Consider the following 113524-nt stretch of genomic DNA (forward strand, 5'->3'; position numbering starts at 1 on the left):
GCACCTGCACGACGCCGACACCTTCTCCCCCGAGGTCGCCGCGTGGGTCGACGCCGGCTTCGCGGTCGTGCGCGTCAACTACCGCGGCTCGACAGGGTACGGCTCGGCCTGGCGCGACGCGCTGCGCGGCGACGTCGGCCACATCGAGCTGGCCGACGTGGCGGCGGTCAGGGAGTGGGTGGTCTCCCAGGGCGTCGTCGACCCGGACAGGACGGTGCTCGCGGGCACCTCGTGGGGCGGTTTCCTCACCCTGCTCGGTCTCGGCGTCCAGCCCAGGCTGTGGGCGGCGGGCATCGCGGTCGCCCCCATCGCCAGCCACGTCACCGCCTACGAGGACCACGTCGAGGGCCTGCGTGCCCTGCAGCGGTCGCTGCTGGGCGGCTCCCCCGACGAGCAGCCGGAGCGCTACCACGACAGCTCGCCGATCACCTACGTCGAGAAGGTCGAGCGCCCGCTGCTGATCCTCGCCGGGGTCAACGACTCCCGCTCGCCGCTGCGGCAGCTCGAGGAGTACGTGAGCCGCCTGGCCGAACTCGGCCGCGAGCACGAGGTCCACTACTACGACGCCGGTCGCGGCGGGCTCGTCGTCGCCGAACGTATCGACCAGATGGCGATAATGCTCAATTTCATCCGCAAACACGGACTCACAACTGACACAGCGTAATAGGTTGCCTCTTTCTTCGCCTTGAATGTCGCCCTCGGCCGCTGCCAGCATCACGCCACCCCCCAGCCGAAGGGCACGAATCTGTGAGTACCTCCACTGAGACCCACGGCGTCAACCGTCTGAAAAAGGACGCCGTCGGCCTCGTCGGCGTCATCTTCATGGCCGTGGCGACCGCGGCCCCCATCACCGCCATGACCGGCAACGTGCCCATCGTCGTCGGCTTCGGCAACGGTCTGGGCGTCCCCGCCGGCTACCTGTTCGCCACCGCCGTGCTCACGATCTTCTCCGTGGGCTACACGGCGATGTCGAAGCACATCACCGCGGCCGGCGCCTTCTACGGCTACATCTCCCACGGCCTCGGCCAGGTCGTCGGCATGGTCTCGGGCCTGCTGGCCACCATGGCCTACGTGGTCTTCGAGGCCTCGATCATCGGTTTCTTCGCCTACTCGGCCAACGACACCTTCAAGTCGCTGGCCGGGGTGGACATCCACTGGCTGTGGTTCGCCTTCCTCGGCCTGGCGCTGAACATGATCCTCACCTACTTCGACATCAACCTGACGGCCAAGGTCCTGGGCGTCTTCCTGATCACCGAGATCTTCATGCTCGGCCTGGTGGCGATCGTCACACTGCTGAACGGCGGCGGCCCCGACGGCCTCATGGCCGCCACGCTCAACCCCGCCAACGCCTTCCGGACCACCGGCCTGCAGGCGGGCGCGGTCGGTCTCGGGCTGTTCATGTGCTTCTGGTCGTGGGTCGGCTTCGAGTCGACCGCGATGTACGGCGAGGAGTCACGCGAACCCAAGAAGATCATCCCGATCGCGACGCTGGTCTCGGTGGTCGGCATCGGCCTGTTCTACACGTTCGTCTCGTGGATGACGGTCGCGGCCAACGGCGTGAAGGCGCCGGAGATCGCCGCCAAGGAGTTCGCCGGCATCTTCTTCAACCCCACCGAGCAGCTGCTCGGCCCGTGGGCCGTCGGCCTGTTCAAGATCCTCATCCTGACCGGGTCGTTCGCCTGCGCGATGGCCTTCCACAACTGCGCCGCCCGCTACCTCTACGCGCTGGGCAGGGAGAACCTCATCCCCGGCACCGGCCGTACCCTCGGGGCCACCCACCCCGTCCACGGCTCGCCGCACATCGCCGGATTCGTGCAGTCGGCGATCTCCGTGGTGCTGGTCCTGGCCTTCCACTTCGCCGGCATGGACCCCTACGTCCACATCTACACACTGCTGGCCGTGCTGGGCACGCTGGCCATCCTCATCGTGCAGACCCTCTGCTCGTTCTCGGTGATCGGCTACTTCCACGTCAAGAAGAAGCACCCGGAGACTGCCAACGTCTGGCGCACCCTGATCGCCCCGCTGGCCGGCGGGCTCGCCATGGCGTACGTGGTGCTGCTGCTGTTCCAGAACCAGGAGGCGGCGGCGGGCGAGGCGGCCAAGAGCGGGTTCTTCACCGCGATCCCGTGGATCGTGGTGGGCGTCGCGGTCCTCGGTGTCGCGACCGCCCTGTACCTGAAGGCGCGCGACCCGGAGAAGTACGAGGTCATCGGCAGGATCGTGCTGGAGGACACGGTCGAGCGCGACTAGCGGGCGCGAAGCACCAGGATCGCCAGGTCGTCGGCGCTCGGCTCGGGCGCGAAGTCGGCCGCCGCTCTGCGGATGCGTTCGGCGACCGCCCTGGCCGACAGGCCCGCGCACTCGGCCAGCAGCTTGGCCAGGCCGCCGTCGTCATCGAGCAGGCGCCCGCCGCAGCGCCGCTCGGTGACGCCGTCGGTCACCGCCAGCAGCACGTCGCCGTGGTCGAGGTGGATGGTGTCCGCCTCGAACACCACCTCGGGGAAGACGCCGAGCAGCGACTGCGGGGTGGTCACCGTGTCGACGACGCCGCTCGGCCTCAGCCGTAGCGCCTCGGGGTGGCCGGCCGAGACCAGGCGCACCTCAAGGCCGCTCTCGACAGGAGTGATGTCGCCGTGGAGCAGCGTGAGGAACCTGGCGCGCTCGCCCTCCTCGAGGATGGCCTGGTTGAGCCGGCCGAGGACGGCGGCCACGCCGTACCCCTCCCTGGCGAGCAGGCGCAGGGTGTGGCGGGCCAGGCCGGTGACCGCGGCGGCCTCGGGGCCGGTGCCGCAGACGTCGCCGATGGCGAACCGCCACGACTCGTCGCCCGCCTTGAACAGGTCGTAGAAGTCGCCGCCGACCTCGTTGGCCTCGCCGGCGGGCTCGTAGACGACGCCGTAGTCGAGCCCGGGCACCTCCGGCTCGTTCGGCGGCAGCAGGCTGCGCTGCAGCGCCCGGTTGGCGGCGGCCTGCTGGGCGTACAGGCGGGCGTTGTCCATGGCCAGCGCCGCGCGCCGGGCGATGTCCTCGGCGAGCTGAATGCTCTCGTCGGTGAAACGGTCGGGACGGCCCAGGCACATGGCCCCCAGCGAGCGCCCCCGCGCGGTCAGCGGTACGGCCAGCACCTGCGAGTCGGCCAGCTGGAGGCTGGCGGAGGTGCTGTCGGGGACGGTGAGCTCGCTCAGCCGCTCGCGCAGGCCGTCGATGCGCGCCTCGTCGGCGTGCCACAGGTAGGCCAGGCGGCGCGGCCCCGTGGTGTCGGCGGTGTAGACGGCGCACCAGGCCGACAGTCTCGGCACGACGATCTGCGCGATGATCGCGGGCACCATGTCGGGATCGAGGGTGCCGGCGAGAAGGTCGCTGGCGTCGGCGAGGAAACCGAGCCAGTGGGGGCCCCTGGAGGTCTCCTCCGCCCATTCGGCTGCCACCCGGTCCGCCGAGCCGGGTAGCGTGAGCCTTGCCCAATGGACACGGGAATCGCCCGCGAAGGTGATGCCCCATTCCTCGACATCCACGGAGGGGCCTTTCGGGTCCCCGTTGGGAGCGGTCCGCTGCCTGAACTCCACCTGCACGGCGTCGCCGCAGTGCTTCCAGACGATCTCGAAGGGAGCGTCGGCGACCTGCGCGGCCAGCTCCTCTGCCAGGTGCTCGGCCGCAGGCAGCACGGGAGAGGCGGCCCAGGCGGTCATCACCTCACGGGTGAACCTTCTCGCGGAGGGGACGGCGGTCTCGCCTGGCGCGAAGGTGGCCGCGAGAACCGCGCGGGAAGAAGCAGTCATCGTTCCGTGCCTACCACACTTCCCATTGACTTGGGGTAAATCCAAGGACAGGACTACGAGCGACTCATCGTGACAGACTTGCATCACTCACGGCGGCACCCCGGGAGTGGAGGAGACCCCATGACGACGGCCAAGACCGCGCCTGCTGCGGAAGAGAGGACGTACTCAGAGTCCGACCTCGTCCCCGTCCTCGAGACGCTTTTCGCATGGCGCGACGGTGACTTCCGCCGCCGGGTCCCGCATGCCCCTCCCGGGATACTGAGCGAGATCCGGCTGCTGCTCAACGAAGTGGCGGACCGCAGGGAGCACCTCAGCAACGAGCTGACGCGTGTGCGCAAGGAAGTGGTCAAGGAGGGGCGTTTCGGCGAGCGGCTGACCCCCGGCCCCGGTGTGGGGTCGTGGGCGGAGAGCGTCGAGTCCGTCAACGCCCTCATCGACGCGCTGGTCAGCCCCGTGACCGGAGCGGCCGACGTGATCGACGCCGTGGCCAAGGGCGATCTGACCCGCAGGATAGACCTCGACCGCTCGGCCAGGGGTGAGGTCAGGCGGCTCGGCAAGGCCATCAACGGCATGGTCGAGCAGCTGTCGCTGTTCAACAGCGAGGTGACCAGGGTGGCCCGCGAGGCGGGCACCGAGGGCAGGCTGGGCGGCGCCGCCAACGTCAAGGGCATGTCCGGCAGCTGGCGCGACCTGACCGAGGCCGTCAACACGATGTCGTCGCGCGTCTCGGCCCAGGTGCGCGACATCGCCGAGGTGACGACCGCCGTCGCGAAGGGCGACCTGAGCCGCAAGGTGACCGTCGACGCGGTCGGCGAGATGTTCGAGCTGAAGAACACCGTCAACACGATGGTCGACCAGCTGTCGGCCTTCGCCGAGGAGGTCACCCGTGTCGCCCGCGAGGTCGGCACCGAGGGACAGCTCGGCGGCCAGGCGCAGGTCAGCGGCGTGTCGGGGGTGTGGAAGGACCTCACCGACAACGTCAACTTCATGGCCAACAACCTGACCAACCAGGTACGCCAGATCGCCGCCGTCTCCACCGCCGTCGCCCAGGGAAACCTCACCAAGAAGATCACCGTCGACGCCCAGGGCGAGATCCTCCAGCTCAAGGACACCCTCAACACGATGGTCGACCAGCTGTCGTCCTTCGCCGACGAGGTCACCCGCGTCGCCCGCGAGGTCGGCACCGAGGGCAAGCTGGGCGGTCGCGCCGAGGTGAAGGGCGTCTCCGGCGTCTGGAAGGACCTCACCGACAACGTCAACTCGATGGCCAACAACCTGACCTACCAGGTGCGCAACATCGCCCAGGTCACCACGGCCGTCGCCAACGGCGACCTGACCCGCAAGATCGACGTCGACGCCCAGGGCGAGATCCTCGAGCTCAAGTCGACGATGAACACGATGGTCGACCAGCTGTCGTCGTTCGCCTCCGAGGTGACCCGTGTCGCCCGCGAGGTCGGCACCGAAGGACAGCTCGGCGGCCAGGCACAGGTGCGCGGCGTGTCCGGGGTGTGGAAGGACCTCACCGACAACGTCAACTTCATGGCCAACAACCTGACCAACCAGGTACGCCAGATCGCCGCCGTCTCCACCGCCGTCGCCCAGGGAAACCTCACCAAGAAGATCACCGTCGACGCCCAGGGCGAGATCCTCCAGCTCAAGGACACCCTCAACACGATGGTCGACCAGCTGTCGTCCTTCGCCGACGAGGTCACCCGCGTCGCCCGCGAGGTCGGCACCGAAGGACAGCTCGGCGGCCAGGCCCGGGTGCAGGGCGTGTCCGGGGTGTGGAAGGACCTCACCGACAACGTCAACTTCATGGCCAACAACCTGACCTACCAGGTGCGCAACATCGCCGAGGTCACCACGGCCGTCGCCAACGGCGACCTGACCCGCAAGATCGACGTCGACGCCCAGGGCGAGATCCTGGCGCTGAAGACCACCATCAACAAGATGGTGGACCAGCTGTCGTCCTTCGCCGACGAGGTCACCCGCGTCGCCCGCGAGGTCGGCACCGAGGGACAGCTCGGCGGCCAGGCCAGGGTCGAGGGCCTCGAAGGCACCTGGAAGCGCCTGACCGAGAGCGTGAACGAGCTGGCCGGCAACCTGACGACGCAGGTCCGCGCCATCGCCACCGTGACGAGCGCCGTCGCCCAGGGCGACCTGACCCGCTCGATCGCCGTGGAGGCGCAGGGCGAGCTGGCCGAGCTCAAGGACAACGTCAACTTCATGGTGGCCAACCTCCGCGAGACCACCCAGGCCAACCAGGAACAGGACTGGCTGAAGTCCAACCTGGCCCGCATCTCGCGCCTCATGCAGGGTCACCGCGACCTCATGGAGGTCGCCAAGCTGATCATGAGCGAGCTGACGCCGCTCGTCTCGGCCCGCTTCGGCGCCTTCTACGGCGTCGACAACAGCGTCGCGGAGCACGACCTCATCCTCATCGGCGGCTACGGCGTGCGGCCCGACCGCTCGCCACGCCAGCGGTTCGCCCTCGGCGAGGGCATCGTCGGCCAGGCCGCGGTGGAGGGGCGGCCGATAGTCCTCGACGACGTGCCGGCCGGGTTCATCACCATCGACAGCGGGCTCAGCCAGTCCACGCCCGCGCAGATCGTCGTGCTGCCGATCCTGTTCGAGAGCCGCGTGCTCGGCGTGCTGGAGCTGGCCTCCTTCACCAAGTTCGGCGAGGTCCACCTCGACTTCCTGACCCAGCTCGTCGAGACCATCGGCGTCACGATGAACACCATCATCGCCAACTCCCGCACCGAGGACCTGCTGAAGGAGTCGCAGCGCCTGACCACCGAGCTGCAGGAGCGCTCCGACGAGCTGCAGCGCCAGCAGGAGGAGCTGCGCCGGTCCAACTCCGAGCTGGAGGAGAAGGCGGGGCTGCTGGCCAAGCAGAACCGCGCCATCGAGATCCAGAACTTCCAGATCGAGCAGGCCCGGCGCACGCTGGAGGAGCGCGCCGAGCAGCTGGCCGTCTCCTCGCGCTACAAGTCCGAGTTCCTCGCCAACATGTCGCACGAGCTGCGCACCCCGCTCAACAGCCTGCTCGTGCTGGCCAAGCTGCTGACCGAGAACGCCGAGGGCAACCTCACCTCCCAGCAGGTCGAGTTCGCCCGCACGATCCACGGGGCGGGCTCGGCGCTGCTGCAGCTCATCAACGACATGCTCGACCTGTCCAAGGTCGAGGCCGGGCGCATGGACATCCATCCCGCCCAACTGTCGCTGCCGAAGCTGGTCGACTACGTCGAGGCCGCCTTCGCGCCGCTGGCGCAGGACAAGGGGCTCGCCTTCATCGTCGAGGTGGATCCCCGGGTGCCGCAGGAGCTGCGCACCGACGAGCAACGCCTGCAACAGGTGCTGCGCAACCTGCTGTCCAACGCGGTCAAGTTCACCCCCAAGGGCGAGGTACGGCTGCGCGTGGTGCCCGCGCCACGCGAGGTCGACTACGACGACGACACCCTGCGCCTGGCCGACGGCCTGATCGCCTTCCAGGTGGTCGACACCGGCATCGGCATCGCGCCGGACAAGCTGGAGATCATCTTCGAGGCGTTCCGCCAGGCCGACGGCACCACCAGCCGCAAGTACGGCGGCACGGGTCTCGGCCTGTCGATCTGCCGGGAGATCGCCAGGCTGCTCGGCGGCGAGATCCACGTCGACAGCGAGCTCGGCGCCGGCAGCACGTTCACCCTCTACCTGCCGACCGACTACGCGGGCCCGCTGGTCGCGCGCGACGGCGGGGCGGCCCGCAGGCAGGTGCTGACCATGCAGGTCGAGCAGCAGAGCCCGATGGTCGTGCCCGAGCCGCCGATGCCGCTCGACCTGCCGCTGCCCGAGGTCGTCCAGCCGGCGAGCAGGCAGCAGTGGCAGGGCGACGACCCGCTCGACGGCGCCAAGATCCTCATCGTCGACGACGACATCCGCAACGTGTTCGCGCTGACCAGCGTGCTGGAGCGGCACGGCTCCACGGTCGTCTACGCGGAGAACGGCCGCGAGGGGATCGAGCAGCTCGAGCGCAACGAGGACGTGGCGCTCGTCCTCATGGACATCATGATGCCGGAGATGGACGGTTGGGCCACGACGTCGGCCATCCGGCGCATGCCGCAGTTCGCCGATCTGCCGATCATCGCGCTGACCGCCAAGGTCATGCGGGGTGACAGGGAGAAGAGCATCGCGTCCGGCGCCTCCGACTACGTGCCGAAACCGGTCGACGTCGACCAGCTGCTCGAACGGCTGCGCGGTTGGCTCAGCCGAGGGCGGGTGTCCGACACGGCGGAAGAGGCGTAACAGATGGCAGAACGGGCCAAGATCCTCCTGGTCGACGACCGCGAGGAGAACCTCATCGCCCTCGAGGCGATTCTCAGCTCGCTCGACCTGACGCCGGTGCGCGCCAAGTCGGGCGAGGAGGCGCTCAAGGCGCTGCTCGGCACCGAGTTCGCGCTGATCCTGCTCGACGTGCGGATGCCGGGCATGGACGGGTTCGAGACGGCGGCGCACATCAAGCGGCGCGAGCGTACCCGCAACATTCCGATCATCTTCCTGACCGTCGTCGACAGCGCCCCCGACTACGCCTTCCGCGGCTACGCGGCGGGCGCGGTCGACTACCTCACCAAGCCGTTCGACCCGTGGGTGCTCAGGGCGAAGGTGTCGGTGTTCGTCGAGCTCTACAACATGCACAAGCGGCTGACCGAGCAGGCGGCGCTGCTGCGCGAACGGCTGGCGGGCGAGCTGCCGCCGGGCAACGGCACCGCCCAGCCCGCCGTGCTGCCCGAGCTGTCGAGGCGCCTGACGGCCGTGGAGGACGAGTTGGAGCGGGTGCGGGAGCTGGCCCGCAAGTCGGCCGACCCGTCGCTCTCCGCGCCGCTGTCGGACCTGTCCGAACGGGTGGCGCACCTGCGCGCGGGCTTCGACGCCCTCAGCTGAGGGCAGCGCCGGCCGTGGTCGCGCGGCCGGTCCCGCCGGATCACACCGTGAGCACGATCTTGCCGCCGGCGTTCCTCCCCTCGAGGAGGCGTAGCGCGTCGGCGGCCTCGGCCAGCGGAAGCGTCCGCGTGATCGCCGGGGCGATCTTCCCCGCCGCGACGAGCCCGACCAGGTGGTCCAGGTCCTCGACGCTGCGCCTGACGATCAGCCCGCGCAGCTTCTGGCGCAGGAACGGCGAGGTGACGGCCACGGCGAGCAGCCGCGGCAGCGGGCCGAGCACCGCGCCCCGGGTGCCGTTGGAGGAGATGTAGACCCCCTCCGGGGCGAGCACCCGGCGGAAGGCCGACAGCGAGTGGTCGGCCGCCAGGTCGATGATCGTGTCGAAGCGGGTCGAGCCCCGCGTGACGTCCTCGCGGGTGTGGTCGATGACGTGGTGGGCGCCGAGCGAGCGCACCAGGTCCACGTTGCGGGTGCCGCAGACGCCGGTGACCTGCGCGCCGAGCGTCCTGGCCAGCTGGACGGCGAAGCTGCCGACCCCGCCGGAGGCCCCGTTGACCAGCACCGTCGTGCCGGGTCCCACCTGGCCGAGGCGTACCGCCTGGAGGGCGGTCGTGCCCGCGACCGGCAGGCTGGCCGCCTGCTCGAACGTCACCCCGGCGGGCTTGCGCGCCAGGTGCGCTTCCGGCGCCGCCACGTACTCGGCGAAACCCCGCTGGTCCATCTCGCCGCACACCTCGTCGCCGACCTGCAAGCCGGTCACCTTGGCGCCGACCTGCTCCACGGTGCCGGCGATGTCGCGGCCCAGCACGGTCTCCCTGGGGCGGCGCAACCCGAACCAGGCGCGGGCGATGTACGGCGAGCCGCGCATGACCAGCCGGTCGGCGGCGTTGACCGAGGCCGCGCGGACCCGCACGAGCACCTGGTCGTCGCCGATGACTGGCCGGTCGACGTCGGTGTGGCGCAGGACGTCGGCCGGGCCGTACTTCTCGTAGACGATCGCTTTCACGGAGGCTCCTCTTGTCGGGATCAGCTCTCAGGACGGGACGGTTTCCGGGCAGGGGCGGTCGCGCCGGCGGGTTCGCCCGGCGCGGCGGGAGTCGGGGCATGGGCGGTCACGCCGGCGGGCCCCCGGCGTGGCACGGGTCAGGACAAGTGGTCGCGCCGGCGGGTTCACCCGGCGCGGCCGGAGTCGGGGTATGGGCGGTCACGCCGGCGGGCCCCCGGCGTGGCACGGGTCAGGACAAGTGGTCGCGCCGGCGGGCTCGCCCGGCGTGGCGGGGATCGGCGCAGGGGCGGTCGCGCCGGCAGGTCTACCGGCGTGGCGCGGGTCGGGTGTCGGGCGCGGCTGGGGTGTCAGGACGCGGGGTCGGGTCAGGGCGCGGGCCGGGTCAGGTCGCGGGTCGGGGTCAGGGGCCGGGCGGTAGGGCGGGGTCGGGGAGGCGGTGGCGGGGCGGGCGGGGTGGTCGCTCAGCGGCGGAGCGCTCGGGTGAGCCCTTCGACGACGGTGTGGATGATCGTGCCGACGGAGATCACGATGAGTCCGGTGTCGATCCAGCCGGGGACGCTCGACGGCCATCCCGCCGCCGCCACGAAGGCCGGGTTGAGCACCCGGTGGGTCGCCGCGAGCCAGATCAGCATGACGGCCGAGGGGACGCCGACGAGCAACCCCACGACGGCGACGGGAACGCTCCATTTCAGGTAGTACCCCGCGAAGGAGAAGCCGAGGCTCGCGATCACGAGGGCGATGAAGAGGTGGACGAGGCCGGTCTCCCACAGCCAGGGCGACAGCACGCCGACGGGGTGGCCGTCGGCGTCGGTCTCGGGGCTGACCACCGGCGAGAGCAGGATGAGCGTCGTGCAGAGGACCGTGAGCACGGTCTCGGTCACCAGCTCGCCGTAGCGGGCGCGGCGGCTGGGCGGTTCGGGGAGGGCTGCGGGGGTCCATCGCCGGGCCGCCGCCCGGCGGAGGGCGGGCGTGCGTTCGAGGATCGCGAAGACCAGCGTCGTCCAGAAGGCGATGTGGACGCCGGTGGTGAGCGCCGCGCCGAGGGTGTCGCCGAGCACGGTGAGAGGGGTGCCGCCGTTGAGTCCGCGCACGAGCCCGACGGTCGCGGCGACGACGGGCACGATGGTGGCGAGCAGGGCGGTCAGCAGCCGCGTGTAGTCGAGGAAGAGCGCGGGGCCGATGAGCTGGAGCGGGCGGTCGGCGTAGCCGGCGGCCAGCCGTACCGGATCGCCGAGCTCGGCCAGCACCGCGCGCTCGGCCTGGGCGGGATCGGCTCCGGTCTCCAGGTGGTCGTCGACGGCGTCGGCGATCGAGGCGCGCAGTTCCTTCTCGATGTCGGGGCGCTGCCGGGCGGGCAGGCGGCTCAGGGCCGCCTCGACGTAGCGGTCGGTGAGGCTGCTCGCGATGGTCATGACTCGCCTTTCAGGGTGCGCAGCGCGGTGTCGAGCTCGTCCCAGTCACGGCTCAGGGTGTCGGCGAGCGCGGTGCCGGCGTCGCTCGTGCGGTAGAACTTGCGCGGCCGCGACTCCTCGGTGTTCCAGTCGCTGGTCAGCAGCCTCTGCTTCTCGAGCCGGCGCAGGAGCGGGTAGAGGGTATTGGCGTCGACGGTGAAGCCTTGCCGGTCGAGCAGGTCGAGCAGCGCGTACCCGTAGTTGGGTCGCTTGAGGATGAGCAGGCACGCGAGCACGACGGTGCCGCGCCGAAGCTCCTGCAGGTGCACGGAGAGCAGCTCATCGTCTAGCATGCGACTCACAATAGTGTGTGGCACACACTATTGCAACGCACGACCCCTCGAAGGGGGCGCAACGGGCCCCGTCCCAGGGGTGGTGGTCTACCGGCGGGCGCGCTCCAGCGCGTCCCAGAAGCCGCGGCGCAGCGCGTGGCGGACCTCGTCGTGCAGCAGGAAGTCGATCGGCAGCGAGGAGCCCTGCAACAACCGCGCCTCCAGGTCGGACGGCATGCGCGGCTTGCGGGCCAGCACGGCCTCCAGCCACAGCGCGGGCGCGTCGCGGGCCACGGACTCGCCGAAGTCGTGCCCCTCCTTGTGCGCCGCCTTCACCGCGTCGGCCAGGGTGGTCGCCCCGCCGGCGGCGGGGGCGGCCGCGGCGGCGACGGGGGCGGGCTGCGGCCCGGTGTACGGGCCGAGCTGCGACGGCTGGTAGGCGCCGGGCGGCGAGGAGTACTGGCCCGTGGTCTGCATCGGGCCGGTCGGGCCGTGCGAGACCGGAGGAGTGTGCGAGACGGGCGGAGTATGCGAGACGGGCGGAGTGTGCGAGACGGCCGGCGCGGCGGGTGCGGCCGGCGCGGACTGTACAGGCTGTACGGGCTGTACAGGCTGCGCGGGCGCGGGCTGCGGCTGCGGCGCGGACGGCGGCTCCGCCTGATAGCTCGGGTAGGCGGGCAGCGCGGGCGGCGGCGTCTGCGCCAGGCTCGGCGCGGACGGCGTCGGCACGGACGGCGTGGCCGGGGGCAGCTGCTGGCTCTGCGCGGGCGCGCCGGGCAGGTGCGCGGCGTGGTTGGCGGACTGCACGGACGGCGCCGGCGACTGGGCCGGCGGTGCCTGCGTACTCGGCGGCAGCGCGTGAGCGGCCTGGCCGTTGCTGACGGGTTGGGCTCCGTTGACGGCATCGGTGGTGCCGGAGACGAGGTTGACGTAGGGCCGCAGGTGGACGCCACCGATCTCGATGAGGTCGTCGCTCTCCTGGCGCAGCGACCGCGACACCGCCCAGCCGCCGTCGGCGGCGATGTGGACGACGGTGACCCGGATGCCGAGATCCTGGGCGTCGCAGACCACCTGGGCCAGGTCCTCGTCGCCGCTGACCACGACCGCGTCGCAGATCGCGCTGTTGCGGGCCAGCGTCATCAGGTCGCGGTGCACCTGGGCGTCGACGCCCTCGCGGCGGCCCGGCCTGATGCGCGAGAGGCGGAGCTTCAACCCGGGGATGTCGGCGAGCACGTCGTGCTCGGGCGTCCGCCTGCCCTCGACCGTGGCCTCGTACCAGTAGCACCGCAGCAGCGGCAGGCCCGTGCGCTCGCGCGACAGGTTGGTCATCAGCTGCAGCAGGCCCGGGTAGTCCCACGAGACGGCCTCGCGATGGCGGGTCCCATGCACGGCCATCGCGCCGTCGGCCAGCAGATAGCCGGCGTCCACGAACAGCGCGCAGCGATCCACTGACACCGCCCCTTTCTTCTGGCCCGACCCCTACCGGCTCCGCACCGCCAGAGCCGGGCTCGGCGGCCCACTCTCAGGGTAATGAAGCATCTGATCGTTCGAGGGTGAATCCCGGCGAATCGGCGTGACGCCAGCGGATTCCCGCAGACCGTACCAGTTTGTCCAGTTCGCGGTCACGACCTGGCAGGCACGCTGACGGCCGCCACGCCGAACAGGACGACGTCGCGTTTCGTCGAGATCGTCAGCGCCGGGCGGTCCGGCAGCTCGGCGCTGAAGGAGTCGACGTCGACGCCGAACGTCATCCCCGCCGCGCCGTTGGCGGAGCTGTCGAAGACGTTGTCCGCGTCGCGGTCACCACCGGTGGAGGCGCCGGCCGACACCCGGTCGCCGTGGAGGTCGGCATCGCCCTCCCAGGTCACCAGCTCGATGTCGGCCGGGCTCGCCGCCGGGAACAGCCCGCCGAGCGGCAGCTCCAGTCGCGGCTGCGCACCGCCGACGACCGTGGCGGTGTCGAGGACCACCGCCTGGCTGTACGGCCGGCGCGGGTCGGTGGCGATCACCACGAGGCTCCACCCCGCGTGCTCGGAGACCCCCTCCCGCATCGGCGCGTCGGCCGCCCACCACGCCCCGGCGCTCCTGCCGTCGCTGACCAGCTCCGTCACGTCGGCGAAGGCCTGGTAGGCCGAGCCCGTGGGCAGCTCCCGTTCCGTCACCCGGTCGGGGAGGACCGTCCGGTAGCGCCTGGACCCCGCCGCCCTGAACTTGATCGGGCCCGCCTGCCGCACGCTGGCCGACCAGTAGAGCCCCGCCCAGACGACCCGCCCGCCGTCCGGCAGCTCCAGCCAGGCGCCGCTGGAGGAGTCCGTCGACGGCACGTCGTCGGCGTCGACGGACCGCATCGGCCACAGGTCGTTGTCGCGCCTGCCGCTCTCCCGTGCCAGCCGCGCCTCCCCGCATCCCTCGCGCTCGGGCGGGCAGGTCAGCAGCGTGTTGCCGACCGCCTTGACGACGACCTTGCCGTCCGTGGCGAACCGCGCCGCCGCCCCCTCAGCCTTCACCCCCGCGCTCGCGCGCGCGTCGACGTTGACGCCGCCCGAGGAGATCCGTACGGCCGGGCCCGTCCCCTCGGGAGCATTGGCGGACACCTGGACCCGCAGAAAGACGGCCGTCGACCGGCCCGCGGCCAGCGGGCCCCGCACGCACCTGGCGCCGCCGCCCGCCGGGGCGCACGACCAGCCGTCGACCGTGCCGACGGGCTCGACGACACCGGCCGCGCTGCCCCTCGCCTGGGCGGGGACCAGCGTCACGCCTGGCGGCAGGTCGACCAGTGCGACGAGCTCGTCGCTGGCGGAGCCGCCGGTGTTGCGCAGCCGTACCGCGACGATGCCGGGCTCGGACTTGATCAGCGCGCCGAGCGGATGGATCGAGGCCCGGAGCCAGGGCGCGCCCTGCCGCTTGGCGGTGACGGGCGTGTCGGCGGGCGGCGGCACCAGCCGCGGCCGGAGCCTGGGCCTGGGCGCGGGTGGTGCGGTCGGGGGTGGCGCCGGCGAGGACCTGACGGCGGCCGCCGGCTGCATGTGGGCGGCCGGCAGCGGCTTGTCGTCGGCGGCCAGGACCAGGACGGCCGCCGCCGCCACCGCCACCGTGGCACCACCCGCCACCGCGGCCTGGCGGCCCTTGGGCACCCGCCTGATCCACCCGAGCGTGGACAGCAGACCGCTGTCCGTGGCCCCCGTCCTGGTCAGGCCCGCGACGTAGGCGGCGTAGGCGGGTCCGGCGACCAGGGGGCCGACGACGGTGCGCAGGCACTGGTCGATGTCGGCCAGGTCGAGCAGGATCTCCCGGCATTCCGCGCAGTCGTCGACGTGGTGGTCGACGCTCCTGCTCTCCCGCTTGGACAGCCCGCCCCGCACATGGACGTCCAGCCTGCCGAGCACGGGCCGGCACGGCTGGCGCGGTGTCCCCGCCAGATGCAGCTGCACGTACGCCTGGCGCAGCCCCTCCCTCGCCCGGTAGGCCAGCGCCGCCACTCCGTTGGCCGACAGGCCGAGCATCGGGGCGATCTCGGCGGGCTTGGCGCCCTCGACCTCGGTGTGCCAGAGCACGAGCCGCCAGCGTTCGGGCAGCGACTGGAACGCCCTGGCGACCAGTGACCTCTCCAGCCCGGCCAGCGCGGGATCGACGAAGGGCACGCCGGGGTCGAACGCCTCGATCTCCCCCGTGGTCACCTGGCGGCTCTCCACGCGGCCCCTGTCGTAGACCGTGCGGCGCACGACCGTGAGCAGGTACGGCCGGAAGGCCGCCTCGGGCCCGCCGCCGCGCCCGACCAAATCGATGATCTTGGTGAAGGACTCCGCGACGACGTCCTCGACCGCGTCCTCGCCCCTGACCAGCTGGCGGGCCAGCGAGCGCGCGGCGCCGACGTGTCGCTGCCAGAGCTCGCCGAACGCGGCCGCGTTGCCCGCACGCGCGGTGCCAAGGAGATCCGCATCACTTCGCGGTGATTCGACACTCATAGTGACCTCACGATTACCTGGAGTTGCCGAACGCATCATTCCGCATTCCGCGTCATGACTAACCCCTAAGACCGTCTTTGACTGCGAGAGGTCTGCCGGAGAGGAGGAGTGGCGCTTCCGTCGGCCGAGCGCCGCGCATCAGATGGGTGAGAGGGATCCGCAGAGACTGTCCGTGCTGTGGCGCGCGGCCAGCATGGCCGCCGGCTGGGCCGTACCCGGCGACTGGTGGACGCCTGCCGTCGAGCAGACGATCAGGGCCGTGACCGGAGGGCAGGGCCTGGCCCGCGCCTGCATGGCCCTCGGTGACGCCCGCGCCCGCGCAGGCGTCGGCATCGCCGAGGGCATGACGGACCTCGCCGCGCTGTTCCACGCCCGCGGCGAGGCAGGGCCGCCGCTGGCCGCCCTGCGTTCCTTCGCCAGCGGATGGGTGGAGGCCGAACTGGCACCCATGGCGGACCTGCGCTGCGAGGACCCGCTGACCGGCCTGGTCGGCCTCGCCTACCTGCGCACCCGGCTGGCCGAGGTCTACCGCGAGGGCGTCGCCCGCCGCCACCGCCTCGTCGTCGTCACCCTGACCGTCACCGACGCGTGGGACCGCATCGCCGCCATGCTGCGCCTGGCCGCCCTGCTGCGGGAGGTCTTCCCCCGTGGCGAGACCCTCGTACGGCTCGGCCCCGCCCGAGCGGGCGCGCTGACCACCAGGCCGGCGACCCGGCGGCTGCGGCAGGCCGGCGCCGTCGACGTCCTGACCCTCCCCGACCGCTATGGTGACGCGCTGGCGACCCTAAGCTTGTGGGCATGAGTGACCGCGAGAACCTGCTGGCCGAGATCCTGAAGAAGGCCGTCGTGCACGGCAAGGTCGTGCTCTCCTCGGGCATGGAGGCCGACTTCTACCTCGACCTGCGGCGCATCACGCTCGACGGCACGGCCGCGCCGCTCGTCGGCGGGGTCATGCTCGACCTCACGGCCGACCTCGACTACGACGCTGTCGGCGGTCTCACGCTGGGCGCCGACCCGGTCGCCGGTGCCATGATGCACGCGGCCGCCGCGCGGGGCCGTGCCCTCGACGCCTTCGTGGTGCGCAAGACGCAGAAGACGCACGGCATGCAGCGCCGGATCGAGGGCCCCGACATCGAGGGCCGCAGGGTCCTCGTCGTCGAGGACACCTCCACCACCGGCGGCTCCCCGCTGACCGCGGTCGCCGCGGCCCGCGAGGCGGGCGCCCACGTGGTCGCCGTCGCCACCATCGTCGAGCGCGGCGCGGCGGGCAGGATGGCCGAGGAGGGCATCGAGTACCGCAGCGCCTTCACCTTGCAGGACCTGGGGCTGAACGGCTGAGGGAGCCCCTCTCCCGCGGGTCTCACCCCGCGGGGTCCTGGGCCGAGCGCGTGACGGAGAACGTCTCGCGCTGACCCGCCCTGCCCGGCGGGCGGGGCTCGCCGTTCACGGTGACCTTCACCGTGCCGGCGTCCTCGAGGGCGACGTCGAGCTCGGCCTCGAAGAACGAGATCTCCTCGCCGCTGGTCAGGTCACGGTCGTTGAGCACGTCACCGCCGGGCACCCTGACCAGCACCGGCGGGCAGGTCTGCGCCGCGCACACGATGGAGAGCGTCGGCACCCGGCCCGCGGTCGTGACCGTCTGCCGCGGCGTCGCCGACGGCCGCGGCGCGGGGTCGGCGACCGACAGCACGGCCATGAGCGAGCGGATCCCGAGGAACACCAGAGCCACCAGCAGGACGGCCCCCACGCCGATCAGCGCCAGGCGGGCCGTCCCCATCGGATCGGTTCGATGCCGTCCCACAAGGGGGAGGGTAGCCAACGAGGTGGCCGCCCTCCGAGCGGCATCACGGAATGCGGTGGTGTTTGCCCTGCGGCTCGGGAACCGAACGGCCGCCGGCCCTGCGGCTCTTCACGACCTCGACGATGATCGGGATCACCGAGATCAGCACGATGAGGAAGACGCCGGGCAGGATGTACTTGTCGATCTGCTCCGGGTCGACCTGGTTGCCGAGGAAGTGGCCGATGAACAGCATGCTCTCGACCCACAGCAGGCCGCCGACCACGTTCCACACGAAGAACGTGCGCGCCGGCATCTCCAGCACGCCCGCGACCGGGTTCATGAACGTGCGGACGATGGGCACGAACCTGGCGATCACCACGGCCTTGGCGGGACCGAACTTGTCGAAGTAGTACTCGGCCTTGTCGACGTACTCGCGCTTGAACAACCGCGAGTCGGGCTTGTCGAACAGCTTGCGCCCGACCTTCGCGCCTATCAGATGGCCCAGTTGCGCGCCCGCCACCGCGCACAGCGGGGTGCCGATGACCAGCACGGGAAACGACAGCGGCTCGATGCCGATGCCCTTGGCCGCCGCGGCGGAGCTGAAGATGCCCGCGGCCACCAGCAGCGAATCACCCGGCAGGAAGAAGCCGATCAGCAGACCCGTCTCCGCGAAGATGATGGCGAGCACGCCGATGGTCGCGAACGCGCCGAGCATGGTGAGCCACCACTGCGGGTCCACGAGGTCCAGGATCGATTCCACGGGGTGAGCCTACCTGGAGGGTGGCCTTCATCGGGCGTGCGTTGTCACTACCCCAGCGGGTAAGGAGTTGGGAATACTGGGCACGCAGGCCGAATACATTCCAGGGAGCTGAACCATGCCTATCGCGACTCCAGAGGTCTACGCCGAGATGCTCGACCGGGCCAAAGCGGGCGGGTTCGCCTACCCGGCGATCAACGTGACCTCGTCGCAGACCTTGAACGCCGCCCTGCGCGGATTCGCCGAGGCCGAGAGCGACGGGATCATCCAGGTGTCCACCGGTGGCGCCGAGTTCCTCTCGGGCGCCACGGTGAAGGACATGGTGTCCGGAGCCGTGGCCCTGGCCGAGTACGCCAAAGTGGTGGCCAAGAACTACCCCGTCACCGTGGCGCTGCACACCGACCACTGCCCCAAGGACAAGCTCGACGGCTTCATGCGGCCGTTGATCGAGCTGTCCCTTGAGCGGGGTGGCGACCCGATCTTCAACTCCCACATGTGGGACGGCTCCGCCGTACCGCTGGAGGAGAACCTGTCGATCGCGCGCGAGCTGCTCGACAAGTGCCACCGGGCGAACATCGTCATGGAGATGGAGATCGGCGTCGTCGGCGGCGAGGAGGACGGCGTCGTCGGCGAGATCAACGAGAAGCTCTACACGACCGCCGAGGACGCGCTGGCCACAGCCGAGGCCGTCGGCATCGGCGAGAACGGCCGCTACATGCTCGCCGCGACGTTCGGCAACGTGCACGGCGTCTACAAGCCGGGCCACGTGAAGCTGCGCCCGACGGTGCTGAAGGAGATCCAGGAGGCGGTCGGCGCCAAGTACGGCAAGGAGAAGCCGTTCGACCTGGTCTTCCACGGCGGCTCCGGCTCGCTGCTGGAGGAGATCCACGAGGCGATCTCCTACGGTGTGGTGAAGATGAACATCGACACCGACACGCAGTACGCCTTCACCCGGCCGATCGCCGACCACATGTTCCGCAACTACGACGGGGTGCTGAAGGTCGACGGGGACGTCGGCAACAAGAAGGCCTACGACCCCCGCTCGTACGGCAAGACGGCGGAGGCCGGCATGGCGGCCAGGATCGTGCAGGCCTGCCAGGACCTGAAGTCGGCGGGCACCAAGCTCTGACGGCCGGGCGGTGACGCACCGGTCCGCGGGCGGACCGGTGCGGTGACCCGCTGATCCGCGGGCGGACCGCGGGCGTGCGAGGCGCCCGGCGCGTGACGCCGGGCGCCTGCGGGTCCTCGGTCAGGCGCGGACCAGGACGGTCTCGTTGCGGGCAGGTGATCCCCGATATGTGCGGCCGGCCCGCCGGTGCGCGCCTCGGCGGGTCCGAGCTGGTCGGCGGGTCGTGCGGCTGCCCGGATGTGCCGTTCTCCGCGTGCGATGTCCGCGTCGCACGACCCGAGTCATTTGTAGAGGTATCGGGTTACTTATCCCTTTCATCCGGCTTGCAGGGGCGGATCGTCACGCCTGCCGGGGCGGCGGGCCGGCCCACTGGTGGGCGCCTCCCCGGTGGACGGCGGCGTAGACGCGGTCGCGCAGCGCGTTCGCCTCCTGGTCGGACATCGTCCGGGCCGGGTCGCGCAACACGATGCGGAGCAGCACGTTCTTCTGGCCGGGCAGCGCCCCCAGGCGTTCCACCGCCGCGCGCGGCAGTTCCTCGACCGGGGTCTCGGCGACGACCCTGATCTCCTCGATGGCGTCGGCGTGCGCGCCCAGCGCGTCGCGGACCGCTCCGCCCAGCGTCTCGGCGTCGGCGTCGGCCGGCACGGCCACCGACAGGTCGCGGGAGATCGGCGGATGCTTGGACACCGCCCGGTAGGGCGACAGGTCCAGCATCTGGTCGGCGATGCGGGCGTCGGCGGAGGTCAGCAGGCGGATGTCGGGGATCCCCTTGCGCAGCATCAGCAGCCGGTCCAGTCCGAGGCCCATGGCGAGCCCGCTGACCGTGTGGTCCAGCCCCGCGTCCGTCAGGACCCGGCGCGCGGCCAGGCCGCACTCGGCGATCTCGATCCACTCCCCGCCGACCTGGACGTCGACCTGCCGGCCGTTCGAGGTGTAGGGGTGCGATGCCGGGACGGCCCGGTACGGCAGGCCGGGAAGCGCCACGGTCACGACGGCGGCGATCATCTCGTCGAGGTCGCCGGTGCCCATCGGTCGCCCCGTGACGACGCGCCAGAGGTCGAGCTGGTGCGGGGTCCCGGTGTGGAGGCGGTCGACGACGTCGCGCCGGTAGACCAGCCCCGGACAGGCCAGCAGGACGTCGTGCCAGCCGTACCGGCCGGTGGAGGTGGTCTGCCGGGCCAGCTCGCGGAGGGTGGGCGGGATGACGGCGCTGGTGTGGCTGCGCAGCATGCAGGTCTGGCTGGCGTAGCGGGTGTAGCGGGCGTCACGGGTGACGGCGTCCGGCGGGTAGCCGAGCCGTTCGTAGTTGTCCTCGACGGGCACGAGGGGGTGGGCCCGCACCACCCGGACGTCGTCGCGCCAGGCGGCCGCGAGGGCCCGGACGAGGGTGTCGACGACGAGCTGGACGGCGTGCGGCCCCTGGGCGGGGTCGCTCAGATCCCGGACGGTCAACGCGCGGGCGAGCTCGTCGGCGTGGAGGAGGCGGGGAGAGACGGCAGTGGACACGGGGACTCCGATCGGTTCGCAGCGGACGGGAGTTCTCCCCCGGCCGGCCCGCCGCCGGGCACCGCTGCGGCCGCCTTCGTCCTGTCAGGTCAGAGCACGTGTCCTGTCAGGGAGAGCACACCGATGCGCCCCGGCGGCCGGCATCGCCGGCCGGGGGCGGATAAATCGCCGCACTCTCGACATACCTCGCACCCTAGCAGTCAAGATCTCCGCGCGTCGTGACCGCACGGACTCAGTCGAGCAGACTTGCCGCCCTGAGGTCGTCGAAGATCAGCTGGTCGACGGGCGCGATCCGGTCGCGGTCGGCGTACGTCAGCCAGACGACCTCCTCGATCTCGCTGCCGGGCGTGAGCGTGCCGCGGTAGTCGCCGCTGTAGCAGGTCATGCGGACCAGCACGCCGTCGGGGTGTCCATGCGCCTGGGCCTCGTAAACGCCCAGGCCCGCGATGGTGTCGGGCTGGATCTCGACGGTGAGCTCCTCCTCGATCTCCCGCAGGAGCGTCTCGGTGTCGCTCTCGCCCTCTTCGCGCTTGCCGCCGGGAATGTAGTAGACGTCCTTGCCCCGGGAGCGTGTGCTGAGGATCCTGCCGCCTTCCAGCCGTACCCACGCCACCTTGTCGATGACCGTCGACATCGTGCTCCCTCCCGTGCCCTGAGCCGCTTCACCGCACCTTACCGACCGATGATCGTCGCAGGGGCGAAGCCGGACAGATCGGCCCTAGCCGAGCTTGACCTGGAGTGCGCTCCACGTCCCAGACTCCCGTACAGGAGCCCGGACGAGCGGGCCGTACCGGAGGAAGACCATGAAGTACCGCACCATCGGCACCGACCCGACGACCCGTCGCGAGGTGAGCGTCCTCGCCCTCGGCGCGATGCTCTTCGGCTCAGTGACCGACGAGCAGACCTCCTTCGCCGTCCTGGACCGCTACGTCGAGGCCGGCGGGACGTTCATCGACACCTCCGACAACTACGCCTTCTGGGTCGACGGCGGGCAGGGCGGGCAGAGCGAGGAGCTGCTGGGCCGGTGGCGGCGCAGCCGCGGCATCGGCGACGAGATCGTCATCGCCACGAAGCTGGGAGCGCGGCCACTCGCGCCCGGCACCAGCTACGTCGACAACGCCGAGGGGCTGTCGGCGAAGGTCATCAGGGAGTCGGCCGAGCGCAGCAGGGAACGCCTCGGCGTGGACCGGCTCGACCTGCTCTACGCGCACATCGAGGACCGCGCGGTCCCGCTGCGCGAGACGGTCGAGGGCTTCGCCGAGCTGGTGGCGGAGGGCACCGTGGGCCTGCTCGGCGTCAGCAACCACGCGATCTGGCGGGTGGAGCGGGCCCGCGCCATCGCGGCGGCGGCGGGACTGCCCGGCTACGAGGTCCTGCAGTACCAGCACAGCCACCTGCGCCCGCGCTTCGACGTACCCGAGTCGATCTTCGAGGACGGCAGCCTGGGCCACGCGGGAGCCGAGCTGCTGAGCTACCTGCGGGCCGAGCCCGGCCTGACCCTGGTCGCCTACTCGCCGCTGCTCGGCGGCGCCTACGTCAGGCGGGACAAGCCGCTGCCGCGCGACTACGACCACCCCGGGACGCCCGCCCGGCTCGCCGTCCTGCGCGAGGTCGCCGAGGAGACCGGGGCGACGGTGAACCAGGTGGTGCTGGCCTGGCAGATCGGCGGCGGCTTCCCGGTGATCCCGCTGGTGGGGGCGTCGTCGGTAGCCCAGCTGGACGAGAGCCTGGCCGCGGTCGACCTCGAGCTGACCGAGGACCAGCGCGTACGGCTGGACGCGGTCCACTAGACGTGGAGGGCGGGCGGCCGCGACCGTCCCAGGTCCGGCTGGTCCCGCGCCGGTGAAGGTCCGTGTACTGCGACAAAGATCTCCTAGCCACTTCCGCCGCCCGACGGGTATGACTTGTCCTATGGATAACCTTCTCGCCGGGCCGCCCCCGACTCACCTGCCGGACGTGCCCGAGGCCCGAGAGGCGCTGGAATCCGGCGCTAAGGCGTCCGACGTGGCGGCGCGCTACCCCGCCTACCCGGCGGCATGGGCCGCGCTCGCGGACGAGTACTTCGCCAACGGTCACGCCGTCACCTCCTACGCCTTCGCCCGCACCGGCTACCACCGTGGGCTCGACCAGCTGCGCCGTCACGGGTGGAAGGGGCACGGGCCGATCCCGTGGGAGCACGAGCCCAACCGCGGCTTCCTGCGCTGCCTGCATGCCCTGTCCAGGGCCGCCCAGGCGATCGGCGAGAAGGACGAGGCGGAGCGCTGCTCGCAGTTCCTGAAGGACAGCAGCGCCGAGGCCTACGACGCGCTCACCAAGAGTTAGCGCTTGGGACGTTTGGGCATACTCGGGTAGTCTCTCCACGCAAGAGCCCCTGTCGCGCTTGCGCCAGGGGTTTTCGTTTTGCTCGGGAGAGATACCATGCCGGCTGTCGTTGTCTTGGGCGCCCAGTGGGGCGATGAGGGCAAGGGAAAGGCCACCGACCTCCTCGGCGGTGCCGTCGACTACGTGGTCCGCTACCAGGGCGGTAACAACGCGGGGCACACGATCGTCATCGGCGACCAGAAGTACGCGCTGCATCTGGTGCCCACCGGCATCCTGTCGCCTGACGTGATCCCCGTGATCGGCAACGGCGTGGTGATCGATCCCGGCGTGCTGCTGTCCGAGCTGGACGCCCTGGCCGCGCGCGGCATCTCCGCCGAGCGCCTGCTGATCTCGGCGAACGCGCACCTGATCATGCCCCACCACAAGGCGCTCGACAAGGTGACCGAGCGCTACCTCGGCAAGGCAAGGATCGGCACGACCGGCCGCGGCATCGGCCCCGCCTACGGCGACAAGATCTACCGGATGGGCATCCGCGTGCAGGACCTGCTCGACCCGGGCATCCTCGCCAAGAAGATCGAGGTGGTCCTCGGCGAGAAGAACCAGGTGCTGACCAAGGTCTACAACCGGCGCGGCATCGACGCGCAGCAGGTGCTGGAGGAGTACCTCGGCTACGCGGAGCGGCTCAAGCCGCATATCGCCGACACCTCGCTGGTGCTGAAGAAGGCCCTGGACGAGGACAAGTTCGTGCTGCTGGAGGGCGGCCAGGGCACGCTGCTCGACATCGACCACGGCACCTACCCGTTCGTCACGTCGTCGTCGCCGACCAGCGGCGGGGCGTGCGCCGGCGCGGGCATCCCGCCGAACCGCCTCACGCGGGTGATCGGCATCCTGAAGGCGTACACGACCCGCGTCGGCTCGGGCCCGTTCCCGACGGAGCTGACCGACGAGGTGGGCGACTGGCTGCGCACGACGGGCGGCGAGTACGGCGTGACGACGGGGCGCAACCGCCGCTGCGGCTGGTTCGACGCGGTCATCGCCCGTTACGCCACCCGGATCAACGGCGTCACCGACTTCTTCCTCACCAAGCTGGACGTGCTGTCGGGCCTGGAGCGGATCCCGGTGTGCGTGGCCTACGACGTCGACGGGGTGCGCCACGACGAGATCCCGATGACGCAGACGGACTTCCACCACGCCAAGCCGATCTACGAGGAGTTCCCCGGCTGGCAGGAGGACATCTCCAAGGCCAGGTCGTTCGAGGACCTGCCGCCGAACGCCCAGGCGTACGTGCGGACGCTGGAGGAGCTGAGCGAGTCGCGCATCTCGGCGATCGGTGTCGGCCCCGGCCGCGACCAGACGATCGAGCTGCACTCCCTGGTCTGATCCCGGCCTCCGGTCCCCGCCGTCACGCCGTCCCGAAGGGGGCGGCCGACGATCCCGGCGTGACGGCGGGGCGGCGGCGGCGCTGGAGCGGCGTGATGGACGGGCGCCGGCCGGTGACCACGGTGGGCCTAACTATGCGATAGCCGTACAAGATAGAAAGAAGCCGAGAGAGCGGGACAAACAGCTACCGGCGTGGCTGTCGCGCCAAGGTGCCGGACGGGCGGTAGGGTCCCGGTGTGCATGCCGAAATTCACGGTCACCGGGGTGCGAGAGGTCTCTGGCCCGAGAACACCCTGCCCGGGTTGAGCCATGCCATGGAGCTGGGCGTCCACGCGCTCGAGCTCGATGTCGCGCTCACCGCCGACCGGCGCCTGGTGCTCACACACGACCTCACCGTCTCCGCGGTGACGAGCGCGGACACGCGGCCGCTGACCGCGCAGGACCCGCTGTTCCCCTACGTGGGCAAGCCGATCAACACCCTCACCCACGCCCAGCTGCGCATGCTGGACGTCGGCGTGCGGCTGCCCCGGCACCCCGACGACCCGTTCGCGCTCACCCAGAAGTCCATGCCGGACACGCGCATGCCGACGTTCGGCGCGGTGCTCGGGCTGGTGAACGCCTACGACGCCGCCACGGTGCGGCTGCACGTCGAGCTGAAGTCGGATCCGACCAGGCCCGAGCTGACGCCGGACCCGCTGGAGTTCACCGAGCTGGTGGTGGCCGAGCTCGACCGGCACGGCAGGCTCGGCAACGCGGCCGTCCTCAGCTTCGACTGGCGGATCATCGGGCACGCGGCCCGGCTCGCGCCCGAGACCCCGCGGTTCGCGCTGATCGAGCCCGACACCCTGCACTGGCACGACGACCTGGGCGACGACATCCCCGCCGCGGCGCGCGCCGCCGGTGGCACGGCGCTGTCGCCCGAGCACGTGATGGTGGACGAGACGCTGATGAGCCAGGCGGCGGCCGCCGGGCTGCCCGTCGTGGTGTGGACGGTGAACGACGCCAGGACGGCCGCGCGCCTGCTCGACCTGAACGTGGCGGGCGTCGTCACCGACTACCCGGACCGGATGCGCGCGTTGTGGGAGGAGCGCGGGCTCCCCCTCCCCCGCCCCGTCCGCCCCCTCAAGCCGGTGGGCGTCTGACCTTCGGCTCGGGCGCGATGCCCTCCGGCCGTTACGGCGGAGGGCACGCGCGGCGGTCAGAGCCAGCCGTTACGGCGGAAGCCGCGGTACAGCAGCGTGCAGGCCATGACCATGACGCCGATCACCACGGGGTACCCCCACGTCTGCCGGAGCTCCGGCATGACGTCGAAGTTCATCCCGTAGATGCCCGCGATCATCGTGGGCACGCTGATGATCGCCACCCAGGACGAGATCTTGCGCATGTCCTCGTTGGCGAGGGTGTTGGAGCGGGCGAGCGCCGCCTGCAGGATCGAGTTGGCGAGCTCGTTGCTCGACTCGACCTGCTCGCACACCCTGGCCAGGTGGTCGCTGACGTCGCGGAAGTACTCGCGCATCTCGCTCGGGATGACGCGGCGCTGGGGCAGGGTGGCCATCGGGGCCTGCAGCGGGGTGACGGCGCGCTTCATCTCCAGCATCTCGCGCTTGAGCTGGTAGATGCGGTTGATGTCGCGGGAGCTGACGTCGGCGAAGACGGTGGCCTCGACCTCCTCGAGCTCGAGCTGCATCAGGTCGGCGACCTGGAGGTAGCGGTCGACCACGTGGTCGGAGATGGCGTGCAGGACGCCGGTGGGGCCGCGGTTGATCAGCTTGGGCTTGTCCTCGAGCTTCTCGCGCACCTCCGACAGCGGGCAGTGGTGGCCGTGGCGCACGGTCACGACGAAGTCCGCGCCGAGGAAGACCATGATCTCGCCGGTGGCGATGATCTCGCTGGTCGCGGTCAGCTCGTCGTGGTCGAGGTAGGCGATCGTCTTCAGCACCATGAACAGGGAGTCGCCGTAGCGCTCGATCTTGGGCCGCTGGTGGGCCTTGACCGCGTCCTCCACCGAGAGGGGGTGCAGGCCGAACACCTCGGCCAGCCACTCGACCTCGGGCGCCTCTGGCTCGTGGAGGCCGACCCAGACGAACGCCTTGGGTCCGTCGCTGTCGAGGTTGTGCTGCCGGACGAGCTTGAGCGACTCGACGATGCCGTCAGCGTCGATCTTCTTGCCGTTGACGTAGGCGCCGTACTCGACGATGGAGTCAACGGGGGGAACGCAGGAAGCACCCAGCGGCTTGGCCAGCTGGCGCGCGGTGTGCACGGGCACGGGGTGACGGTTGATGCGACGGAAAATGGTGGACGAGCGCATGGCAGTCCCTTCCCGCCCGACCTGGCACGGTCCACGCAGGACGAAAGATCACCTCAATCTGGAGATGCGTGGAGGCACGATCAGGCTGCCGAATTGGAGTGGTCGGGGGTGCGCACGATGATCGTGCGCGGGCGAGTACTGCTCGGATCACCAGGATTCATCCCGGACCACCTCCAATCACACAAGACGCCGCAAAGCCGACCCAAACTACCACAGGCCGGTAACCCCCCACACCTTACTCGGGTCAGACCGGCTGATCGCGTAGAACGTCACAAAGATTCGTCCCGATTCCCGCACATCCGCTCCTGGACCACGTGGCCACGCCTTCGTCCGTCCCGTGGCGCGGACCGCCCCGGGGGCGCTTCTCGACGGTTGGGGGAGCGGTGTCCCCGCGGCGGCGAGAAGGCCACGCGAGTGTGAGGGGCGCGGTGCGAGCTGGGAGAATGAGCAGGTGCGCGTTCTTGTGATTGGATCCGGCGGGCGGGAACACGCCCTGTGCCGCTCGCTCAAACTCGACCCCCAGGTTTCCGAGCTCCACTGTGCGCCGGGCAACGCCGGCATCGCGGAGATCGCGACCCTGCACGACATCGTCCCCACCGACCCCCAGCAGGTCGCCGGGCTGGCCGAGAAGCTCGGCGCCGACCTGGTCGTCGTCGGGCCCGAGGCGCCGCTGGTGGCGGGCGTGGCCGACGCGGTCCGCGCGAGCGGGATCCCCTGCTTCGGCCCCGGACGCGAGGCGGCGATGATCGAGGGCTCCAAGGCCTTCGCCAAGGAGATCATGCAGGCCGCGGGCGTTCCCACGGCGCGGTCGCGCACCTGCGCGACGCGGGAGGAGGCCGAGGCGGCGCTCGCGGAGTTCGGCGCGCCGTACGTGGTCAAGGACGACGGGTTGGCGGCCGGCAAGGGCGTGGTCGTCACCGGCGACCACGCCGCGGCGCTGGAGCACGCGGAGGCGTGCGAGCGGGTGGTGATCGAGGAGTTCCTCGACGGCCCCGAGGTGTCGCTGTTCGCGCTGTGCGACGGCGCGACGGCCGTGGCGCTGCAGCCGGCCCAGGACTTCAAGCGCGCCTACGACGGCGACCAGGGCCCGAACACCGGCGGCATGGGCGCCTACACGCCGCTGCCGTGGGCGCCCGAGGGCCTGGCGGAGCAGGTGATGCGCGAGGTCGTGCACCCGACCGTGAGCGAGCTGGCGCGGCGGGGCCTGCCGTACAACGGGGTGCTCTACGTCGGGCTGGCGCTGACGTCGAAGGGGCCGAAGGTCGTCGAGTTCAACGCGCGCTTCGGCGACCCCGAGACGCAGGTCGTGCTCGACCGCCTGGAGACGCCGCTGGCCGGGGTGCTCATGGCGTGCGCGACGGGCACGCTGGCCGAGCAGCCGCCGCTGGCCTACCGCGCCGGCTCGGCGGTGGCCGTCGTCGTCGCGGCGGAGAACTACCCGGCCGACCCGGTGAAGGGCGACGTGATCACCGGCCTGGAGCCGACGGAGCACGCCTACGTCCTGCACGCCGGCACGGCGGTCAAGGACGGCCGGACGGTCTCCGCGGGCGGCAGGGTGCTGGCCGTGGTCGGCACGGGTCCCGACCAGCAGAGCGCCAGGAACAACGCCTACGAGCTGGTCGGCAGGGTCAGGCTGCGCGGCTCCCACCACAGGACGGACATCGCCCGATGAAACACCTGCACTCCGGCAAGGTTCGCGACCTCTACGAGACCGACGAGGGCCTGCTGCTGATGGTCGCCTCCGACCGGATCTCGGCCTTCGACCACGTGCTGCGCCCCGACATCCCCGACAAGGGGGCGATCCTCACGCAGCTGTCGCTGTGGTGGTTCGAGCAGCTCAAGGACATCGTCCCCCACCACCTGGCCGGTCCCGCGCCCGACACGCGCAGCATGGTGTGCAAGCCGCTGCGCATGGTGCCGGTCGAGTGCGTGGCGCGCGGGTATCTGGCGGGCGGGGGCCTGGCCGACTACCGCCGCGACGGCGCCGTCTCCGGCGTACGGCTGCCGCAGGGCCTGGAGGACGGCTCGCGGCTGCCCGAGCCGATCTTCACCCCGTCCACCAAGGCCCCGGTCGGCGAGCACGACGAGCCGATCTCCTTCGACGAGGTGGTGGCGCAGGTCGGTGAGGAGACGGCGCACGAGATCCGCAGGATCACGCTCGCCGTCTACGAGAGGGGCGCGGAGATCGCCCGCGAGCGCGGCATCATCCTCGCCGACACCAAGATCGAGCTCGGCTGGGACGCCGACGGGGTGCTGACGCTGGGCGACGAGGTCCTCACGCCCGACTCCTCCCGCTTCTGGCCGCTCGACGAGTGGCAGCCGGGCCGCGCGCAGCCCTCATTTGACAAGCAATATGTCCGTGATTGGCTAACTTCGCCGGAATCTGGATGGGACAAATCATCCAGTGAAGCGCCGCCGCCTCTTCCCGCCGAAGTGGTCGAGCGGACGCGCCGGCGCTATGTCGAGGCGTACGAACGCCTCACAGGACTCTCCTTTACCGGGTAGTCACGGGGCGAATCGGCCGGGTCACGCGTCCACAGCGGCTACTGTGGGCGCGGTCGAATCACTTTTACCCAGATCACTTTTACCGAGGGAGAGCGGAAGCGAATGGTCCGTTACCGCGTGCGCGGTGGCAACGCACTGCGAGGAACCGCGTTCATCCAGGGCGCGAAGAACGCCGTGCTGCCCATGATCGGCGCCGCCCTGCTCGCGGCCGAGGGCCGTACGGTCCTGCGCAACGTCCCGATCATCGAGGACGTGCGCCGGGCGGTCGAGCTCGCCCAGGCCGTCGGCGCGCACGTGGAGCTCCATGAGGCCGAGCGCACGCTGGTCATCGACGCCTCCAAGCTGACCAGCCCGATCCTGCCCGCCGAGATCGCCAGGCGCTTCCGCGGTTCGGTCCTGTTCACGCCCGCGCTGCTGCACCGGCTGGGTGAGGCCGTGGTCGAGGGCGTCGGCGGCTGCAACCTCGGCAGCCGCAACCTCGACTTCCACTACCTCGGCTACAAGCGCCTGGGCGCGATCGTCGACGAGAGCGAGACCGTCATCCACGTCAAGTCCTCCGGGCTGACGGGCGCGACCCTCTACCTCGACACCCCCTCCCACACCGGCACCGAGAACCTCATCATGGCCGCCGCGCTGGCCAGCGGCACGACCGTGATCGAGAACGCCGCGCTCGAGCCCGAGGTGCTCGACGTGATCGACATGCTCACCAAGATGGGCGCGAAGATCAGCGGCGGCGGCACCGGGTTCATCACCGTCGAGGGCGTCAGCGAGCTGCGCGCGGTCGAGCACACCGTGATGCCCGACCGGCTCGACGCGGGCGTGTTCGCCATGGCGGCGGTCATCACCGGTGGCGAGCTCAACCTCGTCGGCACCGGCCTCGACCTCGGCGTGGTCCGCTACAAGCTCGAGCAGATGGGTGTGGAGTTCGCCACCCAGGGCGCGGTGCTCAGCGTCCGCTGCCACCACAGCCCGCTGAAGCCGATCAACGTCATCACCGACACCTACCCCGGCTTCGCCACCGACCTGCAGTCGCCGATGATGACCGTGGCCTGCTTCGCCGACGGCATCAGCTACATCCACGAGCGCATCTTCGACGGCCGGTTCGCGCTGGCCGGCGAGCTCAACAAGATGGGCGCCGACGTCAGGGTCAAGGACAACGCCGCCACCGTCCACGGCCACACTCCGCTCACCGGCACGCGGGTGACGGCCCACGATCTCCGCTCGGGAATCGCGCTCGTTCTGGCCGGGCTCGCCGCCGAAGGCGAGACGGTCATCGAGTCGGGCTATCTGATCGATCGTGGCCATGCGCATCTGGCCGAGCGAATGCGGGCCTTGGGCGCGGATATTATCCGCGAAGTTTCTCCGGCCTGAGCTGCTGAAACTCATTCCAGAGTCGCTTTCTGGAAAATTTGGGCGTGACATTATGGCCCTCGCGAGCGATCGTTCCAAAAGAGAGCACTGCAATGGACGGCAGGATGGGACGAACATTGGTCGAGCGGACCGAAGAGCCTCACCGAGTATCACGCCCGGGCGCCATGACACCGGACCTCACTATCGGTGTGGTCGGACCTCACGATCTGGTCGAGCGCGTGATGCTGATGGGTCATGCCGCGGCACCCCTTCCCTGCCGCCTCGTGGCCGCCGCCTACCGCGACGAGCAGGAGGCGGCGGACAAGGTCACCAGGCTTGGACCGGGGGTGGACGCGTGTCTGTTCGCCAGCCCGGTTCCCTATGACCTGGCAAGGCGGTCAGGGGTGCTGACGATGCCCGCGACGTATGTCCAGCTCGGCGGCGCCGCGCTGGTCGCCGCGCTGGCGAAGGCGGCGATCGACCCGCGGCTCGACCCGCAACGGGTGAGCATCGACGTGGTGTCACGCGCCGACGTCGAGGAGGCCTACACCGATCTGGGCATCCCGGCGACGGACGTGCACAGCCGCGACGAGCCGGGCGCCACCGGCACGATCGCGGCCTACCACGAACGTCTGGCCCGGCAGGGCGCGACGACGGGAGCGCTGACATGCCTTCCCGCGGTCGCGGACCGGCTGCACACCGCGGGCGTGCCCGTGATCAGGATCAGACCCACATCGGCGGCCGTGCGGTCCGCGCTGCATACCGCGGCGCTGCTCGGCGCCCACCACAGATTGGAGGAGTCACAACTCACCGTCGTACTCGTCGAGGTACCGACACTGCGGGAGCCCGTGCGCCGCGCGGCGCCCCGCTACTGGCGCGACGAACTGCGCCTGTCACTGCACCGCCTACTGGTCCAGGAGGCCAACAGGATCAACGCCACCGTCTGGCCCATCGACGACCATAGCTACCTGATCATCGCCACCCGTGGCTCGATCGCGTCCGCGACCGACGGCTTCCGGGTGCTGCCGTTCGCCGCCAGAGTGCGCGACGAACTCGGCCTGGCGGTCGAGGTGGGCGTGGGCATGGGCCGTACGACACATGACGCGGAATCCCACGCCCGTGCGGCGCTCGCGCGCTCGCAGGCGGGCAAGCAGGCACAGGGGTTCGCGGTCGATCGCGAGGGGAGAGCACTGATCCCCGCGCCGAGGATGCCCCCTCAGGGCTCGACGCCGCTCAAGCCGAAAGGCGTCGAGGTGCTCGCCAGGCTGGCGGCGAAACTGGAGGGGGGCGACACCGTGGTGGACGCCGAAGGGGCGGGGAAGATGCTCGGAGTCACTCCGCGCACCGCTCGGCGGTTGCTGCGCACGCTGGTTGACGAGGGACTCGCGTGGCCGCTTCCGCCGAACCGCACGCCCCAGCCGGGCCGTCCGCGCCAGCTGTACCGGTTGATCGTGGAGAAGCTCGGCCCGCGCTGACGTCACCACCAGTCCGGTCCGCCGCCCCCCTTCCCCTTCTCGGGGCGGCGGACCCCTACCTTTTTCTGGGTTCCGTACGGCACGCCCGGCCCCGCGCCACCCCTGGCGCGGGGCCGGCGTCTGTCCAAGGGATACGCGTCACCGGGAGTGCGGGGCCGGGGTTTCCAACGGACGGCCATAATCGTCTGATCCGGCGGCGCATCCCCAGGGCAGCCGTGATCGCCCGCTCCCCTACGCCTCCCCAGGGCTTGCGCGGAGGGCCGGGATCGCCTGCTCCGGCGGCGCATCCCCCGGGCTTGCGTGGGCGGCGCTGATCGCCTGGTCCGGCGGGCGTCCCGCCGGTGGGGGTGCCGTACACCGTCACATGGCCACTCGTTATTGTCAGTAGCTATGACACAGAACACCACTGACAAGCGGCTGCTCATCTGGGTGGCCCTGGGCATCGTCTACGTGGTGTGGGGGTCTACCTACCTCGGCATCGCCGTCGCCGTCGAGACAATCCCGCCCATGCTCAGCGGGGCCATGCGGTTCATCACGGCGGGCATCCTGCTGGGCGGGTTCCTGCTGGCCAAGAACGGGACCGCGGCGTTCAGGATGACCCGCAGGGAGTTGGCCGGCGCGGCGCTGGCGGGGTTGCTGCTGCTGACACTCGGCAACGGCCTGCTCGCCGTCGCCGAACAGCACATCTCCACCGGCCTGGCGGCGCTGCTCGTGGCCTCCGTGCCGCTGTGGCTGGTGATGTTCCGGTTCCTGGTCAGGGACCGGCCACAGGTGCTCACCCTGACGGGCGTGCTGATCGGCCTCGTCGGCGTGGCGGCGCTGTCGCTCACCGGCGGGCACGGCGCGAACTCGACGACCGGCACCATCATCGTGCTGATCGGATCACTGTCGTGGGCGGTGGGGTCGTTCCTGTCGAGCCGCATCTCGATGCCGGCCAACCCGTTCGCCGCCAGCACGGTCGAGATGATCGTCGGCGGCCTCGGACTCGCGGTGCTCGGCACCGGGCTCGGTGAGCGGACGGACCTGGCGGCGATCTCCGGCCGGTCGTGGGTGGGGCTGGCGTACCTGATCCTGGTGGGCTCGCTGGTCGGATTCACCTCGTTCGTCTGGCTGCTGGGGAACGCGCCGATCTCGCTGGTGGCGACCTACGCGTACGTCAATCCCGCGGTGGCCGTCGCGCTCGGCGCGCTGGTGCTGGGCGAGCCGGTGACGCCGCGGATCCTCGGCGGCGGTCTCGTCATCCTGATCGGCGTCGCGCTGGTGATCTCAACCGAGCGGAAGCGACCGCAGAGCGTCGGCGAACGCGTCGACGATGGGGCCGACGTCCGCCTCGGTGTGAGCGGTGGCCAGGAACCATAGGCCACGCGGCACCAGACGCTCCATGAGCTGCCTGCCACGCGGCACGAGACCCTCCGCCTGGAGTGACCACGCGAACCCGGGCCGCCTCCCGGCGGGACGGCCCGGACGGTCCCGTCAGGACTGGCGGAAGTCGGCCGCCGCCCGCAGGAAGGCGTCGTTGGCCTCGGGGGTGCCGATCGACACGCGCGCCCCCTCACCGGGGAACGGCCGCACCGCCACACCCTCGACCGCGCACGCCGCCGCGAAGTCCGTGGTGCGCTCGCCGAGGCGCAGCCACACGAAGTTGGCCTCCGTCGGCGGCACCGTCCAGCCCTGCGCGACGAGCGCCTCGCGGACCCTGGTGCGCTCCTTGACCACGAAGTCGACCCTGTCGAGCAGTTCCTTCTCGGCCTGCGTCTCCAGCGAGGCGATGGCCGCCAGCTGCGCCAGGTGGTTGACCGCGAACGGGACGATCGTCTTGCGGACGGCCGCGGCCACGGGCTCGTGCCCGATCAGGTAGCCCACGCGCAGCCCCGCCAGGCCGTACGCCTTGGAGAAGGTACGCAGGACGCACACGTTGGGCCGGTCGCGGTAGAGGGTGAGCCCGTCGGGGACGTCGGCGTCGCGGACGTACTCGCGGTAGGCCTCGTCCAGCACCACCAGCACGTCGGAGGGGACCTTGTCGAGGAACGCCTCGAGCTCGGCGCGCCGGATGGAGGTGCCGGTCGGGTTGTTCGGGTTGCAGACGAAGATCATGGAGGTGCGGTCGGTGACGGCCGCCGCCATGGCGTCCAGGTCGTGGTCCTCGCCGGCCAGCGGCACCCGGACGGAGGTCACCCCGGCCAGGTCCGCCAGTAGCGGGTACGCCTCGAAGGAGCGCCAGGCGTAGATCACCTCGACGCCCGGCTCGCCGAACGTCTCGAACAGCTGCTGGGCCACGGTGACCGAGCCCGCGCCGAGCGCCACATGCTCGGCCGGCACCCCGTACCTGGCCGCGATCATCTCGGTGAGCTTGACCGCGCCAGGATCGGGGTAGCGGTTGATCTGCCTCGCGCCCTCGGCGATCGCCTCGACGACCGACGGCAGCGGATCGTAGGGCGACTCGTTGGAGGAGAGCTTGTACGACCTGCCGTCGGCACTCACCACGGCCCTGCCCGCCTTGTACGGGGGCATAGTGTCAAGAATCGCACGGAATCGAGGCATGGCCTCATGTTAGTCGGCGGGAACGGCAGGCTTCTCGCTGGTCCACCCGGTCGACTTGACGATCGTGACAGAGGTCTTCGCCTGCAGCGGCTTGCCGTCCACGGTGGTGTTCAGCGCGGACGACAGCAGCGTGAAGGTCGTGGGGTCGATGATGTGATACTGCTCGGCCGTGAACCTGCCGGAGTCCTCCATCTCCGTGTCGAACCTGCGCCCGCCCCTGCCCAGGGGGTCCTTCGCCGGGCCGAGGTCCTTGACGCCGGGCTGGCTCCTGAACGCCGTGTAGGCGGCCGCCCTGACCTCCTTGGACACGGGCACCTCGTGCATGAGGGTGAGCAGTGCCCCGGTGACGTGCCGTTCCACGTACTGGGCGGGCGGCGGCTCCTCGTCGTCGAGGACCAGCGCGCGCAGCTTCTCCTTAGCGCGGCCGGCTCGGCGGGCAGGTCCCGCAGCGTCTGGTAGGTCGCCGGGCCCGCCAGCGGGAAGCCGGGCCTTCCCTTGATCCTGACGAGCCGTCCCTCGGCCGGATTCGTGGAGTAGGCGAACCGATGCCGTACAGCCAGGCCCGCACGACCCCGCGCGCCGGATCGAAGGCGTGTCGTTTCCTGAACGCGACGAGGAACCCTCGGCCGCCAGGTCGTCGGCCGCCTCGGCGCCGAGCCGCGCGGCGACGTACGCCGGGGGCGCGACTACTCCTTGAGCGAGCGCAGCATCGGCGGGTGGAGCAGTTCGGCCGGCCCGCGGCGGTAGAGCTTGGCGGGACGGCCGCCGTCGCGGGTGGTGGTCCCGCCCGTCTCGACGAGGAACCCCTCGGCCTTGGTCACCTTGCGGTGGAAGTTGCGCGGGTCGAGCGGGCGCCCCCAGACGATCTCGTAGACGCGCCGCAGGTCGGCCACCGTGAACTCGGGCGGGCAGAAGGCCGCGCCGAGCGAGGTGTACTCCAGCTTGGCGCGCGCCCGCTCGATGCCGTCGAGCATGATGCGCCGGTGGTCGAAGGCCATGACGTTCAGCTCGGAGACGGGCACCCACGCCATGTGCGCCTTCTCCGAGGCGGGCAGGTCGGGAGCCAGCCCCAGGTAGGCCACGGACAGGACGCGCTGGCGCGGGTCGCGGTCGGGGTAGCCGTAGGTCTGCAGCTGCTCCAGGTGGACGGGCGCGCCGGGCAGGCCCGCGCGTTCGGCCAGGATGCGGCGGGCGGCGTCGGGCAGGTCCTCGTCGAGTTGGATGAAGCCGCCGGACAGCGACCATCGGCGCAGGAACGGCGGGTTGTCACGGCGCCACAGCAGAGCCGAGAGCGCCTGACAACGGACAGTGAGGACGACGAGGTCCACGCTGACCGGAACGGTGGGGACCATGCCAGGCACGTTACACGCTGACGCGCACGTGCAACGGCTCGGTGGCCTCCAGGCCCGCCGGTGAGCGCACCCCGACCTTGACCCAGACGCCGAGGGGCACCTGCGACCAGTCGAAGGGCACCCAGGCGACCACGATGCGGTCGGCCATGGCCTCGTTGGGCGCGTCGGTCGCGGAGATCAGCAGCTCGGCCGACCCGCCCGGCCAGGTCATCGTGATCGTGCCGCCCGGCTCCAGGTTGTAGCCGCGGACCTCGATGCCGTCCTCCTCGTTCGGCGAGGTCCTGACCGCGTCGACCGCGATGGGCCGCCGGTGGTCGGCCGTGACCTGCTCCTTGAGCGGGGAGTCGCCGCAGGTGAAGAAGTCGCTCCACATGTAGGAGACGACCTTCTGCACGTACCTGCCGGTCATCGCGACCGCCGCGTCGAGGCGCTTCTTGTCGGTCGCGCCGCGGGTGCCCTGCGGCTGGCACGGGGTGACGGCCGAGGGCTCGAACGACTCGACGTTCGCCCACAGGTCGACCTCGAAGCCCTCCTCGACGAGTTGCTCGCGGGCGAGGGCCATCTCACGGTAGTAGTCGCGGGTCGAGCCGTGGTAGGCGGTGTCGTAGGTGGTCTCCCCGACGACCGGGCGCAGGCGCGGGTCGACCTCCTCGTACCGCTGGTCGGGCCAGAACAGGCCGACCTTGCCGGTGCCCCTGCTGTCCTGGGGGGCGATGATGCCGACGCCCGACTTGGCCAGCGCCTTGAAGCCCTCGGCGACCTGCTTCGGCGTCTGGCCGAACCCCACCCGCTTGCGGGCGTCCATGTAGGGGCTGACCAGGATCGGCTTGCCGGGCAGTTCCTGCTCGATGATGACGTGCTGCTCGGAGTAGACCTGCAGGGTCGGGTTGGTGGCCATGGTGGCGCCCATCTGCAGCTCGAAGGGCTGGTAGAAGCCGCCGAGCGAGGCCCTGTCCTTGAAGCGGTCGCCGTAGTCCTGCAGGATCCTGCGGGTCAGCGTGACGAGCACGGGCATGTGCTTCTGGCTGGCCCTGGTCGCCACGTCCGAGTCGCGCGGCGCCATCGGCAGCGAGGGGAAGACCTGGATGCCGAACGTCTCGCCGAGGTCGAGCAGCTCCTCGAGGCTGTCCTTCTTCGCGCCGGCGATCAGGATCAGGTCGTAGGAGCGTCCCGTCTTGGTGAAGTCGCAGGTGGCGTCGTCGGAGCCGTCGGGCGCGGCGACGAGCCGGTAGTAGACCCGCTTGTGGCTCTCGATGGCGCGTTCCATCTGGGGGCAGCGGAACAGGCCCGGGCCGAACGCCTCGTCGGTCCGGTACACGAAGGTGCGGCCGATCCTGTTGCCGGGGTTGGCCCGCCTGAGGTCGTCCTCCGCCTCGGTCCAGCACCCCTCGCAGTCGGTGTAGCGCGGGTCGACCTCGCCGTCCCTGGTCAGGATCTGGCCGTCCCTGACCGGCCGGTACTGCAGGCCGTACCCGATCCTGATGACGGTGTCGCCGCCGGCGGCGTGGATCTCCTCCATCTGGTGCCGCCACGTGCACGGGTTGCTCGACGGGGTGATCCAGTAGCCGGTGATCGCGTACGGCTTGACGTCCTGCAGGTCGAAGGTGCCGCAGGAGTCCCTGAACTGCTTGGCGGTCGGCTGCGGCAACGCCTTCTTGGACGCGGAGGGCGCGGCCGAGGCCCGGGTGTCGCCCGCGGTCGGCTCCTTGTCGGGAAGGACCATGACCACCGCCGCGATGGCGGCCAGGATCGCGGCACCCAGAAGCACAGTGAGCCAGCGCACGTTCAGGAACCTACCGCCCTCGTGATCAGCAGGGGATAAACGCTACTTCTTGACGCCGGCCCAGGACTCCAGTTGGGCGACGAACCTGCGTGCCGAGTTCGGCCAGTGGTGGTTGGCGCGGGCCGCGGCGTAACCGCGGGCCCCCATCGCGTGCCGTTCGCGCTGGTCGTCCCTGAGTGACAGGACGGCCTGCGCCACGGCCTTGGGGTCCTCCCACGGCACGACCACGCCGCTGGAGTACCGCTCGACCAGCTCCACCGCGCGCGGCGAGGGAGTCGTTATCACGGGGATCCCGTGCGCCATGTACTCCACGATCTTCGTGGGCATGGAGTGGCGGTAGTTGGGCTCGTCGTGCAGGAGCGACAGCCCGGCCAGCGCGCCGTCGAGCCGCTTCAGCGCCTCGTCGTTCGGCATGAAGTCACGCCACTCCAGCACGCCGTCGGCCACCGCCTGGTTGAGCGCGGGCCGCGACTGCGGGTCGGCGTAGCCGATCAGTTCGACCGCCACCTTGTACGGCTGCAGCAGGCGACCGACCTCGATCGCCTCCTGGACGCCACGCGCCCTGGACAGCCAGCCGAGGTAGACGACCCTGTCGTCGCCGGGCGGCGTCACGTCGTCGGGCACCCACGTCTCGTTGGGGACGATGAGGTGGGCGTGCTTGAACCTGCCCGCGTAGGCGGTCTCCGCCAGCAGCAGGTGCAGTCCCCGCTCGGCGGTGCCCTCCAGCAGGCGGGCCAGGAAGCGCACCGGCGGACGCAGGAACGACGGCAGCCAGGGCTTCAGCGACAGCGTGGCCGGGGTGTCCTCGTGCACGTCCCAGACCACGGGCGGCCTGCGGCGCATGCCCCAGACCGAGAACAGCAGCTCGGGGTCGTGGATGAGGACGAGGTCGACCTTGTCACGCAGGCGCTTGAACGCCCTTCGCGCCTCCCACACGGCCCGGACGCGCTTGCGCTGGGCCGCCCTGGGCAGGTCGATGGCGTTCACCCACGGTCTGGCGACCACGCCGTGGGCGGAGAAGGACGCCGCGTACGTGACCTCATGACCGGCATCCACGAGAGCGCGGATCTGCCGGTGCAGGATCCGGGCGTCCTCGGGGTTATGCACCACCGTCATGACGAGCACGTGCACTGCGCGCAGCCCCCTGTCGCTACAGCCGCTCGACGCGTTCACCCTCGGCGAGCACGCCGCGGGTGTCCAGCACGAGCCTGGCGTTCTCCTCGACCATGTCGAGGTCGAAAGCGGCGTGCTGCTGCAGCAGCAGCGTCACGTCCGCGGTCACGACGGCCTCGGCCAGGTCCTCCTCACGCGGCACCGCGGTGCCGTCAACCGACCACTCCTTGACGTACGGGTCCACGAACGTGAGCTCCGCGCCCAGCTCCAGCAGCGCCCGGGCGACGGGCAGGGCGGGGGTCTCGCGCTCGTCGGCGATGTCCGGCTTGTAGGTGACGCCGAGCAGCACGACCTTGGCGCCGTTCACGGCCTTGCGGTGCCGGTTGAGCAGGCGCTGGACGCGGTTGACCACGTACGCGGGCATCCGCTCGTTGATCTCCTGCGCCAGCTCGACGAACCGGAACGGGTAGCCGAGCTTGCGGACCGTGTACGACAGGTAGCCGGGGTCCACGGGGATGCAGTGGCCGCCGACGCCGGGTCCGGGAAGGAACTTCTGGAAGCCGAACGGCTTGGTCGCCGCGGCCTCGATCGCCTCCCACAGGTCGACGCCGAGCTCGTCGCAGAAGATCGCCATCTCGTTGACGAGGGCGATGTTGACGTGCCGGTAGGTGTTCTCCAGCAGCTTGGCCATCTCGGCCTCGCGGGTGCCGCTGACCGGCACGATCTGCTCGATGAACTGGCCGTAGAAGGCGGCGGCCCGGTCACGGCAGGTGTCGGTGTAGCCGCCGACGACCTTGGGGGTGTTGCGCAGGCCGTACTTGGGGTTGCCGGGGTCGATGCGCTCGGGAGAGAAGGCGAGCTGGAAGTCGACGCCGGCGACGAGACCCGAGGTCTCGAGCAGCGGCCTGGCCACACCGTCGGTGGTGCCGGGGTAGGTCGTGGACTCCAGGACGACGAGGGTTCCGCGGCTGAGGTTGCGCGCGACCGCCTTGGTCGCGCCCTCGACCGCCGACAGGTCGGGACGGTGGTCCTCGTCCAGCGGCGTGGGAACGCAGATGACGATCGTGTCGCTGGCTGCCAGCACCGATTCGTCGAGCGTGGCGCTGAAGCCGTTGGCCAGCATGTGCTCGAGGTCGGCGTCGGTCAGGTCGTCGATGTAGGACTGACCGGCGTTGAGCGCGTCGACCTTGCGGGGGTCGACGTCCACGCCGACGACCCGCAGGCCTGCCGCCACGGCCTCCTTGGCCAGCGGCATGCCGACGTAACCCAGGCCGATGACTGCCAGGTCGAAATCCGTCACGACATCGCCTTAGAACACTTCATGGTGGCAAAGGTTATCTCAAGTCCACCTAGCTCACGCCTAATGCGACTGAACCCGTCAGAACCGACAGCGAACTTGTAGGTCATCGTTCTTCAAGCGTTCGGTAAAGGTCACGATAAGTCTCGGCAACGCGGCTCCATGTCCGCTTTGCTGCCACTTCCGCCTTTCCAGCCTCACCCATCTCAGCTCGCCTGGCCGGGTCCTGTCGCAGGTCGGACAGCGCCTTGGCGAGCGCCTCCGGGTCGCCGGGCGGGACCAGCAGACCCGCGCCCTCGGAGCCGACGAGCTCGGACAGCGCGGGCAGATCGCTCAGCACGACGGGCTTGCCGAGCGCCATCGCCTCGACGGGTTTCAATGGCGTAACGAGCCGGCACACCCTCAGGTCCTCGCGGGGGCAGACGAAGATGTCGATCGCCGCCTGCGCCTGCAGCGCCTCCTCAGGGCCCACCCGGCCCGGCAGGATGGCGTTGTCGAGGCCGAGCTCCTCCACGAGCGCGAGCAGGTTGTCCCGCTCGGTGCCGTCGCCGACGATGAGGACCCTGACGTCCTTCCTGAGCAGCGCGCCCGCCCGCAGCAGGGTCGCGAAACCCTCGTAGGCCACGATGCTGGAGACCGAGCCGACCACGATCTCGTCGTCGCCGATGCCCATCGACCGGCGGAAGGCCGCGCCGTCGTAGTCGGCCGTCAGCAGCGAGTCGTCCACCGCGTTGGGCGCCAGGCGGATCTTCTCGCGCGGCACGCCGCGCTCCACGATCTCCTGCGCCATGGTCTCGGCCAGCGTGACCACCGCGTCCGCCTCGCGCATCAGGAACGCCTCACGCTCGCGCTGGAGGACGTGCCGCTCGCTGCCGATGCGGATCGGGTCGCGCGAGGCCCAGGTCTCCTCCAGGAAGCCGCGCACCTCGTAGACGAACGGCGTGCCCGTCCGCTCGCGGACCGCGTACGCCATCGACCCGTTGCGGTGGTCGGTGGCCGCGTGCAGCACCTGCGGCCGCAGCGTGGCGACCAGCTCGGTGACGCGCTCGGCGCCCAGGATGATGCGCCCCCGCGTCTCGAACGGCATCTCCTGCCGCCCGTCCGGCAGCAGCCGGTGGTACGGGATGCCGTCGAGCTCCTCGAACGGCGCGGCGTCCGCGTGCCCCTGCAGCATCGGCCAGCCCCAGCTGGTCACGACGTGCGGGTCGAGGCCCTTCTCCTTCTGCGCGGTCACGATCCGGTGCGTGCGCACCGTGTAACCCGCCTGCGTGTACGGCAGGGCGTTGGTGACCATGTGCAGCACCCGGCCGGCCACGCGCTCGGTGATCGCCACCTTGGGACGCGGCGGGATCGGGTCAGGGCTGATCGCGGCCAGCTCGCCCCGGTAGTAGGCGGCCCTGCGCTTCACGAAGGGGTACTTGGCGTGCGGCTCGAGGACCTCGGCCGCCTCGGTGACGCGTCCGGCGTCCCAGTGCGCCTTGGCCTCGTTCCACGGCGCCTTCACCACGCGCATGCCGACCTTGCGGACGGCACGCCGTACCTTGCGGGCGGCCGGCCAGGCGACCCGGCCCACGACGGGGCGCAGCCTCGGCGGGAGCGCGTCGGCGGCGGCTTGGGCGACCCGGACGGGGTCGGATTTCACCTTCGCGACGACGACGCGGGAAACGATGACCGGATGCTGGATGAAGCCCTTGAGAAGTCCACCGACTCCGGCCCTGGCCGACTTGGCGGAAACCTTTGGTCTGGCGTCGGATACCACGCGGTGACCGTACCATAGGCAACGTTTTTCCCCTTCCGCTATGAAAGGCGAGGTAGATGAGGGAGAACCCCCTGGTCCTCCATGTCCTCGGCGCCCGTCCCAACTTCGTGAAGGCCGCCCCCGTGGTCCGCGGACTCGACGAGCTGGGCGTGCGGCAGGGCATCATCCACACCGGTCAGCACTACGACGCGCTGATGTCGGACGTCTTCTTCGCCGACCTCGGACTCCCCGCACCCGTCGCGAACCTCGGAGTCGGATCGGGAACGCACGCCAAGCAGACCGCGGCCCTCCTCATCGGCCTCGAGGAGGTCTTCCTGGCGCAGGAGCCCGACCTCGTGATCGTCTACGGGGACGTCAACTCCACGCTGGCCGCCATCCTCGTCTGCGCCAAGCTCGGCGTCGCCACCGCCCACGTCGAGGCGGGCCTGCGCTCCTTCGACCGCGGGATGCCCGAGGAGGTCAACAGGATCGTCACCGACTCGCTGTCGGACCTGCTGTTCGCCACCTCGCCCGAAGCGCTGTCGTACCTGGCCGCCGAGGGCGTGCCCGCCGCCAGGACGCATCTGGTCGGCAACCCGATGATCGACAGCCTCTTCGCCGCGCTCCCCTCGCTCGACCCCGCACCCGTCGTCGAACGGCTCGGCATACCTTCTCGTTATGCCGTGGCCACGCTGCACCGCCCGGCGAACGTGGACACGCCCGAGGCCGCCCGCGAGCTCGTCTCCGCCGTCCTCGAGGTCGCCGCGCAGGTCCCGCTGGTCGTGCCGATGCACCCGCGCGGGCGCGCCCAGCTCGCCGCGGTCGGCCTGGTCGACGGGCCCGACGTCAAGGTCGTCGACCCGCTCGGATACGTCGACTTCCTCTCGCTCGTGCGGGGCGCCGCGCTGGTCGTGACCGACTCGGGCGGCGTGCAGGAAGAGACCACGATGCTCGGCGTGCCGTGCCTCACCGTCAGGCCCAACACCGAGCGGCCGATCACCGTCACCCACGGCACCAACAGGCTCGTCACCCCCGCGGCGCTGGCCGCCGCCGCGTCCAAGGCGCTGTCCGACGGGGCCACGACCCCGGCCGGGGAACTGCCCGTGCTGTGGGACGGCGCCGCGGGCCCGAGGATCGCGCGGGTCATCGCGTCGTGGCTGAAGGGGGAGAACCTCTCACCGGCCTCACGAAACGGGCGGCAGTAGCCGTACCATGACAGACCTCCTTTGACTTAGTGAGGACGAGCGGATGTCTTCAGAAGAGCCGACCTTCCAGCGACTCGGGCCGATCAACTGGCTCCCTGAGGAGCGCAAGCTCGTCGAGAGGTACGAAGAGGAGATCAAGGAGCTGCGGCGGCGGCTCGAGATCGCCGAGGCCCGCGCCGAGTACGCCACCTGGAAGCTGCAGGCCACGCAGACCAAGCGCGCGTTCAAGCTGGGCGAGGCGCTGACGTCCAAGAACCCGGGCAAGGTCGTGGCGGCGGTGCGCTCGAACGAGAAGGCGCCCGCCGCGCCGACACCGGTCTCGACGGTCACCGAGGCGGCGGGCAAGCGCCCGCCGCTGGTCGAGGTGCCGACGGTCAAGTGGCCCACCGGGCCGATCAACCGGCCCGACCTGAAGGTCGCCGTCATCCTGGACGACTTCTCCAGGATGGCCTTCCGCTACGAGTGGGACCAGATCGAGTTCGGCCTGCGCGACTGGCCGGAGATCTTCGCCGAGAAGCGGCCCGACCTGCTGTTCTGCGAGTCGGCCTGGCACGGCAACCAGGGCCGCTGGCGGTACCAGATGACCGGCACCAACGCGCCCAAGCAGGAGCTGCGGGACCTGGTCGCGTGGTGCCGCGCCGAGGGCATCCCCACGGTCTTCTGGAACAAGGAGGACCCGCCCAACTTCGACTTCTTCATCGACACGGCGAAGCTGTTCGACTACGTGTTCACCTGCGACGGCGACATGATCCCGAAATATCGTGAAGTTCTGGGACATGACCGGGTGGACGTCCTGCAGTTCGCCGCCCAGCCCCGCGTGCACAACCCCATCCAGCAGAAGCAGGGACGCCTGCACGACGTGGTCTTCGCGGGCATGTACTTCCGCGACAAGCACCCCGAGCGCCGCGAGCAGATGGAGACCGTGATCGACCCGATCAGGGAGCTCGGCCTGCACATCTTCGCGCGCAACGGCTCCGTCGACGACAAGTACGCCTGGCCCGAGAAGTACCGGCCGCACATCGTGGGCGAGCTCCCCTACGACCAGATGCTCGCGGCCTACCGGATGTACAAGGTCTTCCTCAACGTCAACTCGGTGCTCGAGTCGCCCACCATGTGCGCGCGCCGCGTCTTCGAACTGTCCGCGTGCGCCACCCCCGTCGTCTCCGGCTGGTCCCGCGCCATCGAGGAGACCTTCGGCCCGCTCATCCCCATCGCCCGCGAGCCCATCGAGTCCTTCAACCAGGTGCTCCACCTGATCAACAGCCCCGAGCTGCGCGCCCGCATGGGCCACCTCGCCATGCGCGAGGTCTTCGACAAGCACCTGTTCTCCCACCGCGTCGACCAGATCCTCGGCCTCATGGGCCACCCGGTCGAGTCGCGCTCGCGCGCCATCTCCGTCGTCCTGCCGACCAACCGCGCCGCGCAGATCGAACACGCCATCAGCTCCGTCGCCCGGCAGCGCCACCGGCCGCTCCAGCTCGTCATGGTCCTGCACGGCCTCGACATCGACCCCGTCGTCGTCGCCGACAAGGCCCGCATGGCGGGCATCTCCGACGTCGTCGTCCTGCCCGCCGCCGCCGACATGTCCCTGGGCGCGTGCATGAACCTGGGCATCGCCGCCGCCGACGGCGAACTCGTCGCCAAGATGGACGACGACAACCTGTACGGCGAGCACTACCTGTCCGACCTGGTGCGGGCCTTCGACTACTCCGACGCCGAACTCGTCGGCAAGGGCGCCCACTACACCTACTTCGAGGGCACCAACACGACCATGCTGCGCCTGCCCGGCCTCGAACACCGCTACACGTGGCTGGTGCAGGGCGGCACGTTCCTCGGCAAGGCCGACATGTTCCGCTCGTACGGCTTCGCGGACATCACCCGCGGCGAGGACACCCACCTGGTGCGGCGGCTGAAGGAGGACAAGGTCAAGATCTACTCGGCCGACCGGTTCAACTTCGTGTACTGGCGCAGCGCCGACTCGGCGATGCACACGTGGCAGGCCGACGACATCAAGCTGAACCGGGTCGCCCAGTTCTCCTTCGTGGGCCACCCGGAATCCCACGTCATGCTCTGACCCGCACGAGCACCCGACGGCAGGAGCCGCCACGTCGGGAAACGCCCACGCCGTCGACCTCGGCCGCTCCACGCGGCCGACGCACGTCCGGGGACGTCACGCTGGGCGTACGGCTCGGCGTGGACGCGCATCGTACGGCTCGGCGTGGACGCGGGCCGTACGACTCGGCGTGAGCGTGGGCCGTACGCGTGATGTCGCATCAGCGGGTGGTAGAGGGGCCCCGTCGCCGAGCGAGCCCCTCCAGCACGATCGGTCAGCGCTCGTCCGGCGGCCTGAACAGGACTCGTTCTTCCACGTAGCAATCGCAGTTGCCGCAGCCTGGGACCACGTCGATCTCCCCTCACCCGTCTTCCTCGACCGTACGACAGGCGGCCGTCTCCCGGGCTGACCGCGAGGGTCAGACTCGCGTTCTCACCCTCGCGTCGATCGGCAGGACGGTGCGTGGGGCCGGCCGACCGTGGCAGCACCGTCAACGGGACGCCGCTGGTGCTGTGGGACTGCCACCTCGGTCTCGACCAACGGTGGCGTGGATTCCCTCAGACTCACCTTGGGGACTCCCTCAGACTCACCTTGGGGACTCCCTCAGACTCACCTTGGGGACTCCCTCAGACTCACCTTGGGGACTCCCTCGGGCTCACCTTGGGGACTCCCTCGGGCTCCCGTCGGTGGACTCCCTCGGGCGAGGGAGGTGCGAGGCGGCGCCGTCCGCGACAGTCGTGGTGTCAGTCCATGCTGTCCACTCCACCAGATCGGAGAGATCATCGTGATCAAGACGGCTGCTCGAGTCGTCGCCGTCGTGGCGCTGGCCGCCACGACGACCGCCACCGGCACGGCGAGCGCGGCGGCGGCGCCCGCCGGGAGCGTCCGTGTCGCCAAGACCACCGCCGGCATCAAGGGATGGGCGCGCATGCACTTCCCCGCCCCGGGCAACGACATCCAGGTCACGGTTGACGCGCACGGCGAGTTCACCGCCGCCAGCCCCGCCTTTCCGACCCGGGCGTGGGGGACGTTCCGCATCTACCACGCGGTCAAGGAGCCGGGAAAGCCGCGCCAGGTCAACTGGGGTGAGGTCAAGGTCGACTGCCTGACCACCGGCGGCCCCGTCGCCACCGTGACGGGCACGCTCGTCCGGGTGACTCCCGGCGGGCCCTGGGACGACCTGCTGAAACGGCGCGTGCGCATGGGGGTGAGCTTCTACGTCGCCCCGAAGGGCGCGGGCCCCAGCATGATCGGGCTGGCCGGGGCGACGGCGGAGGGAGAGCCGCTCCTGACCAGGTGCATGGCGCCGGCGCCCGACTCGCCGGTGATCAAGGGCGGCTACACCCTGGAGGAGAAGGGGCCGCTCGGCTGATCCCACGCCTCGGCGCCCGCGAAGACGAGACCGAGCTCGTAGGCGAGGACCGCCGCCTGGGTGCGGTCGCGGGCGCCGAGCTTGTCCAGGACGTTGCGGACGTGCGTCTTGACCGTCTCCTTCGACACGTACAGCGCGGCCGCGATCTCGGCGTTGTTCTGGCCGTGGGCGATCTGCCGCAGGACGTCCAGCTCGCGCGGGGTCAGCTCCACCGGCACCCGCCACGTCGCCCCGGCGCTCCCCGCCGAACCGCGCCACCATCCACGCCCCGGCAGCCGATCGCCCGCACGCCCGCCCAGTCCTGACCGGCGATTCCCATCACGACCGCGCCCCGCCTCACCAGCCCTCCCCAGGGCGCGCCCCGCCTCACCAGACCGTCCCAGGTCACGTCCCGCCTCCACGGCCCGCCCCAGATCGCGCCCCGCGTGACCGGCCGGTCCCTGGCCGCGCCCCGCCTGACCGGCTCGCCCCAGGTCGCGTCCCGTCTGACCGGTCCGCCCCAGATCGCGCCCCGCGTGACCGGCCGGTCCCTGGCCGCGCCCCGCCTGACCGGCTCGCCCCAGGTCGCGCCCCGCCTGACCGGCCCGCCCCAGGTCGCGTCCCGTCTGGCCGGGTGGTCGCAGGTCAGGTCCCGCCGGCTCCCTCATGGCCGGGCCGCTGGTCCCCTGGCCCGGAACGCGTCCGGGTGTAGGGGGGCCTGCCGTACCGAGATGGTGGGCGGCGATGCGGCGCAGCGCGTCGGGGAAGAGCACCGCGTCGCGGGAGTGGACCAGCCGGACGGCGTCCACCAGCTCGCTCGCCGGGGCACGTTTGAGCACGTAGCCGGCCGCGCCGGCGCGCAGGGCGCCCCAGACCAGCTGGTCGTTCTCGAACGTCGTGACCACCACGACCCGGGTCGCGGGCGAGCGGCGGGCCAGCTCCTGGGTGGCGGCGAGGCCGTCCATGCGGGGCATGCGGACGTCCATGAGGACGACGTCCGCGCCGAGACCTGCCTCGACGGCCTCGCGACCGTCGGACGCCTCGCCGACGACCGCGATGTCGTCGTGGAGGGAGAGCATCGCGGCCCATCCCGAGCGGATCAGCTTCTCGTCGTCGGCCAGGACGACCCTGATCACAGCGGCAGCGTCGCCTGGATGCGCCACGTGCCGTCCACCTCCTTCTGATGGGTACAGGTGCCGCCGACGAGGCGGGCCCGCATCCGCATGCCGGTCAGGCCACGCCCGGCCCTGCCGGAGGCCCCTGGCACCTCCGGCGCACCTGGTGGATCCGACGCCCCCAGCCCGTCCGACGCGCCGGACACCCCCCGCGAACCCACCACGCCAGGCGCGCCCGGCGCACCGGAGCCGCCCGAAGCGTCCGGGATGACCGCCACCTCCGGGATGACCGCCACCTCCGGGATGACCGCCACGTCAGGGATGCCCAGCGCGTCAGGGGTGCCCGGTACCTCCGGGATACCCGGCACTTCCGGGATGCCTGGCACATCCGGGATGGCTGGCACATCCGGGATGGCTGGCACATCCGGGATGCCTGGCACCTCCAGGATGCCTGGAGGGGTCGCAGTGCCGTGGGGAGCCGGGGCGGCCGTAGTAGCCGATGTCGCGTTCTCCACCGTCAGCACCAGGGTGTCGGTGACGGCGATGTCGAGGGTGATCGGCCCGTGCCCGTGGCGGAGGGCGTTCGTGAGCGCCTCCCTAGTGATCGCGTAGGCCGCGCGGGAGGTCGCCCCCGGCACCCGGTCGAGACGGTCGACGCTCGCCCGCACGTCCACACCACGGGTGAGCGTGCCGAGCGCGTCCAGCGTGGGCCCCTGCCCGGCGTCGCCGTCGTCGAGCACCCCGAGCAGCACGTCGAGGTCCTGCTGGGCGTCGCGCGCGGTGGCCATCAGGTGCTCGAGCGACTGGCCGGCGGTGGCGACGTCCGTCTGCCTGCGCTGCAGCGATGCCTGGGCGGCCATGGCCTGGACCAGGACGACGCTGAGGGCGTGGCCGACCGAGTCGTGCAGTTCCAGGGCGAGGCTCTCGCGCCGGCCGAGCTCCTCGATCGTGCGGGACGGCTCGGCGTGCAGGAGGCGGCGCGCCGCCCACCGCTGGGCGAACCCGGCGGCGACCAGCGCGGCCAGCGTGGCGGCGGCCAGGAGGGGTATCGGGGCCATCGCGCCGGGATCCGCGGTCCAGAGCCCCAGGTCGCCGAGCTTGACCAGCCCGGGTGCCAGCAGCAGGACGCCCGCGCTGAGCGTGGCGCCGCCGTACAGGTGCAGGCTCGTCAAGGCGAGGAGGTAGAGGCGGTCGGCCCGCTCGGGCACCTCGACGCCGAGCAGTTCCGACAGCGCGGCCACCTCGATGCGCCGCGTCAGCGGCACCGCGGCGAGCAGCACCGAGGCGGGCAGGCACGCCGCCCACAGCGCCAGGACGCGTCCCGGCGTCACCTCGGTCATGATCACTATGCCGAGCGCCACGGCCGCGGGAGTCAGCAGCGCGGCGCCCAGCAGCTGGTAGGTGCCCGCTCCGACGGCGCGGGCGATACGGCCTCTCACGTGGAGCGACGCTAGCCGACGCGGCGTGGCGTGACCTCCCTCGTCAGGGGGAGGTGTGCCGGTACGGGCATTCCTAGCGTGAGCGGCATGACGAGAAGGGATCGCCTCCTGGGCGCGGCGCTGTCACTGGCGGTGACCGCTGTCGGGATTCTGTGGTGGACGACTCCGGCGAGCTACCCGTTCGGCGCCGGAGACCGCGTCAAGGTGTCGCTGTCACACCTCATCGAGCACGGGGTGGCCGGTCCGATGACCGTCGCCGCCGGGCTCGCGGGGCTGGTGACGATCTTCGGGCCGCGGCCGGTGGTGCGAGTGGGGGCGGTCGCGCAGTTGCTCTTCTTCGGCGTGGTGATGTCCGACGCCGGCATCATGTCCCTCTTCGCGTACAGCCTGGCGGTGCTGGGGCCCGTCGCCATGCTCGGCGTCGTGGTCATGGCCGGCCTGCGCGGCAAGCCGTACGGCGTGGCGGGCCTGGCCGCGCTGGCCGCCCTGGTGGTCGCCGACGTGCTCACCGGGGCGGGCGCGATGACCACGGTGGCGACCTACCTGGGCAACGTCGCCGGAAGTTTCGCCTCCTACGGCGGGCGGCTCGCCTGGACGCTGGCCAACGCCGCCGCGTGGGCGGTGTGGGCGATGATCGCGGTGAGGTCCTTCCGGCCGGCGGAGCCGCCGCGGTGGACCAGGCCCGAGTCGGTCGCCCGGTGGGGGCGCGTCGTCACGATCGGGGCGGCGCTGTGCCCGCTGCCGTACACGCTCTACCGGCTGACCTGGCTGACGCCCTGGGCGACCGACTCCGACGTCACCGGGCCGAACATGGACGCGGCCCTCCGGATGCAGGGCCTGCTGCTCGCCTTCGCCGGACTGATCGGCGCCGTGCTGACGCTGGGGCTGATCAGCAGGTGGGGCGAGGTGTTCCCGCGCTGGGTACCGATCTACCACGGGCGTCCGGTTCCGGTACGGCTGCCCGTCATCGCCGGTGGCCTGATCACGGGGGTCTGCTTCCTTGCCTCGCCGGGCCTCGTGATCGACGCGGTCCTGCGGGGGCAGCCGCTCGCGCTGCTGCTGTGGCCGTACCCGCTGTGGGGGGCGCTGCTGGGCGCCGCGGTCCTCGCCTACTGGCTGCGCCGCCGGTCAAGCACCGGCACAGCCCCCACCCGAGCAGCGGCATAGCCGCCCACCCGATACGCCCCGGCAACCGCAGGAACAGGAGTGCAGCCACCCATCCGGAACACCCCAGCGCAACGCTTCCTCACAGCACCCCTGGTCGCAAACGCTCCCTCACAGCGCCGCTGCGCGCAGCGCGGCGCGGGCCTGGGACATGGCCGCCAGCCGTTCCGCCACCTGGTCACCGGGTGGCGCGGCGCCGCGCTCGGCCTGGCGGCTCAGGAGGACCAGCTCGGTGGCGGCCCGCTGGTAGGCGGCCATCGCGGGCCCGGCGCCGAGCCGCCGGGCGTGGTGGAGGGCCTGCCAGCGGCCGTGCGGGGAGGAGAGCATGGCGATGTCGCGCGGCGTGACCAGGCCCGTCGGCTGGTAGCGGGGCAGGTGGCGGCCGATCGCGGCGACCAGCCCGCGGTGCTCGGCGGTGATCGCGCCGGCCAGGACGATGACGGCCGCGGCGCACGCTACGGAGACCGCCCTCTCGCCGGCGACGGGGGCGTGTCCGGTCGGGGCGGAGAGGATCGCGTGGTTCCACAGGCTGTGGAGAAGGACGGCGGCCGCGCCGTACAAGGGGACGATCAGGACGCTCGTCCGGCTCCGCGAGACGGCCGCGTAGCCGACGCCCAGCCCGAGCAGCGCGCTCCACAGGGGGTGGGCGATCCCCGACCCGAGCCCGTGCTGAACGAACGCGTGCAGCAGGTCGCCCTGCCCGCCCCGCGCGAACACGGCGAGGTGGTGGCCGGCGCTCTCCACGGTCGCGAACCCCAGCCCGGCCATGGCGGCGTAGACGATGCCGTCGGTCAGCGTGGTGATCGCGCCCTTGCGCCGCCACAGCAGCCACCCGAGCACGGCCCCCTTGGCCACCTCCTCGACCGCCGGGGTCAGGACCGCCCGGCCGTCGGGGGCGAGCCATCCCGTCACGACGACGCTCGCCACCAGCGCGGTCCCCGCGCCCCACGCGAAGGCGAAGGCCAGGTGCAGCCGCGGTTTCTGCGCCAGCTGGTCGATCGCGAGCACGACGCCGAGCAGGACGGGCAGCGGTGCCAGCCCGGCCGCGAGCCCCAGGGCCAGGTCGGCGACGGTCGCGCCGTACGACGGGACCAGCGAGCCGAGGTAGCCGACGGCGCACAGCACGGAGATCACCATGACGGCGACCATGCTCCTGTCCCGGCTCCTGCCCTGCCCAGACGGCGGCGGCTCCGAACACGGATCCTGGCACGGCTCCGGACACTGATCCAGGCACTGATCCAGGCACGGCTCCGAACACTGATCCGGGCAGGGCTCCGAACGCGGATCCAGGCACAGATCCGGACACGGCTTCGGGCGGGGATCCGGGCGCGGCTCCGGCCGCGGCCTCGGCAGCTGTCGGGTCTGGGTCGTCATGGTGGTGGCCTCGCCTGCGGATGTCGGTCCGGCGGGGAGCGGGGCGAGGCACGGGATGCGCCACACCCCCCGTCGGGCGTTTCATCCGTTTTCTAGCGGTTTGTGGTTGCACATCCCTTTTAACTGGCTTGCCAGGGCGCGCCACCGCCTCAGCGAACGGCCAGCAGGTCCCCGCAGAACGCGCGGATGGCGCGGGCGACCACGGTGGGCTTCTCCCAGGGCATGAAGTGACCGGCCCCCGGCACCCAGAACGGGCCGACGACCTGCGGGAAGGCGATGGCGCACCGCTCGGCGACGTGATCGCCGAGCGTCACCTGGTCGGGACCGACGAGCACCAGCGTCTGCTGCTGGACCGGCCGGTCGATGAGCTCGGGGGCCGACATGGCGCGGGTGCCCATCACCACCTCGTAGTCGGCGAAGGCGGCGCGCAGCCGGTCGGCGTCGGCGTACGGCTCGGTCAGCACGGCCAGATCGGCCTCGGAGAACGCGCCGGGCGGGCACCACATCCGGTGCCCGAAGAACTCGGCGATGTAGCGCCGGCGGCGTTCGGGGGTGTCCAGCTCGGCGACGAGCTCGTCGGCGTGCAGGCCCTGCCGGCGCTGGTAGTCGTAGATCGCCGGCTTCGGTGTGCCGGGCGGGATGCCCGCCGCGGCGAACGCGTCGGGCAGGTCGGGCATGGAGTCGTCGAGCACCACCAGGCGGTCGACCCGGCCGGGATGCCGGTTGGCCAGGTCGATGGCCACCATCGCACCGAGATCGTGGCCGGCGACGACGACCCGCTCCCAGCCGAACGCGTCGAGCAGCCCGACCAGGTCGGCGTTGAACGCCGCGAAATCGTAGAAGCCGTCGGGGGCGAAGTCGGAGTCGCCGTAGCCGCGCAGGTCGGGCGCGGCGACGTCGAACCCCGCCGCGGCCAGCGGCTCCATGGTGTGCGACCAGATGAGGCTGGTGCAGGGGAAACCGTGCAGGAGAAGCAGCGGCACGCCACCGTGGCCGCTGCGCCGAACGGCCAGCCGGTGGCCCTCGCTGACCGTGACGAACGCGGGAGAGACGAGCACACCAGATGCTCGCACGGGCCACCGACAGAACGACAGGAACGGGACACCGCCGGAAACGGGCCACCGACAGGAACAGGGCACCGTACGGCACGCCCCGCCATGGACCGTCGCCGGGACGATCAGCCCCAGGCGCCCGCCACCTGGCGGGTGGCGGCGTTGAGCCTGTTCCACAGGTTGACCGTGGCGATCGCCAGGATGAGAGCCGCGAGCTGCGGCTCGTCGTAGTGCTTGGCGGCATCGGCGTAGATCTCGTCGGACACCGCCTCCGGCCGGTCGCTGAGCCGGGTGACGGCCTCGGCGAGCGCCAGGGCGGCCCGCTCGGCGTCGGTGAAGTAGGGGGCGTCCCGCCACCCGGCCACCGACCAGAGCCGCTCGTCGCTCTCGCCGGCCTTCTTCAACGCGCGGGCGTGCATGTCGACGCAGACGCTGCAGCCGTTGATCTGGCTGGCGCGCAGGTTGACGAGCTCGACGAGCTGCTTCGACAGGCCGGTCTGATCAAGGGTCGCGCCCACGCTCAGCAGGGCCTTCATCGCGCCGGGAACCGTCGACGCCGGGTGGCTCATACGTGCTTCCATGATCGTTCTCCTCCGTCATCGTATGGTCATCGGTGACGGTCCGCGGTGCGGGGGCCGCGCGGGGGCCGTCACTTCCATGACCACCCCCGGCGGAGAAATGTGACAGCGGGACGGGACGGGTTCCGGATGAGCGACGACGCTGACGGCGCGGTGGCCCGCAAGCCGCCATCCTGTCCCGCGTCAGGACGTGCGGGAGTCCGTCCACTCGGCGCGCACCACCGTGGCGGTGTTCCAGACGGTGCCGGGCGCCAGGCCGGCCTGCATGCCACCCGGCTTCACCACGACGCTCTCCCTGGCGAGCGCCACCCCTGCCGCCTCGTCGATGATCAGCCGGTCCTGCAGGATCCCGTGATCGGCGTCCCGCGCGCTGACCCGGGACTCGGTCTCGATGGCGATCGCCGTACCCGATCGGCCCTGCCCGTCGGTGACCTGGCCGACGGCGGTCACGGACGGCAGCGCGGCGAGCATGCGGAAGGCGGCACCGCGCACCTTGGCGCTGACCGGCATGTCGGTGATGAGCCCCGCGGTGACCTGGAACAGCCACGCGTCCTCGGCCATGGGCCGGTCGGACTCGGTGTCCTTGCCCTCGTAGTTGCGCAGCAGCCAGGCCTTCAGCCCCGCCTCGTCGTCCGGGAGCCCGGCCAGGTCGTCGAGGGTGACGTTGCGTCCCAGCCAGAACACCTCCTTGCCGGAGTGGTGGCCGCTGTACGGCTTGCCGGCCGCGAGCGGGAACCGCCTGTCCCTCGTGCCCTTGCCCGGCATGGAGATCCGGACCTCGGCGGGGGATCCGGCGGCTTCCCACTTCGCCCTGTCGTCAGGCGTGGCGGGCTCGGCGCCGAGGTACTGGTCACGGGACCACTGACCGTTCTTGCCGACCCACATCTCGCTGCGCTGCTCCGAGGCCATCGTGTAGCCGTCGGAGGTCGTGACCAGGCTCCTGGCGAACGTCTCGGTGTGCCAGAACCGGCCCGAGGCCGGCGGCCGCCGCTCGGCGCTGGTGGCGGCGACCAGGAGCACCTGCTGGGCGGACAGCCTCACAGGGGCGCTGGAGGCGGGAGTGCTGGAGGCCGGGGTGCCGGACCCGATGGCGGCCGACGGCGGGCGCGGAGCCGTACCAGCCCCGGTGCTCGTGGCCAGGACGGCGACGGCGGTGACGCCCGCGGCGGCGCCCGCCAGGCCGAGCCCCCATGCCAGGCGGGGCTTGCGGCGGCGCCCGGTGGGCCGGTCGTGCGACATGGCGTAGGCGAGTTCGGACCGCCTGGTCCGCTCGTCGGTGGGGACGTCGCCGAGGTGGGCGGGCCGGGCGGCGCGCAGTTCCTCGATCGGGTTCATGACCACTCCTCCTTGAGGCCGAGCCGGGACACGGCGGGTGCGGGGGGCTGTTCCAGCTCGCGTCGCAGGCGCCTGCGCGCGCGGTGGAGACGGACCTTGAAGGCGGGCACCGAGCAGCCGACGACCTTGGCGGCGTCGCGGGTGGACAGTCCCTGCCAGGCGACCAGGATGAGCAGTTCGCGCTCCTCCTGGGTGAGCCCGGCCATGGCCCTGAGGACTCCGAGCCGCTCGGCCACCTGGTCGGCCACGTCGCCCGCGACCCATTCGCGCAGCTCGCGGGCGAGCCCTTCGCGCCTGGCCTCGTCCCTGATGGTGTCGCGCAGGACGTTCTTCGCGATCCCCAGCAGGTACGGCAGCGCGTTGCCCGGCACCTGGTCGAGCTTGCGCCAGGCGATGGCGAAGGTCTCGCTCACCACCTCGTCGGCGACCTGCCGCCCCGCTCTGGTGACCACGTAGGCCCACACGCGCTGCCGGCATTCGTCGTAGATGGTGGTGAACCGTTCTCGCTCATCCGTCACCGCCCAACTCCCTCATGTCTCGGGTGTGCTGACACGGAGAAGTGGTCCGGGAGGCGCGATGGTTACACGGCATAGTCCTTGAGCCTGATGGAGTTGGCGGCCTTGGTGGTCATCCGGTCGAGGAGGCCGACGAGGAGACCCGAGCTCAGGATCTTGTAGACGCGGTTGCGGCGGCGCACGTTCCTGGGCGCGAAGAACCCGCCCGCCCCGTCGGCGACCCGCTGGCAGGCCTTGGCGTAGCCGCGGATCTGCTCCTCGTAGCGGGGGAAGGCGACCGTGTGGTCGCCGCCCGCGGCGGCCAGCTCGCCGGCGAGCACGTAGGAGGCGATGAGGGACATGCCCGCGCCCATGCCGCCCATGGTGGCGCCGTATCCCGCGTCGCCGATGAGCGCGACGCGGCCGCTGGTGTAGCGGTCCATGTGGATCTGGCCGATCGCGTCGAAGTAGAAGGCGCCGGTGTCGTCGAGGTGGGACAGCAGCGTGGGCAGTTCCCAGCCCGCCCCCGCGTACGCCTCGGCCAGCAGCCGCTTCTGGGCGGCGACGTCGCGACGGTGGTAGTCGACGGCGTCCGCGGCGAACACGCACATGACCGTCAGGGTGTCCTGGTCCCGCTCGGCGGGGTAGACGAGGCAGCCGCGGCCGGGCTCGCTGTACATGAGCGACCGGCCGCTGAGCCCGAGGTGGTTGGGCGCGTCGAAGAGGGCGGCGTGGTAGCCCGACCGCTTCAGGAAGCGCGATTCGGCGCCGAAGGTGAGCCCGCGCACGTTGGAGTGCAGCCCGTCGGCGCCGATCACCAGGTCGAAGCCGCGTCTCGCGCCGCTGTCGAAGACGACGTCGACGCCGCCGGCGGTCTCGGTCATGGCGGCGACGGAGTCGCCGAACATGTACTCCGCGCGGTCCTTGGTCAGGTCGTGCAGCAGGTGCGACAGGTCGCCGCGGGCGATCTCGACGGCGCCGCCGGTGAAGGAGGCGGGCAGGCGCAGTTGTTCGGTGCCCTCGGCGTCGATGATGACCAGGGGGCCGCCCTCGGTCCTGCGGCGGCGGACCTCGTCGAGGATGCCCATGCGCTCCAGCATGGTCATGTGCGCCTCGCCCCGGAAGTCGACCGCCTGCCCGCCGTCGCGGATGGCCGGGGCGCGTTCGACGACGGTGACGTCGTGGCCGTCGCGGAGGAGCCAGTGGGCCATGGCGGGCCCGGCGAGGCCGGCGCCGGAGATCAGGACGCGCTTGGTGGTGTTCGTCATGGGGCAAGGCTCGCCGGGCCCGCTGACGGGCCGCGCACCGCTCGCGCACCGCGCGGTGACCTGACCGGCGGCGGCCGGTGCGCGGGTCGCCCGCGTCTCGCCTGCCTCCTGGACCGCCGTCAGGTTCTGCTCTCCAGGACCGCCGTCAGGTTCTGCCCGACCAGCCGCACCTCGTCGGCGGCGATCGCTCAGCTCCGCGTCATGTTCCGTCGCTATTCATGGCGAGAGTCAGCCTTTCGTAAGCTTCGCGGCATTGGTCACCCAGCTCGGCATTATTTACTTTTCGCGCGACCACGAGCAGGCTCATCACCACCCTGCCCGCCCTGATCACCACGGAGCCCACCTCCAGGCTCTGGCCGCCGCCCGTGACGGCCGTCACATAGGCGCGCGACTGGTCGCCCAGCGGCGGCAGCTCGAGCTTCCTGGTGACGTAGCTGACCCGGGCGCCCTCCACGACCGCCGCGTAGGAGGCGCACGCCGCCGGCAGCTCCCCGGGAAAGGCGGAGGGCAGGTCGACCAGCACCTGGGTGAGCGATCCTTCGTCGGAACCGTAGGCCACGACGGCGGCCGGCGCGGCGCTCACGTCGGGAAGGTCCAGGTCGAGCCGCGGCGCGCACGCGCTGCCCCGCCGTACGGCGGCCATTCCCTGCCGGGTGGCGCCGAGCGCGCCGTAGGGGCCGGTCTCGGGACCGTAGGCGACCCGCATGCCAGGCGGCGCGGGAAGGAGGGCGGCGCCGAGATCGCGGGCGGCCGCCGGGGGCCGCGCGGCACTCGGGCGAGGCTCGGGCGAGGCGGCTCCGCAGCCGGCGACCAACATGACCGCCGCACATATCCCGGAAAATGATTTCACCATGCTTTCTCCATTTCCCTGACTCCCTCCTTTCTAGGGCACCGGAAAAGGCCTGCGCGGAGTTCGGGGAATACGCGTAAAATGTTCGCCGAAATGCGCGTGCCATAGCACGGCATTTCCCGCCCCTCGTCATGATCGGGACATGGAGATCGATCGGCACAGGGCGCGCGAACTCGGCATGGGCCGGCCCATCTCGCGCCGCGACTTCTTCGACGGCGTGGCCATGGCCGTCGGAGCGGCCGCGCTGGGATCGCTGGCCGGCTGCGGGGCCGCCGCCACCCACGGCGCGATCGGCACCGACCGGCTGGAGGTCCCGCGGGAGGCGCGGTTCCCTCCGGGGCTGAGCGGGCTGCGGGGCGACACCCCGGCGGCGATGAGCGTCCCGCACGCGCTGCGCGACGGCACGTTCTGGCAGTACGCGGGCGCGCCGCGGCCCACGGGCGAGAGCTACGACCTGGTGGTGGTCGGCGGCGGCATCAGCGGCGTGAGCGCGGCCTTCGAATGGCTGAACAACGACCCGGACGCCAGCATCCTGATCCTCGACAACCACGACGAGATCGGCGGGCACGCGCGCCGCAACGAGTTCGCCCCGCGCGGGCGCTCCGGATCGCTCATCGGGTACGGCGGCTCGCAGTCCATCGAGGCGCCCTCGGCGTGGACGGCCGAGGGCCGGATCCTGCTCGCCCAGCTCGGCGTCGAGCTGCGGGCGCTGGCGTCGTCCTTCGACCGCAAGCTCTACCGCGACCTGGGGATGACCGGCGGCGTCATGTGCGACAGGGAGAGCTTCGCCACGGAACGGCTCGTCAGGCTCACCGGGGGGCTCACGCCCGAGGAGCTGGCCGCCCGGCTGCCGATGGCCGAGCCGGCCAGGAAGGACCTGGTCAGGCTCTACACGAACCCGCCCGACTACCTGGCGGGCCTGTCGAGGGAGGAGAAGGAGGAGCGCCTGGCCGCCCTCACCTACTCCCGCTACCTCCTCGAGGTCGCCGGGGTCCATCCGGACGTGGAGCGGTTCTGCCGGACCATGTCGTGCGACGAATGGGCCTACGACACCACCGTCTTCGGCGCGATCGACGCCTGGGGCAGCGCGGACGGCTGGGACTACCCCGGCTTCCAGGGCCTCGGGCTCGACCGCGGCAAGCCGTCCAGGTTCAACTCGCCGAGCGTGGTCAAGGCGTGGGGCGCCGAGGACCCGGCCGTCCACCACTTCCCCGAAGGCAACCAGGCGCTCGTGCGGATGATGGTCGGCAGGATGATCCCCGGCTTCGCCACCGCGACGGACATGGACGGGATCACCACGGCCACCTTCGACTACGGCAGGCTCGACCTGGCGGCCAACCGGGTGCGCTTCCGGCTGTCCAGCCCCGTGGTCTCCGTCGCCAACGACGGCGACGCCCGCACCGCCGCCGGCGCGACGGTCGGCTACTTCGACGGCACGGCGGTCAGGACCGTCCGCGCCGGCGCGGTGATCATGGCCTGCTGGAACGCGGTGATCCCCTACATCGTCAGGGACCTGCCCGCCGACCAGCGCGCCGCGCTGCGCGAGGCGGTGAAGATGCCGCTGCTGTACGCCACGGTCCAGCTGCGCGACTGGACGGCATGGCAGCGCGTGGGCGTCCACCACGCGCGCTGGACCGGCGCCTACTGGTGCGTCTCGGAGCTGGACCACCCGGTCAGCACGCCGGGCTACGCCTGCCCGAGGGATCCCGGCGAGCCGATCAACGTCCACCTCGTCGCCACCCCGGCACGCTCCGGCATGGCGCCCGCCCACGCCGCGGTCGCCGGGAGGCACGCCCTGCTCAAGACACCCTTCAGCTACCTGGAGTACACCGTCCGCGACCAGCTGGCCCGGCTCCTCGGCTCCGGCGGCTTCGACCCCGCCCGTGACATCGAGGCGATCACCGTCAACAGGTGGGGCCACGGTTACGCGCCTGAGTACTGCCGGCCGTGGAACGCCTTCCATCCCGACGGGCCCTTCCCCGCCGAGACGGCGCGCAGGCGGTTCGGCAGGATCGCCATCGCCAACTCCGACTCCGTTCCCGCGGCCTACGCCGACGCGGCGATCACCGCCGCGCACCGCGCCGTGGGGGAGCTGCTGGTGTGAGGACGTGGGCTGCGCGTTTCGCAGCCGGGTTCGCCCGGCGTCGTCACCCCGCCGCTCTGGCTGCGCGCTACCGCACGGGCCGCCGCAGGGCCGTGAACGCCCAGGACATCCGGGGCTCGACCGCCCAGCCGAAGGCCGCGCGGACCGGTGGCGTGCACAGCACGGTCGCCACGACCACGCCGAGCGCGATCGACAGCGGCACCCCGAGGTCCAGGCGTTCGGCCACCTTCACCACGAACCCGTGCAGCAGGTAGGCGTACATGGTGGCCGCCCCGAGGCCCGAGAACCAGGTACGGCCCCGGGGGGTGACCGCCATGAACGCCGCCACCAGCACCGCTCCCGCCGCCAGCATCCCGAGCCTGATCAGGCTGCCGGTGACGTCGTCCACGCCGATCGCGGTGTTGGCGTGGCGCCACCTGATCCACTCGGTGGGCACGACGTCGTGCAGGAGCAGCGCGGCCGCCAGCCCGGCCGCGAGCGTCACCGCTCCGACGATCCTCATGGACGGCCTGCGCAGCAGCTCGACGTGTTCGGGCCTGAGCATGAGGCCGAGCACGTAGAACGGCAGCAGGCCCAGGGTGCGGTTCATCGACAGCTCGTCGGGCAGCGCGCTCGTGCCCGACAGCAGCGACAGGCCGAGCGCGACGGCCAGCGGCCGGCGCAGCTGCTGCCAGACCGGCGTGGACAGCCGCCAGAGGAAGAGCGACATCAGGAACCACGTCAGGTAGTACGGGTCGAGCAGGCTGAGCTCCAGCTTGCCGTACAGCAGCAGCCTGGGCACCGCGTAGGCCAGCTCGAACAGCACGTACGGCACCGCGAGCGTGGCGATCAGCTTGCGCGCCTTACCCGACGAAAAGGTGAAATTTCGTGACAAATAGCCGCTCAGGGTGATGAAGAGCGGCATGTGGAAGACGTAGACGTAGAAGTACAGCGCGTGGGCGATCGGGTCGTCGCGCAGGTCCTCGATCATGTGCCCGCAGACGACGAGCACGATGGCCAGGTACTTGGCGTTGTCGAAGTACGGATCCCTGTCGCTCACAGCCCACGGACCCTAGCCAGGCCACGGCGAACTCCGGGTGTCCGGCGACCGAACCCTTGTCGGCGGAACGACTTCGGGAAGAGCTGTCAGCGACCGGATCCGGAGCGTGACGCGAAAGCACAGGTCAGGGACGGCCGGCACGGATACCGGCCCAGCGGAATCCGGCGTCGGCCCCGATAATCACACTAATCATCAGGTTCCTCCACTGCGCCACCACCATAATCGGTGCTAGTCTCCTGTGCGATCTTCCGAGGCATATTTACACAAAGCGTGGAAATCGCCGCGGTACTCCGAGGTTGGGACATGGGCTCGAGAAACCGGTCGATTCGGTTCAAGATCTTTCTGTTGCTGCTCCTGCCGCTCCTGTCCCTGAGCGCGCTCTGGGGCTTCGTCCTCAACCTGACCGTGAGCGACGGCCAGGCCCTCCTCCGCGCCAACACGCTCTACGAGACCATCGGCGTCACCTCCACCGAGCTCGGGCTCCAGCTCCAGGCCGAACGGGCCGCCTCCGCCACCGCGCCGGCCAGACGCGGCCGGGAGCTCAGCGCCCAGCGCGAGCGCACCGACACCGCGCTGGCCGCCTTCACCACGGCCGTCGCCGCCACCGACGACGACAAGCTGCGCCAGCCGCTGCGCGACACCGCCGGCGAGCTGGCCAGGCTCGACTCCATCCGCGCCGCGCACGACGCCGGGCTGGAGACCCGCCTCCACACCATCAACGCCTACAACCACCTGCTCGACACGCTGTTCCGCCTCTACGAGCAGCTGACCGCGGTCCCCGACCTGCCGATCTTCCAGCAGGCCGCCGCGCTGCAGGCGATGAGCAACGCCCGCGAGATCATCGCCAGGGAGAGCGCGCTGGTCGGCGCCGTCCTGGCCAACGGCAAGATGGCCGAGGCCGAGGCGGCCGCCTTCACCGAGTACGTCGCCACCCGCACGTTCCTGCACACCCGCGCGCTGGCGACCCTCGACACCGAGCTGCGCGCCCCCTACGACCGCTTCTTCTCCGGCCCCGGCTACTCCAGGTTCGCGCGGGCCGAGTCGCGGATCGCGATCACCGGCGCGGCGCCGCCCGACCCCGAGCAGTGGACGGAACCGGTCGCCGAGGTCACCAAGCAGCTCGACAAGCTCGGCGCCGCCTCCGCCCGGATCCTGGCCGAGCGGTCGGCGGACGTCTCGACCACCGTCATGGTCCGCATCGCCGTCGCGGGCGGCGTCGGCCTGCTCGCCGTCATCGCCTCGATCATCATCTCCGTGAGGTTCGGCCGCCGCCTGTCCTCCGAGCTCGCCGGGCTCAGGTCGGCGGCGCTCGACCTGGCGGAGGTACGGCTGCCGCGCCTGGTCGCCCGGCTGCGCGCGGGCGAGGAGGTCAACGTCAGGAAGGAGGCGCCGCCGTTCAAGGTCAGCGGGGCCGCCGAGATCCTCGACGTGGCCAAGGCGTTCGCCTCCGTGCAGCGCACCGCCGTCGAGGCCGCGGTCGGCCAGGCGAACCTGCGGCACGGCATCAGCCAGGTCTTCCTCAACCTCGCCCGGCGCAAGCAGGGCCTGCTCCACCGCCAGCTCGGCCTCCTGGACGGCATGCAGCGCCGTACGGACGACGCCGACGAGCTGGAGGACCTCTTCCGCCTCGACCACCTGACCACCCGCATGCGGCGGCACGCCGAGGGCCTGATCATCCTGTCGGGGTCGGCGCCCGGACGGGTGTGGCACGAGCCGGTGCCCGCCCTCGACGTGGTCAGGGCCGCCGTCGCCGAGGTCGAGGACTACACCAGGATCGCCGTGGAGCACATGCCACGGGCCGCGGTCGACGGCGCCGCCGCCGCCGACATGGTGCACCTGGTGGCCGAGCTGCTGGAGAACGCCACCATCTACTCGCCGCCCAACACCACCGTGCAGGTGCGCGGCGACTCCGTCAGCAACGGTTACGTGATCGAGATCGAGGACAGGGGGCTCGGGCTCTCTCCCGAGGAGTACGCCCGGCTGAACGGCCTGCTCCTCAACCCGCCCGAGTTCGACCTGGCCGACAGCGACAGGCTCGGGCTGTTCGTGGTGGCCAGGCTCGCGGCCAGGCACGGCGTGAACGTGTTGGTCCGGGCCTCGCCGTTCGGCGGGACGACCGCTATCGTGCTGATCCCGCGCGGTCTGCTGGTGGAGCGGTCCGCCCTGCCTCCGGCCGAGCCGCCCAAGCGCGACAGGAAGCCCCTCGCGCTGGTCGGCGGCACGACCGCGACCCACAAGGGTCTGCCGAGGCGGGTCAAGCAGGCCAACCTGGCACCGCAATTGAAGGCCCCCGAGCCAGAGCCAGAGACACACCCGGAAAGATCGCCAGACGAGGTACGCGACCTGTTCTCCGCCTTCCAGCGGGGCACCGAGCGCGGCCGAGAAGTAGAAGCCCAGGAGGGGGACCTATGACGACACCCACTGCGAACACCGGCGAGCTGAACTGGCTCCTCGACGATCTCACGACCAGGGTGGGCGCCGTCAGACAGGCGGTGATCCTGTCCACCGACGGCCTGGCCGTCGGCTACTCGAAGGGGCTGTCCCGTGAGGACGCCGAGCACCTGTCGGCCGTCGCGGCCGGGTTCCAGAGCCTGGCTCGCGGCGCCGGGCGGCACTTCGGCGGCGGCGACGTGCGCCAGACCATCGTGGAGATGGAGGCGGCGTTCCTGTTCGTCACGGCGGCGGGGCAGGGCACCTGTCTCGCCGTCCTGGCCAACGCCGACGCCGACGTCGGCCACATCGCCTACGAGATGGCGATGCTGGTCAAGCGGGTCGGCCAGCACCTGTCGACTAATCCCCGTGTGCCATGAGCCAGTGGATGGACGAGGAGGCCGGACCCTTCGTCCGGCCGTATGCTCTGATCCGGGGTAGAACCCGCTCGTCAGGCGCTAACCTCGACCTGATCACGCTGGTGACCGCGACGGACCCCGCCTCAGGCGAGGGGCCCGTCGCGGGGCTCGGGCCCGAACAGGAGGCGATCCTGCGCGCGGCCCACACCCCCATCTCGGTGGCCGACGTGGCCGCCGAGCTCGACCTGCCGGTCGGCGTCGTCCGGGTCTTACTCGGCGACCTGCGCGACAACGGCCTCATCTCGGTGGCCGCCTCGGCAGGGCCACGTCCGAGTGAGCGCATTCTCAAGGAAGTGATCAATGGACTCCGGGCTCTCTGAGGACCCCGTTGCGCTGAAGATCCTCATCGCCGGCGGATTCGGCGTGGGGAAGACCACGCTGGTCGGCGCCATCAGCGAGATCAAGCCGCTGCGCACCGAAGAGGTACTGTCCGACGTCGGCGTCGGCATCGACGACCTCGAGGGCGTGGAGGGCAAGACCACCACCACGGTCGCCATGGACTTCGGCCGGATCACCATCCGCGAGGGCCTGGTCGTCTACCTGTTCGGCACCCCCGGGCAGGAGCGCTTCTGGTTCATGTGGGACGAGCTGTCCTACGGCGCGCTCGGCGCGGTCGTGATCGCCGACACCCGGCGGCTGACCGACTGCTTCCCCTCCATCGACTACTTCGAGCAGCGCGGCACGCCGTTCGTGGTCGCCGTCAACTGCTTCGACGGCACGGCCACCCACAGCGTCGAGGACGTGCGGATCGCGCTGGACCTGGACGACGACGTGCCGGTGCTGCTGTGCGACGTGCGCAGGCGCGCCTCGGCCAAGGAGGTCATGATCTCGCTGGTCGAGCACTCCCTGAAGACGCTCACAGCGCCCGGAGCCCGTTGATCACCTCACGCAGCAGGCTCTCCGTGGGAGAGGCGGCCGCCGGCACCGGCGGCCGCACCAGAATGAGCCCGTGATCGAGCAGGTCCCCCAGCAGTACCCGCACCACGCCCACCGGCAGCCCCGTCTCGGACGCGACCTCGACCACCGGTCCCGTACGGCTCCGCGCCACGCACTCGAGCAGCCGCCGGTGCTGCGAACCCAGATGGGCCTGCGAGGGCACCGGCCTGCCCGTCGAGGTGACCACGGCGAGCAGGTCGAGCGACGACGACGAGGGCCTGGTGCGCCCCCTGGTCATCGCGTAGGGCCTGACGACGGGCCCCGCGTCCTCGTCCACCCACTCCATCTCGGCCCCCCTGCCGTGATCGTCGATTGCCTCGCTCGGCTCGGTCATGACCCATCCTGTCCGCTGTCCTGACGACCGCGCTGCCACCCCGACTGCAAGGACGACAGCAACGCCCTGGTCTCCTCGGGAGAGCGCTCGTCGGCCTGCTGTTCTTCGGGCGGGGGGCTGGGTTGCGCCAGACGGGGCGGCAGGTTGGCCTGCCTGGTCCGGCGGGGAAGCACGTCGGGAACCTCGTCAAGGCCGGCCTGCCGCGTCCGGCCGGGAAGCACGGCGGGAGCGTCGTCGAGATTGGCCTGCCTGGTCCGGCGGGGAAGCACGTCGGGAACCTCATCGAGGCCGGCCTGCCGCGTCCGGCCGGAAAGCGCCGCGGGAGCCTCCTCGACGGGCTCGGTGAGCACCGGAGCGGCCAGCGGCCGCACCTTGACGGCCTCGAAGGGGCCCCGGGGCTGGGCGTCCTCGAACGGCCCCCTGACGGCGGGCTCGGGCGCCGGCACGTCGATCCGTTCGACGCTGACGTCCACCCTGCGGGAGGTCCGCGTCCTACGCGGCAGGTCGGCCGCGCCGTCCTTCTTGATCGGGCGCACCCTGTCCTGGATCGCGGGGCCGTTCACCGGCTTGAGCGGCTCGATGAGCGCGCTCGGGACGAGCACGACCGCCGTCGTCCCCCCGTACGGCGACTGCTTCAGGGTCACGCTGATCCCGTGCCGGGCGGCGAGCATGCCGACGACGGCGAAGCCGAGCCGCTCGGTCTGCGAGGCGTCGAACTCCTGCGGGCCCGCGAGACGGTCGTTGATCGCCTGCCGGTCCCGGACGGACAGGCCGAGCCCGCGGTCCTCGATCTCGATCGCGTACCCCTTGGCCACCAGCTCGCCCCTGATCGACACCTCGTTCTCCGGCGAGGAGAAGACGGTCGCGTTCTCGATGAGCTCGGCGAACAGGTGCATGAGGTCGGCCACGGCGCCGCCGGAGACGCCCTGTTCGGGCATCGGGTAGACGCGGACCCTGGTGTAGTCCTCGACCTGGGCGGCGGCGCCGTTCAGCACGTCCTCGACGGGGATGGTGCCGCGCCACTTGCGGCCTGCCGTACCGCCGGACAGCAGCACCAGGCCCTCGGCGTGGCGGCGCATGCGGGTGGTGAGGTGGTCGAGCTTGAACAGGCTCTCCAGCGCCTCCGGGTCCTCGGCTTCGCGCTGCATGCCGTCCAGGAGCTTGAGCTGGCGCTGGAGCAGCCCCTGGCTGCGGCGGGCGAGGTTGCGCAGCGCCAGCGCGACGCCCTCCCGCAGCCTGGCCTGCTCGACCGCGGCGTGGACGGCGGTGCTCTGCACGCTGTCGAACGCCATGGCCAGGTCCTTGATCTCGCTGGTGGCGCGGGGCGCGACGACGATGGGCGGCGCCTCGGCCGCCACGTCCACGCTCTCGCCGCCGCGCAGCCGCGCGACCACGCCCGGCAGCCTGATCTCGGCCAGCTCCAGCGCGGTACGGCGGAGCGTGGCCAGCTCGCCGGTCACGACGCGGCCGACCCTGATGGAGATGAAGATCGAGAAGCCGACCGCGATGAGGCCGAGCACGCCGGCGACGGCCGCGCGCACCAGGATGGCCATGCCCGCGGGCTGCATCCTGCTCAGCAGGAGGGAGCCGGTGTCCCAGGTGCCCTGCTGGAAGGTCTTCAGCACGGGGTCGGCCGAGCCGCGCCAGTCGGCGACGTCGGCCCTGCCGCCCGCCAGTATCGAGGTGATCGCGCCCTGCAGGACGAGGTACTGGGGCGAGCCCGCCAGCGTGTCGAACGGGCGGCGCAGCTCGCCGTCCAGTTCGGTCCGCGCCTTGTCGAACTGCAGGACGCGGGCGCCCTCCAGCCTGGCCAGCAGCTCGCGGTCGCCGGGCATGATGGCGCCGCGCGAGGCGACGACGAGCGTGTGCTGGCGGTGCAGCAGCTCGCGCGCCTGCTCGGCCGCGATCAGGCCGCCGGCCTGCTGGTAGAGCGTGATGTCGGTGCTGAGGGCGAAGGTGCCGTAGAGACGGTAGATCGCGTCGGAGATCGCGGCGTAGTCGGTCACCAGCCGGGAGGGGGCCAGCAGGCCCTCGTCGGCCAGCCGGCGGATCTCCTCCAGCCGTTCGATCTGCGCGAAGACCACTCTGAGCTGGGCCTTCATGTCGGGAGAGAGGACGGCCTGCGTCTCGTCGGCGTTCGCGCCGGCGGCGAGCACCCTGCGCGCCTTGTCGGTCTCGGTGCGTGCGGCGGCCAGCGCGCTGGGGCCGGACGCGCTGCGCGCCAGCTTCTCCGCGGTGGCCAGCCGTTCGCGCTGGAGGTTGTACACCATGCCGTCGGCGCCGTTGATGACGCCGCTCCAGATGGTGTCGACCTTCAGGAGGTTCATCGCCTCACCGGCGGTGGTGCTGGCCGCGAATCCCCAGAGCGCGATGAGAGACACCAGGGGGACGACGAGCAGGGTAGCGATCTTGAATCGTATGGATCTGCTCGATGCCATGACACCCGCTCCCGTAGAGAGATCGCGGGAGAGAATAGCACCGAGCTTAGGAGAAAATCTTCTCCCATTCGTGAGAAAGTTGTGACATGTCAGGAAATTGGGGCAAGTGAGGCGGCTCGCGTCCTGACCCACTGCAGACGGACCAGCCGCGCCGCCAGCACCGCCAGCAGCGCGACCTCGGCCGCCAGCAGACCCCTCTCGACCAGGCCGATCATCACCCGGTCACCCGGCAGCGCCACGTAGGTGATGGCCAGCAGCCCCAGACCGCCCGCCAGCGCCAGCCACTCCACCGGCCTGGCCACCGCCTTCCACCTGTCGTCGGCGGCCAGCCTCGGCACCAGCAACGCCGCCGCGGCGGGCAGGCTGACGAACGCCGCCACCGACACGTAGCGGTGGACCTGCGCGGTCACCGTCATGTCGGCGCCGATCGGCGTGGTGGGGATGATCGCCGCCACGACCAGAGCCCCGCTCCACACCGCCATGAGCCGTTCGGGCATGCCACTGACCGGCGCCCCCGCCCCCCTCAGGCCGGCCAGCAGCGCGAACGACCCCAGGCCCATCGCCGCCATCGCCATCTCCGTGACGCCCCCGCGGTCGGCCACGGCGTACTCGCTGATCGTCACGTTCATCGGGTCGAGGTACGGGTCGGGGTCGAACTGCCCGACCACGATCGCGACGACCGAGAACAGGATCAGGGAGCAGGCGAGGAGCGGATACACCCTCTTCAGCGGGGCCATGGGTCGAGAATGCCCCGGCCCGTCCCGCATTCCATCCGGCGTCACCCCTGAGACGCCCCCGAGTCGACCCCGGCTTCTCTCCGGCCTCCGGCCCGCTCTCCCCGGCCCGCGGTCGCCGCTCTCCAGCCACCGGCCGCCGGCCTGCGGCTCCGGCCCCTGGTCACCGGCCGCTGATCTCCGGTTCCGGTCCCTGATCACCGGCCGCCGGTCCGCGGCCTCCGGTACGGCAGGCGGGGCCGAGGCCACCATGGTCACCGGTGACCGCCCGTCCATCACGCGTGCTCCAGCGGGACTCCGGTCACTCGCCGTCACGTCGTCCCGTGAACGCCCCCTCGCCCGTCCGGTGGGGCCGCGACCTTCCTCCGTCAGAGCGCGTCGCGGCAGGCGCCGCACATGACCTGGCCGGAGGTGACCGTACCGGCGCAGACGTCCGGCCGGTCGGGATGCCGGAAGCACAGGCACTGGCAGGTGCTCGTCTGCTCCTCGATGTCCCAGGTGCCTTCGGGCTGCTCGCCGCCGAGGACGGTGTTGTCGAAGAAGTCGGCCAAGGGCCGCAGCACCGCCTCCCCGAGTGGCCGCAGGGCCTGCATGAACGTGGTGGCGAGCGGGCCGAAGGTCTCCGACATCTCCCGCAGGAATTCGGGAGTGGTGTCCGGTTTGGCCTCCGGAGGGGCCCAGCGCATGGAGTCCGCGCTCAAGCTCTCCCAGTCCTCCACCACGCCGTCGATGGCATCGAGCACGTGATCAGGGTCGCTTCGCATGGTCGCGCTCCAAACAGAGTGTTCGGATACCACCAGGTTACGCGAAGGACACTCCCACGCCCCCGCGCGTCCGCGCGCCGTAACGCTCGATCTCGGCGGCCAGGTCCAGCGGCTTGATGCTGGAGCGTCCCTTGAGCACCTCCTCGGTGACGAGCTCGGCCGGCAGCAGCCACGACACCTCGAACTCCAGCCCGTCGGGATCCTTGGCGTACAGGGCCTTGGTCGTGGAGTGGTCGGACGCGCCCGCGAGCGAGCCGAGCTCGGCCAGCTTGACCGCGATGCGCTGGAGTTCCTCCAGCGTGTCCACCTCCCACGCCAGGTGGTAGAGACCGACGGTCGAGCGCCCGGCGGGCGAGGGGCCCGCCTGCGGGCCGATCTGGAACAGCCCCAGGTCGTGGTCGTTGCTGGAGCCGGCGGCCTGGAGGAAGGCGGCCCCGGGCATGCTCATGACCACGTCGAAGCCGAGGGCTTCGCGGTAGAAGGCGACACTGCGCTCGACGTCGCGAACGTAAAGAACCGCATGGTTCAGGCGTTGTACTGGCATACCACCCAATATAGATGAGAGTTCAAGTAAAGTGGAGAGCATGACCCGATGGCTGGACGACGACGAGCAGCGCACCTGGCGCAACTACCTGGCGGCGACCCAACTCCTCCAGGAGGCGCTTGACCGGCAACTCCAGCGCGAGGCCGGCATGCCGCACACCTATTACATGATCCTCGTGGCGCTCTCCGAGTCGCCCGGCCGCTCCATGCGCATGCACGAGCTGGCCCGCAGGGCGCAGGCCTCCCAGAGCCGCCTGTCCCACGCGGTGGCCCGGCTGGAGGAGCGCGGCTGGGTGCGGCGCAACCCGTGCGCGGCCGACCGGCGCGGCAACATCGCCGAACTCACCGACGACGGGTTCGCGGCCCTGGCCGCCGCCGCCCCCGGACACGTCGAGGAGGTACGGCGCAGCCTGTTCGACGCGCTCACCCCCGAGCAGGTCACCCAGCTCGACGAGATCTCCGCGGCGGTGCGGAAAACGCTGGAGTCGTAGCGCGAAACTGTCGGCGGCACGCCGTACCGTACCCCGGGGATATCCACGAGAAGGGCGAGCCATGTACGACGACAAGCAACTCTTCCAGGCGGTCCACATGATCGCGGCCAGGTTCGCGGGGCAGCCGGTGCCGGTCGTGATGGCCGCCCTCAGCACCCATCTGCCCCAGGCTCCCGGCATCTCCGCGCCCGAGATCCGCAGGATCGCCGAGGAGATCAGCGTGGGGCGCGACCCCTCCGGCCTGTGAGGTCTTGACCTCAATGGACATCCCGTCACACGATTAGGCGGTAGTCCAAACTAATTGGGAGGCGCCATGTACGAGCCCACCCCCGCGGACCGGTTCACCTTCGGCCTCTGGACGGTTGGCTGGCAGGCGCGCGACCCGTTCGGCGACGCCACCAGGGCGCCGCTCGACCCGGTGGAGAGCGTGCACCGGCTGGCCGAGCTCGGCGCCTACGGGGTCAGCTTCCACGACGACGACCTGCTGGCCACCGAGCCCGACCGCGAGAAGGCGGTGACGGCCTTCAGGAAGGCGCTGGGCGAGACCGGGCTGAAGGTGCCGATGGCCACCACCAACCTGTTCACCCACCCGGTGTTCAAGGACGGCGCCTTCACCAGCAACGACCGCGACGTGCGCCGGCACGCCATCCGCAAGGTCATCCGCAACCTCGACCTGGCCGCCGAGCTGGGCGCGACCACCTACGTGTGCTGGGGCGGGCGCGAGGGCGCCGAGTCCGACGCGGCCAAGGACATCAGGTCCGCGCTGGCCCGCTACAAGGAGGCCATGGACATCCTGGCGTCCTACGTGATCGACAAGGGCTACTCCATCAGGTTCGCGATCGAGCCCAAGCCCAACGAGCCGCGCGGCGACATCCTGCTGCCGACGATCGGCCACGCACTGGCGTTCATCAACTCCCTCGAGCACCCTGAGATGGTGGGGCTCAACCCGGAGGTCGGCCACGAGCAGATGGCCGGGCTCAACTTCGTCCACGGCATCGCGCAGGCGCTGTGGCACGGCAAGCTCTTCCACATCGACCTCAACGGCCAGCACGGTCCGCGCTACGACCAGGACCTGGTCTTCGGCCACGGCGACGTGAAGAGCGCCTTCTTCCTGGTCGACCTGCTCGAGCACGGCGGCTACGACGGCCCGCGCCACTTCGACTACAAGCCCGCGCGCACCGAGAACGCCGCCGACGTGTGGGTGTCCGCGGCGGCCAACATGCGCACGTACCTGATCCTCAAGGAGAAGGCCGCGGCGTTCAGGGCCGACCCCGAGGTGCGGGAGGCGATGGCCGCCAGCAGGGTGTCCGAGCTGGCCGTCCCCACCCTCGCGCCCGGCGAGACCTACGACGACCTCCTGCGCGAGGAGGCGCCCGACGCCACGCGCGGCTACCACTACAGCCGCCTCAACCAGCTCGCGCTCGAACACCTGCTGGGCGTGCGGACATGACTCTCGTCGCGGGGATCGACTCCTCCACCCAGAGCTGCAAGGTCGTCGTCAGAGACGCCGGCACCGGCCGTCTCGTACGGCAGGGCCGCGCCGCCCACCCCGACGGCACCGAGGTCGACCCCGCCCGCTGGTGGAACGCGCTCGAGACGGCCGTCGCGCAGGCCGGCGGCCTCGACGACGTGGCCGCCGTCAGCGTCGCAGGCCAGCAGCACGGCATGGTCTGCCTCGACGAGTCGGGGCAGGTCGTGCGCGACGCGCTGCTGTGGAACGACACCCGCTCGGCCACCTCCGCCGCCGAACTGGTGGCCTCGACGGGGGCGCAGGCGTGGGCCGAGGCGGTGGGCAGCGTGCCCGTGGCCTCGTTCACGATCGCCAAGCTCCGCTGGCTGGCCACCCACGAGCCGCAGCACGCCGCCCGCACCGCGGCCGTGTGCCTGCCGCACGACTGGCTCACCTGGCGGCTGGCGGGCGCTGCCGGGCTGGAGGGCCTGGCCACCGACAGGGGCGACGCCTCAGGCACCGGCTACTGGTCGCCCATCACCGGCGACTACCGCCCCGACCTGCTCGAGGCAGCTTTCGGCGCGGTCCCGCTGCTGCCCCGCGTTCTCGGCCCGCACGACTCCCCCGGCGTCACCGGCGCCGCCGGCCTCCCACCGGGGATCCGCCTGGGGGCGGGCACGGGCGACAACATGGCGGCCGCCCTCGGCGTCGGCGCCCTGCCCGGTGACGTCGTGGTGTCCGTCGGCACGTCGGGCACCGCGTTCGCGGTCGCCGACACACCCAGCCGCGACGCCAGCGGGATGGTGGCGGGCTTCGCCGACGCCACGGGACGCTTCCTGCCCTTGGCGTGCACGCTCAACGCGGCCAGGGTCCTCGACGCGGCGGCCGCGATGCTCGGCGTCTCGCTGGACGAGCTCGGCTCGCTGGCCCTCCAGGCGCCGCCGGGGGCCGAGGGGCTGACGCTGGTGCCGTACCTGGAGGGCGAACGCACCCCCAACCTGCCCGAGGCGACGGGCGCCGTCCACGGCCTGCGGCTGTCCACGTCGACACCGGCCCACCTGGCGCGGGCGGCGGTCGAGGGCATGCTGTGCGGCCTCGCCGACGCCCTCGACGCGCTCGGCATGTCGCCGGAGCGGATCCTGCTCATCGGCGGTGGCGCCCGGTCGACGGCGGTCAGGCGGATCGCCCCCACCGTGTTCGGGCGGCCCGTGATCGTCCCGCCGCCCGGCGAGTACGTCGCCGACGGGGCCGCGAGGCAGGCGGCATGGCTGCTGTCAGGGGGCGCGGAGCCGCCCACGTGGTCGGTGGGCACACCCGAGGTCCACGAGGCCGACGTCACCCCGGGGCTGCGCGACCGCTACGCGCAGGCCAGGCGGATGACGTTCGGCGGCGAGCAGCCGACGCGCTGAGACCTCCCGCCCGCGGGGCCTCGCCGACGGGGGTCGCACCGACGCCGGACCTCGGTCGCTGGGGCGCACCGACGCCGGACCTCACGACCTCGGGACCTTCCTCACCGTCGCCGGACCTCACCGACGGGGGTCGCACCGACGCCGGACGTCACGCCTGCGGGACCTCACCGGCAGGGGCCTCGCCGACGCCGGACCTCGGTCGCGAGGCCCCACCGGCGGAGGCCTCACGGCCGCGCCACCGCATGCCTGCGCCGAGCGTCACCGCGACCGCGACGGCCGTCACGATCGCTCCGGTGACGACCGGGTCGAAGTGCGAGCCGTCACGTGGGAACAGGGCGATGCCGAGGTTGGTCATGGCGTGCACGACGATGCTGGTCAGGACGCTCCCGCCGGCGTTGACATAGACCCGGACCATGACCACCCTGAGCGCGACGGTCATCAGGAACTGCCCCGCCACCCAGCCGGGAGCGTGTGTCTGGGCCCACGGCACGACATGCCACAGGCCCCACACCGCCCCGATGACGACACCGGCGACCGTCGTGCCCCATCGCGCCCGCAGCGGATCGACGGCGTACCCCATCCAGCCCAGTTCCTCGGCCGCGGCGGCCACCAGGAACAGCACAAGCAGCACCGGCACCGACGCCCACGAGATCGCGGCCGGGGGCAGCACGTCCCCTCGCAGCGACAGCACGCCGTACGACAGGAGCAGCACCGCGGGCATCAGCAGCACGGCGACAGCGAGCCAGGCCCGCGACTCGATCTTCCGGTGGTCGACCGCCCTGCGCAGCAGTTCCCCGACGCCCGCACGGCCGTGCTCCCGCGCCGTGAGGATCACCGCGGCCACGAGCGGCGCCACGAACATGAGCGCGCTCACGGGCAGGCCCATCGGCATGCCCTCGGGACTCTCGACCAGCGCGCCGACCACCCAGAACGGCACCGAAAGCCCGAAGATCAGCACGAATAACGCCGACGGCGACTTCCTTCGGACGTTCACGCGACCTCCAGCCTCTGCCCCTCGATGATGCTACGAGGCGGCCTGCCCGGCCCCTTGGGCGCGTCCTTCGTGGCGTTCGCGTACCGTGCGCCCTCACAGGGCTCGACGGCACCTTCATGACCGCGCCGACCTCGGACAGCGCGACCGTTCGATGGAAGATCGCACTACATCGTGGGATTCATCCCGCCATCGGCTCCGCCGACCACCCGCCCCCCTCGACCCGACCACGACGCCGACCGGTGACCGTCCACCACCCGACCCGCACCTGGCATCAACCGCCGGACCCGCAGCCCCGGGCCTCGCATCCCACATCACCGAGCAACCGGCAACCCCGGGGCCGACGGGGGTGCGCCAGGTCTGCTCGCGAAGATCGTCGGCCGCGACCGGCGAGCAGGCGCGGAACCGGATCCGGCGGTGACGGCGGGCCGTGGACGTGGAGGCGGGGCGCTGGGCTTCAGGTGGTACCACGTGGGCGCGAAATCCGTGGGGGGAGAAGCAGCGCGGGTGCCTACGAGTCAGGCAGCCGATGTCCGGTCGGTAGGGCTCAGGTCGCAGCCAGCGGTCCTCGATCCGCCGGGTTCCCGAGCAGGAGCCCCGGTCCCGGCGAGCCGTGCTGTCTGAGGAGGAGCCGCGTTCCTGACAGGACGCGTTCCTGAGGTGGAGCAGCATTCCTGAGGTGGAGCAGCGTTCCCGAGTGGAGCAGCGTTCCCGAGTGGAGCAGCGTTCCCGAGTGGAGCAGCGTTCCCGAGTGGAGCAGCGTTCCCGAGTGGAACAGCGTTCCCGAGGAGAGGCCGCGGTCCCGGGGAGCCGTGCTCCTGGGGAGGAGCCGCGGGCCCAAGTGGAGGCCGCGATCCCGGGAGTCATGCTCCTGACGAGGAGCCGCGGGCCCGAGCGGAGGCCGCGATCCCGGGAGTCATGCTCCTGACGAGGAGCCGCGGGCCCGAGAAGGGGGCCGGCCCGTCAGGCCGACTCCGGCAGGCCGCACGTTTCGGCGAAGGAGTCGGTGAACGCCCGGAAGGTCGGGCACGGCCAGCGCCACATGCAGCTGCGGCACCGCAGGATCGGATGCGCGGCGTCACTGGTGATGCCGCCCGCGTCACGCGGCTGGTGCAGGTCGATCAGGCGCAGCCCGAGCTGCGTGAAGGTGATCAGATCGTCGCGGGCGTCGGCGAGGAAGTCGAGATCCTCGGACGCCAGCCGGGTACGGACGGGGACGAACCCATCCAGATTGACCAGACCGCGCAGGCGGCTGGTCTCCTCCCGCCATGAGGCGGACTTCTCTGCGCGGATCAGCAAAACCTCCAGGTGTTCACGTAGTCGCCGGCGGCGCGGGTCTTCTAGGTGATCATCAGTCATCGAGTTCTCCCCCTCGACATGCCTGGCCACGCCCCTGTTTCATAGCGTCAAGCTTCGCGTACTCTGCGTTTTCATGGGGCCGAAACGGGGGACAAAAACCCGACCTCCCCCTATCGGCGTGAGAACGTGACCCAGAGCCTCAGCGCCGCTAGCCTGCCCATGTGGAGCTCAAGGTCTCGACTCGATCACATGCCGGCCACGCCCTTGTGGAGATCGCCGGTGAAATCGACCTGTACACGGCGCCCCGCCTGCAGTCGGAGTTCACCCGGCTGCTGCAGGAGGGGCCCAGCCGTGTGGTCATCGACATGTCCCTCGTGGATTTCTGCGATTCCACGGGGATGAACGTGCTGCTCTCGGCGCTCAAGCGGGTGCGGGAGCGGGGCGGGCAGCTGGAGGTGGCCGCGCCGCGGCCTGCCGTACGGAAGATTCTGCAGGTCACGGGCCTCGACTCGGTCTTCACCGTGCACGAGGAAGTCCCCGAGGAGCTGCTGATCTCCGAGGGCTCGTGACCGGCGTAGCGGTCGTCATCCCGGCCAAGGATGAGGCCGAACGCATCGGCGCGACCGTGGCCGCGGCCACGAAGCTGCCGGGCGTCGACCTCGTCGTGGTCGTCGACGACGGCTCGACCGACCAGACGGGCAGGGTGGCGCGCGCGGCGGGTGCCAGGGTCGTACGGCACAGCCGCAACCGCGGCAAGGCCGGGGCCATGGAGAGCGGCGCCGAGGCGGTACGGCTGCTCGACGGGCCGACGCCTCGGCACCTGCTGTTCCTGGACGCCGACCTCGGCGACACCGCGCGCGCCGCCTCCGCACTGGTGGAGCCGGTGCGCGCGGGAGAGGCGGACATGACCATCGCGGTCTTCGCCACCCGGGTCAAGCTGGGCGGTCACGGCATCGTGGTCCGGCTGGCGCGCGACGGGATCAAACGGGCGTCAGGGTTCTCGGCTGCCCAGCCGCTCAACGGCCAGCGCTGCCTGACGCGGGACGCCTTCGAGGCGGCCCGCCCGCTGGCGCATGGGTTCGGCGTGGAGACGGCGCTGACCATCGACCTGGTGCGCAAGGGGTTCCGGGTGGTGGAGGTCGAGGCGGACATGGCGCACCGCGCGACCGGGACCGACTGGCGGGCGCAGTTGCACAGGGCCAGGCAGCTCAGGGACGTGGCGCGCGCGCTCGCCACCCGGGAGCCGATCATCAGGGACAACCTGGCCAAGATCCGCCTCTGAGGTCGCCGGCCCCGCGGATCCCGCTAGCCGCTCCGCGGCCGGCCGCCGCCGCTTGCCCGCGCACTGGGCTGCCTGTGCGCCGCGGCCCCACGCCGCCGGGGCGCCGCCGCCGTCCACCGGTATGGCTCGCAGACCCCGCCGCCCACCCAGCACCCCGTCGCCCGACCCACAAGCACGCCACCCGCACGCAAGCGCCCGCAAGCACGCCATCCACACGTACGCGCCCCGCAAGCAACGTACACGCCCCGCACGCGCGCCACCCGCCCACGCCGCGCTTTCCGGAACCCCGCCCCGCACGCACGCATACTGCCGTCTGCGGGCCCGTCGTCCGCACGCCGCGCTTTCCGGAACCCCGCCACGCACGCATGCCGCCGTCAGCGAGTCCGTCGTCCGGGCTGTTCGTGTACGGGGTTCCGGGCAGGGCGGTGAAGAGTGGCGGCTAGGGGGCGCTGTTGATCAGGGCCGAGGCGAGGGCCGCGTCGAGGGCGCCGACGCCGGTGAGGTCGGCGACCGTGACGGCCGTGGCCGATCGCCGCACCGGGCCGGCCAGGACGGCTCCCGCGGCCGTGTCGGCGTGTTCGGCCACCGCGCCCGCTCGCACCGCGTGGCCGTAATCCCCGTGGTGCAGGCACTGGGCGTGGTCGTCCGTCACGATCGTCTCCGCCCGGCGGAACAGGTCGGCCGGTAGTTCGTTCTTGTGCGGCATGTCCGCGCCGACGCCGGTGACGTGGGCTCCCGGCCTGACCGCCGCGGCGTCCAGCACCGGCGCGGTGGCGGGTGTCGTGGTGATGACGATGTCGGCCCCGGCCGCCTCGCCGGCGGAGGCGGGCCTGGCCGCGTACCCGCGCTCGCCGAGCCAGTCGCACAGCGCGGCCGCCTTGGGCGGGGTCCTGCCGTGGACCAGCACCCCGGTGAGGGGGCGCAGCATGCCCAGCCATTCCACCTGCAGCCTGGCCTGCTCGCCGGTGCCGAACACCCCTACCGTGTCCGCGTCGGCCCTGGACATCGCGTGGGTGACGAGCGCGCCCGCGGCCGCTGTACGCCAGGCGGTCAGCCGTCCCCTGTCGTCGAGGACGGCCCGCACCTCGCCGGTGTGCGCGCTGACGACGCAGACCAGCCCGTGGTTGGTCGGAATGCCGCGGTCGGGGTTCCGGTAGAACCCAGAGATGATCTTGACGACGAAGTCGTCGGCGCCGGTGATCCACCCCGCCTTGACGTGGCAGTCGCCTTCCGCCTCGGGGAAGTCCAGGTGGAGGGGCGCGGGTACGGTGGTGCGGCCTTCGGCGTGGGCGATGAGCGCGGCGCGAACCGTGTCGAGGACGGTGGCCGGTCGGGCCGCCGCCTCCAGCGCTTCGAGGCCCAGGACGGTGACGGTCATCGGCGGCCGCGCAGCCATGCCGCGAAGGCGTCGAGCGCGGGCTCGGGATCGCGACGCCCGACGCCGATGCGGAACCGGTCGGTGGGCGTCGCGGTGAGCTCGGAACGGTAGACGCCGGCCGGCAGCAGCAGGACCCCCGCCTGTTCGACCAGGTCGGTGCAGAAGGCTTCCACCCCGTCGCGGCCCAGGTAGCGGGGGTAGGCCACGCAGCCGCCGTCGGGCGCCCGCCACTGGAACAGCTCGCCGAACTCGGCGAAGAACGCGTCGAACACCGGAAGGTTGGCGGCGATGATGCCGCGGTTGCGGTCCAGGATCCGCTCGCGGGCCTTGACGGCGATGCGGGCGAGCACCTCGCTCGGCGCCGAGTTGCAGATCGTCGTGTAGTGCTTGGCGCGTTCGAGCCGCGAGCGCAGCTTCCTGTCGCGGCAGACGATCCAGCCGATCCGCAGTCCCGGCATGCCCAGCGACTTCGAGGTGACGTTCAGCGACAGGGCGCTGTCCGACAGGTCGGCCGCCTGCGGCAGGGTGCGGGAGGGGTCGAGTTCGAGCCCGCGGTAGACCTCGTCGCTGAACAGGTGGATCCCGCGCTCGTCGCACAGTCGGGCCAGGCGGGTGAAGTCCTCCGCGTCGATGATCTTCCCGGTCGGGTTGTTGGGGAAGTTGACGGACACCACCCGGGTGTTCGGGCGGAGGGCCGCGACGACCTGGTCCAGGTCCAGCGCCCAGTCGCGTTCCTGGTCCAGGGCGACGCCGGTCACGTCGCACAGCGAGAGCGGCACGGTCTCGGCGGACTGGTAGTTGGGCGTGACGACGACCGCGTGGTCACCGGGCCCGAGCAGGACCTGCATGGCCACGTACAGGGCCTCTTCGGCGCCCGCGAAGCAGATCACGTCGTCGGCGTCGGCGTGGGTGTAGGTGTCCGCGACGGCCTGCCGCAGGGCCGGGTCGCCGAAGGTCTCGGTGTAGCCGAGCGACAGCGTCTCCCAGGCGTGGCGGTCCTGGTCGTCGGCCAGCGCGAGCAGTTCGGTCATGGTCATCGTCTGGGCGTCGGAGGCCGTCAGATGGTGGCGGGCGGTGAACTCCCAGCGCGAGAAGTAGGTCTCCAGCCGGAAGTCTGGCAGTCGGGTCACGAGTCGTTCCTTTGCACCTTGAGCTCGGCGAGCAGGGCGTAGAGGGTGGAGCGCGACACCTTGAGCGCGCCGGCGACGACGGGGGCCGCCCGCCGTACGGCGAACACGCCCGCCGCGTCGAGCTCGGTGAGGACGGCGAGACGGTCCTCGCGCCCGAGGCGTTCGACCGGGCGGCCGCGGTCGCGGACGAACGAGCCGATGATCTGGTGCACCCGCTCGACCCAGTCCTGTTCGAACAACGCCTCGGGACGCGGCCGCACGGGTGCGGCGAAGCCCGCCAGCAGCGCGGCTGCCTGGTCCAGCGGGGTGCGGTCGAGGTTGACGCACAGGAGGGCCGACGGCCGCCCGTCGGGATCGCGCAGCACGGCGCTGACCGACGACAGCCGGCGGCCGTCGGCGAGCAGCTTCTGGTACGGGCCGTAGACGTCGTGGGCCGACGGATCCAGGCCGTCCAGCTCGCCCAGCAGGGAAGGGTCACCGGCCGTGCGGTTGCTCATCGGGTTCCAGATGGCCAGCACCTGGTCATGTGCCACGTCGTGCAGGACCACTTCGGCGTAGGGGCCCAGCAGCAGGGCTATCGCCTGGCACACCGGCGCCCATGTCCGCACGCGCGGGTCCGTGTCATCCGCCACCATCTCCATGTTTGGACTATACGTCCAGACTGGACATTCAGTCCAGACAGTGGGTGCCCGCGGCAGGCGGACCCGGTGGCAGCGGGGCCGAGGGAGCGCTGGGACCGGGGGAGCCGCCCGGTCCGAGGTTCGCCGCGGAGGGGCGCGGTGTGGGGTCCGGGCGCGAGGGCAGCGATGATGTGCTGGAATTTCCGGGTGACATCGCAGGCGGGAACCGAGCCGAGGCCAGGGCTGGCCACGTTCGCCGCTCCCCTGCTCGTCGGCGTGTCGGTCCTGCTGACCGTCACGATCGGGCTGCTCGGCCCCTCGGCGATGGTCCCCGGGCTCGCCGGTCCCGCCTGGCAGCCGCCGTACTGGCTGGCCGCCGGCCCCGCGCCGCACCTCGTCATCGCGCTCGGCGCGACGGCCGTCGTCACCGGCGGGCTCGGGCTGGCCGTCGGGCTGCTGCACCTGCGCGGCGGCGGCCGGCTGCCCGCGCGCGGCCTGGTCATGGCCGGGTACGGCGCCGCCGTGGCGCTCGCGTTCCTGCCGCCGTCCGGCTCGGCCGACCACCTGAACTACGCCGCCTACGGGCGCATGGTCACGCTCGGCCTCGACCCCTACGCCCACGGCGCGGTCGACCTGCCCGGCGATCCCGTCGCGGCGGCGGTGGAGCGACCCTGGCGCGAGGAGCCCAGCGTCTACGGGCCGGTCGCCACGGCGGTCCAGGCGCTGGCGAGCTGGATCGGCGGCGACTCCGTCCGGTTGACGATCTTCGTTCTGTCGCTCGTCAACGCCGCCGCGTTCATCGCCACCGGGCTGCTCCTCGACCGTTTCACCCGCGCCGACCCCGTGCTGCGGTCACGGGCGGCGCTGCTGTGGACGGCCAACCCGCTCCTGCTGTACCACCTCGTCGCCGGGCTGCACGTCGACACGCTGGCCATCGCCTTCATGGTGGCCGCGCTGATGCTGAACGGCACGCCCACGGCCGGGGCGATGCTCGGGCTCGGCGTGGCGGTGAAGCTCAACGCCGGCATCGTGGCGCTCGGCCCGGCGTGGGAGCTGCGCCGCCGTCCCGGGCGCCTGGCCCTGGTCGCGGGGACGGCGCTGGCCGTGGCGGCGGCGGGCTACCTGTGGGCCGGCGCCCACGCCTTCGACCAGGTGAGCAGGGCGGGCAAGGCCATCTCGCTGGCCTCCTACTGGCGGATCGTCCAGGGCTGGCTGCAGGCCGTCGTCGGCACGGGCAGCGCCTACCGGGGCGAGATCCAGGTCGGCGCGTTCGTCGTGATGGGGCTGCTGGCGTGGGCGCTGTTCAGGCTCCAGCGGCCGCCCGCCGACGCGGTCAGGGTGGCGGCGGTGCTCGTCGTGGCGTACGTGTTCGCCACGCCGTACATCCTGCCCTGGTACGACGGGCTGGCGTTCGCGCTGGTGGCCATGTGGGCGGTGGCCGGGGTCGAGCTCTTCCTCGTCGCCCACCTCACGCTGCTGTCGCTGGCCTACCTGCCCGCCAGGGTCGACGGCCAGCCCGCCGACCTGGCGTGGCTGACGACGGTCGTCAGGGCGCAGGTGGTGCCGTGGCTGCTGCTGGCGCTGACGGCGGCTCTGGCGTGGTGGGCGTGGCGAGCTGGAGGGCGCGCACGCAGGCGGCCAGCGTGAGCGGCACCGCGACCGTCAGCGCCATGGCGGGGATCGCGATGCCGGAGTCGTTGACAAGGAATCCGACGAAGGCGCACGTCAGCGCCCCGAACAGCCCGGCACGCAGGGTGGGCGCGAAGCCGTAGGCGCGGCCGAGCGCCGAGGCGCCCCACCGCGAGGGCCGGTCCAGGACGAAGAACAGGAAGGCCAGCGCCACCAGCGACAGCAGGGTCAGCTGCCAGTTGCCCACGGTGATGCCGATCATCGAGCTGAACTTGCGCCACACCACGGCCGGCGCCTGCCCGTCGATGATCTGCTGGACGAACGTGCCGAGGTGGGTGCGCTGGTCGGCGGGCCGCAGCCAGTCGGCGAAGGCGATGGCCCCGATGAGGGCGGCGCCGGCCAGCCCCACCAGCAGCAGCTTGACCAGCGACACCCGGCGGCCCGACAGCAGGATGAGGAAGACGGCCAGCCCGATCACGAACGCCGGCACCCCGCCGAAGTCGGCGCCCCAGCCGGGCCAGCCGTCGGCGAACACGGCGAAGCCCCCGTAGGCGGCGCACAGCAGCACGACCAGCGGCCTGGACAGGCGGCCGAGCAGCCAGGAGGCGACGCCGGCCAGCGCGAGGATCGTGCCGGTCGCGCACACGGCGAAGGCGATGTTGCTGAAGCCGTAGAATCGGCCGCCGGTGACGGGCTCGTAGCCGGTGACGGCGTTGACCTGCAGCCGGGACCCGGTCATGACGTCGACGACCAGCGCCAGCGAGGTGATGCCGGCCACGACGGTGAGCGGCCCGAGCACGTGGGACCGCCAGGGGCCGGCGAAGGCGAGCCCGGTGATGATCCCGGCGATGGCCACGATGGTGACGATCACGGCGAGCATCGGCCCGCCCACGCTCCACCACGGCACGAGCTGGGCCAGGAAGGTGGACACCGCGACGGACCCGCTCAGCACCGCGACCACCTGGACGGCGACGAGCACCCGTGAGGCGGCCGCGTCGGGCACGGCGGCGGAGGCGGCCCCGTCAGGTACGGCGCCGGAGGCGGCCGACCTGCGGCGGCGCAGGACGATCGCGGCGACCGCGTAGAAGAGCACCTGCACCGCCACGAAGACGGCGAAGAACGGCCCTCTCACCTCGCGCAGCGTCTGGCTGGCCCGGTTCTGGTCGGTGAGCGTGGCGGCGGTCTCGGCGACGGTGGGCGGCGCGGCGCCGTCGTTCTCCCACGTCCTGCCGACCACGCCGGTGGGGCGCTCGATGCCGAGCAGGCGCAACGCGGTCGCGGTCACGTCGGTGATCGTGACGAGCCCGTCCTGGCGGGTGGAGGCGGCGGTCAGCAGGCCGTGGCGGAACGGCGCGCCCTCGGCGACGGCGACGTGGAGCTGGGCGGCTCCCGAGGTGTCGGACAGCCCGGCGACGAGGATCGTGGTGCCGGGCGGCAGCCGGTCGACGAAGGCGCCGATCTGGTGGTCGGCCTGGGCGGCGGCCGTCAGCCGTTGCGCCGGGTCGAGGTCGGCGGGGACGCCGTCGGCGTCGCGCGGCTGGGCGTTCCAGACGTCGGCGAGCGCGCCGGCCTCCATCACCAGCAGGTCGAAGTTGGCGGGATCGGTCAATTCCTCGGGGGTCGCCGCGTAGTGCGGCACCCGCCCCGCCCTGTCGGCCGCGGCCAGCGCCGCGCCGGGCCCGACGGCCGCCACCCTGCCTCCCGCGTCGGCGACGGCCTGGCCGAGCGTGCCCGGCACCGCGTCGTAGCCGGTCGTCCCCTGGAAGGCGGTCAGCTCGGCCCAGCCAGGGACGACCCCGCCGGCGGGAGGACGGGGCAGCTCGCAGCCGGGCGCCCCGGCCCGCTGACCGGCCGACACCGTCAGCCACCCGGCCATCGGGCACGCGGTGCCCCGGTTCGGCGGCGGCACCACCCTCGTCGACAGCGACGCGGACGCGCCCTCGCCGACCAGCCGCCACAGCGTCGGGGTGAGCCTGGCGTCCAGCACGTCGCTCCACTGCAGCCCCGGCACCCCGATGAGCGCCACCCGCCCCCGCGCGGTCGCCCCGGCCGCCGGTGAAGGGCTCGCCACCAGGACGGTGGCGAGCACGGCGAGCAGGCCCAGGCACAGGCGTGCCAGGGTGCGGTGCGGCATGGCGGGACCCCCGTGGTCGTAGCAGTCGGCGCGCTCGATCGGTAGCAGCCACGGTAACGTGCCACATCGTGACAGGTGGTGCAGTGCCCGCGCTCGGGCGACGATGGTGGCTGTGGCCGCTGGCCGTGGCGCTCGTCGCGCTGGCGGTCTGGCCGCTGGTCGAGACGTGGCTGACAAACGCCGGCGACCAGCGCCTGGTCGACCTCGACGTCTACCGTACGGGCGGGCAGATGGTGCTGGAGGGCCGGCCCGTCTACGACTTCTTCACCCCGGCCCCGCAGCTGCTGCCGTTCACCTACCCGCCGGTCGCGGCGCTGCTGGCCGTACCGCTGGCGTGGATGTCGTGGGAGACCGCGCAGTGGGTGTGGACGGCCGGGATCTACGCCGCGCTGGCCGTGACCGTGGGCTTCGCCTTCCGGCCGGTCGTCAACAGGAACCCGCTGGTGTTCGCGTTCCTGATGGTGGCGTGCGCGTACCTGATGCCGATCCGCGACCAGGTCCGCTTCGGGCAGGTGGACATCCTGCTGGTGGCGCTGTGCCTGGCCGACTGCGCGGCGAAACGGCCGTGGTGGCCGCGCGGCCTCCTGATCGGCCTGGCCACGGCGGTGAAGCTCACCCCCGGCGTCTTCCTGATCTACCTGCTCGTCACCCGGCAGTGGAAGACCTTCTGGATGGCGACGTTCAGCACGGCGCTGTTCACGCTCATGCCGTTCGCCGTCATCCCCCGCGACGCGGTCGACTTCTGGTTCAGGGCGCTGCTCGACCCCGAGCGCCTCGGCGCCAACGCCGCCACCACCAACCAGTCGATGCGGGGCATGCTCATCCGGCTCTACCTCGACCCCACGCTGACGTCGATCCTCTGGATCGCGCTCGTGGCCGTCGTCGGCTGGTACGGCTTCCGCTTCGCCAGGCAGGCCCTCGACAGGGGCGACCTCATGACCTCGGTGGCGCTGGTCGGGCTGATGGCCGTGCTGCTGTCACCCGTGGCGTGGATCCACCACCTGGCCTGGGTGGTGGTCGTCCTCGGCGCGCTGGTGGGCAACGGCCACGACGTCGTACGGCTGCGCGTGGCGGTCGGCGTGTGGCTCTACTACGTGCTGCCGATCCCGTGGTGGGGCGTGGCGATCAAGGCGGCGGAGATCCCCGTCGTGAGCCCCGTCGTCGGGAAGATCGTGCAGAACGCCTTCGGGCTCGGCGCCGTCGCGCTCGTCTGGCTGCTTGGCGTCTGGTTGCCCAAACGGCGCCAGATCTTGTGACACTCTTGGTGATGTGCTGATTACTCTCTGGCTCGTCGTGGGCGTCCTCCCCGGGGTCAGTGGCGCCGTCATCGGCTGGCTCGCGCTCAGGCGGGCGCGCGAGGCCCTCGACGACTGCCGGCGGATGCTCTCCCGGCAGGCCGCCGGCAGGGGTGACCTCAAGGCGATCCGCGACGTGGCGGTCTACCGCTACGACGCGCTCCAGGAGATGACCGGCCGCCTCTCGTTCTCGATCGCCATGATCAACGGCCTGGGCGACGGCATCGTGCTCACGTCCATCAACGGCCGCTCCGAGACCCGCACCTACGTGCGTCCGGTGGTCGGCGGCAAGGGCGCGCAGCCGCTGTCGCCCGAGGAGGAAGAGGCCGTACGCGCGGCCAGGCTCGGCCTCGGACCAGAGTTCGAACCACAGATGGCGAGGCGTTGACTACCCTGTAGTCATGTCTCGTCTCGCCTATCTCGGGCCGGAGGGCACCTTCACCGAAGAGGCCCTGCGGCTCATGGCGCCCGACGCCGAGCGCCTGCCCTGCGCCACCGTCAGCGCGGCGCTCAACGCCTGCCGCACCGGCGAGGCCGACGGGGCGGTCGTCCCCCTGGAGAACTCCCTCGAGGGCGCGATCACCTCGACGCTCGACGAGTTCGCCTGGGGCGAGCCGCTGCTCATCACGGCGGAGCTGCTGCTGCCGGTGCAGTTCTCGCTGCTGGCCAGGCCCGACACCGAGCTCAGGCACATCAAGCGCGTCTACACCCACCCGGCCGCGATCACCCAGTGCAGGGGCTTCATCGCCAGGGAGCTGCCCGACGCGGTCGTCGTCGCCGCCCCCTCCACGGCCGCCGCGGCCCAGGAGGTCTCGCTGCCGGGCTCGCCGTACGACGCGGCGATCGCGGCGCGCATCGCCGGTGAGCACTACGGCCTGGTCGAGATCGCCGCCGACATCGGCGACAGGTCCGACACGGTGACCCGCTTCGTCAGGGTCGCCCGCCCGGGGCCGCTGCCCGAGCCGACCGGCGCCGACCGCACCACGCTCGTGGTCTTCCTCACCGACGACCACCCTGGCGCGCTGCTGGAGATGCTGACCGAGTTCTCGGTGCGCGGGGTCAACCTGACCCGCATCGAGTCGCGCCCCACGGGCGAGGGCATCGGGCGCTACTTCTTCCACTTCGACTTCGAGGGTCACGTCGCCGACGCCCGGGTCGGCGAGGCGCTGTCCGGCCTGCACCGGGTCTGCGGCGAGGTGCGCTTCCTCGGCAGCTACCCGCGGGCCGACGGGGTCGCCCCCCAGGCCAAAAGGGGTACGGCGGACGCCGACTTCGCCGAGGCCGGCGACTGGCTGGCGCGCATCCGGTCGGGCCGGGTCTGACCGGCGTCCCTCGGCGCCACCAGCGCGTCCGCCCGGGACGCCGCACCAGATGGGAAAGCGGGCGCGGGCGGAGGTGACGGGTCGGTAGCCTTGGGGTGTGATTGACCTGCGTACCCTTCGTGAGGACCCCGACCGGCTACGGGCTTCGCAGCGTGCCCGCGGTGAGGACGACGCCGTCGTCGACACGCTGCTCGACCTGGACGAGCGCCGCCGCGCCGCGCTGACCTCGTTCGAGTCTCTGCGCGCCGAGCAGAAGTCCATGGGCAAGTCGGTCTCCAAGGCCTCGGGCGAGGAGAAGCAGGCGCTGCTGCAGCGGGCCAAGGACCTCGCCGGCCAGGTCAAGACGGCCGAGGCCGAGGCCGAGAAGCTCGCCGCCGAGCTGGAGGAGCTGCTCGGCACCATCCCCAACATCGTCTCGACCGAGGCGCCCCACGGCGGCGAGGACGACTACGTCGTGCTGGAGACCGTCGGCGAGCCGCGCCAGTTCGACTTCGAGCCGCGCGACCACCTGGAGCTCGGCGAGCTGCTCGGCGCCATCGACATGGAGCGCGGCGCCAAGGTGTCCGGCTCGCGCTTCTTCTTCCTGCGCGGCGTCGGCGCGCGGCTGCAGCTCGGAATGCTCAACATGGCCATGCAGCAGGCGATCGAGTCGGGCTTCATCCCGATGATCACGCCGGTGCTGGTCAAGCCCGAGACCATGGCCGGCACCGGTTTCCACGTCGCCCACGACAAGGAGATCTACCGCCTGCCCGACGACGACCTCTACCTGGTCGGCACCTCCGAGGTGTCGATGGCGGGCTACCACGGCGACGAGATCGTCGACGGCGGGCAGCTGCCGCTGCGCTACGCGGGCTGGTCGTCGTGCTTCCGGCGCGAGGCGGGCTCCTACGGCAAGGACACCCGCGGCATCATCCGCGTCCACCAGTTCGACAAGGTCGAGATGTTCTCCTACTGCAGGCCGGAGGAGGCCGAGGCCGAGCACCTGCGGCTGCTCGCCTGGGAGAAGGAGATGCTGGCCAAGATCGAGGTGCCGTACCGCATCATCGACACCGCGGCGGGCGATCTCGGCATGTCGGCGGCGCGCAAGTTCGACTGCGAGGCGTGGATCCCGACCCAGGGGCGTTACCGCGAGCTGACCTCGACGTCCAACTGCACCGAGTTCCAGGCGCGCAGGCTGGGCGCCAGGTTCCGCGACAAGGACGGCAAGCCGCAGTTCCTGGCCACCCTCAACGGCACGCTCGCCACCACCCGGTGGATCGTCGCCATCCTGGAGAACCACCAGCAGGCCGACGGCTCGGTCGTGGTGCCCAAGGCGCTGCGGCCTTACGTGGGCCTCGACGTCCTGGAGCCGGCCAAGTAACCCGCCCGCGGCCCCGCACGCCCGGCGTGCGGGGCCGTCGCCCTTAGCGGCCCCGCGCGCCTGTCGTGCGGGGCCGTCACTTTTAGCGGCCCCGTGCCCGGCGTGCGGGGCCGTCACCCTTAGCGGCCCCGCGCCTGTCGCGTGGGAGCCGACGTCGTCACCCCCGTACGGCAGGGGCCGCGCGGTCCAGCAAGGCGGTGGCGATGGCGACCTGGGCGGGCTCGAGCGCGCCCCTGCCGTCCTCGATGTCCCACAGCGCGTTCTGCAGGACGCGGCCGAGCGTCCAGCCGGTCGCCCGCTGCCGGTCCAGGCCGAGGGCCTCGGTCAGCAGGTCGAAGCGGCGCAGCACCGTACGCTCGACGTCGCCGGTCGCCGCCACCTGATCCCATCGGATGTCCAGCGCCGGCAGCAGCTCGAACCCGGGGTCGCCGGCCAGCGGTTCGGGGTCGATGGCCAGCCAGGGCTCCCGCTCCCCTGCCAGGACGTTGCCGTCGTGCAGGTCCCAGTGCAGCAGGCGGTCGCCTGCTTCACCGGCCAGCTCGGCCACGGCGGCCGCGCAGGTGCGCAGCAGCCGCTGCTCTGCGGGGTCACGCAGGGCCGTGACGGCCTGCGGTACCTCGTCGAGCATGGCGGCGGCGATGTCGGCCAGCCGCCGCAGGCCGGCCGGGGCCGGTTGCGCGGTCAGGCGGGCCATCAGGTCGGCGAGGACCGGCATGACCGCGTGGTCGCCGGGCACCGTGGCCAGCGTCCTGGCCGCGTCCAGGCGTTCCAGCAGCTGGGTGCCGCTCTCCTCGTCGTGGTCGAGCAGGCGCACGATGCCGTCGCCGTTCCAGGCTCGCAGGCCGGTGGCGACGCCCGCGGTCTCCTCCCTCAGCTGCTGCAGTTTGAGGACGGCGGGCGTGCCGTCGGCCCGGCGCACGGGCAGGACGAGCGAGGCCATGCCGTGGGCGGCCGGGCCGTCGGGGCGCAGCTCCCAGCGCTCCAGCAGGTCGCCGCCGAGGCGGGGGAGCACGGCGAGCCAGGCGCGCGCCTCAGCACCGTTGGCGCCGTAGGACGCGGCGAACGCGTCGGGGACGTCGATGGTCATGAGTGAGGTGTCTCCTTCGTCGGGCCGGAGTCGGATGTGACAGGCGGGCGAAGGAGATCGCGGGGGTGCCCGGGGCCCGGGCAGGCGTCAGAGCATGTCTCCACCTTAGACGACGTCGATCACCTTCGCGCCAGCCGGATCACCCCTCGGACCAGGCGAATCACCCCTTCAGGCCGCTCCTCGGGGCAGATCGATCACCTTCGGGGCAGGTCACCCGTCCCTCCGGGCAGGTCGATCACCTTCGGGGCAGGTCGATCACCCTCGGGGCAGGTCGCCCGTCTCTCGGGTCAGGCGGCCCGCTCCCGGCGCGCGGCCAGACGGTGGAGGGCGACGAGGCCGTAGCCGGCCGTCACGAACAGCGTGACGAAGGCGAGCGCCGCCACCGCGTAGTCGGTCCAGGCCAGGGTGTCCAGACCCAGGTGCCTGCCGGCCATGCGGCGCGGCAGGCCGGGCGCCGCCACCAGCACCAGCGCCGCGTACGCCAGCGGGAAGGCCAGCCATCTCAGCGGGTCGGCCCGGTGCGGACGGCGCGACCGGTCGAAGGCCGTCCAGTCGACCAGCGCCATCACGGGGGTCACGACGTGCAGCAGGAGGTTGCCCCAGTGCCGCGGCCCGCCGCCGAGGTCGGGCAGCGGCAGGGCGACGAACGCCACCATGCCGGTGATCACCAGGTACAGCGTCACGGCACCCTTGACCGTGGCCGACGTCTCGCGACCGAGCAGCCGCCACAGGTAGTAGGCGGCCAGCAGGATGTTGCTCTGCACCGTGAAGGCCACCCAAGGGTTCCTGAGCACGGCCACCAGGCACGCGATGCCGCCGAGGGCGGCTGACACCATGACGATCCGCCAGATCGTTCGCATGGCCGACACCCTAGACACCGTGATCATGTCGCGGCGGCCGGTCAGGCGGTCAGGTAGCGCTGGAGGGTGGGACCGAGCCAGGCGACGATCTCGTCGTGCGTCATGGCGACCACCGGCGGCAGCCGCAGGATGTAGCGGGCCAGCGCCATGCCGAGGATCTGGGAGGCCGCCAGGCCGGCCCGGACGGCTGCCGAGGCGGGATCGGGGCACAGGCGGGCGGCCACGGGCGCGAGCTGGGCGGCGAAGATCTCCCGCATGCGCCCGGCGGCGGCCTCGTTGGTGACACCGGTACGGAGCAGCACCTGGAGCGCCTCGTCGGCCTCCCACAGCGACAGGAAGTGCCTGACCATCGCGGCCCCCACCTCCTCGGGGGCCGTCGCGGTCAGGTCGGGGAAGCGCAGGTCGATGTGGGCGGCCGCGGCGAACAGCTTCTCCTTGGCGCCGAAGTAGCGCATCACCATGGCCGGGTCGATGCCCACGTCCGCGGCGATGGCCCTGATGGTGGCCTTCTCGTAGCCGTCGGCGGCGAAGCGTTCCCTGGCGGCGGCCAGGATCGCCGCCTTGGTGTCCTCGGACGTTCTCCTCATGTCAACAACTGTAGGCCAACAAGTGTTGACATGCCACTCGCCGCGGGGTCATAGTGATGCCAACAAGCGTTGGCCGGAAGGAAGTGCGAGATGAACACCAGCACGGACGTCCTCGTCATCGGCGCCGGCCCCACCGGGCTCGCCGTCGCCGTGTCCCTCGCCCAGCAGGGCTTCGACGTCACCGTCGCCGACGACCAGGCCGAGGGGGACAACACCTCCCGAGCAGCCGTCGTCCACGCCCGCACCCTCGAGGTGCTCGAACCGCTCGGCGTCACCGCGACCATGACCGCGCGCGGCATCCACTCCCCCCGCTTCACGATCAGGGACAGGGACAGGGTGCTGGTGCCCGTCGACTTCCGGCGGCTGCCGACCGCCTACCCCTACACGCTGATGATCTCCCAGGCCGACACCGAGCGGATCCTGCTGGCCAGGCTGGAGGCGCTCGGCGGGCGCGTCGCCAGGCCGTACCGGCTGGTGGGGCTGGAGCAGGACGGCGAGGGCGTCACGGCGGCCTTCGACGACGGCAGCCAGGTGCGGGCGAGGTACCTCGTCGGAGCGGACGGCATGCACAGCACCGTGCGTGAGCAGGCGGGCATCGGCTTCACCGGCGGGACGTACGCGGAGTCGTTCTCGCTGGCCGACGTACGGCTGCGCGGCGGTGTCCCCGCTGACGAGGTCGAGCTGTTCTTCTCCCCCGAGGGCCTGGTGGTGGTCGCGCCCCTGCCGGGAGGCGCGTTCAGGATCGTGGCGACGGTCGACCAGGCGCCGGACAAGCCGGACGTGGCCTTCGTGCAGCGCCTGCTCGACCTGCGCGGCCCCGCGAAGGAGCCGGTGGTGATCGAGGAGGTCGTCTGGGGATCGCGCTTCAGGGTGCACCACAGGGTCGCCGACAGCTACCGTGCCGGGCGCGTGGTGCTCGCGGGCGACGCCGCCCACGTACACAGCCCGGCGGGCGGGCAGGGGATGAACGCGGGCCTGCAGGACGCGGCGGCGCTCGGAGAGGCGCTGGGCGAGGCGCTGCGGACCGGCTCGGACGGCCCGCTGGACGGCTACGCGGCCCGGCGGCGGCCTGCGGCCGAGCAGGTGGTGAGGTTCGCCGGGCGGCTCACCGGGCTGGCAACGGTCGGCAGGCGGTGGCGCCCGCTGCGGAACGTCCTGCTCAGGGTGCTGGCGGTGCTCCCGGTCTTCAGGAAGAGGCTGGCGTGGCGGCTGTCGGGGCTGGTGTACCGCTGAGCGCCGGGGACGGCCACGAGGAGGCGGACACGAGAAGAGCGGAGACCTGGATGGTCCCCGCTCTCAACTCGTAGCTATCAGGTCAGACAGCGCGAACCTGGGAGGCCTGCGGCCCCTTCTGGCCCTGCGTGATCTCGAACTCGACCCGCGCGCCGTCCTCAAGGCTGCGGTAGCCGGAGCCGACGATCTCGGAGAAGTGCACGAACACGTCCGGCGCACCGCCGTCCGGGGCGATGAAGCCGAAGCCCTTCTCGGCGTTGAACCACTTGACGGTTCCCTGAGCCATAAAAGCTCTCCCTCAGGATGTGAATCTATGGGACCCGCACCTCGCGAATCCCGGTGTGTCGTACAGCAAGCACCCGGGGTGGCTCAGACAATCTCGTGCCGGTTTTCACTTCGGGATCAGCTAATACAACGCCATCACATCTAACACCATTCCGCCGCGTTGGTGTTCCCGCGCCGGGAAGATTTCTGGACTGCGGCCGCACAGTGCAAACTGGAAGCTGTTATGCCGAGCCACTCTCCCGCTCCTCGACTCGTCGCCACCGACCTCGACGGGACCGCCCTCCGCGCCGACGGAACCGTGTCCTCGCGCACCGCCGCGGCCTTCGCCGAGGTCGAGCGCGCCGGGGCGATGCTGGTCTTCGTCACAGGCCGTCCGCCCAGGTGGATGCAGGTGGTCGCCAATGCCGTACGGCACCGCGGACTGGCCATCTGCGCCAACGGAGCGCTGCTCTACGACCTCCACACCGAGCGGATCGTGGAGTCCCACCTCATCGAGGCCGACATCCTCGAAGAGGTCGTCGCTCAGCTTCGAGCGAACGTCCCCGATCTGACATTTTCGGTCGAGTACGAAGGCGGATTTGCGCACGAGTCGGATTTCCGGCTCAGCGGCATCGACAGCAAGGCCGTGGCGGGGCTGCGAGTCGGCACCTCGACGCTCACCTCGCGCCCCTGTGCCAAGCTCCTGGCCCTTCATCCCGGAATGGACCCCGACAGCCTCCACGCGGCCGTCCACGAGCTTGTCGGCCACCTGGTGACCGCCACCCACTCCAGCGGCAGGGCGCTGGTCGAGATGAGCGCTCAGGGCGTGACGAAGGCCTCCGCCCTCGCCACGCTGTCGGCGGCGCACGGGATCGAGCCCGACGAGGTCATCGCGTTCGGCGACATGCCGAACGACCTGCCCATGCTCGCCTGGGCAGGCACCTCCTACGCCGTGGCCAACGCCCATCCCGACGTGCTCGCCGCGGTCGACCACGTGACCGCGGCGAACGACGACGACGGCGTGGCGGCGGTGCTGGAAGAGCTCTACAGGTAGGGGCCGGAGCCGCTGGCCCGCTGCGCGTCCTGCTGCGTCAACCCGCCGGGCAGCGCCTTGCGCATCTGCTCCAGCTGGGCACGGGCCGCCATCTGCTGCGCGAAGAGGGTGGTCTGGATCCCGTGGAACAAGCCTTCAAGCCATCCGACGAGCTGGGCGTGGGCGATGCGCAACTCGGCGTCACTCGGCGGGGTGCCGTTGTCGTCGGTGAACGGCAGCGACAACCGCTCGAGCTCCTCGACCAGCTCGGGGGCGAGACCGTCCTCGAGCTCCTTGATGGAGCTCTCGTGGATCTCCTTCAACCGCTTGCGGCTGGCCTCGTCGAGAGGCGCCGCCCTGACCTCTTCCAACAGGGTGCGGATCATGCTGCCGATGCGCATCACCTTGGCGGGCTGCTCGACCAGGTTGGTGATCGACCGCTCGTCGTGCGCATCACTATCGCCCTGGGCGCTGATGCCCTCGGGTCCCACCACCACGATGTGGGGGGTGTTCTCCTCAGCGTTCATGCCCTCAAACCTACCTGCAACTGGCGCAGGTGCCTCGTGGTAGCCGAAGCTTCTACTCATCGGGACGGGCCTCCAGCAGGATCTTGCCCACGTGCGACCCGGAGTCGAGAAGCTCGTGGGCGCGGGCGGCCTCGGCCATCGGCAGCCGGGCGTGCACGACGGGCCTGACCGCGCCCGCCGACACCAGCGGCCACACGTCGGACACCACCCCGCGCACGATCGCGCCCTTCTCGTCCACCGGCCTGGAGCGCAGCGTGGTGCCGTGGACGGCGGCGCGCTTCCTGGTCAGCGCGTGCAGGTCGAGCTCGCCCCTGGCGCCGCCCTGCAGCCCGATCACGACCAGGCGCCCGCCGGTCCTGAGCGCCTTGACGTTCCCCGGGAGATACCTGGCGCCCATGATGTCGAGGATCACGTCCGCCTGGACCTTCTCCGCGAAGTCCTCGGTGCGGTAGTCGATCGCCTCGTCGGCGCCCAGCTCCCGGCAGCGCTCGGCCTTCTCCGGCGACCCGACCGTCACCACCACGCGCGCGCCGAACGCCTTGGCGAGCTGGATGGCGGTCGTGCCGATGCCGCTCGCGCCGCCGTGCACCAGCAGCGTCTCGCCGCGCCGGAGCCTGGCCGTCATGAAGACGTTCGACCACACCGTGCAGACCGTCTCGGGCAGTCCCGCCGCCTCGGTCAGCGACAGCCCGCCGGGCGCGGGCATGACCTGCTGCCACGGCACGGCGACGCGCTCGGCGTAGCCTCCGCCGGCCAGCAGCGCGCAGACCCGGTCGCCGACCTCGAACCCGACGACGTCGGGGCCGGCCTCGGAGATCACCCCCGAGCACTCCAGGCCCGGATAGGGCGAGGCGCCGGGCGGCGGGTCGTAGAAGCCCAGCCGCTGGATCACATCGGCTCTGTTGACCGCGGAGGCCGTGACATCGATCACGACTTCGCCCCGCTCAGGGCGAGGGTCCGGCACCTCCCGCCACTCCAGAACCTCAGGTCCACCGGGCTTGGTGATGACAATCGCTCGCATGCGACCCACCGTAGCCGGGCACGGAACTTGTGGGTTGGCTGCATTCGACGGAACACAGGGCGTTAATCTGCAAGGTGTTTGCTGCCCCTTTACACCCGTCCCGAGGGGGAACACGGTGGCCCGGCACGATCGTGAGGAATCTCTCGAGGAACAGCTCGCCTGGCTCGACGCCATCAAGGAGAACGACGAGGAGTCCGTCAAGGTCAGCGCCAAGACCGGTGCCGTCGCCGTAGCCGCGGACGACACCGTCGTTTCACCGTATCCGAAAGACCCGTGGCTGTCGGTGCCGACCGAGCAGGAGACCCCGACCCCGCCGCTGTTCCGCGCGGCGGTCGACTCGGTGTACGGCCCCGAGGCGGCGCAGGAGCCCCCGGCCGAGGACTCTCCGGAGGACGAGGTGCCGGAGGAGGCAGCCTCTGAGGAGGCGGCGGCGGAGGAGGCGGCGCCGGCGGAGCCCCGGCCCCCGGCCTTCGGACGGGACGACGACGCCTTCATGGCGCCGCTGAAGCCGCTGCCCCGGCCGGACGACACCGACTCCTACCGGATGACGGCCTTCGACAAGCCGCTCGAGAGCGAGCCCGCGGGCAGCATGTTCGACCCGCTGCCGGCCGAGGAGCGCACGGACCCCTCCTGGCCGCGTCCGGCGTGGCCGCAGCCGCCCGCCGAGAGCTTCGAGGGCATCACGGACGTGGAGACGGTCGAGGGCGAGGTGGTCGACACCGAACCGGCCGTCCAGCCGCCGCGCCAGGACAAGCCGGCCTTCGAGGGCTTCTCGTTCGGCCTGCCCAGGGAGGCCGACTCCGCGCCTCCGCGCTTCGTGACCGAGCCCCACGAGCCGGCCTGGCACGAGCCCGCGCGCCCCGAGCCGACGCGGCACCAGGCCGAGTACGACGAGGATCGCCACGAGACCCGGCCGTGGATCGAGCCGCCCGCGCTGGAGACCTCGGTGGAGACCTCGGTGGAGGTGGTCGTGCAGGAGGAGCCCTTCCCCGTACGGCGCCGCCCCCAGCCGCCCGTTCCGGCGTTCGCCGCGCCGCCCCGCCCGCCCGCCGGCGACCGGCCGACCGCCGAGAGCCTCGACCCCGACTCGCTGCTGCGCGGCAGGCGGAACGCTCCCGCCAAGGGCTGGCGCCGCCTGGTCTACAAGGCGTCGGCAGGATGGATCAAGCCAGGCGAGCCCGCGGACGTCCGCCGTCGCAGGGCGCTGGTGTCCAGGGCACGCACCCCTGTCTCGGCGGGGCACCACCGCGTCGCCGTGCTCAGCCTGAAGGGCGGCGTCGGCAAGACCACCACGACGGTCGGCCTGGGCGCCACGCTGGCGCAGGTCCGCGGCGACAGGGTGATCGCGGTCGACGCCAACCCCGACCGCGGCACGCTGTCGGACAAGCTGGAGCTGGAGACCTCGGCGACCGTGCGCGACCTGCTCAACGAGCGCGCGCAGATCAAGCGGTACGTCGACATCAGGCCCTTCACCTCGCAGGCCACCTCGCGGCTCGAGGTGCTCGCCTCCGACCGCGACCCGTCGGTGTCGGAGGCCTTCAGCGCCGCCGACTACCAGCAGGTCGCGCAGGTGCTGGAGAACTTCTACTCCATCTGCATCACCGACTGCGGCACCGGTCTGCTCCACTCGGCGATGTCGGGTGTGCTCGGCCTGGCCGACCAGATCGTGCTGGTCAGCTCGCCGTCGGTGGACGGCGCGCGGGCCGCCTCGGCGACGCTCGACTGGCTGGAGGCCCACCACTACGGCGACCTGGTCGGGAGCGCGACGGTGGTGCTGTGCAGCGTGCGGCCGCGCTCCAAGTCCGCGGTGGACATCGCCAAGCTGGAGGCGCACTTCGCGGCGCGGTGCCGTACGGTGGTCCGCGTGCCGTACGACCCGCATCTGGAAGAGGGCGCCGAGATCGACCTCGACCGGCTGCAGGAGCCGACGAGGGACGCCTATCTGCAGCTCGCCGCGGCCGTCGGAGACGGCTTCGCGGGAGCGTGAGCGGAGGGTAAGGGATTCGAACCCTTGAGGCCATCGCTGACCTGGCCGCTTTCAAGGCGGCTGCACTCGTCCACTATGCGAACCCTCCAGTGCGCACACCACCATAGCGGCTAACGCTGCCTCCGGCAGAGGTGTACCGTCGGGAGAAGGCTCCTACACCGGAGGCAACCGCGTTGGCCGAACTGAATGTCGAGGTGGAGCGCTCCACGGGGGCGGCGGTCGTGCGGCTGGAGGGTGACCTCGACAAGCTCACCGCGTCGGTGCTCGACCACCACCTGTCGCAGTTGCTGGAGGAGGGCGTCCACACGATCGTGGTCGACACCGCGGGGCTGGACTTCTGCGACTCCAGCGGGCTCTGGGTGCTGATCGACCATCTGCGTCACGTGCGGGAGCGCGGCGGCAGCCTACGTCTCACGGGGGTCCACGGCGTGCTGCGGCGGGTGCTCGAGGTGACCGGGCTCAACGCCGCCTTCCCCTGATCCCGCCGGCCTACTCGTACGGTTCCGACGGGGCCGCGACCGGCTTCACATCGACGGCGGCCAGCTCGGCGTGGACGACGCCGGTGGTGTCCTCGTCCACCTCGGTCGGCACCCACGTGCCCGTGACCTCGACCCACGTGTCCGGCTCCGGCGGGGGCGCGTCACGCACGATCACCTTCAGCGCGTAGGCGTCGGCGGCGCAGCAGGCGAGCTGCATCCTCGTGACGTACCACTGCCCCTTCTTCCTGGACGGCGTGGCGAAGCCGGTGAGCCTGACCGTCCTGCCCTTCAGCGTCTGGCTGGAGTCGCTGAACACCCTGCCGATGAACTCGCTCATCGGCATCTCGGCCGGTTCGTCGCCCTTCAGCGGCGCGTAGGCGTCCAGCGCCTGCGGCCGAGGCGGCGGAGCGTCCGACCTGGCCGCGGCGAACGAGCCGAGAGCAGGCGGCGCGATCAGGAAGACGGCGAACACCGGCAGGCACAGCAGCCACGCCACTCTCGGCCCGTGATGGTCGCCGTCGTGGTCGCCGGGAGCGGTCCTGCGGACCAGGCCGAGCAGCCCGATCACGAAGATCACCAGGCCCGCCGCGACGAGGAACGGCCGGAAGCCCGGCTTGACGTAGTTGACGTAAATGGTGGAGAACGCCGAGATGCGCAGCAGCGCGCCGCCGAGCAGCATCAGGACCAGGTTCTGCGACATCCGGCTCACAGCAGGATCCAACCGACGAGGACACTGGCCGTGATCGCGACGGCCAGCGTGACGGGCACGAACCTCGCCGCGAACGCCCTGCCGAACGTCCCGGCCTGCAGCGCGATCAGTTTGAGGTCGACCATCGGACCGACCACCATGAAGGCCAGCCTGGCCGTCGGAGAGAAGGCCGACAGCGAGGCGGCGACGAACGCGTCGGCCTCCGAGCAGATCGACAGCAGCACCGCGAGCGCCGCCAGCACCAGCACCGACAACCACGGCACCCCGGCCACCGCGGTGAGCCACTCGCGCGGCACGACGACGTTGAGCGTGGCGGCGGCCAGCCCGCCGACGATGAGGAAACCGCCCGCGTGCAGCAGGTCGTGGCGCATGGCCGCCAGGAACGAGCCGTGGTGGTGGCCCCTGGCGCGCAGCCATTCGCTCCTGCCGAAGCGCAGCCACAGCCAGCCCACGCACACCGCGGCGACCAGCGACGCCGCGAAGCGGGCCAGCACCATCAGCGGCTCACCGGGGAAGGCGACCGCCGTGGCGACCAGCACCACCGGGTTGATCGCGGGCGAGGACAGCAGGAACGCCAGCGCCGCGGCGGGCGTGACACCCTTCCTGATCAGCCCGGACGCCACCGGCACCGAGGCGCACTCGCAGCCGGGCAGCACCGCCCCCGCCAGTCCCGCCACCGGCACCGCCACCGCGGGCCGTTTCGGCAGCGCCCTGGTCCAGAAACCCTCGGGCACGAACGCCGCGATCGCCGCCGACAGCGCCACCCCGAACACCAGGAACGGCAGCGCCTGCACGCAGATCGCCACGAAGATCGTGGCCCACGTCTGCAGCCCTGGATCCGTCAGCTGGGGTGCGAGCAGGAACCTGCCCGCCAGCAGGGCGGCGACGATGCCGAGGAACAGCCACGGAAGCTGCCTGCCGGTGCGCGGCCGGCCCCATTCGTCGGGCGGGATCTCCAGCGTCCGGGGGACAGACATGCGCACATGGTGCCAGGTCAGAGCCGGCCAAGAAGCCACTTCGGGCCGGTCACCCCGGCGCCGAGGTCGGTGACCCGCTCGCGCAACCCCCTGTCCGCCGTGACGACGAGCACCCTTTCCCAGGGCTTCGCCTGCCGTACGATCTCGACGATCGCGTCGTCGCCGCTGCCGTCGGCGTCGACGACCTCGATGCCGCCGACGGGCGGCAGACCGCGGGCCGCGCCCTCCACGACCGCGACCACGTCGGGGAACCACTCGGCGAGCACCAGGTGCCGCAGGCTCGCGTTCGCCGTCTCCGCCAGCAGCTTGGCCGCCGCGCCCTTGCGGTCCCGCCACCAGCCGTGCTCGGCCCGCGCGCCGACGATGTTGGCGACGTCGAGCACCACCAGCTCCGGGTTCAGGGCGGCCTGGATCCGCGGCCACGTGACGGCGAACCCCGGATGGAGCTTCAGGCCGGCGATCTCGGGCGGCGTCAGCCAGCACAGCTGCGCGCTCTCCTCGTTCCCCGGTACGGCCGGCAGCAGCGTGCCGGCCTCGACGATCACGGTGTCGAACAGCCAGCCGCCGTGGTCGTCACGGTAGACGCCGCGCACCCGCAGCCCCTCCCCCGACAGCGCCGCCTCCTCCCTGGCCTCGCGCAGCGCGGTCTCGACGGGGTCCTCGTGACTGTCGCGCGCCCCGCCCGGCAGCCCCCAGGTGCCGCCGTGGTGACTCCACGGGGCGCGTTCCTGCATCAGCACGCGCGGCACGCCGTCCTGATCCCAGTGGACGGCGAGCAGGCCCGCCGCGCCGTACCGGCCCCAGTGGGTGTGACCCTGCGAGCACAGGATCCACCCGTCACCGTCCTTGACCACCACTCTCACCTCCGGCCGCGCAGGGTTCCAGTCTTACCGGCCACACCGCCGTTCCGGCATACTGGCCGCGCCCCGACGAAGGAAGATCATGGCTTCAGGCGTTTCGGAGGTACCCGTCCGGCCCCTCCGCCCGATCCGCCCTTTCGCGGTGGTGGCGACCGTCCTCATGGAGCTGTTCGTGATCGCGGGGGTCGTCGCGCCCTTCGTCGGCGGCCTGGACGAGGTAGGGGTCTCCGGGGTGTGTCTCATCACGAGCGTCGGCTTCCTGGCGTGGCTGCTCCGCGCCCGCGCGAACTCCTACGCGATCTCCCCGGGGGTCCTGCACACCTACGCCGCCGTCTTCCTGGTGGCCGGCTGGATCCTTCCGATCCTCAACCTGTTCGTGCCCAAGGGGATCATCGACGACATCTGGGCCACCTCCCAGCCAGGGGGCCAGCCGCCCGGCAGGGACCTGTCCAGGGTCCGCAGGTCGGGACTCGTCTGGGCCTGGTGGCTGACCTGTCTGGCTTCCGGCGGGGCCGGCCTGTGCGGGCGGTACGCCGACCTCGGCGCGTGGAACGCGCCCGTCCTCCTGGCCGCCCTCGGGCTGTGGGTGGTCGCGGGCGGGCTGGCGATCGCGGTGGTCCTGAAGATCACCGCGCTCCAGGAGAACGCGCGGGCGGCCGTGGCGGGGCAGCCAAGATAAGCAGAAAAAAGGCAAGGCTCAGGTTTTTAGCCCCACTGAGAAGATCGTCGAAGACAATCGGCGAGTGTCTCCTGTGCTCGATGTCGTCATGTGGATCGCTATCGCTGCCGCGTCGGTCCAGGCGATCGCAGCGGTCATTCACGTCCGTCAAGGCCGCACAACGAGTGGGTCCGGTTCGCGTACGGCAGCGGTGAACGTCTTGGTCAAGCGAGGCCTGCTTGTCTCGGTGTTCATCGCACTGTGGATGGCGACAGTCAACCACGTGTGGGAACGCAGGCAGTTCGGCAGGCTGTCCTATCTTGCGATCCGCGACGAGCTGCAGAACGCCACATTCCTACGGTTCATGATCTTCGTTGCCGACGTGGCCATCCATTTCATCGTCTTTCCTCTGGCATGCGCGGTGTTCGTTGCGATCGCCAGAAGCCTGATTGTTGGACAACTGGACAGATCGCAGACTCTCGTCCATATCGTGACGCTGATCGCCACCACCGCGTCTGGAGCGTCGGTTGTCGTTGCCGATGCATACACCTTCGAGCTTTTTCACCCGTGGTGGATCGTGGTTGGCGCCAACTTCGGCCTTGCGATGGATGTCGGTGGTCCGGTCGAGCGATCAAGTGGCCACGGCAGCCAGCTCGACGCCACAACTGATCCTGACGCGGAAACGTCGACTGTCGAGTCCGTTGGCGGACGGGCACATCAAAGCCCTGTCCGAGGATGCGCGTTGACCATTCTGGCGTGGACGCTGGGCGCCCTGGGGCTGTTGATGCTCTTCAGTGGCAACGCGCTGTACAAGAGCCTTGTATCCGAGGCGGATGGCGACGTGGCGCATCTCCCCTTGTGGGTACGCCTGCTGATCATGGCCGCGGTCTTGGCGACCGGGGGCCTGCTCTTCGCCGGCAGCAGCGCTCTGTTGAAACGGGGAAGGCAGCACCGCCACCGGATCATCCCCTTGTTCGAGGATCTCATCGGGGAGCGCTATCTGCTCTACCTACGGCCCTTCGCCGTCGACCCCGTGATGGCCTTACCACCGACCGAGGCCCCGGGCTGGTACTTTCGCTCGCCCTTCGAGCTGCCGGGGCTTACGCAGGAGGAATTCGTGGTGCGGCAGTTCCGTGGCCTCGGCCGTGTCGTCGCGATCGGGCAACCCGGCGAGCGTCTGCCGGAGATCGGGGCGGAACGCGGCTACGTGCCCGTTGACGACTGGCAGGACACGGTGAGCAGGTTGCTCCAGGGCGCTCACGCAGTGATCATGACGGCGGCCCCCGGTCCCGGGACGATGTGGGAATTCACCGAAGCGCTGCGCACTATCGCACCCACCCGACTGCTGTTGCTGATCTATGGCGAGGCGGACTACCACGCCTTCCGGGAAGGTGTCGCACAGGAGTACGCGACGAGGTCGTCCGCCGAGGCAGCCGGAGCCGAGTGGCCACCGCTACCGCAATTACCGGACATTCCACCCGCCCCCCATACCAAGGGGCTCCAATGGGACTTCCCCCTCACAGGAATCCTGTCCTACGACCGCCAATGGCGTCCGCAGTTCACGCGTTTCCCGCCGACCGTGCCGCGAATAAGGCACGTCTGGACCATACGCCGACTGGTACGGCGCGAACTCAAGCCGGTTCTGGACCAAGTGGCCCAGCTGCCCCCAGCGCCATCACTCGCGTAGCGGTTGGCACCCATGGTGTCGCGTGCCGGCGATCCCGGCCCGCGACCGTGACCGGCCGCGGGCGGCGGGCGTGCCGTTCGATCTGAAGGCGACGGCTGGGACCTGCGGCTGATCCGCGGGCTACGTGTCGGTGACCTCGTCCAGGACGTCGGGGCGGTTGGTGATGATGCCGTCGACGTCATAGGAGATCAGGCGACGCATCGTGTCGGCGTCGTCGACCGTCCAGGCGAAGATCTCCATGCCGTGACGGTGCACCTGCCTGACGTAGTCGGCGGTGAGGTCGCGGTGGGGTGGGTTGACCTGTGTGGCGAACCTCGCCAGCCCGGCCAGCTCCCCCGTCGACGGCGTGCCGAGCAGACCCACCGGGACCTGCGGCATGACCCGGTGGAACCGGCTCATCGAGCCCCAGTCGAACGACTGCACCACCAACCCGCTCGACCATCCGCTCCGGCGCAGCTCCTCGGCCACGCGCGACTCGATGCCCGGGTAGAGGTGCGGGGCCTTGATCTCCAGCAGCAGTCCGAGCCCGTCCCCGCTGATCGCCCGCAGCGCCTCGCCGAGGGTGGGCACGGCCTCGCCCCGGTGGTCCGGGGAGAACCACGATCCGGCGTCGAGCCCGCGGATCTCGGCGAGCGTGAAGTCACCGACCCGCCAGGGGGCGCGGCGCGGGAAGCGCCGCTCGACGTCGGTGGTGCGGGCCAGGGTGGTGTCGTGCATGAGGACCAGCTCGTGGTCCTTCGTCTCCTGGACGTCGAGCTCGACCATGTCGGCGTCCTGGTCGTCGGCCAGTTCGAAGGCCGCGACGGTGTTCTCGGGCGCGTACGCGGAGGCGCCGCGGTGGGCGACGTTGACGACCGCGGCCGCAGGGGCGGCGACGGCGGCGGGAGCGGGGAGGGTGGCGATCACGGTCGCGATGACGAGGCCGAGTCGTCGAAACATGGGTCTCCTCGGGGCCGGGGAGGGGGCCTGCGGTTTCGAACATGACCTGCGTTCATGACCGGAAGTCGATGGCAGCGTAGCCCGGCGGTGTCGAGCCGATGAGCAAGCGACACGCGTATATAAGACTTGTCTTATATAAGGCTGATCTTATACAGTCGGCTCGTGCACGCATTCGACATACTCGGCGACCCCGTCCGGCGCCGGATCCTGGAACTGCTCGCCGAAGGAGAGCAGTCGTCGGGAGCGGTCACCTCCGCCATCAGGGCGGAGTTCGGCATCTCCCAGCCCGCCGTCTCCCAGCACCTGCGCGTGCTCAGGGACAGCGGGTTCGCCAGCGTCCGCGCCGACGGCGCCAGGCGGCTCTACGCGGTGAACGCCGCACCCCTCCAGGAGGTCGACGTGTGGCTGGAGCGTTTCCGCCGCTTCTGGAACCAGCACCTGGACGCCCTGGCCACCGAACTGGCCCGGGGCGCACGAGAACGGCGGCAGAAGGACCAGGAAGCCAACGAGGAGGAAACACCATGATCGACATCGCCCGGCAGATCACCGCCATCGGCCGCGAGGTCGCCCGGCAGCCCGCCCCCGGCGGCGAGACCGTCACCGTACGGCTGCGCCGCACCTACGACGCCGCCGTCGAGGACGTCTGGGACGCCCTCACCGACCCCGACCGAATCAAGCGCTGGTTCATGCCGATCAGCGGCGAACTTCGGGTGGGTGGCACCTTCCAGCTGGAAGGGAACGCGGGCGGCGAGATCCTGGCGTGCGAGCCGCCGCACGCCTTCAGGGTGACGTTCGGCAGCGAGACCAGCGTGGTCGAGGTACGGCTGGCCGCCGACGGCCCCGGCGCGACGGTCCTGGAAATGGAGCACACCGTGCCGATCGAGATCGCGGGCAGCGGCGCCGGCGCCCTGTACGTCGGCCCCGGCTGGGACGGCGCCGTCCTCGGGCTCTCGCTCTACCTGAGCGGCCAGACGGCGGGCGGCGACCCAGTGGCGGCCGCCCACTCACCCGAGGCGCTGGCCTTCTCGAAGGAGTCGGTGCTCGCCTGGGTGACGGCCGTCGAGAAGTCGGGCACGGCGACGGAGGAGGAGGTCGCCGCGGCCCAGGAGGTGTCCCTGAGCCAGTTCGCTCCCGGCCACTGACAGTTCAGGCCATCCTTTCCGGTCACCCTTCCGGCCACGCGGACGTGCGGTCGGCTCCAGTGGAAGGCGGGGAAAACGGGTGTCGGGCAGCAGAGGCGACGGTGCTGCCCGATATCCGTTTCCATCGGTTCAAGTGGATCAAGCAGGGTATAGTCAAGCCCAGGTCAAACAATTGACGTGGAGCCTCCATGCCCCATTCGTTTGAGCAGACCTCTCTTTGGCGAAGGTCATTGGCGCCTCGCGACAACGATCCGCATGGGGACGAGCGGGCACGGCTGCGGGCCGCCTATCTTCAGCTCCGGGAAACCGTCGAACCGCTGGCCACGTCGATCGCCCACTCGCTGCCGATGTTCACCGAGCACGGAATGGCGCACGCGGAAGCACTCTGGGAGATGGCCTCCCTCATTTGCGGCGAAGACATCTCCATCAACCCGGCCGAAGCGTTCGTCCTGGGCGGCGCATTCCTGCTGCACGACCTCGGAATGGGGTTGGCCTCGTATTCCGCGGCCGGAATCGACCTGAAAGCGGATCCCAAATACGACGACCTGCTGGCCGGGGCGAAGAATCGGCTGCGCAACTCCGAGGCGGCCGCCGGCAGTGAGCTCCTCGACAGGGCGGCGCACGAGGAGGTCGTCGTCGAGCTGCTCCGCCTGCGCCACGCCAGGCAGGCGGAGCGGCTGGTCGGCCAGGTCTTCCACACCTCCTCCGGCGAACCGTTCCACCTTCTGCAGGACGTGGAGCTCCGGCAGTTCTTCGGACCGCAGATCGGCCGGATCGCGCACAGCCACTGGTGGGGGGTGTCCGAGCTGCAGCGGCTGGCCCAGCGGCAGGGGTCGTGCCCGCTGCACCCGCCGACGTGGGATGTGGATCCGCTGAAGCTGGCCTGCATGCTGCGCCTGGCGGACGCCGCGCACATCGACTACCGCAGGGCTCCGATGCTCCTGCACGCCTTCAGACGGCCGTCCGGGACCTCGCGCAATCACTGGTTCTTCCAGGAGCGCCTGTTCCGACCGCGCGTGGTGGACGATCGGCTGGAGTACACCGCTTCGGCACCGTTCAGCCGGGACGAGACCGAGGCCTGGTGGCTCGCCTTCGAGACCATCCAGCTCATCAACGACGAGCTCCGGCACGTAGACGCCCTCCTGGCGGACAGCGGCAGGCAGCGTTTCAGAGTCCGGTCGGTGGTGGGCGCCGACTCCCCCGAGCGGCTGGCCAGGTCCATTCCCACGGACGGCTGGAGACCCCTCGACGCGCGTCTTCGCGTCACCGACACGGTGCAGGTGATCTCGAACATCGGCGGCCGCGACATGTACGGCAACCGCCCGGACATCGCCCTCAGGGAGCTGATCGCGAATGCCGGCGACGCCGTCAAGGCCCGCGCCGCCTTCGAGGGGTCGATCCGGATGTCGCCTGTGACGATCACCCTGGAGCAGTGCGGTGACGACTGGTGGCTGGAAGTGGCCGACCAGGGGATCGGCATGCGTCCCGAGACCATGGTGGCCGCACTCACCGACTTCGGGCACTCGCACTGGCGCTCGGCCGCGACCGTCGAGGAGTTCCCCGGGCTCCAGGCCAAGGGCTTCACGCCCACGGGCAAGTTCGGCATCGGCTTCTTCGCGATCTTCATGGTCGCCGACGAGGTGCAGGTCCGCAGCCTGGCATTGGGAGAGGCCGCGCGCTCGACCCACGTGCTCGAGTTCAGGCGCGGGCTGTCGGGTGGTCGTCCGCTGTTGCGGGAGGCGGAGTTCGAGGAGTGCCTCAGGAAACCGGGCACCGTGGTGAGAGCCCGGCTGCGGGAGGACCCCCGCAACATCAAGGGAATCTTCCGCACGAACAGCAAACGCGTCGGCCACACGGAGCTGCTGCACGAGCTGATCAACCGGATGTGCGCGCTGTCCGAGGTCGACGTCTCCGTGAAGGGCCCGGACGATCCCGCGCCGAGACACGTCATCGCGGCCGGCGACTGGTTGGACATCCCGGCCGCGGAACTCTTTCAGCGTCTCTACCGGCGCTCCGACATGGATTACATGCAGCGCATGCTCTACGAGCAGCATGAGAAGCTTTTCATCGACCACGAGACCCGCGTCCTGGACGACGACGGAAACACCATCGGCCGGGCGATGCTGCTTTCCGGGAGGGAAGCGTCGGAGACGCAGGACCTCTGGTGGCACGGCAACTATCGAGGCATGGTCTACGTCGGCGGCCTGCAGTCGTCTGCTTTCCTCTACACCATGGGAGCTTTCCAGGGCTTCCCCATGACCGCCGACCGGCTCACGTCCTTTCCCCTCGGCCGGCCGGAAAACCTCCAGGACTGGGCACGGTCGCAGGTGGACGTCGCACGGTCGAGTCCGTGGGCCACTCCCGGACACCAATGGATGATCGCCGATTTCGTCGGCGGTCTCGGCGTTTCACCCGAGACCCTGCCGTGCGCGCACTCGGCGGACGGCGCCCTGGACAGGGACGATCTGGTCGCGTGGGCCAGCGGCAAGTCGGAGGTGCTGCTGATCTCGTACGGCGACCTCATGGCGTTCGACACGCTGTTCGATCCGCCGAACTATCGCCGCTCCTTCTTCACGTATGACGGCCGCGGGGTCCGCCTCCCGGCACACGGGCTGATCGTCGAGCTCTATCCGATGTGGGTCTTTCCTGAGGAGATCGTGCCCAGTCCTCGCGACGAGCGGTTCACCGAGGCCGCGGAGAACGGCGAGGAGTGGAGCGCCTGCGCCTGGTGGTGCGAGCACGGCAACTACGGGGCGGCGGGCGTGGTCGTCAGAACCATCGCCGAGGCGTGGAAGGCGGACGTGGACGACGTGGTCAGGGGCATGGAGTCGCTCTATATCGACCGGGAGAGGGACAACCGCCTCGAACTCACCACGTTCACGAGCGATTCTCCCGCTCGCGTGACGGCCTTCCGGGTCCGTCGCCCGCGGGCGGAGACGACGCTCGTATGAGGCTCAGCGCCAGGCGGCCGAAGGAGGTGCCCGCCGCTCTGCCCGCGGACACGCCCGAGATCGCCGTCGAGCGCTACAAGTACATCCTCCAGCAGATCCACACCATCAACGAGAACGTCTACCGCTTCCTGGCCGTCTACCAGACGCTGGCCGTCGCGATAGCCAGCGCCGGCCTCGCGCTCTTCGTCGGCCACCGCGGCTGGCGGATCGACCCGGCAGTCGCCAGATCGGGCCTGGTCGCGCTGATGTGGCTCGAGACGGTGGTCGCCGCGTTCACCGTCATGATGATCGTCATCGGAGTCGTCTCCTGGCTCGACTACCGCCGGGAGGAGTGCGAGCTGGCAGACGAGTTCGTCCGCCCGGGCTTTCGCAAGCCGCCGCGCAAGGCCGCCTTCATCCGGTGGTACGAGACCTACATCGTGCTCTTCATCATCGGCTCCACGATCTTCATGTGGATCAGCACTCTCACCATCCTGCTTCCGGGGGTCACGTGACCGCCCCAGGCCGTGAGGGCCGCGACGCCACGACGCCGCAGGACGAGGGGCAGGTCGGCGGCCATCCGGCGACGTCACCGCAGGGTCCCGACCGCCGTCCTTGCGGAAATGCTGGTACTTGCCCTGCCGTCCGCTGACCTGGGCGGGGGTAATCAGACGTCGTGAGAGAACACGGTTCGGGCCCAGGCGCCTCGGTGCGGGCTGTCCGGCCGCTGCAGGACCTCGGGCGCCTTCGAGTGCCACGGCGACTGCATTGACTCCACTCGGCAACGAATTCGAAGCGGACCTTTCAAGATCGCATTAGCCCCAAGGCGTTCCATTTAATCGCGATTACGGGGATTGTCCGGCTCTACTCGTGATACAGGAGTTTCGCATGCGCATACGCGCGTATCGGAGCATGCTGGCCGCCGTCACCGCGGTCTCGGCCATGGCATTCCCCCTCGTCTCGGCCGCCCCGGCCGGCGCGGACCCCGACCCCGCGGCGTTCGGCATGAGCATCACCGCACCCCGGGTGAAGCGGCACCTGGAGAAACTGCAGCAGATCGCCGAGGCCAACGGCGGCACCCGCGCCTCGGGCACCCCCGGCTTCGACCAGTCGGTGGACTACGTCGCCGGCAGGCTCCGCAAGGCGGGCTACCAGGTCACGCTCCAGGAGTTCGAGTTCCCGTTCTTCCGCGAACTGGAGAAGGCGACCCTCGCCAGGACCGCCCCCACTCCCAAGACCTACGTCCTGGCGACGGACTTCGCGACCATGACGTACTCCGGCTCGGGCGACGTCACGGGCACCGTACAGGCGGTGGACCTGGTCCTCCCGCCGGCCCCCGCGCCGAGCTCCACCTCCGGCTGCGAGCCGAGCGACTTCGCCGGGTTCACCCCGGGCAACATCGCCCTCCTCCAGCGCGGCACCTGCACCTTCCAGGCCAAGGTGGCGAACGCGCAGGCCGCCGGCGCCAGCGCGGTGATCGTCTTCAACGAGGGCCAGCCCGGCCGCGAGGGCCTGCTGAACGGCACCGTCGGCGTGCCCGCCACCATCCCGGTCGTGGGCGCGACCTTCGCCACGGGCAACGAGCTCGCCGCGGCGGGAACCGTCGTCCAGGTCAAGACCATGACCGAGAGCGACCCCCACCGCAAGACCCGCAACGTCATCGCCGAGAACCGCTTCGGCGACCCCGACCAGGTCGTCGCCCTCGGCGCGCACCTCGACAGCGTGGTCGCCGGTCCCGGCATCAACGACAACGGCTCCGGCAGCGCGGCGGTCCTGGAGACCGCGCTGAGACTGGCCCCGCTGCCGACCAGGAACCGGCTCCGGTTCCACTTCTGGGGCGCCGAGGAGCTCGGACTGCTCGGCTCGAAGCACTACGTGGCCGGCCTGTCCGCCGAGGAGAAGGCCAAGATCAAGCTTTACCTGAACTTCGACATGATCGCCTCGCCGAACTACGTCTTCGGCATCTACGACGGCGACAACTCCGACGGTGTCGGCGCCCCGGCTGGCCCGCCCGGTTCCGACGAGATCGAGAAGCTCTTCGAGCAGTACTTCACGGCCGTCGGCAGGCCGTTCGTCGGCACCGACTTCACCGGCCGCTCCGACTACGGCCCCTTCATCGAGGCCGGCATCCCGGCCGGTGGCCTGTTCACCGGCGCCGAGGGCGTCAAGACCGAGGCCGAGGCCACCAGGTTCGGCGGCGAGGCGGGGGCGGCCTACGACAAGTGCTACCACCAGGAGTGCGACACCGTCACCAACATCAACGACGAGGCCCTGGCGATCAACTCCGGCGCCGTCGCCACCGCCGCGGCCGTCTACGCCTACAGCAAGGACCTGCCCGGCGGCGGAACCCCCGGCTCCACCGCTCCCGGCGCGGGCGGCGGGGGTGACGACCACGATCCCGACCAGGCGGTGAGCGAGTGACACTCCCCCACGGAACACGGCCGTGACACCTCAGCCGGGCCGACGCGCGGGCCGTCGCGCGGGCCGACGCGCGGGCCGACGCGCGGGTCTCGGCCGGCGTCTCGAGCGGCGACTCCTGGACGGCGAGCCACGGGTCCGGCGAGCCGCAGGCCCGGCGAGCCACGGGCCCGATGAGCCGCAGGCCCGGCGAGGCACGGGTCCGGCGAGCCGCGGGCCCGGCGAGCCATGGGTCCGGTGAGCCGTGGGTCCGGCGAGCCGTGGGTCCGGTGACGACCACGACGCCGAGCCCGTGCCGAACACGCACGGGCTCGGCCGTCCGCACCGCTCCCCCGGCCCCCTGGCGGGACGGGCCTCGTGGGACCCGGCGGCGAAGCGGCGACCTCCGCCGAAGACGTACCCGCCCCGGTCGCGCGGGGTCGGCGGAGCCCAGGCGGACGGCAGCTCGGCGCCGGCCGCCGAGGGACGCGGATCGTCAGGTCAGGCGGCCCTGGCCTGGCGGCGGTAGCCGCCGGGCGCGATGCCGTACTCGCGTTTGAACGCCTTGGCGAAGGCGAACTCCGTGCTGTAGCCCGTCTGGGCGGCGACCGTGGTCAGCGGCATGTCGGAGTCACGCAGGAGCTTGGCGGCCAGCGTCATGCGCCAGCGGGTCAGGTAGGCCATGGGGGGCTCGCCGACCAGGGCGGCGAACCTCCTGGCGAAGGCGGCACGGGACAGGCCGGACCGTACGGCCAGCGATTCGACCGTCCACGGGGCCGAGGGCGCGTCGTGGATGGCCCCCAGCGCTGGGGCGATCGCGGAGTCGCGAAGCGCGGCCGACCAGCCTTTGGCGGCGGCGGGCTGCTCGTCCAGCCAGGCGCGCAGGATGTACAGCAGCAGCGAGTCGATCAGCGCGGGCACGATGCCGTCCGAGCCGGCACGAGGATTGTCCAGCTCCGCGCCGAGCAGTTGGACCGCGGCGTTCAGCTCGCTATGACGGCCATGCCGGGTGGGCAGGTGGACCACCTCGGGCAACTGCCGGACCAGCGGGTGGGGCCGGGCCATGTCGAGATGGTAGTTGCCGCACAGCAGCGTGGTGCGCGGACCGCTGCCGCCCAGCACGACCGAGCCGATCGGCGGAGCCTTGGTGTAACGCTCCGGTCCCGGCACCTCCGGCAGGGTGGCGGGGTGGTCGGCCAGGATGTAGCGGGCGCCGCTGCGGAGGAACACCACATCACCGGTGCTCAGCGGGATCGGCTCCAGGTGCCGGGCGTCCACGGGGACGAGCCAGCACGACCCGTACAGCACCACGTGGAAGCCGGCGCCCGCGGTCGACGGCAGCTGCAAACCCCACGGCGCGTGGCCGTCGGTGCGGATCGAGGTGGGATGCCCGGTCCGCATCGACTCCAACGCCTCGGTGAGGAGATCCATGTACTGCTTTATAGCGTCAGGACGAGCTTGCCCTGGACCTGGCCCGCCTCCAGCACCTCGTGCGCCTTCCCCGCCTTCTCCAGCGGGAAGGTCTCCTCGACATGCGGGTGGATCTGACCGGCGTCGACCAGCTCGGCGATGGCTGCCAGCGCCACGTAGTCGGGCTCGACGGACACTCCCGCGAAGCGCCGCCCCGCTGCCTCCACCCGTGCGGCGAGCTCGGCGTTCCAGTGCTCCATGATGCTGACAAGCACCCCGCCGGGCTTGAGTACGGCCAGCGAGCGGTCACCCTGCGAGTTGGAGTCGAGGACGATGTCCACATCACGGACCGCCTCGGTGAAGTCGACGGTCTGGTAGTCGATCACCTCGTCGGCGCCGAGGGACCGGACGAACTCGTGCTTGCCCGCACTGGCGAGGGCGATCACGTACGCGCCCTGGGCCTTGGCGATCTGCACGGCCAGGTGGCCGACCCCACCCGCGGCCCGGTGGATCAGCACCCGGTCGCCCGCCCCGACCTTCGCCGCGTCCACCAGCCCCTGCCAGGCGGTGAGCCCGGCCAGCGGCAGAGCCGCAGCATGGACGTGGTCGAGGGAGGCGGGCTTGCGCGCCACCTGGCGGGACGGCGTGGCGACGTACTCGGCGTAGCCGGTCGCGGCGCGGGGGAAGAACGGCATGCCGTACACCTCGTCGCCGACCTTGTACCTGGCGCCGGGGGCCGCCTCCTCCACGACGCCGGAAATGTCCCAGCCGACCCCGAACGGCGGTTCACCGAGCAGCGGGTAAGCGCCGGACCGCACGGCGGCGTCGACCGGGTTGAGGCCGCTGGCTCGCACCCTGATCAGGACCTCGCCGGACAACGGCGTGGGCCGTTCCGCCTCGACGACCTGCAGGACTTCGGGGCCGCCGAAGGAGTTCTGGATGACAGCGCGCATGGGATGCTCCCTGGTTGGTCGGTTCGCTGTGATCAACCTAGGAAGGTTGGACCGGTCCGGAGAATGGCCTTCCGTCTTCTCCACATATCCCAACGTCTCACCCTTCGGCGTTCTCGGGACATCGATGTCCTCAGGACATCAGCGGGGTCACCTCGTGGTCGTCGAGCCGAGGGATGGACTCGGCGACGATGTCGGGGCGCTCTGCTGGAGCACACGGATCACGACGGACGGCGACCCGATGACGGTCGACCTCGCTGACGCTGTTGCTGACAACGTCCCTGGACACGGCCACGTCGGTGTCAGCCGCCGCCCTTGCTGTGGCCCTGGTAGTCACTGCCTGGCCTGCTGACCTGCGGTGGCGCCGGTCATGCTTCCTGGGAGGGCACATCCAGGACACACGGCTCCGACGAGGTCAGCACGGAAGACACGATCGACGGCCTTGCGCGTGCGGTCCTCAGCTGCGGGTGTACCGGGACCTTGTGTTACTTCGTGTGTACGGTCACTTCTGCTCGTCGGGCCTGAAAGGCCAGACGCAACGTGAAAGTGTCCAGTACGAACAGGTCGTTGCCATCCCAGTCGAAGCAGCTGACCTGTCCCGGTGGAGCGTCGTGCTGGGCGGTCACGCAGTCATGGCCTTCCTGGTCCTCGCACCACTCGATGATCCGGACATCCTCGAACCGGAAGATCACGACAGGTGTCTTCGACAGCTCGGGCGGGGTCCACTGCGGGTCATGGAGGAACTCCAACTCCAGTACCGGCGGTCTGCCGGGCTCATAGGTCAGGCACGTGAAGTCGGTGTCGTGGAGGTAGACATGGGCGCCCTCCTCGGTCCAGAACTCGTACAGCCCTGCCTTGGGGGTGACGCCACGATCTTTATCCTCGCTCACGCCGGCGAACTCGGTCACTGACATGAGGACATGGTCCTACAGACGGAAGCACGCCCCAGTGGTGACGGCAGTGCCGGTAGTGATGTCTCCCTACCGCCAGAACAGGAGACTGGATCTGTTGTTCTCCGCGTGGTCGTAAATCGTACGCAGCCATGGCTGACGAACCTCCGGCTGCCGCGCCAGCGTGTGGAGGAACACCTCCCGGTCGGGCCGGAACGGAAAGGGCGGCAGCAGCGGTGGAGGGTCATCGCGGTAGACGCCCTCGGGTAGCCCGCCCGACGCGGGACGGAGCCGCCGAAGGCGGTTGAAGGCTAGATATGTCCACACATCGGCAGCCAGTGGCACCGCCGCCCCCGCGCCGGACGACCATGTCTCCCCGGTCTGCGGATGCCGCGGAACCAAAGCGATGTCCGCGGCCGTGGCGGGTAAGCCCGGCCCGGCCAGGGCCAGGCTCTTCGTCGGCGGCCCGGGTGGCAGCAGGGCATCGAGCGCCGGACGGAACGCATCGGCTGTAGGGCCGTCGGGAACCTCCACCCGGGTACCGCCCGACGCGGCCAGCAGGTGGGCCAGCGCCACCGAGACCGCCGCCTCCCACACCGGGCTCCACGCCCCGATCGGCTCAACCGGCGGTGTCTCCTGCTGCTCCTCCCGCAGTTCCTCCCAGCTGAGCACGCTGCGGGAGGGCGCATCGACGTCGAGGAGACGTACGGCGCGCGGGTCCAGCCACACCACCCGCCAGTACGAGCAATCGTCGATGAGGGTGGCCACGGCGTGCCCGCATCGCGCGCACGCAAGATTCGGGCCGTCCCCGCCGTCCAGACCGTAGCAGTAGCCGTCGCATCGCTCCGGAATCAGAACGGTCCCGCGGACGTCACCCGGTGCGACCGCGACCGCTCCCGGCGACCCGCACGACAGAGCGTGGACCGGCGCGTACACGCCGCGGGCTTCTGCTTCCTCCGCACCGATCTCCTCCCACTGCCGCCACGGCGGCCCGAAAGGTTCTGGATTCACCGCGTAGGTCCCCGGCTCCAGAAGCGCGGGAAGCAGTTCATGGCCGAACCTTTGATGGGCGTGGGCGGGGAGCGCCACCTGCGACACGGACGAGGTCAGCACGGTGCCACAGTCCGCGCATGCGAACACAGCCATGTTCCCCCTCCTGCGTCACCGTGCCGAGATCATCTTGGCTCAGGACCAATCAGCGACAGACCGTGCTCAGCTCACCAGGAATGCTGTACAGCTACACCCGCCACACACGATCACCAGGCACCGGCCCGCATCAACCACTTCATCAGGCAAGCGGCGCCGCTGACGAGGAAGGCCGGGTTTCGAGTACCCGGTTGCGCCACGCGATGGCCCTGGTCATGCCATCCAGGCCTCTTCAGTCCTCGGGCTCATTTGTAGACGACCGGCTTGGTCTCCTTGCCGGGAAACACCGTGATCAGCAGCTCGACCGCCCCGTCCGGCGGGTCGGGCACCTGGTAGACGAGTTTCCGCCCACGCAGATGCACCCGCACACGATAGGTTCCCGGACCACCCGGTGTGAGGTCTGGCAGCGCGTTGCCCTGGTTGTCGACGATCACCAGCGACCCGCTCGGACTCTCGTAGCCGACCTCGACCACCTCGTCCCATCCTTTGGTCTCCAGCGGCGGCGGCTTCGCGTACGACTCACCGGTGACGCACGCATGCCCGATCTCGTCAGCCGCCCAGATCGCCAGCGCCCCCCGCTCGCTCCCGACCAGTTCCTCGACCAGGTCGGGAATCGACCCCTCGAACCCCTCGTCCCACCCGTTGATCGTCCAGAACTCGGTCCACATGGTGGCACGCGCCTGCCGTACAGGCTTCACCCGCGGCCGGTGCGCGGGATGCGTGGCGCAGGCCTTCTCACCCTTGGCGAAGTACGCCCGCTCCTCTGCCTGCCGCTTTCGTCCCTCGGCCTCCTGCGCCTTGGCCACCACCGGGCACAGGCTCCCCAGCGCTCGCGCGTACTCCGACCGCAGTGCGCCCTGCATGTCATGTTCCGCCATCTTGCAGAGCCGATACCCACGCGCAAGCAGCACCTGGTCCGGAACCGCCGCGAAGGCGTCCCCTTCGCCGTGGAAGTCGGTATAGCCGCGGGCAAGGCAGAGGAAGTCCTTCTCCGCCTTGCTGAACCCTCGGGCCGTGCCGTCGCCGAAACCGGCGCAGTCGAGCTCGCTCTCGGTGCTCGCCCTGCCGGGAAAGGCGGACTTCGCCGGGAGTAAGAGGAGCGCCATCACCGACAGGGCGGCGAACGTGGCGCGGAGGAACCGACCTCTCCGCACAAAGGGCCCGCGTACGGCAAGCAGTATCAGCAGGGGCGGCGCCAAGGAGAGGAGGC

At 71.1% G+C, this 113524-nt stretch carries 102 protein-coding genes and 1 tRNA gene (2 of these 103 only partly in view); 47 read left to right on the forward strand and 56 right to left on the reverse strand.

What is annotated here, in order from left to right:
* Positions 1–664: the 3' portion of a prolyl oligopeptidase family serine peptidase gene (locus ACWENQ_RS05945; protein ID WP_452413019.1), read on the forward strand. It extends 1112 nt beyond the left edge of the window; the window shows 664 of its 1776 coding nt (coding positions 1113–1776); its start codon lies beyond the left edge, outside the window; the stop codon is at positions 662–664.
* Between the two features lie 83 nt (positions 665–747).
* Positions 748–2250 (forward strand): APC family permease, encoded by a 1503-nt coding sequence (locus ACWENQ_RS05950; protein WP_452413020.1) that lies wholly within the window; start codon positions 748–750, stop codon positions 2248–2250.
* Here ACWENQ_RS05950 and ACWENQ_RS05955 read toward each other — a convergent pair.
* The gene (locus ACWENQ_RS05955) at positions 2247–3779 is read right to left on the reverse strand and encodes a PP2C family protein-serine/threonine phosphatase (RefSeq protein ID WP_452413021.1); all 1533 of its coding nucleotides are present in this window, start codon (positions 3777–3779) and stop codon (positions 2247–2249) included. The genes ACWENQ_RS05950 and ACWENQ_RS05955 overlap by 4 nt on opposite strands.
* 120 nt (positions 3780–3899) lie before the next feature.
* On the opposite strand from ACWENQ_RS05955, the gene ACWENQ_RS05960 reads away from it, so the two are divergent.
* Together ACWENQ_RS05960 and ACWENQ_RS05965 are read left to right on the forward strand one after the other, a co-directional pair.
* A complete protein-coding gene (locus tag ACWENQ_RS05960; protein ID WP_449915572.1) occupies positions 3900–8066 on the forward strand; it encodes a HAMP domain-containing protein in 4167 nt (1388 codons plus the stop codon).
* Between the two features lie 3 nt (positions 8067–8069).
* A complete protein-coding gene (locus tag ACWENQ_RS05965; RefSeq protein WP_354920307.1) occupies positions 8070–8702 on the forward strand; it encodes a response regulator in 633 nt (210 codons plus the stop codon).
* 40 nt (positions 8703–8742) lie between these two features.
* Here ACWENQ_RS05965 and ACWENQ_RS05970 read toward each other — a convergent pair whose 3' ends face one another.
* The 5 genes from ACWENQ_RS05970 to ACWENQ_RS05990 form a co-directional block, all read right to left on the reverse strand.
* Positions 8743–9708: an NAD(P)-dependent alcohol dehydrogenase gene (locus ACWENQ_RS05970; RefSeq protein ID WP_452413022.1), complete on the reverse strand. Its 966-nt coding sequence runs from the start codon at positions 9706–9708 to the stop codon at positions 8743–8745.
* A gap of 461 nt (positions 9709–10169) precedes the next feature.
* Positions 10170–11120 (reverse strand): permease prefix domain 1-containing protein, encoded by a 951-nt coding sequence (locus ACWENQ_RS05975; protein ID WP_452413023.1) that lies wholly within the window; start codon positions 11118–11120, stop codon positions 10170–10172.
* Positions 11117–11452, reverse strand: coding sequence for a PadR family transcriptional regulator (locus ACWENQ_RS05980; RefSeq protein WP_452413024.1), 336 nt, complete (start codon positions 11450–11452; stop codon positions 11117–11119). The genes ACWENQ_RS05975 and ACWENQ_RS05980 overlap by 4 nt, the downstream gene beginning before the upstream one ends.
* Positions 11453–11539: 87 nt before the next feature.
* Entirely contained in the window at positions 11540–12880 is a 1341-nt protein-coding gene (locus ACWENQ_RS05985; RefSeq protein WP_452413792.1) for an NYN domain-containing protein, read from the reverse strand.
* Between the two features lie 173 nt (positions 12881–13053).
* Complete coding sequence (locus ACWENQ_RS05990; RefSeq protein ID WP_452413025.1) at positions 13054–15396, reverse strand: sigma-70 family RNA polymerase sigma factor; 2343 nt, start codon at positions 15394–15396, stop codon at positions 13054–13056.
* A 172-nt stretch (positions 15397–15568) separates the two neighbouring features.
* Between ACWENQ_RS05990 and ACWENQ_RS05995 the strand changes: the two genes are divergently transcribed.
* Together ACWENQ_RS05995 and ACWENQ_RS06000 are read left to right on the forward strand one after the other, a co-directional pair.
* Complete coding sequence (locus tag ACWENQ_RS05995; RefSeq protein WP_449915583.1) at positions 15569–16198, forward strand: hypothetical protein; 630 nt, start codon at positions 15569–15571, stop codon at positions 16196–16198.
* Positions 16195–16734 carry an orotate phosphoribosyltransferase gene (locus ACWENQ_RS06000; protein WP_354920325.1) on the forward strand — a complete coding sequence of 180 codons (540 nt, stop codon included), beginning with the start codon at positions 16195–16197 and terminating at the stop codon, positions 16732–16734. The genes ACWENQ_RS05995 and ACWENQ_RS06000 overlap by 4 nt, the downstream gene beginning before the upstream one ends.
* A gap of 22 nt (positions 16735–16756) precedes the next feature.
* On the opposite strand, the gene ACWENQ_RS06005 is transcribed toward ACWENQ_RS06000, so the two are convergent.
* Positions 16757–17197, reverse strand: a complete 441-nt coding sequence (locus ACWENQ_RS06005) for a hypothetical protein (RefSeq protein WP_449915586.1) — start codon at positions 17195–17197, stop codon at positions 16757–16759.
* A 43-nt stretch (positions 17198–17240) separates the two neighbouring features.
* A complete protein-coding gene (locus tag ACWENQ_RS06010) occupies positions 17241–17936 on the reverse strand; it encodes a DedA family protein (protein ID WP_449915588.1) in 696 nt (231 codons plus the stop codon).
* A gap of 115 nt (positions 17937–18051) precedes the next feature.
* Here ACWENQ_RS06010 and fbaA point away from each other — a divergent pair, with 115 nt between their 5' ends.
* The gene (fbaA, locus tag ACWENQ_RS06015) at positions 18052–19062 is read left to right on the forward strand and encodes a class II fructose-bisphosphate aldolase (protein WP_354920334.1); all 1011 of its coding nucleotides are present in this window, start codon (positions 18052–18054) and stop codon (positions 19060–19062) included.
* A 339-nt stretch (positions 19063–19401) separates the two neighbouring features.
* On the opposite strand, the gene srmL is transcribed toward fbaA, so the two are convergent.
* On the reverse strand, positions 19402–20568 hold the full coding sequence (gene srmL, locus ACWENQ_RS06020) for a PheS-related mystery ligase SrmL (RefSeq protein WP_452413026.1): 1167 nt from the start codon (positions 20566–20568) through the stop codon (positions 19402–19404).
* A gap of 232 nt (positions 20569–20800) precedes the next feature.
* Positions 20801–21202 carry an NUDIX hydrolase gene (locus ACWENQ_RS06025; protein WP_449915591.1) on the reverse strand — a complete coding sequence of 134 codons (402 nt, stop codon included), beginning with the start codon at positions 21200–21202 and terminating at the stop codon, positions 20801–20803.
* 169 nt (positions 21203–21371) lie between these two features.
* Between ACWENQ_RS06025 and ACWENQ_RS06030 the strand changes: the two genes are divergently transcribed.
* The 4 genes from ACWENQ_RS06030 (at position 21372) to ACWENQ_RS06045 (ending at position 25412) form a co-directional block, all read left to right on the forward strand.
* A complete protein-coding gene (locus tag ACWENQ_RS06030) occupies positions 21372–22358 on the forward strand; it encodes an aldo/keto reductase (protein WP_452413027.1) in 987 nt (328 codons plus the stop codon).
* Between the two features lie 121 nt (positions 22359–22479).
* On the forward strand, positions 22480–22890 hold the full coding sequence (locus tag ACWENQ_RS06035; RefSeq protein ID WP_452413028.1) for a DUF3151 domain-containing protein: 411 nt from the start codon (positions 22480–22482) through the stop codon (positions 22888–22890).
* 96 nt (positions 22891–22986) lie between these two features.
* The gene (locus ACWENQ_RS06040; protein WP_354920346.1) at positions 22987–24270 is read left to right on the forward strand and encodes an adenylosuccinate synthase; all 1284 of its coding nucleotides are present in this window, start codon (positions 22987–22989) and stop codon (positions 24268–24270) included.
* Positions 24271–24506: 236 nt separating this feature from the next.
* Positions 24507–25412, forward strand: coding sequence for a glycerophosphodiester phosphodiesterase family protein (locus ACWENQ_RS06045; protein WP_452413029.1), 906 nt, complete (start codon positions 24507–24509; stop codon positions 25410–25412).
* Between the two features lie 56 nt (positions 25413–25468).
* On the opposite strand, the gene corA is transcribed toward ACWENQ_RS06045, so the two are convergent.
* Entirely contained in the window at positions 25469–26536 is a 1068-nt protein-coding gene (corA, locus tag ACWENQ_RS06050; protein ID WP_449915598.1) for a magnesium/cobalt transporter CorA, read from the reverse strand.
* 493 nt (positions 26537–27029) lie between these two features.
* Here corA and purD point away from each other — a divergent pair, with 493 nt between their 5' ends.
* The 5 genes from purD (at position 27030) to ACWENQ_RS06075 (ending at position 33267) form a co-directional block, all read left to right on the forward strand.
* On the forward strand, positions 27030–28250 hold the full coding sequence (gene purD, locus ACWENQ_RS06055; RefSeq protein WP_452413030.1) for a phosphoribosylamine--glycine ligase: 1221 nt from the start codon (positions 27030–27032) through the stop codon (positions 28248–28250).
* The gene (locus ACWENQ_RS06060; RefSeq protein WP_354920358.1) at positions 28247–29083 is read left to right on the forward strand and encodes a phosphoribosylaminoimidazolesuccinocarboxamide synthase; all 837 of its coding nucleotides are present in this window, start codon (positions 28247–28249) and stop codon (positions 29081–29083) included. The genes purD and ACWENQ_RS06060 overlap by 4 nt, the downstream gene beginning before the upstream one ends.
* A 102-nt stretch (positions 29084–29185) precedes the next feature.
* A complete protein-coding gene (murA, locus tag ACWENQ_RS06065) occupies positions 29186–30454 on the forward strand; it encodes a UDP-N-acetylglucosamine 1-carboxyvinyltransferase (RefSeq protein ID WP_354920361.1) in 1269 nt (422 codons plus the stop codon).
* A gap of 164 nt (positions 30455–30618) precedes the next feature.
* Complete coding sequence (locus ACWENQ_RS06070) at positions 30619–31908, forward strand: transcriptional regulator (RefSeq protein ID WP_354920364.1); 1290 nt, start codon at positions 30619–30621, stop codon at positions 31906–31908.
* A gap of 390 nt (positions 31909–32298) precedes the next feature.
* Complete coding sequence (locus ACWENQ_RS06075) at positions 32299–33267, forward strand: EamA family transporter (protein WP_452413031.1); 969 nt, start codon at positions 32299–32301, stop codon at positions 33265–33267.
* A 114-nt stretch (positions 33268–33381) separates the two neighbouring features.
* Here ACWENQ_RS06075 and hisC read toward each other — a convergent pair whose 3' ends face one another.
* The 7 genes from hisC to ACWENQ_RS06110 all read right to left on the reverse strand — a co-directional run bounded on the left by hisC (position 33382) and on the right by ACWENQ_RS06110 (position 41753).
* Complete coding sequence (gene hisC / locus ACWENQ_RS06080) at positions 33382–34449, reverse strand: histidinol-phosphate transaminase (RefSeq protein ID WP_449915604.1); 1068 nt, start codon at positions 34447–34449, stop codon at positions 33382–33384.
* A 9-nt stretch (positions 34450–34458) separates the two neighbouring features.
* A complete protein-coding gene (locus ACWENQ_RS06085; RefSeq protein WP_452413032.1) occupies positions 34459–34809 on the reverse strand; it encodes a hypothetical protein in 351 nt (116 codons plus the stop codon).
* Positions 34810–35135: 326 nt separating this feature from the next.
* The gene (locus ACWENQ_RS06090; protein WP_354920373.1) at positions 35136–35801 is read right to left on the reverse strand and encodes an NUDIX hydrolase; all 666 of its coding nucleotides are present in this window, start codon (positions 35799–35801) and stop codon (positions 35136–35138) included.
* A gap of 10 nt (positions 35802–35811) precedes the next feature.
* Complete coding sequence (locus ACWENQ_RS06095) at positions 35812–37584, reverse strand: DUF4434 domain-containing protein (protein WP_452413033.1); 1773 nt, start codon at positions 37582–37584, stop codon at positions 35812–35814.
* A gap of 42 nt (positions 37585–37626) precedes the next feature.
* Complete coding sequence (locus ACWENQ_RS06100) at positions 37627–38715, reverse strand: glycosyltransferase (protein ID WP_354920379.1); 1089 nt, start codon at positions 38713–38715, stop codon at positions 37627–37629.
* Between the two features lie 19 nt (positions 38716–38734).
* Positions 38735–39997, reverse strand: a complete 1263-nt coding sequence (locus ACWENQ_RS06105; RefSeq protein ID WP_449915610.1) for a nucleotide sugar dehydrogenase — start codon at positions 39995–39997, stop codon at positions 38735–38737.
* A 103-nt stretch (positions 39998–40100) separates the two neighbouring features.
* Positions 40101–41753, reverse strand: coding sequence for a glycosyltransferase family 4 protein (locus ACWENQ_RS06110; protein WP_449915612.1), 1653 nt, complete (start codon positions 41751–41753; stop codon positions 40101–40103).
* A gap of 56 nt (positions 41754–41809) precedes the next feature.
* Between ACWENQ_RS06110 and wecB the strand changes: the two genes are divergently transcribed.
* The 3 genes from wecB (at position 41810) to ACWENQ_RS06125 (ending at position 46362) form a co-directional block, all read left to right on the forward strand.
* Complete coding sequence (gene wecB / locus ACWENQ_RS06115; RefSeq protein ID WP_452413034.1) at positions 41810–42937, forward strand: non-hydrolyzing UDP-N-acetylglucosamine 2-epimerase; 1128 nt, start codon at positions 41810–41812, stop codon at positions 42935–42937.
* Positions 42938–42980: 43 nt separating this feature from the next.
* Positions 42981–45011 (forward strand): glycosyltransferase family protein, encoded by a 2031-nt coding sequence (locus ACWENQ_RS06120; protein WP_452413035.1) that lies wholly within the window; start codon positions 42981–42983, stop codon positions 45009–45011.
* A 763-nt stretch (positions 45012–45774) separates the two neighbouring features.
* Positions 45775–46362 carry a hypothetical protein gene (locus ACWENQ_RS06125; protein WP_452413036.1) on the forward strand — a complete coding sequence of 196 codons (588 nt, stop codon included), beginning with the start codon at positions 45775–45777 and terminating at the stop codon, positions 46360–46362.
* Here ACWENQ_RS06125 and ACWENQ_RS06130 read toward each other — a convergent pair.
* Together ACWENQ_RS06130 and ACWENQ_RS06135 are read right to left on the reverse strand one after the other, a co-directional pair.
* The gene (locus ACWENQ_RS06130; protein ID WP_452413037.1) at positions 46329–47477 is read right to left on the reverse strand and encodes a response regulator; all 1149 of its coding nucleotides are present in this window, start codon (positions 47475–47477) and stop codon (positions 46329–46331) included. The genes ACWENQ_RS06125 and ACWENQ_RS06130 overlap by 34 nt on opposite strands.
* Positions 47474–48895, reverse strand: a complete 1422-nt coding sequence (locus tag ACWENQ_RS06135; RefSeq protein ID WP_452413038.1) for a histidine kinase — start codon at positions 48893–48895, stop codon at positions 47474–47476. Before ACWENQ_RS06135 ends, ACWENQ_RS06130 begins: the two co-directional genes overlap by 4 nt.
* 87 nt (positions 48896–48982) lie before the next feature.
* Between ACWENQ_RS06135 and ACWENQ_RS06140 the strand changes: the two genes are divergently transcribed.
* The gene (locus ACWENQ_RS06140) at positions 48983–50062 is read left to right on the forward strand and encodes a hypothetical protein (RefSeq protein WP_452413039.1); all 1080 of its coding nucleotides are present in this window, start codon (positions 48983–48985) and stop codon (positions 50060–50062) included.
* Positions 50063–50170: 108 nt separating this feature from the next.
* On the opposite strand, the gene ACWENQ_RS06145 is transcribed toward ACWENQ_RS06140, so the two are convergent.
* The 7 genes from ACWENQ_RS06145 to ACWENQ_RS06175 all read right to left on the reverse strand — a co-directional run bounded on the left by ACWENQ_RS06145 (position 50171) and on the right by ACWENQ_RS06175 (position 56977).
* Positions 50171–51196 carry a PrsW family intramembrane metalloprotease gene (locus ACWENQ_RS06145; RefSeq protein ID WP_452413040.1) on the reverse strand — a complete coding sequence of 342 codons (1026 nt, stop codon included), beginning with the start codon at positions 51194–51196 and terminating at the stop codon, positions 50171–50173.
* 386 nt (positions 51197–51582) lie between these two features.
* Entirely contained in the window at positions 51583–52491 is a 909-nt protein-coding gene (locus ACWENQ_RS06150; RefSeq protein WP_452413041.1) for an alpha/beta fold hydrolase, read from the reverse strand.
* Positions 52492–52610: 119 nt separating this feature from the next.
* Positions 52611–53066, reverse strand: a complete 456-nt coding sequence (locus tag ACWENQ_RS06155; RefSeq protein ID WP_449915632.1) for a carboxymuconolactone decarboxylase family protein — start codon at positions 53064–53066, stop codon at positions 52611–52613.
* Positions 53067–53246: 180 nt separating this feature from the next.
* The gene (locus tag ACWENQ_RS06160; RefSeq protein ID WP_452413042.1) at positions 53247–54398 is read right to left on the reverse strand and encodes a CU044_5270 family protein; all 1152 of its coding nucleotides are present in this window, start codon (positions 54396–54398) and stop codon (positions 53247–53249) included.
* A complete protein-coding gene (locus ACWENQ_RS06165; protein ID WP_354920417.1) occupies positions 54395–54916 on the reverse strand; it encodes an RNA polymerase sigma factor in 522 nt (173 codons plus the stop codon). The genes ACWENQ_RS06160 and ACWENQ_RS06165 overlap by 4 nt, the downstream gene beginning before the upstream one ends.
* A 62-nt stretch (positions 54917–54978) precedes the next feature.
* Positions 54979–56160: an FAD-dependent monooxygenase gene (locus ACWENQ_RS06170; RefSeq protein WP_452413043.1), complete on the reverse strand. Its 1182-nt coding sequence runs from the start codon at positions 56158–56160 to the stop codon at positions 54979–54981.
* A 199-nt stretch (positions 56161–56359) separates the two neighbouring features.
* Positions 56360–56977: a hypothetical protein gene (locus ACWENQ_RS06175; protein WP_452413044.1), complete on the reverse strand. Its 618-nt coding sequence runs from the start codon at positions 56975–56977 to the stop codon at positions 56360–56362.
* Positions 56978–57152: 175 nt separating this feature from the next.
* Between ACWENQ_RS06175 and ACWENQ_RS06180 the strand changes: the two genes are divergently transcribed.
* A complete protein-coding gene (locus ACWENQ_RS06180) occupies positions 57153–59114 on the forward strand; it encodes an NAD(P)-binding protein (protein WP_452413045.1) in 1962 nt (653 codons plus the stop codon).
* A gap of 67 nt (positions 59115–59181) precedes the next feature.
* On the opposite strand, the gene ACWENQ_RS06185 is transcribed toward ACWENQ_RS06180, so the two are convergent.
* Complete coding sequence (locus ACWENQ_RS06185) at positions 59182–60153, reverse strand: acyltransferase family protein (RefSeq protein WP_452413046.1); 972 nt, start codon at positions 60151–60153, stop codon at positions 59182–59184.
* A 345-nt stretch (positions 60154–60498) separates the two neighbouring features.
* Here ACWENQ_RS06185 and ACWENQ_RS06190 point away from each other — a divergent pair, with 345 nt between their 5' ends.
* The 4 genes from ACWENQ_RS06190 to ACWENQ_RS06205 are packed head-to-tail and all read left to right on the forward strand — an operon-like array spanning position 60499 to position 63881.
* The gene (locus tag ACWENQ_RS06190) at positions 60499–62565 is read left to right on the forward strand and encodes a sensor histidine kinase (protein WP_449915647.1); all 2067 of its coding nucleotides are present in this window, start codon (positions 60499–60501) and stop codon (positions 62563–62565) included.
* Complete coding sequence (locus ACWENQ_RS06195; protein ID WP_354920435.1) at positions 62562–62963, forward strand: roadblock/LC7 domain-containing protein; 402 nt, start codon at positions 62562–62564, stop codon at positions 62961–62963. Before ACWENQ_RS06190 ends, ACWENQ_RS06195 begins: the two co-directional genes overlap by 4 nt.
* 8 nt (positions 62964–62971) lie before the next feature.
* Positions 62972–63322, forward strand: coding sequence for a DUF742 domain-containing protein (locus tag ACWENQ_RS06200; RefSeq protein WP_452413047.1), 351 nt, complete (start codon positions 62972–62974; stop codon positions 63320–63322).
* A complete protein-coding gene (locus ACWENQ_RS06205; protein WP_354920441.1) occupies positions 63303–63881 on the forward strand; it encodes a GTP-binding protein in 579 nt (192 codons plus the stop codon). Before ACWENQ_RS06200 ends, ACWENQ_RS06205 begins: the two co-directional genes overlap by 20 nt.
* Here the strand turns inward: ACWENQ_RS06205 and ACWENQ_RS06210 are convergent.
* From ACWENQ_RS06210 to ACWENQ_RS06230, 5 genes are all read right to left on the reverse strand, one after another.
* Positions 63859–64272, reverse strand: coding sequence for a DUF742 domain-containing protein (locus ACWENQ_RS06210; protein ID WP_449915652.1), 414 nt, complete (start codon positions 64270–64272; stop codon positions 63859–63861). The two genes, ACWENQ_RS06205 and ACWENQ_RS06210, sit on opposite strands and share 23 nt — an antisense overlap.
* Positions 64269–66710, reverse strand: a complete 2442-nt coding sequence (locus ACWENQ_RS06215) for a nitrate- and nitrite sensing domain-containing protein (RefSeq protein ID WP_452413048.1) — start codon at positions 66708–66710, stop codon at positions 64269–64271. Before ACWENQ_RS06215 ends, ACWENQ_RS06210 begins: the two co-directional genes overlap by 4 nt.
* An 89-nt stretch (positions 66711–66799) precedes the next feature.
* The gene (locus ACWENQ_RS06220; protein WP_354920449.1) at positions 66800–67447 is read right to left on the reverse strand and encodes a DUF998 domain-containing protein; all 648 of its coding nucleotides are present in this window, start codon (positions 67445–67447) and stop codon (positions 66800–66802) included.
* A gap of 365 nt (positions 67448–67812) precedes the next feature.
* Positions 67813–68208, reverse strand: coding sequence for a hypothetical protein (locus ACWENQ_RS06225; RefSeq protein WP_354920452.1), 396 nt, complete (start codon positions 68206–68208; stop codon positions 67813–67815).
* A 37-nt stretch (positions 68209–68245) separates the two neighbouring features.
* Entirely contained in the window at positions 68246–68752 is a 507-nt protein-coding gene (locus ACWENQ_RS06230; protein ID WP_449915659.1) for a VOC family protein, read from the reverse strand.
* Between the two features lie 40 nt (positions 68753–68792).
* Between ACWENQ_RS06230 and ACWENQ_RS06235 the strand changes: the two genes are divergently transcribed.
* The 4 genes from ACWENQ_RS06235 (at position 68793) to xylB (ending at position 72101) form a co-directional block, all read left to right on the forward strand.
* Complete coding sequence (locus ACWENQ_RS06235) at positions 68793–69242, forward strand: MarR family winged helix-turn-helix transcriptional regulator (protein WP_354920458.1); 450 nt, start codon at positions 68793–68795, stop codon at positions 69240–69242.
* Between the two features lie 61 nt (positions 69243–69303).
* On the forward strand, positions 69304–69489 hold the full coding sequence (locus ACWENQ_RS06240) for a hypothetical protein (RefSeq protein ID WP_354920461.1): 186 nt from the start codon (positions 69304–69306) through the stop codon (positions 69487–69489).
* 66 nt (positions 69490–69555) lie between these two features.
* Positions 69556–70692, forward strand: coding sequence for a xylose isomerase (gene xylA, locus ACWENQ_RS06245; protein ID WP_452413049.1), 1137 nt, complete (start codon positions 69556–69558; stop codon positions 70690–70692).
* The gene (gene xylB / locus ACWENQ_RS06250) at positions 70689–72101 is read left to right on the forward strand and encodes a xylulokinase (protein ID WP_452413050.1); all 1413 of its coding nucleotides are present in this window, start codon (positions 70689–70691) and stop codon (positions 72099–72101) included. Before xylA ends, xylB begins: the two co-directional genes overlap by 4 nt.
* A gap of 148 nt (positions 72102–72249) precedes the next feature.
* Here the strand turns inward: xylB and ACWENQ_RS06255 are convergent, their stop codons facing one another.
* On the reverse strand, positions 72250–73095 hold the full coding sequence (locus ACWENQ_RS06255) for a CPBP family intramembrane glutamic endopeptidase (protein WP_452413051.1): 846 nt from the start codon (positions 73093–73095) through the stop codon (positions 72250–72252).
* Between the two features lie 960 nt (positions 73096–74055).
* A complete protein-coding gene (locus ACWENQ_RS06260; RefSeq protein WP_449915672.1) occupies positions 74056–74451 on the reverse strand; it encodes a hypothetical protein in 396 nt (131 codons plus the stop codon).
* Between the two features lie 161 nt (positions 74452–74612).
* On the opposite strand from ACWENQ_RS06260, the gene ACWENQ_RS06265 reads away from it, so the two are divergent.
* Together ACWENQ_RS06265 and ACWENQ_RS06270 are read left to right on the forward strand one after the other, a co-directional pair.
* Complete coding sequence (locus tag ACWENQ_RS06265; protein WP_354920474.1) at positions 74613–74960, forward strand: STAS domain-containing protein; 348 nt, start codon at positions 74613–74615, stop codon at positions 74958–74960.
* Entirely contained in the window at positions 74957–75673 is a 717-nt protein-coding gene (locus ACWENQ_RS06270; protein ID WP_452413052.1) for a glycosyltransferase family 2 protein, read from the forward strand. Before ACWENQ_RS06265 ends, ACWENQ_RS06270 begins: the two co-directional genes overlap by 4 nt.
* Positions 75674–76112: 439 nt before the next feature.
* On the opposite strand, the gene ACWENQ_RS06275 is transcribed toward ACWENQ_RS06270, so the two are convergent.
* From ACWENQ_RS06275 to ACWENQ_RS06285, 3 genes are read right to left on the reverse strand one after another with little or no spacing between them, the layout of a single operon-like run.
* Positions 76113–77069 (reverse strand): ornithine cyclodeaminase family protein, encoded by a 957-nt coding sequence (locus ACWENQ_RS06275; protein WP_452413053.1) that lies wholly within the window; start codon positions 77067–77069, stop codon positions 76113–76115.
* Positions 77048–78181: an aminotransferase class I/II-fold pyridoxal phosphate-dependent enzyme gene (locus ACWENQ_RS06280; protein ID WP_452413054.1), complete on the reverse strand. Its 1134-nt coding sequence runs from the start codon at positions 78179–78181 to the stop codon at positions 77048–77050. The genes ACWENQ_RS06275 and ACWENQ_RS06280 overlap by 22 nt, the downstream gene beginning before the upstream one ends.
* A complete protein-coding gene (locus ACWENQ_RS06285) occupies positions 78178–78822 on the reverse strand; it encodes a helix-turn-helix transcriptional regulator (protein ID WP_452413055.1) in 645 nt (214 codons plus the stop codon). Before ACWENQ_RS06285 ends, ACWENQ_RS06280 begins: the two co-directional genes overlap by 4 nt.
* A gap of 186 nt (positions 78823–79008) precedes the next feature.
* On the opposite strand from ACWENQ_RS06285, the gene mptB reads away from it, so the two are divergent.
* Complete coding sequence (mptB, locus tag ACWENQ_RS06290) at positions 79009–80448, forward strand: polyprenol phosphomannose-dependent alpha 1,6 mannosyltransferase MptB (RefSeq protein ID WP_452413056.1); 1440 nt, start codon at positions 79009–79011, stop codon at positions 80446–80448.
* Here the strand turns inward: mptB and ACWENQ_RS06295 are convergent.
* The gene (locus ACWENQ_RS06295; protein ID WP_452413057.1) at positions 80348–82564 is read right to left on the reverse strand and encodes a hypothetical protein; all 2217 of its coding nucleotides are present in this window, start codon (positions 82562–82564) and stop codon (positions 80348–80350) included. The two genes, mptB and ACWENQ_RS06295, sit on opposite strands and share 101 nt — an antisense overlap.
* 68 nt (positions 82565–82632) lie before the next feature.
* Between ACWENQ_RS06295 and ACWENQ_RS06300 the strand changes: the two genes are divergently transcribed.
* From ACWENQ_RS06300 to serS, 4 genes are all read left to right on the forward strand, one after another.
* A complete protein-coding gene (locus ACWENQ_RS06300; RefSeq protein ID WP_452413058.1) occupies positions 82633–83820 on the forward strand; it encodes a glycosyltransferase 87 family protein in 1188 nt (395 codons plus the stop codon).
* A 13-nt stretch (positions 83821–83833) separates the two neighbouring features.
* Positions 83834–84247, forward strand: a complete 414-nt coding sequence (locus tag ACWENQ_RS06305) for a DUF4446 family protein (protein ID WP_449915688.1) — start codon at positions 83834–83836, stop codon at positions 84245–84247.
* A 13-nt stretch (positions 84248–84260) separates the two neighbouring features.
* Positions 84261–85181: a prephenate dehydratase gene (gene pheA / locus ACWENQ_RS06310; RefSeq protein ID WP_452413059.1), complete on the forward strand. Its 921-nt coding sequence runs from the start codon at positions 84261–84263 to the stop codon at positions 85179–85181.
* A 97-nt stretch (positions 85182–85278) separates the two neighbouring features.
* Positions 85279–86541, forward strand: coding sequence for a serine--tRNA ligase (serS, locus tag ACWENQ_RS06315; protein WP_354920502.1), 1263 nt, complete (start codon positions 85279–85281; stop codon positions 86539–86541).
* A 157-nt stretch (positions 86542–86698) separates the two neighbouring features.
* Here serS and ACWENQ_RS06320 read toward each other — a convergent pair whose 3' ends face one another.
* From ACWENQ_RS06320 to ACWENQ_RS06330, 3 genes are all read right to left on the reverse strand, one after another.
* Positions 86699–87628, reverse strand: a complete 930-nt coding sequence (locus ACWENQ_RS06320; protein ID WP_452413060.1) for an aminoglycoside phosphotransferase family protein — start codon at positions 87626–87628, stop codon at positions 86699–86701.
* Positions 87629–87915: 287 nt separating this feature from the next.
* Entirely contained in the window at positions 87916–88488 is a 573-nt protein-coding gene (locus ACWENQ_RS06325; protein WP_452413061.1) for a Pr6Pr family membrane protein, read from the reverse strand.
* A gap of 41 nt (positions 88489–88529) precedes the next feature.
* A complete protein-coding gene (locus ACWENQ_RS06330; RefSeq protein WP_452413062.1) occupies positions 88530–89075 on the reverse strand; it encodes a TetR/AcrR family transcriptional regulator in 546 nt (181 codons plus the stop codon).
* A gap of 90 nt (positions 89076–89165) precedes the next feature.
* Here ACWENQ_RS06330 and ACWENQ_RS06335 point away from each other — a divergent pair, with 90 nt between their 5' ends.
* Positions 89166–90308: an FAD-dependent oxidoreductase gene (locus ACWENQ_RS06335; RefSeq protein ID WP_452413063.1), complete on the forward strand. Its 1143-nt coding sequence runs from the start codon at positions 89166–89168 to the stop codon at positions 90306–90308.
* Positions 90309–90390: 82 nt separating this feature from the next.
* On the opposite strand, the gene ACWENQ_RS06340 is transcribed toward ACWENQ_RS06335, so the two are convergent.
* A complete protein-coding gene (locus tag ACWENQ_RS06340; protein ID WP_354920513.1) occupies positions 90391–90594 on the reverse strand; it encodes a cold-shock protein in 204 nt (67 codons plus the stop codon).
* Positions 90595–90816: 222 nt separating this feature from the next.
* Here ACWENQ_RS06340 and ACWENQ_RS06345 point away from each other — a divergent pair, with 222 nt between their 5' ends.
* Positions 90817–91626: an HAD family hydrolase gene (locus tag ACWENQ_RS06345; RefSeq protein WP_449915699.1), complete on the forward strand. Its 810-nt coding sequence runs from the start codon at positions 90817–90819 to the stop codon at positions 91624–91626.
* On the opposite strand, the gene ACWENQ_RS06350 is transcribed toward ACWENQ_RS06345, so the two are convergent.
* Both ACWENQ_RS06350 and ACWENQ_RS06355 read right to left on the reverse strand, forming a co-directional pair.
* Positions 91617–92132 (reverse strand): bacterial proteasome activator family protein, encoded by a 516-nt coding sequence (locus ACWENQ_RS06350; RefSeq protein WP_354920519.1) that lies wholly within the window; start codon positions 92130–92132, stop codon positions 91617–91619. The two genes, ACWENQ_RS06345 and ACWENQ_RS06350, sit on opposite strands and share 10 nt — an antisense overlap.
* 52 nt (positions 92133–92184) lie before the next feature.
* Entirely contained in the window at positions 92185–93153 is a 969-nt protein-coding gene (locus tag ACWENQ_RS06355) for an NAD(P)H-quinone oxidoreductase (protein ID WP_452413064.1), read from the reverse strand.
* Between the two features lie 115 nt (positions 93154–93268).
* Between ACWENQ_RS06355 and ACWENQ_RS06360 the strand changes: the two genes are divergently transcribed.
* Positions 93269–95140, forward strand: coding sequence for a nucleotide-binding protein (locus tag ACWENQ_RS06360; RefSeq protein ID WP_452413065.1), 1872 nt, complete (start codon positions 93269–93271; stop codon positions 95138–95140).
* A 1-nt stretch (position 95141) separates the two neighbouring features.
* Here the strand turns inward: ACWENQ_RS06360 and ACWENQ_RS06365 are convergent.
* Positions 95142–95228 (reverse strand) — tRNA-Ser (locus ACWENQ_RS06365).
* An 85-nt stretch (positions 95229–95313) separates the two neighbouring features.
* Here ACWENQ_RS06365 and ACWENQ_RS06370 point away from each other — a divergent pair.
* Positions 95314–95619, forward strand: a complete 306-nt coding sequence (locus tag ACWENQ_RS06370) for an STAS domain-containing protein (RefSeq protein ID WP_449915705.1) — start codon at positions 95314–95316, stop codon at positions 95617–95619.
* Between the two features lie 10 nt (positions 95620–95629).
* Here ACWENQ_RS06370 and ACWENQ_RS06375 read toward each other — a convergent pair whose 3' ends face one another.
* Genes ACWENQ_RS06375 through ACWENQ_RS06385 form a run of 3 tightly spaced genes read right to left on the reverse strand, consistent with a single transcriptional unit; the run spans position 95630 to position 98159 of the window.
* Positions 95630–96319 carry a TIGR03943 family putative permease subunit gene (locus ACWENQ_RS06375; protein WP_452413793.1) on the reverse strand — a complete coding sequence of 230 codons (690 nt, stop codon included), beginning with the start codon at positions 96317–96319 and terminating at the stop codon, positions 95630–95632.
* A 5-nt stretch (positions 96320–96324) separates the two neighbouring features.
* Positions 96325–97305 carry a permease gene (locus tag ACWENQ_RS06380; protein ID WP_452413066.1) on the reverse strand — a complete coding sequence of 327 codons (981 nt, stop codon included), beginning with the start codon at positions 97303–97305 and terminating at the stop codon, positions 96325–96327.
* 17 nt (positions 97306–97322) lie between these two features.
* Positions 97323–98159 (reverse strand): NUDIX domain-containing protein, encoded by an 837-nt coding sequence (locus tag ACWENQ_RS06385; RefSeq protein ID WP_452413067.1) that lies wholly within the window; start codon positions 98157–98159, stop codon positions 97323–97325.
* A gap of 88 nt (positions 98160–98247) precedes the next feature.
* Here ACWENQ_RS06385 and ACWENQ_RS06390 point away from each other — a divergent pair, with 88 nt between their 5' ends.
* Positions 98248–98844, forward strand: a complete 597-nt coding sequence (locus tag ACWENQ_RS06390) for a DUF4328 domain-containing protein (RefSeq protein WP_452413068.1) — start codon at positions 98248–98250, stop codon at positions 98842–98844.
* 64 nt (positions 98845–98908) lie between these two features.
* Entirely contained in the window at positions 98909–100510 is a 1602-nt protein-coding gene (locus ACWENQ_RS06395) for a hypothetical protein (protein WP_452413069.1), read from the forward strand.
* Between the two features lie 120 nt (positions 100511–100630).
* On the opposite strand, the gene ACWENQ_RS06400 is transcribed toward ACWENQ_RS06395, so the two are convergent.
* Positions 100631–101449 (reverse strand): glycerophosphodiester phosphodiesterase, encoded by an 819-nt coding sequence (locus ACWENQ_RS06400; protein WP_452413070.1) that lies wholly within the window; start codon positions 101447–101449, stop codon positions 100631–100633.
* A 162-nt stretch (positions 101450–101611) separates the two neighbouring features.
* Between ACWENQ_RS06400 and ACWENQ_RS06405 the strand changes: the two genes are divergently transcribed.
* From ACWENQ_RS06405 to ACWENQ_RS06425, 5 genes are all read left to right on the forward strand, one after another.
* The gene (locus ACWENQ_RS06405; protein WP_449915716.1) at positions 101612–101974 is read left to right on the forward strand and encodes an ArsR/SmtB family transcription factor; all 363 of its coding nucleotides are present in this window, start codon (positions 101612–101614) and stop codon (positions 101972–101974) included.
* Complete coding sequence (locus ACWENQ_RS06410) at positions 101971–102591, forward strand: SRPBCC family protein (protein WP_452413071.1); 621 nt, start codon at positions 101971–101973, stop codon at positions 102589–102591. Before ACWENQ_RS06405 ends, ACWENQ_RS06410 begins: the two co-directional genes overlap by 4 nt.
* A gap of 230 nt (positions 102592–102821) precedes the next feature.
* Positions 102822–105542 (forward strand): HD domain-containing protein, encoded by a 2721-nt coding sequence (locus ACWENQ_RS06415; protein WP_452413072.1) that lies wholly within the window; start codon positions 102822–102824, stop codon positions 105540–105542.
* Positions 105539–106036 (forward strand): hypothetical protein, encoded by a 498-nt coding sequence (locus ACWENQ_RS06420; protein WP_354922798.1) that lies wholly within the window; start codon positions 105539–105541, stop codon positions 106034–106036. The genes ACWENQ_RS06415 and ACWENQ_RS06420 overlap by 4 nt, the downstream gene beginning before the upstream one ends.
* 373 nt (positions 106037–106409) lie before the next feature.
* On the forward strand, positions 106410–107942 hold the full coding sequence (locus ACWENQ_RS06425; protein WP_452413073.1) for a M28 family metallopeptidase: 1533 nt from the start codon (positions 106410–106412) through the stop codon (positions 107940–107942).
* A 477-nt stretch (positions 107943–108419) separates the two neighbouring features.
* Here the strand turns inward: ACWENQ_RS06425 and ACWENQ_RS06430 are convergent, their stop codons facing one another.
* From ACWENQ_RS06430 to ACWENQ_RS06455, 6 genes are all read right to left on the reverse strand, one after another.
* Positions 108420–109349: an AraC family transcriptional regulator gene (locus ACWENQ_RS06430; protein ID WP_452413074.1), complete on the reverse strand. Its 930-nt coding sequence runs from the start codon at positions 109347–109349 to the stop codon at positions 108420–108422.
* A gap of 8 nt (positions 109350–109357) precedes the next feature.
* The gene (locus tag ACWENQ_RS06435) at positions 109358–110281 is read right to left on the reverse strand and encodes an NADP-dependent oxidoreductase (protein ID WP_354922806.1); all 924 of its coding nucleotides are present in this window, start codon (positions 110279–110281) and stop codon (positions 109358–109360) included.
* Between the two features lie 130 nt (positions 110282–110411).
* Positions 110412–110567, reverse strand: coding sequence for a hypothetical protein (locus tag ACWENQ_RS06440; RefSeq protein ID WP_452413075.1), 156 nt, complete (start codon positions 110565–110567; stop codon positions 110412–110414).
* Between the two features lie 196 nt (positions 110568–110763).
* Positions 110764–111192: a hypothetical protein gene (locus tag ACWENQ_RS06445; protein ID WP_452413076.1), complete on the reverse strand. Its 429-nt coding sequence runs from the start codon at positions 111190–111192 to the stop codon at positions 110764–110766.
* A gap of 66 nt (positions 111193–111258) precedes the next feature.
* The gene (locus ACWENQ_RS06450) at positions 111259–112314 is read right to left on the reverse strand and encodes a hypothetical protein (RefSeq protein ID WP_452413077.1); all 1056 of its coding nucleotides are present in this window, start codon (positions 112312–112314) and stop codon (positions 111259–111261) included.
* Positions 112315–112559: 245 nt separating this feature from the next.
* Positions 112560–113524 carry the 3' portion of a hypothetical protein gene (locus ACWENQ_RS06455; protein WP_452413078.1) on the reverse strand. 202 nt of this gene lie beyond the right edge of the window, so the window shows 965 of its 1167 coding nt (coding positions 203–1167); its start codon lies off the right edge, out of view; its stop codon occupies positions 112560–112562.

It is taken from the genome of Nonomuraea sp. NPDC004354 (genome assembly GCF_053602555.1).

What these genes read in the sequence shown, in the direction of transcription:
- ACWENQ_RS05955 (WP_452413021.1), bottom strand. Translation starts at nt 3,779, where the DNA reads ATGACTGCTTCTTCCCGCGCGGTTCTCGCGGCCACCTTCGCGCCAGGC.
- ACWENQ_RS05960 (WP_449915572.1), top strand. Translation starts at nt 3,900, where the DNA reads ATGACGACGGCCAAGACCGCGCCTGCTGCGGAAGAGAGGACGTACTCA.
- ACWENQ_RS05965 (WP_354920307.1), top strand. Translation starts at nt 8,070, where the DNA reads ATGGCAGAACGGGCCAAGATCCTCCTGGTCGACGACCGCGAGGAGAAC.
- ACWENQ_RS05975 (WP_452413023.1), bottom strand. Translation starts at nt 11,120, where the DNA reads ATGACCATCGCGAGCAGCCTCACCGACCGCTACGTCGAGGCGGCCCTG.
- ACWENQ_RS05980 (WP_452413024.1), bottom strand. Translation starts at nt 11,452, where the DNA reads ATGCTAGACGATGAGCTGCTCTCCGTGCACCTGCAGGAGCTTCGGCGC.
- ACWENQ_RS05990 (WP_452413025.1), bottom strand. Translation starts at nt 15,396, where the DNA reads ATGAGTGTCGAATCACCGCGAAGTGATGCGGATCTCCTTGGCACCGCG.
- ACWENQ_RS06000 (WP_354920325.1), top strand. Translation starts at nt 16,195, where the DNA reads ATGAGTGACCGCGAGAACCTGCTGGCCGAGATCCTGAAGAAGGCCGTC.
- fbaA (WP_354920334.1), top strand. Translation starts at nt 18,052, where the DNA reads ATGCCTATCGCGACTCCAGAGGTCTACGCCGAGATGCTCGACCGGGCC.
- ACWENQ_RS06025 (WP_449915591.1), bottom strand. Translation starts at nt 21,202, where the DNA reads ATGTCGACGGTCATCGACAAGGTGGCGTGGGTACGGCTGGAAGGCGGC.
- ACWENQ_RS06030 (WP_452413027.1), top strand. Translation starts at nt 21,372, where the DNA reads ATGAAGTACCGCACCATCGGCACCGACCCGACGACCCGTCGCGAGGTG.
- ACWENQ_RS06035 (WP_452413028.1), top strand. Translation starts at nt 22,480, where the DNA reads ATGGATAACCTTCTCGCCGGGCCGCCCCCGACTCACCTGCCGGACGTG.
- ACWENQ_RS06040 (WP_354920346.1), top strand. Translation starts at nt 22,987, where the DNA reads ATGCCGGCTGTCGTTGTCTTGGGCGCCCAGTGGGGCGATGAGGGCAAG.
- ACWENQ_RS06060 (WP_354920358.1), top strand. Translation starts at nt 28,247, where the DNA reads ATGAAACACCTGCACTCCGGCAAGGTTCGCGACCTCTACGAGACCGAC.
- murA (WP_354920361.1), top strand. Translation starts at nt 29,186, where the DNA reads ATGGTCCGTTACCGCGTGCGCGGTGGCAACGCACTGCGAGGAACCGCG.
- ACWENQ_RS06070 (WP_354920364.1), top strand. Translation starts at nt 30,619, where the DNA reads ATGACACCGGACCTCACTATCGGTGTGGTCGGACCTCACGATCTGGTC.
- ACWENQ_RS06075 (WP_452413031.1), top strand. Translation starts at nt 32,299, where the DNA reads ATGACACAGAACACCACTGACAAGCGGCTGCTCATCTGGGTGGCCCTG.
- hisC (WP_449915604.1), bottom strand. Translation starts at nt 34,449, where the DNA reads ATGCCTCGATTCCGTGCGATTCTTGACACTATGCCCCCGTACAAGGCG.
- ACWENQ_RS06090 (WP_354920373.1), bottom strand. Translation starts at nt 35,801, where the DNA reads ATGGTCCCCACCGTTCCGGTCAGCGTGGACCTCGTCGTCCTCACTGTC.
- wecB (WP_452413034.1), top strand. Translation starts at nt 41,810, where the DNA reads ATGAGGGAGAACCCCCTGGTCCTCCATGTCCTCGGCGCCCGTCCCAAC.
- ACWENQ_RS06120 (WP_452413035.1), top strand. Translation starts at nt 42,981, where the DNA reads ATGTCTTCAGAAGAGCCGACCTTCCAGCGACTCGGGCCGATCAACTGG.
- ACWENQ_RS06140 (WP_452413039.1), top strand. Translation starts at nt 48,983, where the DNA reads ATGACGAGAAGGGATCGCCTCCTGGGCGCGGCGCTGTCACTGGCGGTG.
- ACWENQ_RS06145 (WP_452413040.1), bottom strand. Translation starts at nt 51,196, where the DNA reads ATGGTGATCTCCGTGCTGTGCGCCGTCGGCTACCTCGGCTCGCTGGTC.
- ACWENQ_RS06155 (WP_449915632.1), bottom strand. Translation starts at nt 53,066, where the DNA reads ATGGAAGCACGTATGAGCCACCCGGCGTCGACGGTTCCCGGCGCGATG.
- ACWENQ_RS06160 (WP_452413042.1), bottom strand. Translation starts at nt 54,398, where the DNA reads ATGAACCCGATCGAGGAACTGCGCGCCGCCCGGCCCGCCCACCTCGGC.
- ACWENQ_RS06170 (WP_452413043.1), bottom strand. Translation starts at nt 56,160, where the DNA reads ATGACGAACACCACCAAGCGCGTCCTGATCTCCGGCGCCGGCCTCGCC.
- ACWENQ_RS06175 (WP_452413044.1), bottom strand. Translation starts at nt 56,977, where the DNA reads ATGTTGGTCGCCGGCTGCGGAGCCGCCTCGCCCGAGCCTCGCCCGAGT.
- ACWENQ_RS06180 (WP_452413045.1), top strand. Translation starts at nt 57,153, where the DNA reads ATGGAGATCGATCGGCACAGGGCGCGCGAACTCGGCATGGGCCGGCCC.
- ACWENQ_RS06195 (WP_354920435.1), top strand. Translation starts at nt 62,562, where the DNA reads ATGACGACACCCACTGCGAACACCGGCGAGCTGAACTGGCTCCTCGAC.
- ACWENQ_RS06200 (WP_452413047.1), top strand. Translation starts at nt 62,972, where the DNA reads ATGGACGAGGAGGCCGGACCCTTCGTCCGGCCGTATGCTCTGATCCGG.
- ACWENQ_RS06205 (WP_354920441.1), top strand. Translation starts at nt 63,303, where the DNA reads ATGGACTCCGGGCTCTCTGAGGACCCCGTTGCGCTGAAGATCCTCATC.
- ACWENQ_RS06210 (WP_449915652.1), bottom strand. Translation starts at nt 64,272, where the DNA reads ATGACCGAGCCGAGCGAGGCAATCGACGATCACGGCAGGGGGGCCGAG.
- ACWENQ_RS06215 (WP_452413048.1), bottom strand. Translation starts at nt 66,710, where the DNA reads ATGGCATCGAGCAGATCCATACGATTCAAGATCGCTACCCTGCTCGTC.
- ACWENQ_RS06220 (WP_354920449.1), bottom strand. Translation starts at nt 67,447, where the DNA reads ATGGCCCCGCTGAAGAGGGTGTATCCGCTCCTCGCCTGCTCCCTGATC.
- ACWENQ_RS06225 (WP_354920452.1), bottom strand. Translation starts at nt 68,208, where the DNA reads ATGCGAAGCGACCCTGATCACGTGCTCGATGCCATCGACGGCGTGGTG.
- ACWENQ_RS06230 (WP_449915659.1), bottom strand. Translation starts at nt 68,752, where the DNA reads ATGCCAGTACAACGCCTGAACCATGCGGTTCTTTACGTTCGCGACGTC.
- ACWENQ_RS06235 (WP_354920458.1), top strand. Translation starts at nt 68,793, where the DNA reads ATGACCCGATGGCTGGACGACGACGAGCAGCGCACCTGGCGCAACTAC.
- ACWENQ_RS06240 (WP_354920461.1), top strand. Translation starts at nt 69,304, where the DNA reads ATGTACGACGACAAGCAACTCTTCCAGGCGGTCCACATGATCGCGGCC.
- xylA (WP_452413049.1), top strand. Translation starts at nt 69,556, where the DNA reads ATGTACGAGCCCACCCCCGCGGACCGGTTCACCTTCGGCCTCTGGACG.
- xylB (WP_452413050.1), top strand. Translation starts at nt 70,689, where the DNA reads ATGACTCTCGTCGCGGGGATCGACTCCTCCACCCAGAGCTGCAAGGTC.
- ACWENQ_RS06260 (WP_449915672.1), bottom strand. Translation starts at nt 74,451, where the DNA reads ATGACTGATGATCACCTAGAAGACCCGCGCCGCCGGCGACTACGTGAA.
- ACWENQ_RS06275 (WP_452413053.1), bottom strand. Translation starts at nt 77,069, where the DNA reads ATGGCTGCGCGGCCGCCGATGACCGTCACCGTCCTGGGCCTCGAAGCG.
- ACWENQ_RS06285 (WP_452413055.1), bottom strand. Translation starts at nt 78,822, where the DNA reads ATGGAGATGGTGGCGGATGACACGGACCCGCGCGTGCGGACATGGGCG.
- ACWENQ_RS06295 (WP_452413057.1), bottom strand. Translation starts at nt 82,564, where the DNA reads ATGCCGCACCGCACCCTGGCACGCCTGTGCCTGGGCCTGCTCGCCGTG.
- pheA (WP_452413059.1), top strand. Translation starts at nt 84,261, where the DNA reads ATGTCTCGTCTCGCCTATCTCGGGCCGGAGGGCACCTTCACCGAAGAG.
- ACWENQ_RS06320 (WP_452413060.1), bottom strand. Translation starts at nt 87,628, where the DNA reads ATGACCATCGACGTCCCCGACGCGTTCGCCGCGTCCTACGGCGCCAAC.
- ACWENQ_RS06325 (WP_452413061.1), bottom strand. Translation starts at nt 88,488, where the DNA reads ATGCGAACGATCTGGCGGATCGTCATGGTGTCAGCCGCCCTCGGCGGC.
- ACWENQ_RS06330 (WP_452413062.1), bottom strand. Translation starts at nt 89,075, where the DNA reads ATGAGGAGAACGTCCGAGGACACCAAGGCGGCGATCCTGGCCGCCGCC.
- ACWENQ_RS06335 (WP_452413063.1), top strand. Translation starts at nt 89,166, where the DNA reads ATGAACACCAGCACGGACGTCCTCGTCATCGGCGCCGGCCCCACCGGG.
- ACWENQ_RS06340 (WP_354920513.1), bottom strand. Translation starts at nt 90,594, where the DNA reads ATGGCTCAGGGAACCGTCAAGTGGTTCAACGCCGAGAAGGGCTTCGGC.
- ACWENQ_RS06345 (WP_449915699.1), top strand. Translation starts at nt 90,817, where the DNA reads ATGCCGAGCCACTCTCCCGCTCCTCGACTCGTCGCCACCGACCTCGAC.
- ACWENQ_RS06350 (WP_354920519.1), bottom strand. Translation starts at nt 92,132, where the DNA reads ATGAACGCTGAGGAGAACACCCCCCACATCGTGGTGGTGGGACCCGAG.
- ACWENQ_RS06355 (WP_452413064.1), bottom strand. Translation starts at nt 93,153, where the DNA reads ATGCGAGCGATTGTCATCACCAAGCCCGGTGGACCTGAGGTTCTGGAG.
- ACWENQ_RS06375 (WP_452413793.1), bottom strand. Translation starts at nt 96,319, where the DNA reads ATGTCGCAGAACCTGGTCCTGATGCTGCTCGGCGGCGCGCTGCTGCGC.
- ACWENQ_RS06380 (WP_452413066.1), bottom strand. Translation starts at nt 97,305, where the DNA reads ATGTCTGTCCCCCGGACGCTGGAGATCCCGCCCGACGAATGGGGCCGG.
- ACWENQ_RS06390 (WP_452413068.1), top strand. Translation starts at nt 98,248, where the DNA reads ATGGCTTCAGGCGTTTCGGAGGTACCCGTCCGGCCCCTCCGCCCGATC.
- ACWENQ_RS06400 (WP_452413070.1), bottom strand. Translation starts at nt 101,449, where the DNA reads ATGTTTCGACGACTCGGCCTCGTCATCGCGACCGTGATCGCCACCCTC.
- ACWENQ_RS06410 (WP_452413071.1), top strand. Translation starts at nt 101,971, where the DNA reads ATGATCGACATCGCCCGGCAGATCACCGCCATCGGCCGCGAGGTCGCC.
- ACWENQ_RS06420 (WP_354922798.1), top strand. Translation starts at nt 105,539, where the DNA reads ATGAGGCTCAGCGCCAGGCGGCCGAAGGAGGTGCCCGCCGCTCTGCCC.
- ACWENQ_RS06425 (WP_452413073.1), top strand. Translation starts at nt 106,410, where the DNA reads ATGCGCATACGCGCGTATCGGAGCATGCTGGCCGCCGTCACCGCGGTC.
- ACWENQ_RS06430 (WP_452413074.1), bottom strand. Translation starts at nt 109,349, where the DNA reads ATGGATCTCCTCACCGAGGCGTTGGAGTCGATGCGGACCGGGCATCCC.
- ACWENQ_RS06435 (WP_354922806.1), bottom strand. Translation starts at nt 110,281, where the DNA reads ATGCGCGCTGTCATCCAGAACTCCTTCGGCGGCCCCGAAGTCCTGCAG.
- ACWENQ_RS06445 (WP_452413076.1), bottom strand. Translation starts at nt 111,192, where the DNA reads ATGTCAGTGACCGAGTTCGCCGGCGTGAGCGAGGATAAAGATCGTGGC.
- ACWENQ_RS06450 (WP_452413077.1), bottom strand. Translation starts at nt 112,314, where the DNA reads ATGGCTGTGTTCGCATGCGCGGACTGTGGCACCGTGCTGACCTCGTCC.